The 115,343-nt window shown below is 47.4% G+C and carries 111 protein-coding genes, 1 pseudogene and 2 riboswitches (2 of these 114 only partly in view); of the genes and pseudogenes, 104 read left to right on the top strand and 8 right to left on the bottom strand.

All coding sequences use genetic code 11. The features are described 5' to 3' along the window. Positions 1-109 carry the end of a PhoH family protein gene (locus tag MJQ52_RS03665; RefSeq protein ID WP_003154497.1) on the top strand. Its footprint begins 1,220 nt before the window's first position, so the window shows 109 of its 1,329 coding nt (coding positions 1,221-1,329); the start codon falls outside the window, past its left edge; its stop codon occupies positions 107-109. Here the strand turns inward: MJQ52_RS03665 and MJQ52_RS03660 are convergent. Continuing rightward, entirely contained in the window at positions 104-580 is a 477-nt protein-coding gene (locus tag MJQ52_RS03660) for a hypothetical protein (RefSeq protein ID WP_003154496.1), read from the bottom strand. The two genes, MJQ52_RS03665 and MJQ52_RS03660, sit on opposite strands and share 6 nt — an antisense overlap. A 103-nt stretch (positions 581-683) precedes the next feature. Between MJQ52_RS03660 and glsA the strand changes: the two genes are divergently transcribed. The 4 genes from glsA (at position 684) to pyc (ending at position 6,940) form a co-directional block, all read left to right on the top strand. Further along, positions 684-1,613, top strand: coding sequence for a glutaminase A (gene glsA / locus MJQ52_RS03655; RefSeq protein WP_094246964.1), 930 nt, complete (start codon positions 684-686; stop codon positions 1,611-1,613). Between the two features lie 107 nt (positions 1,614-1,720). Then, a complete protein-coding gene (locus MJQ52_RS03650; RefSeq protein ID WP_003154494.1) occupies positions 1,721-2,002 on the top strand; it encodes a YlaN family protein in 282 nt (93 codons plus the stop codon). 204 nt (positions 2,003-2,206) lie between these two features. Next, positions 2,207-3,418 (top strand): FtsW/RodA/SpoVE family cell cycle protein, encoded by a 1,212-nt coding sequence (locus MJQ52_RS03645; RefSeq protein WP_003154492.1) that lies wholly within the window; start codon positions 2,207-2,209, stop codon positions 3,416-3,418. Positions 3,419-3,493: 75 nt separating this feature from the next. Next, a complete protein-coding gene (gene pyc / locus MJQ52_RS03640) occupies positions 3,494-6,940 on the top strand; it encodes a pyruvate carboxylase (RefSeq protein WP_094246963.1) in 3,447 nt (1,148 codons plus the stop codon). A gap of 96 nt (positions 6,941-7,036) precedes the next feature. Here the strand turns inward: pyc and ctaA are convergent, their stop codons facing one another. Next, positions 7,037-7,963: a heme A synthase CtaA gene (gene ctaA, locus MJQ52_RS03635; RefSeq protein ID WP_094246962.1), complete on the bottom strand. Its 927-nt coding sequence runs from the start codon at positions 7,961-7,963 to the stop codon at positions 7,037-7,039. A 343-nt stretch (positions 7,964-8,306) separates the two neighbouring features. On the opposite strand from ctaA, the gene cyoE reads away from it, so the two are divergent. From cyoE to ctaG, 6 genes are all read left to right on the top strand, one after another. Then, complete coding sequence (cyoE, locus tag MJQ52_RS03630; protein WP_003154486.1) at positions 8,307-9,224, top strand: heme o synthase; 918 nt, start codon at positions 8,307-8,309, stop codon at positions 9,222-9,224. A gap of 217 nt (positions 9,225-9,441) precedes the next feature. Further along, complete coding sequence (gene coxB, locus MJQ52_RS03625; protein WP_003154484.1) at positions 9,442-10,512, top strand: cytochrome c oxidase subunit II; 1,071 nt, start codon at positions 9,442-9,444, stop codon at positions 10,510-10,512. A 31-nt stretch (positions 10,513-10,543) separates the two neighbouring features. Beyond that, positions 10,544-12,412: a cytochrome c oxidase subunit I gene (gene ctaD / locus MJQ52_RS03620; protein ID WP_007611227.1), complete on the top strand. Its 1,869-nt coding sequence runs from the start codon at positions 10,544-10,546 to the stop codon at positions 12,410-12,412. Continuing rightward, positions 12,412-13,035: a cytochrome c oxidase subunit III gene (gene ctaE, locus MJQ52_RS03615; protein WP_003154482.1), complete on the top strand. Its 624-nt coding sequence runs from the start codon at positions 12,412-12,414 to the stop codon at positions 13,033-13,035. Before ctaD ends, ctaE begins: the two co-directional genes overlap by 1 nt. Positions 13,036-13,037: 2 nt before the next feature. Then, positions 13,038-13,370: a cytochrome c oxidase subunit IVB gene (gene ctaF / locus MJQ52_RS03610; protein ID WP_015388278.1), complete on the top strand. Its 333-nt coding sequence runs from the start codon at positions 13,038-13,040 to the stop codon at positions 13,368-13,370. Between the two features lie 24 nt (positions 13,371-13,394). After that, on the top strand, positions 13,395-14,279 hold the full coding sequence (gene ctaG, locus MJQ52_RS03605; protein ID WP_003154480.1) for a cytochrome c oxidase assembly factor CtaG: 885 nt from the start codon (positions 13,395-13,397) through the stop codon (positions 14,277-14,279). Between the two features lie 33 nt (positions 14,280-14,312). Here the strand turns inward: ctaG and MJQ52_RS03600 are convergent, their stop codons facing one another. After that, positions 14,313-14,672 (bottom strand): YugN family protein, encoded by a 360-nt coding sequence (locus MJQ52_RS03600; RefSeq protein ID WP_007409688.1) that lies wholly within the window; start codon positions 14,670-14,672, stop codon positions 14,313-14,315. 140 nt (positions 14,673-14,812) lie between these two features. Here MJQ52_RS03600 and MJQ52_RS03595 point away from each other — a divergent pair, with 140 nt between their 5' ends. From MJQ52_RS03595 to coaD, 9 genes are all read left to right on the top strand, one after another. Beyond that, complete coding sequence (locus tag MJQ52_RS03595; RefSeq protein ID WP_003154478.1) at positions 14,813-15,256, top strand: CBS domain-containing protein; 444 nt, start codon at positions 14,813-14,815, stop codon at positions 15,254-15,256. Positions 15,257-15,340: 84 nt separating this feature from the next. Beyond that, complete coding sequence (locus MJQ52_RS03590) at positions 15,341-16,381, top strand: CAP domain-containing protein (RefSeq protein ID WP_003154477.1); 1,041 nt, start codon at positions 15,341-15,343, stop codon at positions 16,379-16,381. 163 nt (positions 16,382-16,544) lie between these two features. Next, complete coding sequence (locus MJQ52_RS03585; RefSeq protein WP_070081781.1) at positions 16,545-16,955, top strand: YlbD family protein; 411 nt, start codon at positions 16,545-16,547, stop codon at positions 16,953-16,955. A gap of 15 nt (positions 16,956-16,970) precedes the next feature. After that, on the top strand, positions 16,971-17,210 hold the full coding sequence (locus MJQ52_RS03580; protein ID WP_003154475.1) for a YlbE-like family protein: 240 nt from the start codon (positions 16,971-16,973) through the stop codon (positions 17,208-17,210). A gap of 70 nt (positions 17,211-17,280) precedes the next feature. Further along, on the top strand, positions 17,281-17,730 hold the full coding sequence (locus MJQ52_RS03575) for a YlbF family regulator (RefSeq protein ID WP_003154472.1): 450 nt from the start codon (positions 17,281-17,283) through the stop codon (positions 17,728-17,730). Positions 17,731-17,788: 58 nt separating this feature from the next. Beyond that, positions 17,789-18,061, top strand: coding sequence for a YlbG family protein (locus tag MJQ52_RS03570; RefSeq protein ID WP_003154470.1), 273 nt, complete (start codon positions 17,789-17,791; stop codon positions 18,059-18,061). A gap of 90 nt (positions 18,062-18,151) precedes the next feature. Beyond that, positions 18,152-18,361, top strand: a complete 210-nt coding sequence (locus tag MJQ52_RS03565) for a hypothetical protein (RefSeq protein WP_094246961.1) — start codon at positions 18,152-18,154, stop codon at positions 18,359-18,361. Continuing rightward, positions 18,361-18,915, top strand: a complete 555-nt coding sequence (rsmD, locus tag MJQ52_RS03560; RefSeq protein ID WP_077722171.1) for a 16S rRNA (guanine(966)-N(2))-methyltransferase RsmD — start codon at positions 18,361-18,363, stop codon at positions 18,913-18,915. Before MJQ52_RS03565 ends, rsmD begins: the two co-directional genes overlap by 1 nt. A gap of 4 nt (positions 18,916-18,919) precedes the next feature. Beyond that, on the top strand, positions 18,920-19,402 hold the full coding sequence (gene coaD, locus MJQ52_RS03555) for a pantetheine-phosphate adenylyltransferase (protein ID WP_003154467.1): 483 nt from the start codon (positions 18,920-18,922) through the stop codon (positions 19,400-19,402). Between the two features lie 18 nt (positions 19,403-19,420). Here coaD and ylbJ read toward each other — a convergent pair whose 3' ends face one another. Then, positions 19,421-20,647: a sporulation integral membrane protein YlbJ gene (ylbJ, locus tag MJQ52_RS03550; protein WP_003154466.1), complete on the bottom strand. Its 1,227-nt coding sequence runs from the start codon at positions 20,645-20,647 to the stop codon at positions 19,421-19,423. Positions 20,648-20,826: 179 nt separating this feature from the next. Between ylbJ and MJQ52_RS03545 the strand changes: the two genes are divergently transcribed. Together MJQ52_RS03545 and MJQ52_RS03540 are read left to right on the top strand one after the other, a co-directional pair. Continuing rightward, positions 20,827-21,606, top strand: coding sequence for a patatin family protein (locus tag MJQ52_RS03545; protein ID WP_014304961.1), 780 nt, complete (start codon positions 20,827-20,829; stop codon positions 21,604-21,606). Between the two features lie 5 nt (positions 21,607-21,611). After that, positions 21,612-22,634, top strand: a complete 1,023-nt coding sequence (locus MJQ52_RS03540; protein ID WP_094246960.1) for a SepM family pheromone-processing serine protease — start codon at positions 21,612-21,614, stop codon at positions 22,632-22,634. A gap of 18 nt (positions 22,635-22,652) precedes the next feature. On the opposite strand, the gene MJQ52_RS03535 is transcribed toward MJQ52_RS03540, so the two are convergent. Continuing rightward, positions 22,653-23,900: a nucleotidyltransferase gene (locus MJQ52_RS03535; protein WP_096034933.1), complete on the bottom strand. Its 1,248-nt coding sequence runs from the start codon at positions 23,898-23,900 to the stop codon at positions 22,653-22,655. Between the two features lie 208 nt (positions 23,901-24,108). On the opposite strand from MJQ52_RS03535, the gene MJQ52_RS03530 reads away from it, so the two are divergent. The 3 genes from MJQ52_RS03530 to gerR all read left to right on the top strand — a co-directional run bounded on the left by MJQ52_RS03530 (position 24,109) and on the right by gerR (position 25,562). Then, on the top strand, positions 24,109-24,627 hold the full coding sequence (locus MJQ52_RS03530; RefSeq protein ID WP_003154459.1) for a YceD family protein: 519 nt from the start codon (positions 24,109-24,111) through the stop codon (positions 24,625-24,627). A 21-nt stretch (positions 24,628-24,648) separates the two neighbouring features. After that, positions 24,649-24,828 carry a 50S ribosomal protein L32 gene (gene rpmF / locus MJQ52_RS03525; RefSeq protein ID WP_003154457.1) on the top strand — a complete coding sequence of 60 codons (180 nt, stop codon included), beginning with the start codon at positions 24,649-24,651 and terminating at the stop codon, positions 24,826-24,828. Positions 24,829-24,986: 158 nt separating this feature from the next. Beyond that, positions 24,987-25,562, top strand: a complete 576-nt coding sequence (gerR, locus tag MJQ52_RS03520; protein WP_003154450.1) for a sporulation-specific transcriptional regulator GerR — start codon at positions 24,987-24,989, stop codon at positions 25,560-25,562. Between the two features lie 40 nt (positions 25,563-25,602). On the opposite strand, the gene MJQ52_RS03515 is transcribed toward gerR, so the two are convergent. Beyond that, a complete protein-coding gene (locus MJQ52_RS03515; protein ID WP_003154449.1) occupies positions 25,603-26,085 on the bottom strand; it encodes an N-acetyltransferase in 483 nt (160 codons plus the stop codon). 162 nt (positions 26,086-26,247) lie between these two features. Between MJQ52_RS03515 and MJQ52_RS03510 the strand changes: the two genes are divergently transcribed. The 51 genes from MJQ52_RS03510 (at position 26,248) to amyS (ending at position 85,019) form a co-directional block, all read left to right on the top strand. Next, entirely contained in the window at positions 26,248-27,129 is an 882-nt protein-coding gene (locus MJQ52_RS03510; RefSeq protein ID WP_032868805.1) for a 2-dehydropantoate 2-reductase, read from the top strand. Positions 27,130-27,215: 86 nt separating this feature from the next. Further along, positions 27,216-28,835, top strand: coding sequence for a bacillithiol biosynthesis cysteine-adding enzyme BshC (gene bshC / locus MJQ52_RS03505; protein ID WP_071391869.1), 1,620 nt, complete (start codon positions 27,216-27,218; stop codon positions 28,833-28,835). A 125-nt stretch (positions 28,836-28,960) separates the two neighbouring features. Further along, positions 28,961-29,392, top strand: a complete 432-nt coding sequence (gene mraZ / locus MJQ52_RS03500; protein ID WP_003154445.1) for a division/cell wall cluster transcriptional repressor MraZ — start codon at positions 28,961-28,963, stop codon at positions 29,390-29,392. A gap of 69 nt (positions 29,393-29,461) precedes the next feature. Further along, the gene (rsmH, locus tag MJQ52_RS03495; protein WP_007409704.1) at positions 29,462-30,397 is read left to right on the top strand and encodes a 16S rRNA (cytosine(1402)-N(4))-methyltransferase RsmH; all 936 of its coding nucleotides are present in this window, start codon (positions 29,462-29,464) and stop codon (positions 30,395-30,397) included. A gap of 39 nt (positions 30,398-30,436) precedes the next feature. Continuing rightward, on the top strand, positions 30,437-30,790 hold the full coding sequence (gene ftsL, locus MJQ52_RS03490; RefSeq protein ID WP_003154442.1) for a cell division protein FtsL: 354 nt from the start codon (positions 30,437-30,439) through the stop codon (positions 30,788-30,790). Between the two features lie 6 nt (positions 30,791-30,796). Next, on the top strand, positions 30,797-32,941 hold the full coding sequence (pbpB, locus tag MJQ52_RS03485; protein ID WP_094246958.1) for a penicillin-binding protein 2B: 2,145 nt from the start codon (positions 30,797-30,799) through the stop codon (positions 32,939-32,941). Between the two features lie 113 nt (positions 32,942-33,054). After that, a complete protein-coding gene (locus tag MJQ52_RS03480; RefSeq protein ID WP_003154438.1) occupies positions 33,055-34,974 on the top strand; it encodes a stage V sporulation protein D in 1,920 nt (639 codons plus the stop codon). Between the two features lie 195 nt (positions 34,975-35,169). After that, positions 35,170-36,642, top strand: a complete 1,473-nt coding sequence (locus MJQ52_RS03475; RefSeq protein ID WP_014417717.1) for a UDP-N-acetylmuramoyl-L-alanyl-D-glutamate--2,6-diaminopimelate ligase — start codon at positions 35,170-35,172, stop codon at positions 36,640-36,642. A gap of 107 nt (positions 36,643-36,749) precedes the next feature. Next, positions 36,750-37,724 carry a phospho-N-acetylmuramoyl-pentapeptide-transferase gene (gene mraY, locus MJQ52_RS03470; protein WP_007409707.1) on the top strand — a complete coding sequence of 325 codons (975 nt, stop codon included), beginning with the start codon at positions 36,750-36,752 and terminating at the stop codon, positions 37,722-37,724. After that, positions 37,725-39,080, top strand: a complete 1,356-nt coding sequence (murD, locus tag MJQ52_RS03465; RefSeq protein ID WP_003154432.1) for a UDP-N-acetylmuramoyl-L-alanine--D-glutamate ligase — start codon at positions 37,725-37,727, stop codon at positions 39,078-39,080. It begins immediately after the preceding gene. Between the two features lie 58 nt (positions 39,081-39,138). After that, complete coding sequence (gene spoVE / locus MJQ52_RS03460) at positions 39,139-40,239, top strand: stage V sporulation protein E (RefSeq protein ID WP_003154430.1); 1,101 nt, start codon at positions 39,139-39,141, stop codon at positions 40,237-40,239. Between the two features lie 116 nt (positions 40,240-40,355). Further along, positions 40,356-41,447 (top strand): undecaprenyldiphospho-muramoylpentapeptide beta-N-acetylglucosaminyltransferase, encoded by a 1,092-nt coding sequence (murG, locus tag MJQ52_RS03455; RefSeq protein ID WP_003154428.1) that lies wholly within the window; start codon positions 40,356-40,358, stop codon positions 41,445-41,447. Between the two features lie 25 nt (positions 41,448-41,472). Beyond that, positions 41,473-42,384, top strand: coding sequence for a UDP-N-acetylmuramate dehydrogenase (murB, locus tag MJQ52_RS03450; protein ID WP_015388267.1), 912 nt, complete (start codon positions 41,473-41,475; stop codon positions 42,382-42,384). 129 nt (positions 42,385-42,513) lie between these two features. Continuing rightward, positions 42,514-43,302, top strand: coding sequence for a cell division protein FtsQ/DivIB (locus MJQ52_RS03445; protein ID WP_024085278.1), 789 nt, complete (start codon positions 42,514-42,516; stop codon positions 43,300-43,302). A 548-nt stretch (positions 43,303-43,850) separates the two neighbouring features. After that, positions 43,851-45,164: a cell division protein FtsA gene (ftsA, locus tag MJQ52_RS03440; RefSeq protein ID WP_077722176.1), complete on the top strand. Its 1,314-nt coding sequence runs from the start codon at positions 43,851-43,853 to the stop codon at positions 45,162-45,164. A 35-nt stretch (positions 45,165-45,199) separates the two neighbouring features. After that, the gene (gene ftsZ / locus MJQ52_RS03435; protein WP_070081790.1) at positions 45,200-46,348 is read left to right on the top strand and encodes a cell division protein FtsZ; all 1,149 of its coding nucleotides are present in this window, start codon (positions 45,200-45,202) and stop codon (positions 46,346-46,348) included. A 275-nt stretch (positions 46,349-46,623) separates the two neighbouring features. Continuing rightward, positions 46,624-50,919 carry a S8 family peptidase gene (locus MJQ52_RS03430; RefSeq protein ID WP_094246957.1) on the top strand — a complete coding sequence of 1,432 codons (4,296 nt, stop codon included), beginning with the start codon at positions 46,624-46,626 and terminating at the stop codon, positions 50,917-50,919. 216 nt (positions 50,920-51,135) lie between these two features. Beyond that, positions 51,136-52,065, top strand: coding sequence for a sigma-E processing peptidase SpoIIGA (gene spoIIGA, locus MJQ52_RS03425; RefSeq protein WP_094246956.1), 930 nt, complete (start codon positions 51,136-51,138; stop codon positions 52,063-52,065). A 57-nt stretch (positions 52,066-52,122) separates the two neighbouring features. Further along, positions 52,123-52,842, top strand: coding sequence for an RNA polymerase sporulation sigma factor SigE (sigE, locus tag MJQ52_RS03420; protein ID WP_007409714.1), 720 nt, complete (start codon positions 52,123-52,125; stop codon positions 52,840-52,842). A gap of 140 nt (positions 52,843-52,982) precedes the next feature. Then, complete coding sequence (sigG, locus tag MJQ52_RS03415; RefSeq protein WP_003154420.1) at positions 52,983-53,765, top strand: RNA polymerase sporulation sigma factor SigG; 783 nt, start codon at positions 52,983-52,985, stop codon at positions 53,763-53,765. 128 nt (positions 53,766-53,893) lie between these two features. After that, positions 53,894-54,691 carry an ABC transporter ATP-binding protein gene (locus MJQ52_RS03410; protein ID WP_015417427.1) on the top strand — a complete coding sequence of 266 codons (798 nt, stop codon included), beginning with the start codon at positions 53,894-53,896 and terminating at the stop codon, positions 54,689-54,691. A gap of 4 nt (positions 54,692-54,695) precedes the next feature. Next, positions 54,696-54,800: riboswitch (TPP riboswitch) on the top strand. Positions 54,801-54,873: 73 nt separating this feature from the next. Then, positions 54,874-56,154: an acetylornithine deacetylase gene (locus tag MJQ52_RS03405; protein WP_024085282.1), complete on the top strand. Its 1,281-nt coding sequence runs from the start codon at positions 54,874-54,876 to the stop codon at positions 56,152-56,154. Between the two features lie 60 nt (positions 56,155-56,214). Next, a complete protein-coding gene (locus MJQ52_RS03400) occupies positions 56,215-56,466 on the top strand; it encodes a YlmC/YmxH family sporulation protein (RefSeq protein WP_003154415.1) in 252 nt (83 codons plus the stop codon). A gap of 154 nt (positions 56,467-56,620) precedes the next feature. Continuing rightward, positions 56,621-57,457, top strand: coding sequence for a peptidoglycan editing factor PgeF (gene pgeF / locus MJQ52_RS03395; RefSeq protein WP_032868803.1), 837 nt, complete (start codon positions 56,621-56,623; stop codon positions 57,455-57,457). Between the two features lie 4 nt (positions 57,458-57,461). Then, a complete protein-coding gene (locus MJQ52_RS03390) occupies positions 57,462-58,154 on the top strand; it encodes a YggS family pyridoxal phosphate-dependent enzyme (RefSeq protein ID WP_094246955.1) in 693 nt (230 codons plus the stop codon). After that, the gene (gene sepF / locus MJQ52_RS03385; RefSeq protein WP_007409719.1) at positions 58,151-58,609 is read left to right on the top strand and encodes a cell division protein SepF; all 459 of its coding nucleotides are present in this window, start codon (positions 58,151-58,153) and stop codon (positions 58,607-58,609) included. The genes MJQ52_RS03390 and sepF overlap by 4 nt, the downstream gene beginning before the upstream one ends. A 6-nt stretch (positions 58,610-58,615) precedes the next feature. Continuing rightward, on the top strand, positions 58,616-58,894 hold the full coding sequence (locus MJQ52_RS03380) for a YggT family protein (protein WP_003154408.1): 279 nt from the start codon (positions 58,616-58,618) through the stop codon (positions 58,892-58,894). Between the two features lie 61 nt (positions 58,895-58,955). Continuing rightward, positions 58,956-59,726 carry an RNA-binding protein gene (locus MJQ52_RS03375; protein ID WP_094246954.1) on the top strand — a complete coding sequence of 257 codons (771 nt, stop codon included), beginning with the start codon at positions 58,956-58,958 and terminating at the stop codon, positions 59,724-59,726. Positions 59,727-59,820: 94 nt separating this feature from the next. After that, positions 59,821-60,315: a septum site-determining protein DivIVA gene (divIVA, locus tag MJQ52_RS03370; RefSeq protein ID WP_003154406.1), complete on the top strand. Its 495-nt coding sequence runs from the start codon at positions 59,821-59,823 to the stop codon at positions 60,313-60,315. 341 nt (positions 60,316-60,656) lie between these two features. Next, the gene (ileS, locus tag MJQ52_RS03365) at positions 60,657-63,422 is read left to right on the top strand and encodes an isoleucine--tRNA ligase (RefSeq protein ID WP_094246953.1); all 2,766 of its coding nucleotides are present in this window, start codon (positions 60,657-60,659) and stop codon (positions 63,420-63,422) included. A 149-nt stretch (positions 63,423-63,571) separates the two neighbouring features. Further along, positions 63,572-63,943 (top strand): TraR/DksA family transcriptional regulator, encoded by a 372-nt coding sequence (locus MJQ52_RS03360; RefSeq protein WP_003154399.1) that lies wholly within the window; start codon positions 63,572-63,574, stop codon positions 63,941-63,943. A gap of 101 nt (positions 63,944-64,044) precedes the next feature. After that, positions 64,045-64,506 carry a signal peptidase II gene (gene lspA, locus MJQ52_RS03355; protein ID WP_003154398.1) on the top strand — a complete coding sequence of 154 codons (462 nt, stop codon included), beginning with the start codon at positions 64,045-64,047 and terminating at the stop codon, positions 64,504-64,506. A 1-nt stretch (position 64,507) separates the two neighbouring features. Then, positions 64,508-65,422, top strand: coding sequence for an RluA family pseudouridine synthase (locus MJQ52_RS03350; RefSeq protein ID WP_013352191.1), 915 nt, complete (start codon positions 64,508-64,510; stop codon positions 65,420-65,422). Between the two features lie 188 nt (positions 65,423-65,610). Next, positions 65,611-66,156 (top strand): bifunctional pyrimidine operon transcriptional regulator/uracil phosphoribosyltransferase, encoded by a 546-nt coding sequence (pyrR, locus tag MJQ52_RS03345; RefSeq protein ID WP_003154392.1) that lies wholly within the window; start codon positions 65,611-65,613, stop codon positions 66,154-66,156. Positions 66,157-66,311: 155 nt separating this feature from the next. Then, positions 66,312-67,622: a uracil permease PyrP gene (gene pyrP / locus MJQ52_RS03340; protein ID WP_013352192.1), complete on the top strand. Its 1,311-nt coding sequence runs from the start codon at positions 66,312-66,314 to the stop codon at positions 67,620-67,622. Positions 67,623-67,765: 143 nt separating this feature from the next. Beyond that, the gene (locus MJQ52_RS03335) at positions 67,766-68,680 is read left to right on the top strand and encodes an aspartate carbamoyltransferase catalytic subunit (protein ID WP_014471818.1); all 915 of its coding nucleotides are present in this window, start codon (positions 67,766-67,768) and stop codon (positions 68,678-68,680) included. Beyond that, complete coding sequence (locus tag MJQ52_RS03330) at positions 68,664-69,950, top strand: dihydroorotase (protein ID WP_013352194.1); 1,287 nt, start codon at positions 68,664-68,666, stop codon at positions 69,948-69,950. The genes MJQ52_RS03335 and MJQ52_RS03330 overlap by 17 nt, the downstream gene beginning before the upstream one ends. Then, on the top strand, positions 69,947-71,041 hold the full coding sequence (locus tag MJQ52_RS03325) for a carbamoyl phosphate synthase small subunit (RefSeq protein WP_013352195.1): 1,095 nt from the start codon (positions 69,947-69,949) through the stop codon (positions 71,039-71,041). The genes MJQ52_RS03330 and MJQ52_RS03325 overlap by 4 nt, the downstream gene beginning before the upstream one ends. Beyond that, positions 71,026-74,241 carry a carbamoyl-phosphate synthase (glutamine-hydrolyzing) large subunit gene (gene carB / locus MJQ52_RS03320; protein ID WP_013352196.1) on the top strand — a complete coding sequence of 1,072 codons (3,216 nt, stop codon included), beginning with the start codon at positions 71,026-71,028 and terminating at the stop codon, positions 74,239-74,241. The genes MJQ52_RS03325 and carB overlap by 16 nt, the downstream gene beginning before the upstream one ends. Continuing rightward, positions 74,238-75,008, top strand: a complete 771-nt coding sequence (locus MJQ52_RS03315) for a dihydroorotate dehydrogenase electron transfer subunit (protein WP_013352197.1) — start codon at positions 74,238-74,240, stop codon at positions 75,006-75,008. Before carB ends, MJQ52_RS03315 begins: the two co-directional genes overlap by 4 nt. Next, on the top strand, positions 75,008-75,943 hold the full coding sequence (locus MJQ52_RS03310) for a dihydroorotate dehydrogenase (protein WP_013352198.1): 936 nt from the start codon (positions 75,008-75,010) through the stop codon (positions 75,941-75,943). Before MJQ52_RS03315 ends, MJQ52_RS03310 begins: the two co-directional genes overlap by 1 nt. Beyond that, the gene (pyrF, locus tag MJQ52_RS03305; protein WP_013352199.1) at positions 75,912-76,631 is read left to right on the top strand and encodes an orotidine-5'-phosphate decarboxylase; all 720 of its coding nucleotides are present in this window, start codon (positions 75,912-75,914) and stop codon (positions 76,629-76,631) included. The genes MJQ52_RS03310 and pyrF overlap by 32 nt, the downstream gene beginning before the upstream one ends. After that, complete coding sequence (gene pyrE / locus MJQ52_RS03300) at positions 76,628-77,260, top strand: orotate phosphoribosyltransferase (RefSeq protein WP_013352200.1); 633 nt, start codon at positions 76,628-76,630, stop codon at positions 77,258-77,260. The genes pyrF and pyrE overlap by 4 nt, the downstream gene beginning before the upstream one ends. A gap of 102 nt (positions 77,261-77,362) precedes the next feature. Then, positions 77,363-77,467, top strand: a riboswitch (SAM riboswitch). 126 nt (positions 77,468-77,593) lie between these two features. Further along, positions 77,594-78,295, top strand: a complete 702-nt coding sequence (locus MJQ52_RS03295; RefSeq protein ID WP_013352201.1) for a phosphoadenylyl-sulfate reductase — start codon at positions 77,594-77,596, stop codon at positions 78,293-78,295. 12 nt (positions 78,296-78,307) lie between these two features. Continuing rightward, on the top strand, positions 78,308-79,372 hold the full coding sequence (locus MJQ52_RS03290) for an inorganic phosphate transporter (RefSeq protein ID WP_013352202.1): 1,065 nt from the start codon (positions 78,308-78,310) through the stop codon (positions 79,370-79,372). A 48-nt stretch (positions 79,373-79,420) separates the two neighbouring features. Then, complete coding sequence (gene sat / locus MJQ52_RS03285; protein WP_094246952.1) at positions 79,421-80,569, top strand: sulfate adenylyltransferase; 1,149 nt, start codon at positions 79,421-79,423, stop codon at positions 80,567-80,569. 13 nt (positions 80,570-80,582) lie between these two features. Then, positions 80,583-81,176, top strand: a complete 594-nt coding sequence (cysC, locus tag MJQ52_RS03280; RefSeq protein ID WP_013352204.1) for an adenylyl-sulfate kinase — start codon at positions 80,583-80,585, stop codon at positions 81,174-81,176. A gap of 124 nt (positions 81,177-81,300) precedes the next feature. Beyond that, positions 81,301-82,074: a uroporphyrinogen-III C-methyltransferase gene (cobA, locus tag MJQ52_RS03275; protein WP_013352205.1), complete on the top strand. Its 774-nt coding sequence runs from the start codon at positions 81,301-81,303 to the stop codon at positions 82,072-82,074. Continuing rightward, entirely contained in the window at positions 82,075-82,860 is a 786-nt protein-coding gene (locus MJQ52_RS03270; protein WP_013352206.1) for a sirohydrochlorin chelatase, read from the top strand. It begins immediately after the preceding gene. Next, positions 82,841-83,329 (top strand): precorrin-2 dehydrogenase/sirohydrochlorin ferrochelatase family protein, encoded by a 489-nt coding sequence (locus MJQ52_RS03265; protein ID WP_013352207.1) that lies wholly within the window; start codon positions 82,841-82,843, stop codon positions 83,327-83,329. The genes MJQ52_RS03270 and MJQ52_RS03265 overlap by 20 nt, the downstream gene beginning before the upstream one ends. 127 nt (positions 83,330-83,456) lie before the next feature. Continuing rightward, positions 83,457-85,019, top strand: coding sequence for an alpha-amylase (gene amyS, locus MJQ52_RS03260; protein ID WP_373419502.1), 1,563 nt, complete (start codon positions 83,457-83,459; stop codon positions 85,017-85,019). A 53-nt stretch (positions 85,020-85,072) separates the two neighbouring features. Here the strand turns inward: amyS and MJQ52_RS03255 are convergent, their stop codons facing one another. Further along, on the bottom strand, positions 85,073-86,779 hold the full coding sequence (locus MJQ52_RS03255; protein WP_014470418.1) for an Rqc2 family fibronectin-binding protein: 1,707 nt from the start codon (positions 86,777-86,779) through the stop codon (positions 85,073-85,075). Between the two features lie 119 nt (positions 86,780-86,898). On the opposite strand from MJQ52_RS03255, the gene MJQ52_RS03250 reads away from it, so the two are divergent. The 17 genes and pseudogenes from MJQ52_RS03250 to spoVM all read left to right on the top strand — a co-directional run bounded on the left by MJQ52_RS03250 (position 86,899) and on the right by spoVM (position 104,454). Continuing rightward, positions 86,899-89,571, top strand: a complete 2,673-nt coding sequence (locus MJQ52_RS03250) for a calcium-translocating P-type ATPase, SERCA-type (RefSeq protein WP_014470417.1) — start codon at positions 86,899-86,901, stop codon at positions 89,569-89,571. 81 nt (positions 89,572-89,652) lie between these two features. Next, positions 89,653-90,529: pseudogene (locus MJQ52_RS03245) on the top strand (YicC/YloC family endoribonuclease). A gap of 76 nt (positions 90,530-90,605) precedes the next feature. Continuing rightward, positions 90,606-90,875, top strand: coding sequence for an extracellular matrix/biofilm regulator RemA (gene remA / locus MJQ52_RS03240; RefSeq protein ID WP_003154355.1), 270 nt, complete (start codon positions 90,606-90,608; stop codon positions 90,873-90,875). Positions 90,876-90,882: 7 nt separating this feature from the next. After that, positions 90,883-91,497: a guanylate kinase gene (gene gmk / locus MJQ52_RS03235; RefSeq protein ID WP_013352212.1), complete on the top strand. Its 615-nt coding sequence runs from the start codon at positions 90,883-90,885 to the stop codon at positions 91,495-91,497. Positions 91,498-91,500: 3 nt separating this feature from the next. Then, positions 91,501-91,704 carry a DNA-directed RNA polymerase subunit omega gene (gene rpoZ, locus MJQ52_RS03230; protein WP_003154346.1) on the top strand — a complete coding sequence of 68 codons (204 nt, stop codon included), beginning with the start codon at positions 91,501-91,503 and terminating at the stop codon, positions 91,702-91,704. 90 nt (positions 91,705-91,794) lie between these two features. Then, positions 91,795-93,015 carry a bifunctional phosphopantothenoylcysteine decarboxylase/phosphopantothenate--cysteine ligase CoaBC gene (gene coaBC, locus MJQ52_RS03225; protein ID WP_014470413.1) on the top strand — a complete coding sequence of 407 codons (1,221 nt, stop codon included), beginning with the start codon at positions 91,795-91,797 and terminating at the stop codon, positions 93,013-93,015. Continuing rightward, entirely contained in the window at positions 93,012-95,423 is a 2,412-nt protein-coding gene (priA, locus tag MJQ52_RS03220) for a primosomal protein N' (RefSeq protein WP_094246951.1), read from the top strand. The genes coaBC and priA overlap by 4 nt, the downstream gene beginning before the upstream one ends. 24 nt (positions 95,424-95,447) lie before the next feature. Continuing rightward, positions 95,448-95,930 (top strand): peptide deformylase, encoded by a 483-nt coding sequence (gene def / locus MJQ52_RS03215; RefSeq protein ID WP_003154343.1) that lies wholly within the window; start codon positions 95,448-95,450, stop codon positions 95,928-95,930. Between the two features lie 4 nt (positions 95,931-95,934). Continuing rightward, a complete protein-coding gene (fmt, locus tag MJQ52_RS03210; protein ID WP_094246950.1) occupies positions 95,935-96,888 on the top strand; it encodes a methionyl-tRNA formyltransferase in 954 nt (317 codons plus the stop codon). Then, positions 96,875-98,218, top strand: coding sequence for a 16S rRNA (cytosine(967)-C(5))-methyltransferase RsmB (gene rsmB, locus MJQ52_RS03205; RefSeq protein WP_003154341.1), 1,344 nt, complete (start codon positions 96,875-96,877; stop codon positions 98,216-98,218). The genes fmt and rsmB overlap by 14 nt, the downstream gene beginning before the upstream one ends. A 3-nt stretch (positions 98,219-98,221) precedes the next feature. Next, positions 98,222-99,313, top strand: a complete 1,092-nt coding sequence (gene rlmN, locus MJQ52_RS03200; RefSeq protein ID WP_003154339.1) for a 23S rRNA (adenine(2503)-C(2))-methyltransferase RlmN — start codon at positions 98,222-98,224, stop codon at positions 99,311-99,313. 5 nt (positions 99,314-99,318) lie between these two features. Further along, positions 99,319-100,080, top strand: coding sequence for a Stp1/IreP family PP2C-type Ser/Thr phosphatase (locus MJQ52_RS03195; RefSeq protein ID WP_071391846.1), 762 nt, complete (start codon positions 99,319-99,321; stop codon positions 100,078-100,080). Next, positions 100,074-102,017 (top strand): Stk1 family PASTA domain-containing Ser/Thr kinase, encoded by a 1,944-nt coding sequence (pknB, locus tag MJQ52_RS03190; protein WP_077722187.1) that lies wholly within the window; start codon positions 100,074-100,076, stop codon positions 102,015-102,017. Before MJQ52_RS03195 ends, pknB begins: the two co-directional genes overlap by 7 nt. A 14-nt stretch (positions 102,018-102,031) precedes the next feature. Then, positions 102,032-102,922, top strand: coding sequence for a ribosome small subunit-dependent GTPase A (gene rsgA / locus MJQ52_RS03185; protein ID WP_094246949.1), 891 nt, complete (start codon positions 102,032-102,034; stop codon positions 102,920-102,922). 1 nt (position 102,923) lies between these two features. Then, positions 102,924-103,577, top strand: coding sequence for a ribulose-phosphate 3-epimerase (gene rpe / locus MJQ52_RS03180; protein WP_003154331.1), 654 nt, complete (start codon positions 102,924-102,926; stop codon positions 103,575-103,577). Between the two features lie 65 nt (positions 103,578-103,642). Next, positions 103,643-104,287, top strand: a complete 645-nt coding sequence (locus MJQ52_RS03175; protein ID WP_094246948.1) for a thiamine diphosphokinase — start codon at positions 103,643-103,645, stop codon at positions 104,285-104,287. 86 nt (positions 104,288-104,373) lie between these two features. Beyond that, positions 104,374-104,454: a stage V sporulation protein SpoVM gene (gene spoVM, locus MJQ52_RS03170; RefSeq protein WP_003154329.1), complete on the top strand. Its 81-nt coding sequence runs from the start codon at positions 104,374-104,376 to the stop codon at positions 104,452-104,454. Positions 104,455-104,531: 77 nt separating this feature from the next. Here spoVM and rpmB read toward each other — a convergent pair whose 3' ends face one another. Beyond that, complete coding sequence (gene rpmB / locus MJQ52_RS03165; protein ID WP_003154328.1) at positions 104,532-104,720, bottom strand: 50S ribosomal protein L28; 189 nt, start codon at positions 104,718-104,720, stop codon at positions 104,532-104,534. Between the two features lie 258 nt (positions 104,721-104,978). Here rpmB and MJQ52_RS03160 point away from each other — a divergent pair, with 258 nt between their 5' ends. The 11 genes from MJQ52_RS03160 to rncS form a co-directional block, all read left to right on the top strand. Continuing rightward, positions 104,979-105,341, top strand: coding sequence for an Asp23/Gls24 family envelope stress response protein (locus tag MJQ52_RS03160; RefSeq protein ID WP_003154327.1), 363 nt, complete (start codon positions 104,979-104,981; stop codon positions 105,339-105,341). Between the two features lie 15 nt (positions 105,342-105,356). Further along, positions 105,357-107,024, top strand: coding sequence for a DAK2 domain-containing protein (locus MJQ52_RS03155; RefSeq protein WP_070081813.1), 1,668 nt, complete (start codon positions 105,357-105,359; stop codon positions 107,022-107,024). Positions 107,025-107,166: 142 nt separating this feature from the next. Then, positions 107,167-107,829, top strand: coding sequence for an L-serine ammonia-lyase, iron-sulfur-dependent subunit beta (sdaAB, locus tag MJQ52_RS03150; protein WP_094246947.1), 663 nt, complete (start codon positions 107,167-107,169; stop codon positions 107,827-107,829). A gap of 20 nt (positions 107,830-107,849) precedes the next feature. Continuing rightward, the gene (gene sdaAA / locus MJQ52_RS03145; protein WP_094246946.1) at positions 107,850-108,752 is read left to right on the top strand and encodes an L-serine ammonia-lyase, iron-sulfur-dependent, subunit alpha; all 903 of its coding nucleotides are present in this window, start codon (positions 107,850-107,852) and stop codon (positions 108,750-108,752) included. Then, the gene (gene recG, locus MJQ52_RS03140) at positions 108,730-110,778 is read left to right on the top strand and encodes an ATP-dependent DNA helicase RecG (RefSeq protein WP_094246945.1); all 2,049 of its coding nucleotides are present in this window, start codon (positions 108,730-108,732) and stop codon (positions 110,776-110,778) included. Before sdaAA ends, recG begins: the two co-directional genes overlap by 23 nt. A gap of 106 nt (positions 110,779-110,884) precedes the next feature. Then, complete coding sequence (gene fapR / locus MJQ52_RS03135) at positions 110,885-111,451, top strand: transcription factor FapR (protein WP_003154320.1); 567 nt, start codon at positions 110,885-110,887, stop codon at positions 111,449-111,451. 13 nt (positions 111,452-111,464) lie between these two features. Further along, positions 111,465-112,463 carry a phosphate acyltransferase PlsX gene (plsX, locus tag MJQ52_RS03130; protein WP_007409758.1) on the top strand — a complete coding sequence of 333 codons (999 nt, stop codon included), beginning with the start codon at positions 111,465-111,467 and terminating at the stop codon, positions 112,461-112,463. An 18-nt stretch (positions 112,464-112,481) separates the two neighbouring features. Continuing rightward, a complete protein-coding gene (gene fabD, locus MJQ52_RS03125; protein ID WP_003154316.1) occupies positions 112,482-113,435 on the top strand; it encodes an ACP S-malonyltransferase in 954 nt (317 codons plus the stop codon). Then, on the top strand, positions 113,428-114,168 hold the full coding sequence (gene fabG, locus MJQ52_RS03120; protein WP_094246944.1) for a 3-oxoacyl-[acyl-carrier-protein] reductase: 741 nt from the start codon (positions 113,428-113,430) through the stop codon (positions 114,166-114,168). The genes fabD and fabG overlap by 8 nt, the downstream gene beginning before the upstream one ends. 84 nt (positions 114,169-114,252) lie before the next feature. Then, positions 114,253-114,486 carry an acyl carrier protein gene (acpP, locus tag MJQ52_RS03115; protein WP_003154310.1) on the top strand — a complete coding sequence of 78 codons (234 nt, stop codon included), beginning with the start codon at positions 114,253-114,255 and terminating at the stop codon, positions 114,484-114,486. Between the two features lie 138 nt (positions 114,487-114,624). Next, positions 114,625-115,343, top strand: partial view of a ribonuclease III gene (gene rncS, locus MJQ52_RS03110; protein WP_003154303.1) — the 5' portion only. The gene runs 31 nt beyond the window's last position; 719 of the gene's 750 nt are visible here — the first part of the coding sequence; it begins with the start codon at positions 114,625-114,627; its stop codon lies off the right edge, out of view.

Raw genomic sequence — 115,343 nt, 5'->3', positions numbered from 1 at the left:
ACTTGCTTATGTTGTAGAGCGGTTTAAAGGACAAACCGTCTCCGGCAGCGTGAAGCTTGTGAAAGGTGAGAGATCCGGCCTTGCACAGCTTGCCGCCGATTTGTTATAAAACTTCGATTTCTGTGACGCCCGTTATCGGTTTTTCAAAGTCTCCGTCCACGTAAAAATGGACCGGGCCGCCGTCTTGAAGCGGTTTCCCCGCATCGCTGAAATGCGCGATTGCGTCCATCGCCTTTTCGAGCGGCACTTCGGTTCTTTCTGATTTTGAAATAAATGCGCACAGGACAGCGCTTTCTTTCGGCTCGGCATTTGCTAAAACAGCGCCGAGCTTCATGGCGAAGCTGCCGTTCATCAGTCTTTCTTTTTCATAACGTTTTTCGCTTTTTAAAGTCGGCGGCGAAATGCGCCCTTCTCTGATCACCCGTTCCGGATCAAGCGTATGCTCCTGGGTTTCTGCAGAGCCGTCCGGATGAACGGGCTGATTGTTTTCAAACGGAAACTTGCGGTCATCGAAAATCCAGACACTCGGATCAATTGTAATCGGGTATGTAACATTGCCTTTTACTTGAATAACGCTCATGTTGAAGCCCCCTTTACTTAAAGTATAAAAGTTTTCGCATGAATTGTCACTTTGCGTCGCAAACTTAGATGTATACAACGGCAGCGAAGTGAGGATGATCGACATGGTATGCCGGCATTACCAAGAGCTGGACGCATTAGTTCAGGAAGCGAAAAAAAGGACCGAAGAAGGCAAAGTGGCAGACTATATTCCGGCTCTTGCTGAATCCGAACAAGACAGCCTTTCGGTCACGATTTATCATGCGGAAAATACATGTCTGACGGCAGGAGACGCCGACCGGACATTTACGCTGCAGAGCATTTCGAAAGTGCTTTCTCTGGCGCTCGTACTGATGGATTACGGAAAGGAAAAGGTGTTCAGCTGCGTGGGTCAGGAGCCGACCGGCGACCCGTTTAACTCCATGATTAAGCTTGAAACAGTGAATCCGGGCAAGCCTTTAAATCCGATGATTAATGCGGGAGCTCTCATCGTTACGGCTTTAATTAAAGGGCATTCGCCGAAAGACCGCCTGGATTACCTGCTCGGATTCATCAGAAGACTTGCGAACAATCAGGACATTACATATTGCAGACATGTCGCGGAATCGGAATTCAAATCTTCCATGATTAATCGGGCCATGTGTTATTACATGAAGCAGTATGACATTTTTAAAGGCGATGTTGAAGAGGTCATGGATTTGTATACAAAACAGTGCGCGATTAAGATGAGCAGTCTGGATTTAGCCAAAATCGGCTGTGTATTCGCCCTTGACGGGAAGCATCCGGAAACCGGGGAGCAGGTCATTAAAAAAGATGTGGCGAGAATCTGCAAGACGTTTATGGTGACATGCGGCATGTACAATGCGAGCGGGGAATTCGCAATAAAGGTCGGCATTCCCGCTAAAAGCGGCGTTTCGGGAGGAATCATGGGCATTTCGCCGTACAACTTCGGAATCGGTATATTCGGCCCGGCGCTTGATGAAAAAGGCAACAGCATCGCGGGTGTGAAGCTTTTGGAAATCATGTCTGAGAAATACAGGCTGAGTATTTTTTGAAACATTTTTTATCATAACATCTGCTTAAATCCTCTTGCAATTTCATCTGATACCCTTTATGATAAATAGAAGAATTAGGTACTCGCCTGGGGAACGGAGGGATACTTTTGGCTTCAGAGATTATAGTTGACCATCAGCAGAAAGCATTCGAGCTGTTGAAGTTAGATGCTGAGAAGATTTTGAAGCTGATCCGAGTACAAATGGATAACTTAACGATGCCTCAATGTCCTCTGTATGAAGAGGTCTTGGATACTCAGATGTTCGGACTGTCGAGGGAAATCGATTTTGCTGTCCGCCTGGGATTAGTTGACGAAAACGACGGCAAAGAGCTGCTGGACAGACTTGAAAGAGAACTGTCTGCTTTGCATGACGCGTTTACAGGAAAATAAATGATCAAACTCAAACTATTCAACGGTTTGGGTTTTTTTATAACCGTAAACTGTTTTTTTGCATCTTCTTTTCGTAAGACGGTCTCTTAATCTGCATTTCATCCGAAAAACTATAAAGAAACTGCGTAAATTGTTTATGAATTATAGTAAAATATAATACGCAATAGGTATTAAACGTAAGCTTTAAGCAGGAAAGAGGATGTTATGTTTAAAAGAATGTTAAAATCTTACGATTATTCATTGATATGCGCTATCATTCTGCTGTGCAGTTTCGGATTGGTAATGGTATACAGCTCAAGCATGATTACCGCCGTTATGCGTTACGGCGTGAGCAGCGACTATTTCTTTAAACGGCAGCTGTTCGCCGTCATCGCGGGGTTTGTGCTGTTTATTATCGCCGCCGTTTTTCCGTACAAAGTGTTCGCCCATCAAAAGATTCAGAAAATCATACTGCTTGCGTCAGTGGCTGCGCTTTGCGCGCTGTTTGTTTTCGGACATGTTGCCGGAAATGCGCAAAGCTGGTTTAAAATCGGCGGAATGGCCATTCAGCCGGGGGAATTTGTCAAGCTGACCCTGATACTGTATCTTGCCGCGGTGTACGCAAAGAAACAAAGCTACATCGATCAGCTTTTGACGGGGGTTGCGCCGCCGGTGATCGTCACCGTAGTCATTTGTGCGCTTATCGCTATTCAGCCCGACTTCGGAACGGCGATGATTATCGGTCTGATCGCGTTTTGCGTCATTATGTGTTCGGGATTCAGCGGAAGGACCCTGCTCAGGCTGGTTCTCATGGCGGGAATCGTATTACTCCTTGTCAGCCCGATCATCTATCTGAAATGGGACGATATTTTGACACCCGGGCGTATGAGCCGGTTTGAAAGCCTTGAAAATCCATTTAAATACGCCAGCACATCAGGCCTGCAGATTATAAATTCGTATTATGCAATCGGCTCAGGCGGTTTTTTCGGTCTTGGTCTTGGAGAAAGCATTCAAAAATACGGTTATCTGCCTGAATCGCATACAGACTTTATTATGGCGGTTATTTCAGAGGAGCTCGGCATTTTCGGCGTCCTGTTTGTCATTGTGCTGCTGGCTTTTGTCGTGTTAAAAGGTTTTTATATTGCGAGAAAATGTGAAGATCCGTTCGGAAGCCTTTTGGCAATCGGGATATCCAGCATGATTGCGATTCAGACCTTTATCAATCTCGGCGGTGTCAGCGGTTTAATTCCGATCACAGGTGTTCCGCTGCCGTTTATCAGCTACGGGGGATCATCAATGTTTTTGTTATTAACGAGCGCCGGTATATTGGTGAATGTCAGCATGCATGTCAAGTACTCAGAAAAGAAGAAAAAGAGGGAGCCCGTTCCGTCTAAGGGGGTAAAAAGACGGCAGACGGAAAAATCTGTGTATCTCTAAAAAACAAGTGTATACACAGGGCGGATATTCCTTTATTATAAACTACATATTTATTAGGCCAAGGGGGAGAAAAGTTTGTCACAACAATCCATCCAAAAAGTGTTAGTAGCAAACAGGGGAGAAATTGCGATCCGGATTTTCCGGGCGTGCACAGAATTGAACATCAGAACGGTAGCCGTTTATTCAAAAGAAGATTCGGGCTCCTATCATCGCTATAAAGCGGATGAAGCTTATCTTGTAGGGGAAGGCAAAAAACCGATTGACGCGTATCTTGATATTGAAGGGATTATTGAGATCGCAAAAAGAAACGGCGTTGATGCCATTCATCCGGGCTACGGATTTCTCTCTGAAAATATCCAATTTGCGAGACGCTGTGAAGAAGAGGGCATCGTATTTATCGGACCGACGTCAGCGCATTTGGATATGTTCGGAGATAAGGTAAAGGCGAGGGAGCAGGCAGAAAAAGCCGGTATCCCCGTTATTCCGGGGAGTGACGGACCGGCTGAAACATTAAAAGATGTCGAACAATTCGCAAAAGTCCACGGATTTCCGTTTATTATTAAAGCATCGCTCGGAGGCGGAGGCCGCGGAATGAGAATCGTCCGAAGCGAAAGCGAATTGAAAGAATCGTTTGAGCGGGCCAAATCAGAAGCGAAAGCTGCATTCGGAAACGATGAAGTGTATGTTGAAAAACTGATCGAAAATCCTAAGCATATTGAAGTTCAGGTGATCGGAGATAAAGAAGGCAATGTCGTCCATCTGTATGAGCGGGACTGTTCCGTTCAGAGACGCCATCAAAAGGTCATTGAGGTGGCGCCGAGTGTATCTTTGCAGCCTGAATTAAGGGACGAAATCTGTGAAGCGGCTGTGGCGCTTGCGAAAAATGTCGGCTATATCAACGCGGGGACCGTGGAATTTCTCGTAGCGGGCGGTGAATTTTACTTTATTGAAGTGAACCCGCGCGTACAAGTAGAGCATACGATTACGGAAATGATAACGGGGGTTGATATCGTTCAGACGCAGATCCTCGTCGCGCAGGGCCACGGACTGCACAGCCGTGCCGTCAATATCCCAGAGCAAAAAGACATTTTTACAAACGGGTATGCGATACAATCACGAGTGACCACTGAAGATCCGCTGAATGACTTTATGCCTGACACGGGTAAAATTATGGCTTACCGCTCAGGCGGCGGCTTCGGCGTCCGCCTTGATACGGGAAACAGCTTCCAGGGCGCCGTCATCACGCCTTATTATGATTCACTGCTCGTCAAGCTGTCGACATGGGCGCTGACGTTTGAACAGGCATCAGCGAAAATGGTCCGCAACCTGCAGGAATTCAGGATCAGGGGCATTAAGACCAATATTCCGTTTCTTGAAAACGTGGCAAAGCATGAAAAATTCTTGACGGGCCAATACGACACATCGTTTATCGACACAACGCCTGAGCTGTTTGTTTTCCCAAAACAGAAGGACCGCGGAACAAAAATGCTTTCTTATATCGGCAATGTCACGGTGAACGGTTTTCCGGGAATCGGGAAAAAAGAAAAACCTGCATTTGATAAGCCTCAGACCGTTACGTTAGATATCGGGGAAAAGCCGGCAAGCGGTACGAAACAGATCCTTGATGAAAGAGGCGCCGAGGGGCTTGCAGACTGGGTGAAAGAGCAAAAATCCGTGCTCCTGACCGATACAACGTTCAGGGATGCCCATCAGTCCCTGCTCGCAACACGGATCAGATCCAATGATTTGAAAAAAATCGCGAATCCTACGGCTGCCCTGTGGCCTGAACTGTTCAGCCTTGAAATGTGGGGAGGCGCGACATTTGATGTAGCGTACCGTTTCTTAAAAGAAGACCCTTGGAAACGCCTTGAAGATCTTCGCAAGGAAGTGCCGAACACATTGTTCCAGATGCTCCTTCGTTCATCAAATGCCGTCGGTTATACAAACTATCCCGACAATGTCATCCAAAAATTTGTCCGGCAGTCAGCGGAGTCCGGTATTGACGTATTCCGGATCTTTGACAGCCTGAACTGGGTAAAAGGGATGACGCTGGCGATCGATGCCGTCCGTGAAACCGGAAAAGTGGCGGAGGCTGCGATTTGTTACACGGGAGATATTCTTGATAAGACCCGGACGAAATATGATTTGCAATATTATCTTTCTATGGCGAAAGAGCTTGAGGCGTCTGGGGCGCACATTCTCGGCATTAAAGACATGGCCGGTCTTTTGAAACCTCAAGCCGCATACGAACTTGTCTCAGCGCTGAAGGAAACGATTAATATTCCCGTTCATCTTCACACGCATGATACGAGCGGCAATGGCGTCTTTCTCTATGCCAAAGCTGTTGAAGCGGGTGTGGACATCGTGGATGTCGCCGTCAGCTCAATGGCGGGTCTGACTTCACAGCCGAGCGCAAGCGGATTTTATCATGCGCTTGAAGGAAACAGCCGCCGTCCTGAAATGGATGTCCGGCAGGTGGAAAGACTGTCACAATATTGGGAATCCGTCCGTCAGTATTACAGTGAATTTGAAAGCGGGATGAAGTCTCCGCATACTGAGATTTATAATCATGAAATGCCGGGCGGCCAGTACAGCAATCTGCAGCAGCAGGCAAAAGGAGTCGGCCTGGGCGATCGCTGGAATGAGGTGAAAGACATGTACAGCGTCGTCAACCGCATGTTCGGCGACGTCGTGAAAGTAACACCTTCTTCCAAAGTCGTCGGAGATATGGCGCTTTACATGGTGCAAAACAATTTAACAGAACAAGATGTTTATGATAAAGGCGAAACGCTTGATTTTCCGGATTCAGTCGTTGAGCTCTTTAAAGGGCAGATCGGCCAGCCGCACGGCGGATTTCCGGAAAAACTGCAAAAGCTCGTTCTGAAAGGACAGACGCCGATCACGGTAAGACCGGGTGAGCTGCTTGAACCGGTATCTTTTGAAGGCATTAAAGAAGAATGGAAAGAAACGCATCAGATGGAATTGAGTGATCAGGACGCAATCGCGTATGCTCTTTATCCGAAGGTGTTTACTGAATATGTTAAAACGGCTGAACGCTTCGGTGATATTTCCGTATTGGACACACCGACTTTCTTCTACGGCATGACACTCGGTGAAGAAATCGAAGTGGAAATCGAGCGCGGAAAAACGCTGATCGTGAAGCTTGTATCTATCGGTGAACCGCAGCCAGATGCAACACGTGTCGTTTATTTCGAATTGAACGGCCAGCCGCGCGAGGTGGTCATTAAAGATGAAAGCATTAAATCGTCCGTGCAGGAAAAATTAAAAGCAGATCGGACAAACCCAAGCCACATTGCGGCATCTATGCCGGGAACAGTCATTAAATTGTTAACGGAAACCGGTGCAAAGGTGAATAAAGGCGATCATCTGATGATTAATGAAGCGATGAAAATGGAGACGACGGTACAGGCGCCGTTCTCCGGGACGATACAGCAGATTCATGTGAAAAACGGTGAACCGATTCAGACAGGCGATTTACTGATCGAAATTGAAAAAGCGTAAAAAATGAACATAAAAAACCTGATCCGCCCCGTGTGCGATCAGGTTTTTTATATGTGAAAAGGCCGAAGCTCTGATGCTTCGGCCTTTTCGTGTGCCTCAGATGTTCCGCTGTTTTGATTCATAGCGGAAGCGGGCGATTAATAATAAGAAATAGCATAAGACGCCGAACAGGCCGGCAATAAAGAGCGAATGGGCAAGTGCAAAGCCGGTGGCCATTTCTGAATAAACAACCATGATTCCGGACAGCGCCTGTAATACAACAAAGGCAAGAGCCGCTATCCAGCCCCCAAGAATCTGTTTTTGGTCTTTGTAGGAGCGCACCGCATGCGCAAAAGCGACAAGAATCCATACGAACAGAAGCAGCGCTGCCGTTCTGTGGCCCATCTGCACCCATTCCTGAAAATGGGACGGAAGCCCGTGATTCAGCCTGCTGCAAAGCGGAACGTCAGGGCAGGCAAGGCTTGATTTCGTATGGCGCACATAAGCCCCCGTATAAACGACGATATACGTGTAAATCGAAAGGCCGATCATATGAAACTGCATTTTCCTGCCGATTCTGAGCGGCTTGACGAGCTTTTTGTCTGATTTATCAGCTTCAAATATGAGCAGCGTCAAAATCAGAACAGAAGCGAAAGAAATTAGCGATATGCCGAAATGAAGCGCCATAACGAGCGCATTTGATCCGAAAACAACCGCTAATGCGCCGAGAAGCGCCTGTAAAAATAAAAAGATAATGGACATAATGGCGAGAAAGGTTGTTTCACGGAAAACAGGCGTGACTTTTCTCCATGCCCAAAAAGCCAGACTCAGCACGAGAACGATTGAGACACCGCTTGCGAGTCTGTGGCTCCATTCAATGATAGAAGCGGCGTTAAGCTCCGGGAAAAACCGGCCGTGGCAAAGCGGCCACTGCCTTCCGCATCCGAGACCCGATCCTGTTTTTGTGACAAGAGCGCCGCCGATCAGCACGACGAGCATAACGAATGTCGTCAGCACGCCGAGCACTTTCAAAGCTTTATTCATTTTACATTCACCTTCTTAACAAACTGGACAAAATGATATACGTACCAAGTGTAAGCGAATATGTGTTTTGTGGCAATTCTCAATTCTGTTTGTTCACAAAAATATAATAGAATCAGGACTTCTTAGATAATGGGGTTGATTATTCCAGATGGGTCTGATAGAAATAAAGTAACCGCTTTATTATGAAACCGGCGGATTTGGTAAAATTCATAAAAAGTTCACAAATAAATTCCTGTTTCTCGTTTAATATTTAAGAGGATGTTTTTTTACAGGTCATTATCTTGTATGATAGAGTTGCAGGTCTTAAAAAACCTGCTTTAGGTTTGTAAGGGAGGTTTACGTTATGGCTAATTCCAGAATTTTAAACGATACAGCTATAGACGGACAGATTGAAGAGACGACGGCATGGAAGGATTTCCTTTCGCTTATCAAAATAGGAATCGTCAATTCGAATTTAATTACGACTTTTACCGGCATGTGGCTTGCGTTACATATATCCGGTCTGAGTTTTTTAGGCAATTTAAACACCGTGCTTCTTACATTAATAGGATCTTCTTTGATCATCGCCGGTTCTTGTGCGGTTAACAACTATTACGACCGTGATATTGATCATTTAATGGAACGCACGAAAGTAAGACCGACGGTAACTGGAAAGATTCAGCCGAATCAAGCGCTGTGGTCAGGAATTTTACTCATTGCTTTAGGACTTATCATGCTTTTGATGACCACCGTGATGGCAGCAGTCATCGGTTTTATCGGCGTGTTTACGTACGTTGTTCTTTATACAATGTGGACGAAACGCCGTTATACGATTAATACGGTTGTCGGAAGTGTATCAGGCGCCGTGCCGCCGTTAATCGGCTGGACAGCGGTTGAAGGGCACATTGGTGTTGTCGCGTGGGTTTTATTCATGATTTTATTCATCTGGCAGATTCCGCACTTTTTAGCGCTTGCGATTAAAAAGACGGAAGATTACAGAGCAGCGAATATTCCGATGCTTCCGGTAGTGCACGGCTTTGAAGTGACGAAAAGACAGATTATCGTCTGGGTCGCATGCCTGCTGCCGCTTCCGTTTTTCCTCGGCAGTCTCGGTCTTCCGATCGTCATTCTCGGCACTTTGCTTAATGTCGGATGGCTTGTTCTCGGACTGATGGGATTCCGCATGAAAAACATCATGAAGTGGGCAACCCTTATGTTTGTCTATTCGCTTAACTACATGACCATTTATTTTGTAGCGATGGTGGTCTTCACGCTGTTTTAATTGAATAATGAGCTTGTTTGATCGCCAAAACAAACAATGACAACTAGTAAACGCCGCCTTGACCTTTTGTTTAATCAGGCGGCTTTGCTTTTATACATAGATGGAATTTTAAGTAAAAAATCTCATATTTTAAGAAATGAGGAAATGAAGTATTTCGGCTGGAAGCAGATTTACTGCTTGTGCATCTCGTACTGATTCAAAAAAGGGGTTGGGTGAAATGTTAAAGCGTTGGCGTCTTTTATCATTATTAGCCTTAGTGCCGCTTTTATTGAGCGGCTGTGGAAAACCGTTTCTGTCCACACTCAAGCCTGCCGGCGAAGTGGCTGATAAACAATATGATCTGACGGTGCTCAGCACACTTATCATGGTTGTCGTCGTTGCGGTCGTAGCAGTTATTTTCTTTTACGTCATTGTGAGATTCAGACGGTCGCGTATAGGGGAAGACACGATACCGAAACAGGTGGAGGGGAACCGTTTTTTAGAAATCACCTGGACCGTTATTCCGATCCTGCTTCTGATTATTCTTGTCATTCCGGTTGTCATCGATACATTGGCACTGGCGGATACGTCGCCGATGGATAAGAAAAACCGTAAAGCAGAGGATGCGCTCGTGATTAATGTAAGGGCGAATTTATACTGGTGGGAATTCGAGTATCCCGATTACGGGTTTGTGACAAGTCAGGAGCTAATCGTTCCCACAGATGAACGCGTCTATTTCAAGCTGAAGTCCTCAGATGTGAAACACTCTTTCTGGATTCCGTCAGCGGGGGGGAAAATCGATACGAATACGGATAATGACAATACTTTCTTTCTGACCTTCGATTCTAAACGCAGCAAAGAAGCGGGAGAATATTTCTTCGGGAAATGCGCAGAGCTGTGCGGACCTTCACATGCGCTGATGGATTTCAAAGTGAAACCGCTGCCGTCAAAAGAATTTAAACAATGGACGAAAGCGATGAAAAATTATAAGCATACAACAGATTCCGGTTTAGCCGCGCAAGGAGAAGAGCTGTTTAAGGAAAAAAACTGCCTGAGCTGTCATGCGGTTGAGCCCAATGATAAACGGGCTGAAGCGGCAAGAACGGCTCCGAATCTCGCTACCTTCGGTGAACGGGTCAAAGTGGCCGGTATTAAGGATGCGAATAAAGAGAATATAAAAGCCTGGCTGAAAAATCCGGACAGCATTAAACCGGGCAATAAAATGACAGGCACTTATCCGAAGCTCTCGGACGCTGAAACGGATGCGCTGTATGAATATTTAAAAGGGCTGAAAGCGGAGAACAAGTGAGGACAGGGAGATATCAGGGGGGAGGTCGCAAATGATGAATACGCTTACAGGACAGCAAAGAAAAAGCTCTTTACTTTGGGATTATTTGACGACGGTTGACCATAAGAAAATCGCGATTTTATATATGATCGCCGGGGGATTTTTCTTCGTCGTCGGCGGACTTGAGGCCATGCTTATCAGGATTCAGCTCTTGAGGCCGGGGAACGATTTTATGGGTGCTCAGCAGTTTAATGAAATTATGACGATGCACGGCACGACAATGATCTTCCTGGCAGCGATGCCGCTGTTATTCGGGCTGATGAACGCGGTTGTGCCGCTTCAGATCGGGGCGCGTGACGTATCATTCCCATTTCTGAATGCGCTCGGATTTTGGCTGTTTTTCTTCGGAGGCATCTTTTTGAATCTGAGCTGGTTTTTAGGGGGCGCTCCTGATGCAGGCTGGACGTCGTACGCGTCGCTTGCGCTGAATTCGAAAGGGCACGGCATAGACTTTTTCGTGCTCGGTCTGCAAATATCAGGCTTAGGGACGCTCATTGCGGGTATCAATTTTCTCGCCACAATTATTAATATGAGGGCGCCGGGTTTGACGTATATGAGACTGCCGCTGTTTACGTGGACGACATTTGTGGCGTCGGCACTCATTTTATTCGCATTCCCTCCGCTCACCGTCGGTTTGGCGCTGATGATGCTGGATCGTTTGTTCGGAACGAATTTCTTTAATCCTGAATTGGGCGGCAATACGATAATCTGGGAGCATCTGTTTTGGATTTTCGGGCATCCGGAAGTATACATTTTAATTCTTCCCGCCTTTGGGATTTTTTCAGAAATCATTCCCGTATTTGCGAGGAAACGTCTGTTCGGTTATTCGTCTATGGTCTTTGCGATCGTGCTGATCGGCTTTCTCGGGTTCATGGTATGGGTTCACCACATGTTTACGACGGGACTCGGACCGATCGCTAATGCGATATTTGCGGTTGCGACGATGGCGATCGCGGTGCCTACCGGCATTAAAATTTTCAACTGGCTTTTGACCATCTGGGGAGGAAACGTCAAATTCACGACGCCTATGCTGTATGCCGTCGCCTTTATTCCCTCTTTCGTACTCGGAGGAGTCACAGGTGTCATGCTGGCGGCCGCAGCGGCAGATTATCAGTTCCACGATACGTATTTTGTCGTAGCGCATTTCCACTACGTCATTATCGGCGGCGTTGTGTTCGGCATCCTGGCGGGCGTGCATTTCTGGTGGCCGAAAATGTTCGGGAAGGTGCTTCATGAAACGATGGGGAAAATTTCGTTCGTCTTATTTTTTATCGGGTTTCATCTTACCTTCTTCATTCAGCATTTTCTCGGCTTGATGGGAATGCCGCGGCGCGTTTACACATATCTGCCCGGCCAGGGGCTTGATACCGGCAACCTGATCAGTTCAATCGGCGCGTTTTTCATGGCGGGCGCGGCTGCTTTACTCGTCGTCAATATTATTTATACCTCAATAAAGGGGAAATACGTCGGGAACGACCCGTGGCTGGACGGTCGTACGCTTGAATGGGCGGTCTCTTCGCCGCCGCCGGAATATAATTTTAAACAGCTTCCGTTTGTCCGGGGACTTGACCCGCTGTGGATTGAAAAGCAGGCCGGAAATGAAGGGATGGCGCCTGCAGAGCCTGTAGAGGACATTCATATGCCGAACGGCTCCATCATGCCGTTTATCATATCTTTCGGGCTGTTTGTCGCAGCGTTCGGGTTTTTATACCACTCCGATTATTCATGGGGGCTTCCGGTTATCTTCATAGGGCTCGGCATCACATTCTTTACCATGCTGCTTCGCTCTGTGGTCGATGATTACGGCTATCATATTCACAAAGAAGATCTGCCGAATGATGATAAAGGGGTGAAGGCGTAATGCAGCTGCAGGAAAAAATGACGGCTGAAACCTTTCCGGCTTCTCCTGAAAAAGCAACGCTGGAGGGGAAAAATAAGTTTTTGGGATTTTGGCTGTTTCTCGGCGGCGAAACAGTTCTGTTCGCCTCGCTATTTGCGACATTCCTTGCTTTACGGGAATCAAAAGCCGGAGGGCCGTCAACGGCTGAGATGTTTGAGCTGCCGATCGTGTTTATCGCGACGATGCTTCTTTTAACGAGCAGCTTAACGAGTGTGTATGCGATGTATCATATGAAAAATTTCTCCTTTAAAAAAATGCAGGTGTGGCTTCTGGTTACCGTATTATTGGGAGCGGGATTTTTAGGGGTTGAAATCTATGAATTTATGCATTACACTCACGAATTCGGCTTTACCATTACAAGCTCTGCGCTCGGCTCAGCGTTTTACACGCTCGTCGGCACACACGGAGCACACGTGGCGTTCGGGCTGTTGTGGATCAGCGCGCTCATGATCCGGAATGCGAAAAGAGGGCTCAGCCTTTATAATGCGCCGAAATATTATGTGGCCAGCTTATATTGGCATTTTATCGATGTCGTGTGGGTCTTTATCTTTACCGTTGTATATTTGATGGGGATGGTGGGATAACGATGGACGATAACAAAAACAGAGGGACTGTCAGTACGGATCTCGAATATCGGAGAAGGAAAAATGCCGAGGAAATGAAATATCAGGTCATATCCTTCGGCTTGATGATCGGCCTTACGCTTGTCGCGTTTTTGACGGTGGCTGCAGACGGCATTGCCGGATGGTTTACGATGCCGTTTCTGATCCTGCTTGCGGTCATTCAGGTCATCTTTCAGCTGTTTTACTTTATGCATATGAGCCAGAAGGGGCATGAAGCGCCGTCATTATTTCTGTATTCGGGAATATTTGTCGCGTTTATCACCGTGCTTGCATTTGTCACGATTATTTGGTGGTAATCGGGGCGGCGGGGAGTGAGAGATTTGATTAATTTGGAAATGTTCGGGTTTCGCGCAATGTGGAGCCCGTATCTGTTTTGTATAACTGCCGTGATAACAGGTGTTTACTTTTACTGGTGCAGCCGGCATAAAGGACGTGTGGCCGTTAAGGAGAAGGTGCTGTTTGTGCTTTCCGCGCTATTTTTTTACGCGGCTGCGGGAAGTCCGGTTGATTTATTGGGCCATGTGATGTTCAGCGCCCATATGGCGCAGATGGCGGTTCTGTTTTTAGTCGTACCGCCGCTGTTGATCTCCGGAATTCCCGGCTGGGCATGGAAAAAACTGATCTTCCGTCCTGTCGTAAAGCCGCTGTTTTCGTTTTTTTCAATGCCGCTTATCGCTTTAGTGCTGTTTAACGGTATTTTTTCGCTGTATCACATCCCGTTTATATTTGATTTCGTCAAAACAGATTCGCTGTATCACACGCTGATGAACGGACTCATCTTTGTAACGGCGTTTTTTATGTGGTGGCCGCTTGTGCATAAGGTGGACGGTCTGCCCCGTCTCAGCGGTTTAATGAAGCTGGGGTATATTATGGCAGACGGGATTTTGTTAACGCCGGCCTGCGCGCTCATTATGTTCAGCGGGGCGCCCATGTATGCCACGTATACAGATCCGGCGGCTTGGGCCGAAGCAATGAAGCTTTGCGTTCCTTTAGATTTGCTGGAGGAGATCCCTTTATCCGGACCGGAGATGTTTAACACGCTGCCTCCTCTGGAAGATCAGCAGCTTGGGGCAGTACTGATGAAAATCATTCAAGAGGCTGTCTACGGAATATATTTGGCTGTCATCTTTTTTCAATGGGTCAGAACGGAACGGGAAAAAGATACGCTGTCAGAGCCGCCGTATATCGAGCATACCGTCTCATAAAAAAAGTACAGCAGAATATGCTGTACTTTTTTATTACATTTGCACTGTTTTTAATGACTCTTCCAATTCAAGCAGTAAAGCTTTGCTTTCAGCGACGACATGTTCCGGAAATTCTTCAGCGCTGCCGTATTCTACGCCGTGCGGATAATAATGCTTTCCTAAAAGAGGGGCCTTCAGCTGAATCACGGCCCGGCTGCCGCCGACATCGCCCTCTTTTGCCGTTCCTTGAATCCGCAGATAAAATGTCCCCTCAGGTACTGAAAACTTTTTGTCGTAAGTCACTCTTTCATAATCCCATTGTCCAGCCAGAATGAGCCCTTTACCTTCCATCAGATCATTCAAGCGGCTGAGCTCCGCTGTTACCCCTTCAAGACCGCTGTTTTCAAACTTCAAACCTTCCCCCTCCTTTTAAAAATGCCCTTTCCTGACAATCATAGTATGAAAGCGTTACACTTTCAATGATTCATACGGTGAAAGTATGCAAAAACAAAAATTTGACGACAATAGTAGCAGAAAAAAGGAGGAATTCCGCAATGACAAAGATCAATAAGCTCATGACGTCAGACTTGCAATATTGTACAGTATTAGATAATGTATATGAAGCTGCGGTGAAGATGAAAGACGCGGATGTCGGCGCCATTCCGATAGTGGATGAAGACGGCGCCACACTTGTCGGGATCGTGACAGACAGAGATCTCGTATTACGGGGAATTGCTTCAAAAAAGCCGAACTCTCAAAAAATAACCGACGCAATGACAGAGCGGGTTATCAGTGCAGAAGAAGACGCCTCTGTGGAGGAGGTGCTCCATTTGATGGCTGAACATCAGCTCAGAAGAATTCCCGTCACAAGGGATAAAAAACTGGTCGGCATTGTTACGCTCGGCGATCTTTCGTTGGCCGAGCAATCAAATGAGCAAGCAGGCCGGGCGCTGTCTGACATTTCTGAAGACGGAGGTCCGGAGGGGTTTATCCATTAAACATAAATCACGGACGATGCAAATAGGCTGTACTGTATAAGAGTACACAAAAACAGAACGGTTTGATGATATGGGGGTGAGAGGTTGAAAAATATCGCAAGGGCTCTCGTTATCCTTTTGCTTATTTACGGAGCGTATGTTCTGTTTATACAATATGGATCGGCTCCTCAGAAAAAGACCAATCAGGAGGAGCCTCAGGTTTCCAATGAAGAAGAGAGCGGAAAACGGCTGAAAATGCCGTCATCCGGACTGCTTTCTCTCATGGGGAAATCTGCCGCCGATGTGAAAAAGAAACTTGGGGAACCGTCTCGGAAAGATCCTTCTGCCTACGATTACGAGTGGTGGGTGTACAACCAGGGGAAAGACCAATACGTACAAGTCGGTATTTTGAATGATAAAGCCGTGACTTTATACGCTTCGGGAAGCGGCATCAACGCAAAACCGTTTAAGATCGGCGAATCGACGGGCGAAGTTTTTAAAACGACGCAGGTTTCTCCTTTTGTCAATGTGACTGACAAGGGAAACACGTATCGGTTTGAGTTTTCCGAAGAAGATATCAATACCCGTCCCACCGTCAAGATAGGCGGAATGTATGTTCAGCTGTACATGGACAAATTTGACGGGAATCTGTCAAGCATCAGGGCTTTTGATGCGGAAACGCTTGTGAAACAAAGGCCGTATGAGGTCATGTACAGAGGAAAGCTGACAGAACCCGAGCCAGTTTCTGATAAAAAATGGAACGACATTGAACGAGCGAGTGAACAGCAGATTCTCGACATTACAAATGTCATCCGCGTGAAACACGGACTGGCAAGGCTGAAATGGGACGAAGGCGCCGCGAAAGTGGCATTCGGCCACAGCAAGGACATGAAGGATAACAAGTATTTCTCTCACGTCTCAAAGAAATACGGGACTCTGAAGGACCGCTTGGAAAAAGGCGATGTGAAATACCGGGAGGCCGGTGAAAATATTGCCTACAACTATGTGGACGGTCCTGCAGCCGTGGAGGGCTGGCTGAACAGCGAAGGCCACAGGAAGGCGCTGTTAAGCCCGGATTATACGCACCTCGGTGTCGGCGTGGACCGGAAGTATTATACGCAAAACTTCATTAAGCCTTGGCAGTAAAAAACCGCAGTGGGACGCGTCCCCCGCGGTTTTTTATGTTTTTTCGCGAGTGGCGCTCCTGCAGAAAAAAATATACCTGCTTTTTTTCGCAATTTAGGCGAACATTAAGGCGCATGAACCGATACATTATAGCAGGCAAAACTTTTCGGAGGGGGTGAGAATTGTGGCGAATCAGCAATCACGGCAATCAATCGATGATTTTAAACAATTCGTAAAAAAGCATCCCAAACTGATCCAAAATGTTCGCAAGGAACAAAGAAGCTGGCAGGAAGTCTATGAAAACTGGGTTCTCCTGGGCGAGGATGATCCGATGTGGGACCCTTATAAAGACGAGGCCGTTCAGCCTTCTTCCGACGCGGAAACCAAACAGGAACCAGCTGAAAAGAACGATTTCGTTTCAAAAATGGTCACTGCCGTCAAAAAGATGGATATCAACCAAATGAATGAGCAGATCAATAAAATGAGCCAGTCCATTTCATCATTGCAAAGCCTTTTAAGCCAATTTTCGGGGAGCAGCACGAAGCAGCCCCGGCAAGGCTCCGGACAACATCCTTTTTCATTCAGAAAGGATTAAAGAAGGGGATCATGTATGCGAAAAGAGGTTCAGGAATTCATATCCGCAGATGAGGAACGGAAACGGTTTATACGGCAGCGTCCCGTCTGGTACCGCAGACTTGCGAGAAAACCGGACGATCTCAATTCCTTTCAGCTTGACATGATGAATTTTTATGAAAAGACGATACCGCATCGGGTAAGTCAATTCTCAAACGGGATTCAAATGGCGCAGATGATGATGCAGATGGTACACGCCATGCGTTCGCAGGATTAAAAAGCGTTTAAACGCCGCATTTTCCAATTGGGTGGTTTCATGGTAAACTAGCAACTGGAGGTGCGTATTTATGTATGCAACAATTGAGTCCGTCAAGCTTCAAAGTGAAGCGGAGCAGCTTGCCGGCATGATTCTGCAGTCTGAGACGGCTGAAAATTACCGCGATTGTTACAAGCGTCTCCGTGAAGATGAAGAGGCAGGGCGGATCATTCGTTCTTTTATGAGCGTTAAAGAGCAGTATGAGGATGTGCAGCGTTTTGGCAAATACCATCCTGATTATAGAGAGATTTCCCGCAAAATGAGAGAAATGAAGCGGGAGCTCGATTTAAACGATAAGGTGGCCGAATTTAAAAAAGCGGAGACTGAGCTTCAGTCGCTGCTTGACGAGATCAGCATTGAACTCGGAACGGCCGTCTCGGAGCATGTAAAAGTGCCGACGGGGAATCCTTATTTTGACGGCCTGTCATCCTGCGGCGGCGGCTGCGGTTCCGGCGGCGGCTGCGGATGCAAAGTTTCCTGACGAGACGGCCGTCTCGTCTTTTACATAAAATGAACAGAAAGTCAGGCGGGTGATCATGATGGAAAATAAGCGCCAAGGCATAATCGTATATCTGCATTCCTTAAAACACAGCAAAATGCTGAGAAAATTCGGCAACGTTCATTATGTTTCCAAGCGGCTGAAATACGTTGTGCTGTATTGCGATATGGACCTGATCGAAAAAACAATGGAAAAGATTTCTTCTTATTCTTATGTGAAGAAGGTAGAGCCTTCTTATAAACCTTTTTTAAAGCTGGAATTTGAATCAAAGCTTGATAAAGCGAAAGAGTACGATTATAAAGTCGGTATATAAAAAAATCCCCGCAGATACCTGCGGGGTCCTTCTATTCCTTAACAAGTTAAGGAGAAGGAAAAGGGAGAGGAGAAACCGGAGGAAGAACTTATGGGGAAACGTAAGTCTTCTCCGCGGTTGGCAACAACATCATTCTTTGATGCTGTTACACGTAGTCTTGACAGGAATGTGAATATGTATACACGTTTTTCACGTTCATTGTTTGAAAGAATGCTTTATGATAAGATAGGGATTGTTTTTATACATAACGGCTCAGCCGATGAGAAACATCAAAGTTTTCAGAAAAAGTGGTGTGAATAATGAGAGTGATTTCCGGTTCAAGAAAAGGACGAGCCTTAAAGGCGGTGCCGGGCACATCAACAAGGCCGACGACGGATAAAGTAAAAGAGTCTATTTTTAATATGATCGGCCCGTATTTTGACGGAGGAACGGGGCTGGATTTGTTTGCGGGGAGCGGCGGTCTCGGGATTGAAGCGCTGTCGCGCGGATTTGACCGCTGTATCTTTGTGGACCGTGATTTCAAAGCCATCCAAACGGTAAAAGCAAATATCAAAGCGCTCGATCTGCTGGCTTCAGCGGAAGTATACCGCAATGATGCAGAGCGGGCCCTCTATGCCGCGGCGAAACGGGAAAAAGGTTTTGACGGAATTTTCTTAGATCCTCCGTATAAGGAACAAAAGCTGAAAGCGCTTATCGAAATGATTGATGAGCAGAACATGCTGAATGAAGACGGTTTTGTCGTAGCCGAGCATGATAAAGCCGTTGCGCTTCCGGAAGCCGTCGGCGCGCTTTCTGTAACAAGAAGGGAAATCTACGGGCTTACAGGAGTGACGATATACCGAAATAGGGGGTAATGATGTGGCAAGTATAGCTGTATGTCCCGGAAGTTTTGATCCCGTCACCTACGGACATCTGGATATTATCAGACGGGGGGCAAACGTGTTTGAGCATGTGTACGTATGCGTGCTCAATAATTCTTCTAAGCAGCCGCTGTTTACAGTCGAGGAACGCTGTGAGCTGTTAAGAGAAGTGACAAAAGACATTCCGAATATTACGGTCGAGACGTCACAGGGACTGTTAATCGACTATGCGAAAAAAAAGCGGGCGAAAGCGATTATCAGAGGGCTCAGAGCCGTTTCTGACTTCGAATATGAGATGCAGGGGACTTCCGTCAACCGCGTGCTTGACGAATCAATAGAAACTTTTTTTATGATGACGAACAATCAGTACTCTTTTTTAAGTTCAAGCATCGTAAAAGAAGTCGCAAAATATAACGGGCCTGTTTCAGAGTTTGTTCCTCCGGAAGTTGAACAGGCGCTGAAGCAGAAATTTAAAGGATGAGAAGCGCTGATCGGCGTCTCATCCTTTTTTTGTCCGTGCTGACAGCCTGTAACAATAAATCAATGCGTATACGGCGAGAGCTGTCAGCGTGATGGCGGGCCCGGTTTCAACAAGTGTATTCCATCCGCTGACGGCAGCTGATCCCGCGTCCTGATCGCGGAAAGGGAGGAATACGGACTGGTAAGGTTCGTCCAATGCAAGGTAAAGCGGCTTCCACAGTAAGAGAATAAAGAGTGCGGCATAAATGCCCTGAAGGATACGCGCCGCGAAAAACGGTTTAAAGCGGATATCTGTTTCCGATAAAATGCCGGCTACCTGGGCCTGTACGGAAAGGCCGCTGAACCCGAGAATAAAACTCACAATCATGGCTTTCGGCAGCAAGGCGGCATCAGCTTCACTGACCAGCTTGCTCCCAAGTGTAATTTCAAACATTCCGCTGATAAGAGGGATGTCCAGATTTGCCGGAAGATGAAAAAGTGAAAGCAGCGCGTTTGTAAATACAGAAAGCACATCCATGACTTGTACGATTGATAATAACCGGCTGAAAACCGAAAACAATATAATAAAACCGCCCACCATCAGCAAGGTTTGTACAGAAGAGGTGACGGCGTCGCCCAAAATTTTTCCGAGCGGCCGCTTTTCCGAAAGCCGCGCCTTGTGGAGGGCCAGAAATGCTTCCTTCAGAGAAGGGAGAGCGATCGTCTTTTTACCGGTATACGCCGCTTCTTCTTTCCGTCCGTATGAACGCATCGTCAGGCCGACGGCGATGTTTCCGAGATAGTGAGCCGATGCCAGCAGAATGCCGAGAGACGCGTTATGAAAAAAGCCGACCGCCACGGCAGCGAATATAAATAACGGATTGGATGAATTGGTAAAAGAGACGAGGCGTTCAGCCTCTACTCTGGAGATTTGTTTATCCTGGCGCAGCCGTGCAGTCAGCTTCGCGCCGGCCGGATTGCCTGAAGCCATGCCCATAGCCAGTACAAATCCGCCGACCCCCGGCACTCTGAAAATGGGACGCATAAAGGGTTCGAGTAAAAGGCCGACAAATTTGACAATGCCGAATCCGATTAAAAGCTCAGATAGAATAAAAAACGGAAGCAATGAAGGAAAAACGACCTCCCACCACATGGAAAGACCGGTTTTGGAGGCTTCGAATGAGGCCTGAGGGTGTGAAATAACCGTCGCCGTCAAAAAAATGAAAAACAATGAAATCAAAAATGTATGAAACTTAGACAAATTCATTCTTACCTCCCCGATGCTAAAATTGCACACTGACATTTATATCATGATAAAATATAGAACAGACCTTAAAGGCGGCCGGGCAAGTACCTATTTGTCATCCTGTACTAATATACGAGCATAGGGGTTCAATTTAGACCATAGAATTCATGTATAGGATGTCTATTAGGGGGTTCGTCGCGTTGGCCAAACCTACAATCGGGTTAGCGTTAGGTTCGGGAGGGGCAAGAGGCATCGCTCATCTCGGAGTGTTATCCAGTTTACATAAGCATCAGATTCCAATTGATATGATTGCCGGCAGCAGCATGGGAGCATTAGTCGGAAGCTTTTATGCGGCCGGGCATGACGTGGCTACGATGAAAAAAGTCGCCAAAGCATTTAAGCGGCGGCTGTACGCGGATTATACGATGCCGAGGCTCGGATTTTTAAAAGGAGACCGCATCAGGCAGCTTGTTCATGCCTATACGTACGGCAAGCCGATAGAAGAACTGCGGATCCCGCTCGGCATCGTGGCCTGCGACCTTCAGACCGGCGAAAAACTCGTTTTTACGAAAGGTTCAGTGTCCGAAGCCGTCCGCGCGAGCATCAGCATACCGGGCGTTTTCGTCCCGCAAAAAATGAACGGACGTATGTTAGTCGACGGCGCGGTGGTTGACAGAATCCCGGTTTCCGCCGTAAAAGATATGGGTGCTGATATCGTCATCGCCTCTGACGTATCCCGGGTGAAAAAAACGGAAAAAGCGGCACATATTTTTGATGTAATCATGCAAAGTATGGATATACTGCAAAATGAATTGGTCCGTCACCAGACCATTGCTGCAGACGTCATGATCCGCCCTTCTCTTGAATCATTCAGCTCAAGTTCTTTTGCCAACATTGATCATATGATCACAGCGGGCGAAGAAGCCGCAGACCGGATGATCGGCCGGATTAAACAAGAAATAGAGAACTGGGAGGGCTAACTCATATGAAAGCAAAACATTTTCGCTGGGTGTTTATCATCCTGATCTTATTAATTGCTGTTACATTTATTAAGCTTCCGTATTACATTACACAGCCGGGAGAAGCATCAGAGCTGAGACCGCTGATTAAGGTGGACGGAGGCTATCCTGAAAAAGGAAGCCTTTCCTTGATGACTGTCAAAGTAGGCCCCGCCAATCCGTATACATATCTTTGGGCGAAAGTGCATCCTTACGATGAAATCGTCCCTGATGAAAGCATAAAAGAAGAGGGCGAATCGGACTCGGATTATATGAAGCGCCAGCTGCAAATGATGAAAAGCTCCCAAGAAAACGCGGTCATTGCCGCTTATCAAAAAGCCGGGAAACAGGTGAAATACTCATTTAACGGGATTTTCGCCAGCTCAGTCGTCTCTGACATGCCGGCAAAAGGAAAAATAGAGGTCGGTGATAAAATCATCAGCGCGGACGGGAAAACATATGAATCCGCTGAAAAGCTGATTGATTATATCAGCAGCAAAAAAGCGGGGGAAAAAGTAACGTTTCACGTTGAACGGGACACGAAAGAAAAGACCGTTGACATTGTGCTGAAATCATTCCCGGAAGACCCGAAAAGAGCGGGAATCGGCGTCGCGTTATATACGGACCGGAACGTGAAAGTAAAGCCGGATCTTCATTTCAGCATTGAAAACATCGGCGGGCCTTCTGCGGGTCTCATGATGTCTTTAGAAATTTACAACCAGCTGACAAAACCTGACGAAACAAAAGGCTATAATATAGCCGGAACGGGGACAATCGACGTGGACGGCAAGGTCGGACCGATCGGCGGAATCGATCAGAAAGTCGTCGCCGCAGACAAAGCGGGAAAAGATATTTTCTTTGCGCCGAATCAAAACGGAGCTGAAAATTCTGATTACAAAAATGCGGTAAAAACGGCGAAAGCAATCAAGTCCGATATGAAGATCGTCCCTATCGACACCATGCAGGACGCACTTGACTATTTGGATCAGCTGAAAGTAAAAAGCACCTGATACAGGCAGGTGCTTTTTTTACGCATTCAAAAAACGCTTTTCGTCTTCATCATAGCGGATCGGCGCTTGTGAAAATTCCTGTTTCTCAAACAATGTGCGTTCAGGTTCTTTTATCGGCAGGCTGTAAACCCGTCCCGCCAGTATGTCCAGATCCAGAGCGGGATGAGAGAAAGAAGAGAGCTTGCTGACGAGAGGTGCGGTAAGCTCTTTTTTCTTTGCCGACAGATACGCCTGTCCTTTTTTCGTCATTCCGAGAAGACGGATATAAGGAGCGCTTGAAGGCTGTAAAAGCCGATGCATGTCTTCCTTTTTCGTCCGTGTCAGAATGTGCGTGTTCATCCGCTGCAGCCTCGTCCACGTGTATCGTTTTGTTTTCAATCGTTCCATCATTTCGCGATAGGACCGGGCTTGTCTGACGGTGCGCAAAATTCTGTGCTCAAGGCCTTCTTCCACTTCGTAGATTCGGCTCAATTCTTCAGCGGACAGAGTGCTGACGCTGTATTTTACATATGAAAAATAGTCTTCCGTGCTGTGCCATATCCCGTATGAATTTCTGTATGCCTCCAGCTCACGCGCAGACGCTTCCGGGAGAAAGCTCCTTGCGGCCGCCGTTCCTTTTTCTATCAGCGCTTTTCGGATGCTTGTTGCGCTGGCTATCCGGCTGTTATCTCCGGGAAGCTCGTCGTCATGATACTGGGAAGCGATTCTGGCTGTCGTATAAGGCTTCATAGCGGAACCGAAGGCGTGTATCGCTCTAACGTAGTGAAAACCGAGAATATTGTTCGGCTTGGACAAATCGAGCATGTCCCGCCCTTTGAATATGTGTGAAAAAGCTTTTGAGGCGGCGGCCGGATAGCTGAGACCCTTTTTCAGCTCCTCTTTCAGAATCAGGCTGCAGTCGTCTTCTTTTCGGCTGAACGCTTCAGACGCTTCAATAAAGGGTTCGATCCGTCCGTTTTCGCTGCCGAAAAACAAGCTGCTGCATCCTAAATGATGAAGAAGCGAAACGCTGCCGCGCGCGAATAATTCCGCTTTTTGTACGGCATATATATAAGGGAGCTCAATGACGATATCCACGCCGTTTTCCAGCGCCATTTTTGTCCGGGCCCACTTTGAGACGGCGGCCGGTTCCCCGCGCTGCAAAAAAGGGCCGCTCATCACCGCCGCCGCGACGCTGCTGTCCGTTTTGATTTTTGCTTGTTCCGCATGATAGCGGTGTCCGTTATGAAAGGGATTATATTCAACAACCAGGCCGACTGCTTTCATATTTGTCCCGCCTTTCTTGCTATGTTTTGCTTCGTGTGGTACATTTGCAAATGAAGTGCATATTTTAGTCCGTTTCGTTTAGTGTATGCATAGCCTATCCGGCTGTCAACGATTGCATGACGGCGGCATTATGCTGTAAAGAAAAAATATTGACAAAAACATTCTGAAAAGCTATAATCATGTTTGTTGCTTTCCTGAGGTGATACAAATGAAATGGACGATTTATCAGCTTCATCAAATGGCGAAAAAGAGCTTTGAATTTGATGAAACAGTTGAGTTAAATGAGCTGACAAAATTGAATTCTGACATCCGCCGCATTTCTCCCGTCCGGGTGAAGGGCCGCGCGGAGATTGAATCCAAGCAAGTTTCGTTTGACTTTACGATTTCAGGCGAAATGGTTTTGCCGTGCTCAAGAACTTTAGTTGATGTGCCGTATCCATTTACAATCGCGACAAAAGAACTGTTTAGATTTCATAAGTCGGATGATATAGAAGATGAGGACGTTCATATTGCTGAAGACGATATCGTCGACTTAACTCCGATCGTAAAAGAAGAGATTCTTTTAGAAATTCCTATGCAAGTCTTTTGTGAAACTGAACAAAAAGAAGGAGCCGCTCCCCAAGTGGGGAAGGATTGGCAAGTGATTTCTGAGGAAGACAAGAAAAATCAAATCGACCCCAGACTTGCGGATCTGAAAAAGCTCTTAACACAAGATGATGAATCTTAACTCTTTAAGGAGGTGGGAATAATGGCTGTACCTTTTAGAAGAACTTCTAAAATGAAAAAAAGATTGCGCCGTACACATTTCAAACTAAATGTACCTGGTATGACAGAATGCCCGTCATGCGGAGAGATGAAATTGTCTCACCGTGTATGTAAAGCATGCGGATCATACAACGGCAAAGACATAAATGTTAAAAGCAATTAATGTATGAAGAAAAGCGCGGGAATCTCGGTTCCTGCGCTTTTCTTTTTTTTTGCCCCTCCGGCCTGCTTCCGCCGAAAAAATTGTGAGCGCCAGTAGTCTATCTAATCTATCAGCGGCATATGTATGAGGTAAATGAGCAAATATGGAGGGAGATACGATTGACGATAACGAGACAAGACGCGTGGACGCAAGATGAAGATTTGCTGCTGGCCGAAGTGGTGCTCAGGCATATTCGGGAAGGCGGGACCCAGCTTTCCGCTTTTGAAGAAGTCGGCAGAGCGCTGACGAGAACGGCTGCCGCCTGCGGGTTCAGATGGAATTCTTATGTCAGAAAACAATATCAGTCAGGGATAGAACTGGCGAAAAAACAGCGGAAGGAATTAAGAAAGCAGATCGGGGTGCATTCCGCCAATCTGCCGGGAACCGTCAAACAGCCTCCGATCCGCAGGGCGGAAGGAGAAAAAGAGCTGTCCATTGATGATGTCATTTTGTTTCTTCAGCAATTTAAAGAGTCGCCGGCCGCAGCGGATGTGCGTCATGAAAAAGAAAAACTCACAGAACAGCTGACCGCGCTGCAAAAAGAAGTCGAGGATCTGCGTGAGGAAAATGAAAGCTTGAGAAACAAGCTGGAGATGACGGAAGAAGATTATAAAGCGTTAATTGACATTATGGACAGAGCGAGAAGGATGGTCAATTCAAAAGAAGACGACAGGAAATCGGCGCAGAGCCTGTAAAATGAACCGGCCTGAGGGCGGCGGCCCGGCCGGTTTTTTATTATGCCGTTTCTCCGGATGTCATTTCACCGTCCATATCGGGATGCCAGATGTAAGGATTTTCTCCTTTATCACGCGCCATATCATATTTAACAGGCTCAAAATTCATCTTATCCCAGAATTCTGCTGATTTCATGCGTGAATTTGTCCTGATCGGCATTCTGAAAGATTTTGCAAAATCAACAAGCGCTTTTCCGTATCCGTTGTTTTGATAGCCCGGAAGAACCTCAAGCTTCCAAAGTTCCAAAAAGTCCTGACGCTGATCAAAATACGGATTCGCGCCTCCGTTTACCTGATATAAACTCATTCTCGCCACTAGTTTATCCCCGAAGTAAATCCCGTAAAAAGGCGAGGTGCTGTCATTTTCAATGATATTATCCTGAAGATCTTCAAGCATCGACAGCTCCTGCATCCCGTATTCCTTAAACCTTTTAAATTCTTCGAGTGTCTTATAGTTGATGAGCAGGCGCTCTATTTTCAACACAAACTCCCCCTTTGTTGTGTTCTACCATTATTGTAAACGCTTTAATTGAAAATTCCAACTATAATATGCTTGCCTGTCTTTTTGCTCAAAACGAAATTGAAGTAATTTGCGGCGGCTTCTGCTATGATAATATGGAAAAATGCAGATATAGGGTGTGACAGTGTGAAAATCGGAATTATCGGCGGCGGAGCGGTAGGCCTTTTATGTGCTTACTACTTATCGTCCCGCCATCAGGTAACGGTCATTACGCGGCGGACGGAGCAGGCTGATGCGATTAACTCAGGCGGTATACGGCTTTTGAAAGACGGAATAGAATGTACGGCGGCATGCAGAGCGCAAACAGGCATCACTTCCGGATTCGACCTCTTAATCGCAGCCGTTAAACAGCACCAGCTCAGTGCTGTGCTGCGGGATCTTGAGACGGTAAAAGGGACGAATGTGCTGTTTTTGCAAAACGGCATGGGACACATACACGACATTAGAGATTGGCATACGGATCATTCGCTTTATGCCGGCACAGTTGAGCACGGAGCAAAAAAGATATCGGATCATGCCGTTGAACATACGGGAGCGGGAGCCGTAAGATGGAGTGTATTCAGCGCATCCCGGCCGGAAACGCTCAAAAGCATCTTTTCCGGCATGCACCGGGATTTTCCCGTATATGATGAAAACGACTGGTATCGGCTGTTAACGGGAAAACTGATCATCAATGTATGCATCAACCCGTTAACTGCATTGCTGCGCGTGAAAAACGGAGAGCTGTTAAGAAATGACGCTTACAAAAAATATATGAGAAACGTGTTTGAAGAAGCGGAGACAATACTTGGCCTCGCCGATAGAGAAAAAGCGTGGAACAAGGTTTGCGAAGTTTGCAGACTGACGGAAAAAAATCATTCTTCCATGCTCGTCGATATCATGGCAGGCAGGCGGACAGAGGCCGATGCGATTATCGGCTATCTTGTAAAAGAAGCGGAAAGCCGCGGATTGCCGGCCGTTCATCTCACGTTTTTACACCGCAGTATAAAAGCGTTAGAAAGAAATTGAAACAAAGTCTTTTGAGGTTTTCCGGTAACATGCTATACTCATTTCGGAAACCTAACTATTTATTGGAGAAAGGAAGTTCCAGACAGATGCAGCTAACTGAACTTTCCATCAAAAGTCAAAATAAGTTTGTGCAGCACTATATAGATGGAGAAAACATGTCTTCATTTTTTGATTATGATATTCATTCAGAGGACGTATGGCAAAAGCGGCTTCATGACCTCTCTTCGCGGCCGTTTGCCAGAGAGGAATTAGCGGATTATTTATCCTCCTATCACGAAAAATTTCATTCCGACGCCATGCAGGCCTCCATCGAAAAACTGAGAGATCCAAAAAGCGCAGCGGTTGTAGGCGGCCAGCAGGCCGGTCTTTTAACGGGGCCTCTTTACACCATACATAAAATTATCTCCATTATCGTACTTGCCAGACAGCAGGAAGAGGCGTTGCAGATTCCTGTCGCTCCGATCTTCTGGGTGGCCGGTGAAGATCACGATCTGGAAGAAATTAATTATGTGCATACGTCAACAGAGAATAAAGGTCCGGTGAAGCGGAAACTGCCGCAGTCGTACTGGAAAAAAACATCGGCGGCTAAAACCGAGCTTGATCAGGAAAAATGCGCGGCTTGGATTGATGAAGTGTTCGCTGCTTTTGAGGAAACGGATCACACAAACACACTCCTTCAAAACGTGAAGCGATGTTTACGCTCATCAGAGACGTTCACGGACTTTTTTGAGCTGTTGATCGCCGACTTGTTTCAAGAAGAAGGCCTTATTCTGATGAATTCGGGAGATCCGGGGATTAAAAAGCTGGAAACGGGTATGTTTCAGCAGATTTTAAAACACAATCACGAGCTTGCCAAAGCCGTGTCAGACCAGCAGGTTCTTATGCGTGAAGCCGGTTATCACCCGATTATTGAATCGGACAAAGATCAGGCCAATCTGTTTTACGAACACGAGGGAGAGCGTTTCTTAATTGAAAAAGAAAACGGCGTTTTTGTCATTAAGGAGCTTGACCTGAAGTGGACGAACGACGAGCTTCATACCCATATGGAAGAAAAACCGGAATGTTTCAGCAATAACGTTGTGACAAGGCCGCTTATGCAGGAGTTTCTCATCCCGACTCTGGCGTTTATCGCGGGACCGGGGGAGATCAATTATTGGGGTGAGCTGAAGCAGGCTTTCTCATTAATGGGCTTTCGCATGACTCCGGTAGTGCCGAGACTGAACATTACGATTCTTGAGCGCCATATTGAAAAGAAGCTTTCAGAACGGAATATCCCGCTTCAGGAAGCGATCGAACACGGCACCGGACACCTGAAAGACACTTATTTTGAAGAGCAGATTCCGGAAGAGTTTTCTTCTGTAATGGAACAGGCGAAGTCACAGATTGAAGCCGTCCATAAACGTGCAAGGAACGAAGCGCTGAAGGTCGATTCAAGCCTTGAGCCGCTCTTACAGAAGAATGCCGCCTTCATTCAGGATCAGCTCTTGTTTTTAGAACGGACGGTAACGAAAAGAATTGAAGAAAAAGAAGGTTTTGTGCTGCGTGACTATGAAAGAATCCAAAACAGCATCAGACCGCTCGGCGCTCCGCAGGAACGGATTTGGAATGTAATGTATTATTTGAACCGTTACGGTCCAAAATTCTTCACAACCTTCAAACATCTGCCATTTTCTTTTCAAAACCAACATCAGATTGTCAAACTTTGAAATAAAGTTTTAAAGAACCCTGAATAGTTCAGGGTTTTTTTTTATGTGTAAACAGTGTAAAATGAGGTTGTGGAGAGAAGTGGCGGATAGTGGTGAGTTTAGGGGAGAAAGTGGGGGTCCTTATCATGTTTATGGGTGAATACCGGCATACAATTGATGCAAAGGGCCGCATGATCGTACCCGCAAAATTCAGAGAAGGCCTCGGTGAGCAGTTTGTGCTGACAAGAGGACTTGACCAATGCCTTTTCGGCTATCCGATGAATGAATGGAAGCTGATTGAAGAAAAGCTGAAGGCTCTGCCGCTCACCAAAAAAGACGCCCGCGCATTTACCCGATTCTTTTTTTCCGGTGCGACCGAATGCGAACTGGACAAGCAGGGAAGGGTTAATATTGCGTCATCTCTTCTGAATTACGCAAAACTGGAAAAAGAATGTGTTGTCATCGGGGTTTCCAATCGAATTGAATTGTGGAGTAAGGTAATATGGGAACAATACACAGAAGAGCAAGAAGATTCATTCGCTGAAATTGCTGAAAACATGATTGGATTTGATATATAATGGATCTTCGTGCATCACAACAACAACTGACAATTCAATTCATTCCTGATAAAGGTGGGACCGACACAAATGTTTCAGCATAAGACAGTACTTCTTCGTGAAACCGTCGACGGTTTAAATATCAAACCGGACGGAACCTATGTGGACTGCACCCTTGGCGGCGCCGGGCACAGTACATATTTATTGCAGCAATTATCGGAAAAAGGACGCTTGATCGCCTTTGACCAAGATGACACGGCACTTGAAAACGCAAAGAAAACATTGTCCGAATACAAAGGACAGCTCATTCTGGTAAAAAGCAACTTTCGTTATTTAAAAGAGTGCTTACATGAACACGGCATTACGAGTGTCGACGGAATTTTATTTGATTTAGGAGTATCCTCTCCGCAGCTTGATACACCGGAACGGGGATTCAGTTATCATCATGACGCACCGCTGGACATGAGGATGGACCAGTCGGCCGCCCTTACGGCGAAAGAAGTCGTAAATGAATGGCGGTATGAGGACCTTGTGAGGATTTTCTTTAAATACGGAGAAGAAAAATTCAGCAAGCAGATCGCCCGGAAAATTGAAGAGGCAAGAGAAAAATCGCCTATTCAAACAACCGGCCAACTGGTCGATCTAATAAAGGACGCGATACCGGCTCCGGCAAGAAGAAGCGGAGGTCATCCGGCCAAACGTGTATTCCAAGCCATTCGAATCGCCGTAAACGACGAGCTTCAAGTATTTGAAGAGGCCCTCTTGCAAGCGATAGAGGTGCTGAAGCCGGGCGGAAGGGTGTCTGTGATCACTTTTCACTCGCTGGAAGACAGAATGTGCAAGACGACATTCAAGGAAAAATCATCACTTCCCGAACTGCCTCCGGGTCTTCCCGTGATACCGGAAGAATTTGAACCGGAATTAAAACTGATTACGAGAAAGCCCATTACGGCATCAAAAGAGGAGCTTGAAGAAAATAACCGCGCCCGGTCAGCGAAGCTCCGCATTGCGGAGAAACGAAAATAACGGGCAGCAAATGACAACATTAAAGGAGGTCATCAGCCTATGAGCAACTTAGCTTACCAGCAGGAAAAACAACAACGGCCAGTGATAAGTCCCGAAAAAAAGGTGATTGTCAAAAAGAGGGCTTCCATTACACTCGGGGAAAAGGTGCTGCTCGTCCTGTTTGCCATTGCCGTTCTCTCCACATCAATGTTTATCGTATCAAAGGCATACGCGGCGTACCAATCCAATATTGAGGTGCAAAAACTGGAGGAGAAAGTATCTGAGAAGAATAAGCAGATCGGTGATCTCGAAAAGACGGCGGCTGACTTAAGCCAGCCGCAGCGCCTGATGGATATCGCTAAAAAGCACGGTTTGAATCTGAAAGATAAAAAAGTGAAAAACATACAGGAATGATAACCCATGCCGAAAAAAAATAAGTTTATGAACAGAGGAGCAGCGATACTCAGTATTTGTTTCGCTCTCTTTTTCTTTGTCATTCTCGGGAGAATGGCGTACATTCAATTAACCGGTAAAGCAAACGGTGTAGAACTTGCAACAAAAGCGACCGAGCAGCACGAAAAAAAGCGGACGATAGAAGCGAGCCGCGGCTCTATTCTTGACCGGAACGGCAAAGTGCTTGCAGAGGACACGGCGACATATAAGCTCATTGCCGTGCTTGATAAAAAAATGACGAGTGATCCGAAGCATCCTCAGCATGTCAAAGACAAAGAGAAAACGGCGGAAAAACTGGCGACCGTTATCAATCTTGATAAAAGTAAGATTCTGGACATCTTAAACAGGAATGGCGCGAAGCAGGTGGAATTCGGTTCAGCCGGCCGCGATATCTCTTATGCGAAAAAACAAAAGATCGAAAAAATGGATCTTCCGGGTATTTCTTTCTTAAGAGATACGAAGCGCTACTATCCGAACGGTATATTTTTGTCAAATGTTCTCGGCTATGCCGATGTGAATGAAAAAACAAACGAGATACAAGGCTCTTTAGGGCTTGAAAAAATACTGAATAACTATCTGACGGAACGTGACGGGTCCGTCACTTACGAAAGTGATAAATCCGGCTGGAAACTTCCGAACAGCAAGGAAAAAATCACGGCACCTAAAAACGGTGACAATGTATATTTAACCATTGATCAGAAAATTCAAACCTTTCTAGAAGACAGCATGACGAAAGTAGCGGAAAAATATAAACCGAAAAAAATTATGGCGGCTGTCGTAGAACCGAAAACAGGCAAAGTGCTTGCGATGGGGCAGCGTCCGAGTTTTGACCCGAATATCAGAAACGTCACCAATTATTACAACGACTTAGTGTCGTACGCGTATGAACCGGGTTCAACGATGAAGATCTTTACGCTTGCCGCGGCGATTCAGGAAAATGTGTTTTCCGCAAACGAGAAATATAAATCAGGAACATATAAAGTGGGAGGCAAACCTGTTAAAGATTGGAACGATGGCGCCGGATGGGGTATGACAAGCTTCCATGACGGCCTCATGAGGTCATCGAATGTTGCTTTCGCCAAACTGGCCAACGAAAAACTGGGGTTTGACCGGTTTAATGAGTACCTGCACAAATTCGGGCTCTATCAAAAAACAGGGATTGATCTGCCCGGTGAAGTATCAAGTAAAATTAACTACAAATATGATTTTGACAAAGCGTCTACGGCTTACGGCCAAGCATCGGCGATAACACCGATCCAGCAGCTTCAGGCCGTCACGGCGATTGCCAATAACGGCAAAATGATGAAACCTTACGTCATTGATCATATTGTCGACCCCGATACGAAAAAAGTCGTCAAGCAGACAAAACCGGAGCAAGTAGGCACGCCGATTTCAGCCGATACGGCGAAAAAAGTCCGGAACCTGCTCGGAGAAGTCGTGACATCAGACATCGGAACGGGGAAACCTTATAAAATTGAAGGTTTTGACGTCGCGGGTAAAACGGGAACCGCACAAATCGCCGGGACGGGCGGATATTTAAGGGGAACGAGCAACTATGTGTTTTCATTCATGGGCATGGCGCCGAAAAATGATCCTAAGCTCGTCATCTATGTAGCCGTGCAGCAGCCGCAGTTAAAAGCGGGTCAAAGCAGCTCTGATCCTGTCGCGGAAATCTTTAACCCGACGATGAAAAACAGCCTCCACTACATGAATATCGAACCGACGGAAAAAACAGATTCCGGTCAGGAAGAAACGAAAAGCCAAAAGATGCCTGACCTGACAGATAAAACGGTCACGGGCGCTGAGAAGGAAGCGAAAAATGAACACCTCACACCGATTGTCATCGGCAGCGATGTTGCCGTAAAAGAGCAGTATCCGACAGCCGGAGAAGATGTGATCACCAATCAGAAAATCTTCTTGAAAACAGACGGAAAGATGACGATGCCGGATATGTCCGGATGGTCGAGACGGGAAGTGCTTCAATTCAGCAAAGTATCAGGCATTCACATCGATGTGAGCGGTGAAGGTTACGCTTCAAGCCAAAGTGTGAAAAAAGGCAAAGAACTGAAAGAAAATACCGTGATTAAGGTGAAATTTAAAAATCCTGATTAACGGGACAGAGAAGTCCGCGGATGCCCGCGGGCTTCTTTTTTATGCGCGGCCGTTCTATGTGTCCAAGCTGAGGCATAAATTGAAACAAGCCTAAATAAGGAGTGGACGGTCCCTTGCGCGTTTCAAATGTAACGGTTCGAAAACGTTTATTACTGGTTTTGCTTTTTGGCGTAATCATTTTTTTGATCATTGACAGCAGATTAGGCTATGTCCAATTTGTGATGGGGGAAAAGCTGACTTCTTTGGCTAAGGATTCCTGGAGCCGGAATTTGCCGTTTGAGCCTGAGCGGGGAGAGATCCTTGACCGAAACGGCGTGAAGCTGGCTACGAATAAAAGCGCGCCGACCGTCTTTGTCGTACCGCGCCAGATTCAAAATCCCATAAAAACGGGCAAGCTTCTCGCGTCAGTTTTAAATATGTCGGAAGAGAAGGTCTACAAACACATTACTAAGAAAACCTCCATCGAAAAAATCTCACCCGAGGGGCGGAAAATTTCCAATAAAAAAGCGAAAGAAATCAAAGCGCTCGACTTAAAAGGGGTTTATGTGGCTGAAGACAGCATCCGCCATTATCCGTACGGAAGCTTTTTGTCCCATGTTCTCGGTTTTGCCGGTATTGATAACCAGGGCCTTCTCGGATTGGAGGCTTATTATGATGATGACTTAAAAGGTGTAAAGGGATCAGTGAAATTTTATACGGATGCCAAGGGGAAGAAAATGCCTGATGAAGCGGATGATTACACCCCTCCGAAAGACGGACTTGATATGAAATTGACGATTGACGCCAAGGTTCAGACGATTATAGAAAGAGAGCTCGATAATGCTGCGGCGAAATATAATCCCGACGGAATGATTGCGGTCGCAATGAATCCGAAAAACGGGGAAGTGCTCGGTATGTCAAGCCGTCCTGATTTTGATCCGGCTGACTATCAATCCGTAGATCCGTCCGTTTACAACCGGAACCTGCCGGTATGGAGCACATATGAACCGGGTTCGACCTTTAAGATTATTACGCTTGCGGCGGCTCTCCAAGAGCAAAAAGTAAACTTGCAAAGAGACCACTTTTATGACAAAGGATTTGCCGAGGTTGACGGCGCCCGCCTCCGATGCTGGAAAAAGGGCGGCCACGGTTCGCAATCTTATCTTGAAGTCGTTCAAAATTCCTGCAACCCTGGGTTTGTACAGCTGGGGGAACGGCTCGGAAAACAAAAGCTGTTTCAATATATTAAGGACTTCGGCTTTGGAAAGAAAACAGGCATTGATCTGCAAGGGGAAGGAACGGGGATCTTATTCCCGCTTGACAGAGTCGGCCCGGTCGAACAGGCGACAACCGCTTTCGGACAAGGGGTTTCCGTCACGCCGATTCAGCAGGTGGCAGCCGTTTCCGCAGCAATAAACGGCGGAACGCTTTATACTCCGTTTATCGCCAAAGAGTGGGTTGATCCCGTTACGAAAAAAACCGTTAAGAAACAATCGCCGATTGCGAAAAGGCAAGTTATTTCCCAGGAAACGTCAAAGCAGATCAGATATGCTTTAGAAAGCGTCGTCGCTCAGGGAACGGGGCGGAATGCCTTTGTGGAAGGATATCGCGTCGGCGGAAAAACAGGTACCGCACAAAAGGTCAAAGACGGCAAATATCTCGAAAACAACCATATCGTCTCCTTTATCGGTTTTGCGCCGGCTGATGACCCGAGCCTTGTCGTGTATGTCGCGGTTGATAATCCGAAAGGCACGATTCAATTCGGGGGAACCGTCGCCGCGCCGATTGTCGGAAATATGATGAGAGACAGTCTGCCGGAGCTCGGCGTGAAACCGCGAAAAAATCAAATCGAGAAAAAATATCAATGGAACGACACAAAAACAATAGAGGTTCCGAATGTTGTAGGGATGTCTGTCTCTGATCTTGAGTCGCTGCTTGTCAATTTGAATATTGACTCCTCAGGAAAAGGAAGCAAAATTGTGAAACAATCACCTGCAGCCGGAACGAAAGTAAAAGAAGGCTCAAAGATCCGTGTTTACTTGAGTGAAGAATGAGTCTTTTTGAGGCAGCCGATTGTTTTCGGCTGCCTTTTATCATAAAGAGAAAAAAAGAAGATAACTTTTAAGATTAACTGGATGTATCCTTTTATTTACGCTAAAATATGAACTGTATGTTTAAAAGCCATTCTGACTTTTATAAACGGTTATCATGATAAAAGAATGAATAGAATTTCTGAGAGGTTTGATACAATGAAACTTACAAAGCTGCTTACATATTTAATGGCCGAACCTGTTCAAAATGACTTTCATGACCCTGACATAACTTCAATTGAGATGGACTCCAGGGAAGTGAGAAAAGGGAGTCTTTTTGTGTGTATAAAAGGGTATACGGTAGACGGACATGATTTCGCCCAAAAAGCCGCAGAAAACGGCGCAGCGGCCATCGTTGCCGAGAAAGAGCTTGACGTCGATGTCCCTGTCATTATCGTCCGCCGGTCACAGCGGGCGCTCAGCGTTCTTTCTGACGCGTTTTACGGGCAGCCGACAAAGCAGCTTCAGCTTATCGGCATCACCGGCACAAACGGCAAGACATCAACGACGCACATGGTTGATGAGATTTTCAAAAAAGCGGGAAGACAGACCGGTTTAATCGGAACGATGTACATTAAAATCGGGGATGAGACATTCCCGGTCAAAAATACAACGCCCGAAAGCGTCACACTGCAAAAAACGTTCAAGAAAATGAATGATGAGCATGTTGACACAGCTATTATGGAAGTGTCTTCTCACGCTCTGTCACTCGGCAGGGTTCACGGCTGCGATTATGATATTGCCGTATTCACGAACCTGACACAGGACCATTTAGACTATCACAAGACGATGGAAGACTACAGACAGGCTAAAAGCCTCCTGTTTTCCCAGCTGGGCGGCTCCTTTAACCATGAAAAGCCGAAGCGGGCCGTTTTAAACGCAGATGACAAAGCCAGTGCTTACTTTGAAAAAGTGACGGCGGCGCACATCCTTACATACGGAATCGAGAACGATGCCGATGTCATGGCGAAACAAATCGAGATCTCTGCGCAAGGCACAAGTTTTGAACTCGTTACGCCAAAAGGAACAAAGCAGATCACGGTTTCACTCGTCGGCCGCTTCAACGTGTATAACGTACTGGCTGCAGCGGCGACAGCGATCGCAGCGGGTCTGCCGTTTGATACGATCACAAGCGCTCTTGAAGAGCTGCAAGGTGTCAGAGGCCGGTTTGAACTGGTGAATCATAATCAGCCGTTTCCTGTGATCGTCGATTACGCGCACACGCCTGACAGTCTGGAAAACGTTCTGAATACATGCAAAGACATGACAGAGGGCAAGCTTTTCGTCGTCGTCGGCTGCGGCGGAGACCGGGATAAAACGAAACGCCCGAAAATGGCGGAAATTGCGGTGCGGATTGCCGACGAACCGATTTTCACTTCAGATAACCCGAGAAGCGAAGACCCTCTGGCCATATTAAGAGATATGGAAAGAGGGGTAGAAGGCACCTACTATCACAGTATCGCAAACCGCGAGCAGGCTATCTTTTTTGCCATTGCCAACGCGAAAAAGGGAGATGTGGTTCTGATTGCCGGGAAAGGGCATGAAACCTATCAGCAGATCGGCAATGAAACATTCGACTTTGATGACGCCGAAGTAGCGGGAAGAGCTATTGTTGAGCTGAATAAAAAGTAAAACAGGAAAGAGTGTTAGAATGAGGGAAATGAAAAGAATTACGGGGACACAATGTGAATATGATAAATACGTATGTCGTTTGAACGAAACGGGAGGAGAAAAGAGCAATGCTTGAGCAAGTGATTTTATTTACAATAATAATGGGATTTTTAATCAGTGTTCTGATATCTCCGATTCTTATCCCGTTTTTAAGACGTTTAAAATTCGGCCAAAGTATCAGGGAAGAGGGGCCGAAATCACATATGAAAAAATCAGGGACGCCGACGATGGGCGGGGTCATGATTATCGTATCCATCGCCATTACGGCGATTGTCATGACGCAGAAATTTTCGCATCTGAGCGCGGAAATGTTTCTTCTGCTGTTTGTTACGATCGGATACGGCCTGCTCGGCTTTCTGGATGACTATATTAAAGTAGTAATGAAACGGAATCTCGGATTGACGTCGAAGCAGAAATTGATCGGCCAGATCATTATTGCCATTGTATTTTACGGAGTATATCATTATTGCCATTTTTCAACCGGCATCAGGGTGCCCGGCACACATCTGTCAATCGATCTCGGCTGGGGATACTTTATCCTCGTTCTCTTTATGCTTGTCGGAGGTTCAAATGCCGTCAACCTGACAGACGGTCTGGACGGTCTCTTGTCCGGTACCGCGGCTATCGCATTCGGCGCTTTCGCCATCCTTGCGTGGAACCAGTCACAATATGACGTTGCGATTTTCTCGGTTGCCGTTGTCGGCGCCGTTCTCGGTTTTCTTGTATTCAACGCCCATCCCGCCAAAGTATTTATGGGGGATACCGGTTCGCTTGCGCTCGGAGGAGCGATCGTGACCGTTGCCATTCTGACGAAGCTTGAAATTCTGCTCGTCATTATCGGCGGAGTTTTTGTTATTGAGACCTTATCTGTTATCTTACAAGTCATCAGCTTTAAAACGACAGGAAAACGAATCTTTAAGATGAGTCCGCTTCACCACCATTACGAATTGGTCGGATGGTCTGAATGGAGAGTTGTCGTCACATTCTGGACTGCGGGACTGCTGCTTGCCGTTTTAGGAATTTACATCGAGGTGTGGTTATAAGTGGAAAACGAACTTTTTTTGCGAAAACAAAACTTTCTGGTCCTCGGACTGGCGAAAAGCGGATATGCGGCTGCGTCGATTCTTCATGAAAAAGGCATTAACGTCGTCGTAAATGATCAAAAAGCCTTTGAAGAGAACGAACCTGCCCAAAGGCTTTCAGAAAGAGGGATCGAGGTCATCTGCGGTGAGCATCCGACGTCACTTTTTGATCAGCATCACATTACCATTCTGATCAAAAATCCCGGAATCCCGTATGAAAATATCATGGTGGAGGAAGCGCAAAGAAGAGGCATCCCGGTCTGGACGGAAATCGAGCTTGCGTATTATATCACCAATGCAAAATTCATCGGCATTACAGGTTCAAACGGGAAAACAACAACGACGACCCTGATTTATGAAATGCTGAAAGCTGACTCGATAAAGGCGCTGATCGCAGGGAATATCGGCACTGTCGCCAGTGAAGTGGCTTATCATGCTGACGGTGATGAATGGATCGTTACAGAGCTTTCTTCGTTCCAGCTTATGGGGACTCATGCGTTCAGACCTGAAATCGGCCTGATTTTAAATGTGTTCGACGCTCATTTGGATTACCATCACAGCCGTGAAAACTATGAAAAAGCCAAGCAGAACGTGTATCTTCATCAGCTTGAGAGTGATACGGCCATCGTGAATCAAAGCGATGAAACAGTCGTGCGGCTTGCCGAAAGCGGAAAAGCCGGCACCGTTCCGTTTTCAGTTCATCAGGAACTGTCAAGCGGCGCATTTATTAAAGACGGAATGCTGATGTTCGGCGATGAAGCGATTCTGCCTGTTGATGACATCGTGCTGCCGGGCGCGCACAATTTAGAAAATATATTGGCCGCTGTAGCCGCGGCAAAAACGGCGGGCGCGTCTAATAAAGCGATTCAGAAGGTGCTGACAAGCTTTACCGGTGTCAAACACCGTCTGCAGTATGTAACAGCAATCCGGAATCGTAAATTTTATAATGACAGCAAAGCGACGAATATTTTGGCTACAAGCAAAGCGCTCTCCGCGTTCAAAGCACCGGTTATTCTTCTTGCAGGCGGACTGGACCGCGGCAACGGTTTTGACGATCTGAAACCGTATATGGACAATGTCAAAGCGGTCCTGACGTTCGGACAGACAGCGCCGAAGATAGAAAAACTGGGCAATGAGCTGGGAATACAACATGTCAAACGTGTCGATAATGTTGAACAAGCAGTATCTGCGGCGTTTGCGCTCTCAAATGAAGGAGACGTCATCCTCTTGTCACCCGCGTGTGCAAGCTGGGATCAGTTCAAAACATTTGAAGAACGCGGTGACATGTTTATAGATGCCGTGCATATGCTTAAGTAAGGGCTTGTCTCTGTTCATCGGCAGCCCTAAATGACTTATGCTTGGGGTGTCGATTGCTTTGACTACTAAAAAAACAGCGCCTGATTTGTTATTAGTTATTATTACGTTATTGCTTTTAACAATAGGATTAATTATGGTCTACAGTGCAAGTGCGGTATGGGCGGATTATAAATTTGACGACTCGTTTTTCTTCGCAAAACGGCAGCTGCTGTTTGCGGGGATCGGCGTCATTGCCATGTTTTTCATTATGAATGTGGATTATTGGACATGGCGCACATGGTCGAAGCTGCTTCTGATCATTTGTTTTTTTCTGCTTGTGCTTGTGCTGATTCCGGGAGTCGGAATGGTGCGGAACGGTTCAAGAAGCTGGATCGGAGTGGGAGCGTTCAGCATTCAGCCTTCGGAGTTTATGAAACTCGCGATGATTGCGTTTCTGGCTAAATTTCTTTCTGAAAAACAGAAGAATATTACGTCATTCAGACGCGGATTCGTTCCCGCGCTCGGAATCGTGTTTTCTGCATTTATTATTATTATGTGCCAGCCGGACCTGGGAACGGGGACGGTAATGGTGGGTACGTGCATCGTGATGATTTTTGTATCCGGTGCGCGAATCGCTCATTTCGCGTTTCTCGGACTCATCGGTTTAAGCGGATTTGCGGCGCTTGTTCTGTCCGCTCCTTATCGGATTAAACGGATTACCTCTTACTTAAACCCGTGGGAGGACCCGCTTGGAAGCGGATTTCAGATCATTCAGTCGCTCTATGCCGTAGGTCCGGGCGGACTGTTCGGGATGGGGCTCGGCCAAAGCCGGCAAAAGTTTTTTTACCTGCCGGAGCCGCAAACCGATTTCATTTTTGCTATTTTATCTGAGGAACTCGGCTTTATCGGCGGTTCGCTCATATTGCTGCTGTTCAGTATTTTATTATGGCGGGGCGTCAGGATTGCCCTCGGCGCGCCGGATTTATACGGAAGCTTTGTCGCCATCGGTATTATTTCTATGATAGCTATTCAAGTCATGATTAATATCGGCGTTGTGACGGGGCTGATCCCGGTAACAGGAATTACGCTGCCGTTTTTAAGCTACGGAGGCTCATCACTGACGCTGATGCTCGCAGCGGTCGGCGTGCTTTTAAATGTCAGCCGGTACTCGAGGTATTGATCTGTATCTTGCCTCATCACTCATGATCTATTCGTTATCTATAAAAAAACAGACAACATCAATAACCCTGTCCTAAAAAACAGGGTTATCGCTATGTGATTAAGGGGGACATACGAATGCGTATTGCAGTAAGCGGAGGCGGAACCGGAGGACATATTTATCCGGCTTTGGCCTTTATTAAAGAAGTTCAGCGCCGGCATCCGGATGTGGAATTTTTGTATATCGGAACAGAGAACGGTCTTGAGAAAAAAATTGTTGAACGGGAAAATATCCCGTTCCGCGCCATTGAAATTACAGGTTTCAAACGAAAACTTTCTTTTGAAAATGTAAAAACCGTCATGCGTTTCTTAAAAGGCGTGAAGAAAAGCAAATCATATTTAAAAGAGTTTAAACCGGATGCCGTTATCGGTACAGGCGGCTATGTATGCGGTCCGGTTGTATACGCGGCCGCAAAAATGGGAATTCCGACGATCATTCATGAGCAAAACAGCCTTCCAGGCATCACAAATAAGTTTCTCTCGAAATATGTTAATAAGGTGGCAATTTGCTTTGAAGAGGCAAAATCACATTTTCCTGCTGAAAAAGTTGTGTTTACGGGAAACCCGAGAGCCTCTGAAGTCGTCTCAATTAAGACAGGCCGCTCATTAACTGAGTTCGGGCTGAAAGACAATCAAAAAACGGTGCTCATTTTCGGCGGAAGCAGAGGCGCGGCTCCCATTAACCGTGCCGTTATAGATATGCAGGAAGAATTGAAAACGAGACCTTACCAAGTGCTTTATATTACCGGGGAAGTGCATTACGAGAAGGTAACGGCTGAGCTGAAAGGCGGAAAAGCCGCTGATAATATGGTGACAAAACCGTTTTTGCACCAAATGCCGGAGTACTTACAATCAATTGATGTCATTGTGGCAAGAGCCGGAGCGACGACGATTGCGGAGATCACCGCTCTCGGCATTCCGAGCGTGCTTATTCCGAGCCCGTATGTGACAGCCAATCACCAGGAAGTCAATGCGAAGGCGCTCAGCCAGCATGACGCTGCAATCGTACTGAAGGAAACCGAGCTCAGCGGAGAAAAACTGATCGCTGCGCTGGACAAAATCGTCATGAATGAAGAAACCTTAAAAGACATGAGTGAGCGGACAAAATCACTCGGTGTTCCGGATGCGGCAGCCAGACTGTACAGTATCATGGAAGACATAAAAAAATAGAGCAAATGGAATGCGGAGGTTTATGATGGAGAACGTAATTCAGGAATTAAGAGACCGCGAAGTCGGCAAAGTGCTGGAACAAGAACCGCTCGCGAACCATACAACGATGAAAATCGGCGGTCCGGCGGACATTTTAATCATCCCCAACCGTGTGGAAGCGGTCAAAGATATTATGGATATTGTGAAGAAACATGATCTGCCATGGACGGTTATCGGCCGCGGTTCAAATCTGCTCGTGCTTGATGAAGGCATAAGAGGAGTTGTCATCAAACTGGGCGCAGGTCTGGATCATTTGGAGATTGACGGTGATCAGGTGACGGTCGGAGGCGGCTATTCGGTCGTCCGGCTTGCGACTTCCATGAGTAAAAAAGGAATGTCCGGTCTCGAATTTGCAGCGGGCATCCCCGGATCAATCGGCGGGGCCGTCTATATGAATGCCGGGGCGCACGGATCTGATATGAGTGAGATTCTTGTGAAAGCCCGTATCTTATTTGAAGACGGCACAATCGAATGGCTGACAAACGAAGAGATGGATTTCAGCTACAGAACGTCTGTTTTGCAGAAAAAACGCCCCGGCGTCTGTCTCGAGGCAGTTCTTCAGCTTGAGCAAAAGGAACGGGAAGCCATTACGGCGCAAATGCAGCAGAACAAAGATTACAGAAAAAATACGCAGCCGTATTCAAGCCCATGCGCCGGAAGCATATTCAGAAATCCGCTGCCGAATCATGCCGGAAACCTCGTTGAAAAAGCGGGATTAAAAGGACATCAGATCGGCGGAGCGAAAGTATCCGAAATGCACGGAAATTTTATCGTCAATGCCGGCGGAGCGACTGCCAAGGACGTTCTCGACCTGATTGAGTATGTGAAAAAGACAATCCGTGAGCAGTATGATGTTGACATGCATACAGAAGTTGAAATCATCGGAGGGAATCGTTAAAAGGTTCTCTGATTTACATGAGCTCATGTGATATACTTTTAACAAATGTCAAACGGCATCACAGCATGCCGTTTGTTTTTCAATCAGACGAATGTCAAGCTGTTTCATTCTTAGTGAGGTGGACAGGCAGTGAACCCAAATCATGAAAGAGAAAAAATCGTAAATATTGAAGAGCGGATTCCGAAAATCAAAGAGCAGCGGAAACAAAAAGCAAACCGCCGGCTGATTTCATTCATTGTGCTCTTTTTTATGATGGTGCTGATCATCGTGTACTTGCAGATGCCGATCAGCAAAGTGTCTTCTGTCACCGTTTCCGGAAACGAAAACGTGTCTGTAAAAGAGATCAACGCGCTTTCTGATATACATAACGGACAAACCGAGTTCTGGAGTCTGAACAAGAAAAAAACAGAAGAAAAGATTGAGCAGAATAAACTGGTGAAAAAGGCGGATCTTTCAAAAGTATTTCCTAATAAAGTCAGCATTCACATTGAAGAATACAAGACGATCGCGTATCTGCAGCGGAATGATGTGTATTATGAAGTGCTGGAGAACGGCACCGTGCTGCCGAACGAAGTCACGCCGGATGACGCGGGCCCGATTTTGGTTGACTGGACAAACGCGAAAAAGCGGGTCAAAATGGCGGAACAGCTTGATAAGCTTTCCGGTTCGCTAAAGCAGTCGATTTCTGAAATCTATTACACACCGGTAAAAATGGATCAGGACCGGATCAAGCTGTATATGAACGACGGGTATGTAGTTACCGCTTCTATTAAAACATTTGCCGACCGGATGAAGACCTATCCTTCTATCGTTTCCCAGCTGGACGGCGGGAAAAAGGGGATTATCCACTTAGAAGTCGCTACGTATTTTGAAGAATTTAACAAAGGTAAATCCGGCAAGAAAAAAGAAAATGATTAATAGTTCTAAAGAACTAATTTAGAGGTGATTCAAAAGAATCTATTATAATCAGCGGGGCAGCCGATATAACCGATAGCGGAATAATTATGACTATGTTTGTTTTTGCCTGGGATAGGCTGCCGGACAAGCGGAAAATTCTCAATGCAATGGGCGTGTCTTCTTTAATGAGCATTGCATTTGGAATTTTCCTCCTGTTTCTTCTTTTTTCGGATGTTTCTGGCAATATCTATAGCTTTTCTGGAGGTTCATCTTAGTGTAGACTAATGGAAAGCGGGTATATTTGCATCTGGTTTACACATTATGGCACCGTGACAGGAAATCTTACGGTAAGGTGGTCCGTCTCTAAAAAAAATAAAAAAAATGCGATATAAAAGAGGATATACATAGAATATAACGAATAGTTTCATTAAACATAAATTGTGAGAAATCAGATAGAAATTTGTTGATGCTGTTGTTTTTGTTACACACTTGTAAAGCCACATCCATTGTATTGTTGTTCCGCAAATAATAGAATAGAATTTGATCGAAATGTGAGGAGGTGCCATAGAATGAACAACAATGAACTTTACGTCAGTCTTGACATCGGTACGTCCAATACAAAAGTGATCGTCGGAGAAATGACAGATGATTCCCTTAACATTATCGGAGTGGGAAATGTACCGTCTGAAGGGTTGAAAAAAGGCTCAATCGTTGATATAGATGAAACCGTTCATTCTATAAGAAAAGCGTTTGACCAAGCTGAAAGAATGGTAGGTTTTCCGCTGAAAAAAGCCATTGTCGGCGTTAATGGAAATTATATTCATATTCAAGATACGAACGGCGTTGTCGCTGTTTCCAGTGAAAACAAAGAAATTCACGTTGAAGACGTCCGCAGGGTAATGGAAGCGGCACAGGTCGTGTCGGTTCCGCACGAGCAGCTGATCGTTGACGTCATTCCGAAACAGTTTATCGTTGACGGAAGAGACGAAATTACCGATCCGAAAAAAATGCTCGGTGTGCGCCTGGAAGTAGAAGGCACGCTGATTACCGGCTCCAAAACGATCTTACATAATTTACTTCGCTGTGTGGAGAGAGCGGGCGTTGAAATTACTGATATCTGCCTGCAGCCGCTTGCGGCCGGTTCGGCGGCTTTGTCAAAAGACGAAAAAAACCTCGGAGTCGCCATGATTGATATCGGCGGCGGCTCGACGACGGTGGCGGTATTTGAACAGGGGCACCTGAAGGAGACAGCCGTCATTCCGCTCGGAGGCGAAAACATCACGAAAGATGTATCGATCGGATTGCGCACTTCCACCGAAGAGGCTGAAAGAGTAAAAAAACAATTCGGACATGCATTCTACGATGAGGCTTCAGAAGATGAAGTATTTGAAGTCACCGTCATAGGAACGAATCAAAAGCAATCTTTTACACAGCAGGAAATTGCCAATATTATTGAAGCAAGAGTGGAAGAGATTCTTGAGATTGCCGCAGCCGAAATTGAGCATATGGGAATTACAGATCTGCCCGGCGGCTTTGTGCTGACCGGCGGACAGGCCGCAATGCCCGGAGTGCTTTCATTGGCACAGGAAGTGCTGAGGCACAATGTAAGGGTCGCAAGCCCGAATTATATCGGTGTAAGAGACCCTCAGTATATGACGGGTGTCGGCTTGATACAATTTGCCTGCCGAAATGCCAGAATTCAGGGAAGAAAAATAGGCTTTCATATGCCGGAAGAAGCCGTGCAGGAAATCGCGGTCTCTCACGAAGAAGAACATCATCAGCGGCCTGAGGCGCAGCAGCGTCCAAAAGCAAAACAAAAAACACAAGCCGAACACAACAAACCGAGCAAAATGAAAAAACTATTAAGCATGTTTTGGGAATAGATTGATAGTCATTCGGCAGATTAGGAGGATTTAGCATGTTGGATTTCGAAACAAACATAGACGGCTTAGCATCAATTAAAGTAATCGGAGTAGGAGGCGGCGGTAATAACGCGGTCAACCGAATGATTGAAAATGAAGTGCAGGGTGTAGAGTACATTGCGGTAAACACGGACGCGCAAGCTCTTAACCTATCAAAAGCGGAAGTGAAAATGCAGATCGGGGAAAAGCTGACCCGCGGTCTCGGAGCGGGAGCGAATCCGGAAGTCGGCAAAAAAGCCGCAGAAGAAAGTAAGGAACAAATCGAAGAAGCGCTAAAAGGCGCTGACATGGTGTTCGTTACAGCCGGAATGGGAGGCGGTACCGGAACGGGAGCCGCACCGGTTATCGCGCAAATCGCAAAGGACTTAGGCGCTTTGACTGTCGGTGTCGTAACAAGACCGTTTACATTTGAAGGAAGAAAACGTCAGCTGCAGGCTGCAGGCGGTATCACGGCAATGAAAGAAGCCGTTGACACACTGATCGTTATTCCGAATGACCGCATTCTTGAAATTGTCGATAAAAACACACCGATGCTTGAAGCATTCCGTGAAGCTGATAACGTGCTTCGCCAAGGGGTGCAAGGTATCTCTGACCTCATCGCGACGCCTGGTTTAATCAACTTGGACTTTGCCGATGTCAAAACCATCATGTCCAACAAAGGTTCAGCATTGATGGGTATCGGGATCGCTACGGGCGAAAGCCGTGCTGCTGAAGCCGCCAAAAAGGCGATCTCCAGTCCGTTACTGGAAGCGGCAATCGACGGAGCGCAAGGTGTTTTGATGAACATTACGGGAGGTACAAACCTGAGCCTCTACGAAGTGCAGGAAGCAGCCGACATCGTCGCTTCTGCATCTGACCCTGATGTCAATATGATTTTCGGTTCAGTTATCAATGAAAATCTGAAAGATGAAATCGTCGTCACCGTTATTGCGACCGGTTTTATCGAACAGGAAAAAGATGACTCAAAACCGCAGCGTCCGAATTTAAACCAAGGATTGAAGTCTCAAAGCCAAAACGCTGCGAAACGTGAGCCGAAACGAGAAGAAACACAGCATCAAAACACGGTGAACCGCCATACATCACAGCCGGCGGATGATGCTCTCGACATTCCTACATTTTTAAGAAACCGCAACAAACGCGGCTGATGTAAAAAAGGACAAGACCACATGGTTTTGTCCTTTTTCTTTTTTGTGCACAGTCTTCCTTCCTATCCCCCATGATCTATACAGTGAAAAAAGAAACTTTAGACCTATGACGAATTGATTGTTTTTTAGTTTCATACGGCTTTCTACAGAATGTGACAATATCTGAATGGAAGATTGTCTACATTTAACGTACAGCATCGAAATGACAAACGATTCCAATTAAGAAGGAGGGATACACATTTTATAGGTCGTTACCAAATAAGGGGGGGATACGATTGAAGAAAAAAACGAGAAACAGATGGACAGGCTCCGTTTTAAGCGCGATTGTCGTCAGTTCACTGTTGTTTCCGGGTGGAGCCGGAGCGAACAGCACACCGGGGGCAGTTTCTTTCACCAAAGATCTTTCTTCCTCTAAGAGCATTCAGCATAAGATTTCCGATTCAGTCAAGAAGCGTTTTGAAAAAAATGATAAAGTCACGTTTCTTATCAAATTTAAAGAGAAAGCCAATACGAAAAAAGCGGTCAAACAAGCAGAAAAAAATGCCGAGTCTCAATCGCTTTCCGCAGCAAAAACCGAATATCAAAAGCGGTCAGCCGTCGTTTCTTCTTTAAAACTGGCGGCTCATGATGCGCAGCAGAATCTGAAAACATACTTGGAAAAACAAAAAAAGAAAGGAAAGGCTGATCACATCCATTCCTATTATATTGTCAACGGAATGGCAGTTACTGCTTCGAAAGAGGTAATGGAAAAAGTTGCCTCATTTCCTGAAGTAGAAAAAGTTCTTCCGAATGAAAAACGTCAGCTTACTCAACGGCAATCAAAAGCTCCTTTTCAAATGAAGAAAAAACAAAAAGAGGTCAAAGCAAAGGAAGGCATCGAATGGAATATCAGCCAAATTGATGCGCCGCAGGCCTGGGCCTCAGGATACGACGGAACCGGCACGGTTGTCGCCTCCATTGATACGGGAGTTCAGTGGGATCATCCCGCGCTTAAGGAAAAATACCGGGGTTACGATCCTGAAAATCCCGCAGCGCCGAATCATGAAATGAACTGGTATGATGCCGTGTCCCATAAAGACGCTCCCTACGATGACCTTGAACACGGCACTCATGTAACAGGGACCATGACGGGTTCAGAACCTGACGGCTCAAATCAAATCGGTGTGGCTCCGGGGGCGAAATGGATCGCAGTAAAAGCATTTTCAGATGACGGAGGAACCGATGCCGATATTTTGGATGCCGGTGAATGGGTGCTCGCGCCTAAAGATAAAAACGGCACGCCGCATCCCGAGATGGCGCCGGATGTTGTCAATAATTCCTGGGCGGGCGGTTCGGGAATGGACGAGTGGTACCGCGATATGGTGAATGCGTGGAGAGCGGCAGGGATTTTTCCGGAATTCTCTGCGGGAAATGAAGACTTATTTACACCGGGAGGACCAGGTTCAATCGCAAATCCGGCCAATTATCCTGAAGCATTTGCGACAGGTGCGACTGACATCGACAAGAAACTCGCTGATTTCTCACTTCAAGGCCCCTCACCGTATCATGAAACAAAACCGGACATTTCGGCTCCGGGCGTGAATATCCGTTCTTCTATTCCTGGAGGAACATACGAAGGCGGCTGGGACGGAACTTCAATGGCCGGGCCGCATGTGGCGGCGACGGCGGCTTTGTTAAGGCAGGCGAACGCCTCTATTACGGTCGATGAAATGGAAGACGTTTTGACGCGCACCGCCGAAAAGCTGACAGATTCTGTTTTTCCGGAATCACCGAATAACGGTTACGGCCACGGCCTCGTTAACGCTTTTGATGCCGTTTCTGCCGTAACGGACGGAATCGGAAGCGTAGAAGGCAAGGTATCTTCTGCGGGCGAAGATCACAATCCGCCCAGCTTTCATCATGAACCGGTCTCAGAGGCTTACAAAGGGGCAAACCTTCCGTTAACGGTTACAGCAGAAGATGATGTAAGCATAACTGAGGTGATCCTCTCCTATCAGTTTGATGAAGGAGAGTGGAAAACGACAGCCGCCGTTCAAAAAAGCGGTGATGAAAAAAAGGGAACATACCAGGCGGCGATTCCGGACATAACGGGAAGCAAGATAAGTTATAAATGGACCATAAAAGATTTCGGAGGTCATTCTGTAGAATCTGATACGTACCGGGCTGACGTGAAACCGAGCATTACGGCGGGATACAAAGAGGATTTTGAATCACAGCCGGCGGGCTGGTCCAGTTACGGGACACATGATCAATGGGAATGGGGTATCCCGGGTTCAGGGCCCGGCGCCGCATTTTCCGGAGAAAAAGTGTATGCGACGAATCTGTCCGGCCCTTATGCCGATTCGGCCAACATGAATCTCGTGATGCCTCCGATTCAAGTTCCGGAAACAGGGCGGCTGTTTTTACAATTTAAAAGCTGGCACAAGCTCGAAGAATTTTTTGATTACGGGTATGTGTTCGTTCTGCCGGAAGGGAAATCAAATTGGGAGCAGGCGGCCGTTTACAATGGTGATTCCGCAGGATGGAATGATGAAGAGGCAGATTTATCTGCGTATAAAGGCCAAAACATAAAGCTCATGTTTAATATGCAGTCTGACGAAGTACTCAATGAAGACGGATGGTATATCGATGATGTCCGGCTTTCAAGCAGCCCTCTCGGCAAGGCGGCTAAAAAAAGTAAACACAACAGACAAACACCTCCCGGCCACCTGAAGAAAAAAGCCATCAGTCCGAAACAGGCCAAACCGGCAGTGAAATCGCCCGGAAAAAGAGTGAAACGTGAAACAAACCTCCTGCCGCTCAGAGCGCAAATCAGTGTCGCCGAGACGGGGAAATCCGTATATTCCGACCCTGCAAGCGGAAGCTATAGCCTGTCACATAAGGCGGGAAGCTATACGCTGAAAGCCGAGGCTTACGGATTTAAGTCCGCTTCGAAACAAGTTTCTATTCAATCAGACAAAACCGCACAGGCAGACTTTACACTAGAGCAAATGCCGTCCGGCACGCTAAAAGGAACCATCACCAATCAGTCCACAGGCGAACCGGTAAAAGGGGCTGCGCTTTATGTGGCCGAGGATGCCGCAATTGAACCGGCGGTGACAAACGATAAAGGGGAATATTCGCTTAAGGCGTACGAAGGCTCCTACACAATCAAAGTAGCGGCAAAAGGCTTTTACAATAGCGAATTTTCTGTCGACATCAAAGGAGATGCTGAAAAAAACGTCAAGCTTAAGCCGTATGTCGGTTATGAAGGGGAAATCGCCTATGATAACGGGACGGAAGAAGCCGCGCTGTCATATTTTAAAGCCGGCAGCAAATCTGCCGTTAAGATGACCCTCAAAGATGGAAAAGAACACGGTATGCTGACGGGAGGCCTTTTTAAATTTTGGGGCGCCGACTGGCCTGATCCGGGCGGTACCGAATTTCAAGCAGAAGTATATGATGCATCCGGCCCTGCTGGAGCTCCTGGCAGCAAAATTGCCGGCCCGTTCCAAGCTGAAGCGCTTCGAAACGGCGAGTGGACCAATGTGGATCTCAGCTCAAAAGGAATCGCGGTCGGAAAGGATTTTTATCTGGTGTTCCGTCAGACGAAACCCGATCCTTATACACCTGCCCTGTCATCTGATGACGGCAGTCCGTACTCGAACAGAAACTGGCAATACCTCGACGGCCGCTGGTCAAAAGCCGATAAATCAGACGGAAACTTTATGATCAGGGCTTTGGTCGACTACGAAGCTTCTGTGCCTGAGATAACGTCGCCTGAAGACCGGTCATTTACAAACAAGAAGTCAATCACGGTGAAAGGAACGGCTTCACCAAAAACCGCTGTCCGTCTTACCAATAACGGTAAAACCGCCGCAGAAACGAAAGCAGATGCAGACGGCAATTTCCAGGCCGGTGTCACACTCACTAAAGATGCCAATCGGCTGACGGCGGCATCTGTGACAGACAGCGGGTCAACCGATGAGTCACGCCCTGTCACGGTCATACTGGATGAGGATAAGCCTGATGTGACGATTGACAGTCCGTCAAACGGTGATAAAACAAATAAAGAAGCAGTTACTGTAAAAGGAAAAGCTTATGACGCCCATTTAAAATGGGTAAAGGTGAACGGAAAAAAAGCTGAAGTAAATAACGGTTCTTATCAAGCGAGAACCCTTCTGGAAAACGGCAGCAATGAGATCAAGGTCACGGCCTCAGATGAAGCGGGTAACAAAACAACGAAAAAGACGGTAATCGATGTCAATTACAATGCTCCCGTCATTTCCGGATTGGTTCCCGGAGCGGATAAGGAATTAAAAGCCGGAGAATCAGTGAAAATCGCTTTTTCAAGCGGAAAGAAATTAGACGCTTCCTTCGTGATCCGTCTGCCTCTGACAAACGCCCGGGCAGGGAGCCAAAACGCAACAGAGCTTCCGCTGAGAGAAATTTCTCCGGGACGATATGAGGGTTACTGGACGGCGGCTTCTTCCATCAAAGCAAGCGGAGCAAAAATTGACGTTATCGCAAGAGATGACTACGGAAATGAAACGAGACAGACGGCTAAAGGAAAACTTTATATCAATGAGTAAAAACAGAGCGCTGCCAAATCACGGCAGCGCTTTTTTAGTTGAAGGGGACAATAGAAAATCAACCTTTTCGGCCCTCGACAAATAAAACGGTTATCCCTTAAAAATTGTACTTTACCCTCAACATTAATTGACAGACTTTCCCACAGAGCTTGCTTTATACTTATGAAACAAGAGAGAGAAACAGATATGTAAGACAAAAGAGGAAAGGGGTCAGATGTGAAAATCTATTTGGATGTCATTTGGCTGTTGAACTTTTGTTTTGATTCTCTTTTGCTTTTATTGACCGCCTTTATTTTAAAACGCCAGGTGAAAAAAAGAAGAGTGGCCGCCGGCGGTTTCATCGGGTCAGCCATTGTGCTTCTGATGTTTACGCCTGTTTCTCCCTTTGTGGAGCATCCGGCGGGAAAAATGGCGTTTTCGGTAGTCATCGTGCTTACGGCTTTTGGCTTTAAACGGTTCCGATACTTTTTTCAAAATTTGTTCGCCTTTTATTTCGCGACTTTTCTCGTCGGCGGGGGAATGATCGGCGTACATTCCCTGCTGCAGACAGAATCAATTGTGCAGCAAGGCGTAATGGTCACAAGCCAGACCGGATTCGGCGACCCGATCAGCTGGATGTTTGTAGTTATCGGATTTCCGGCCATATGGTTTTTTTCGAAAAAGAGAATTGAAGACATTGAGACGAAGTCCATTCAGTACGATGAACTTGTCATGGTGCAGGCGGAATTCAGCGGACAGACAATCCGCGCGAAAGGATTGGTGGATTCCGGGAATCAGCTGTATGATCCGCTGACGAAAACGCCGGTCATGATTCTCCGCATTGACAAATTCGCTCCGATTCTCAGCGAAAAGGAAACGGACCTCATCAAATCCGCCAGTCCGCTTGAAGTGATAGAGCAGCTTGATGATTCGTTCCGTCATGCGGATAAGCTGAGGCTGATTCCATACAGGGGCGTCGGCCAGGACAATCAATTTTTACTCTGTTTAAAGCCGGATTACGTCACGATTTTAACAAAAGACGAGATGATCGCATGTGAAAAATGCCTGATCGGCATCAGCACGAAGCCATTATCCGCTGACGGTGAATTTGACGGAATCGTTCATCCGAAGATGCTGACAGGGAAGGCTGTAAAACATGTTTCCTGACGAAAAGTCTGTTATTCATCATACTCAAAACGCGTGGTATTTAGAAGGGGGAGGAAGATGAAAAAACTTAAGCTGCGTCTGACATATTTGTGGTATAAATGGCTGATGAAACTCGGACTGAAAAGCGATGAAGTGTATTACATAGGAGGAAGCGAGGCGCTGCCGCCGCCTTTGTCTAAAGAAGAGGAGCAGGTGCTCTTATTAAAGCTGCCGAGCGGGGATCAGGCGGCGCGGGCCATCCTGATTGAGAGAAACTTACGTCTTGTCGTTTACATTGCCCGCAAATTCGAAAACACCGGCATCAATATCGAGGACTTAATCAGCATCGGCACCATCGGTTTGATCAAAGCGGTAAACACGTTTAATCCGGAAAAGAAAATCAAACTCGCCACCTACGCATCGCGATGTATTGAAAACGAAATTTTAATGTACTTGCGCCGAAACAATAAAATCCGTTCAGAGGTGTCCTTTGATGAACCGCTGAACATTGATTGGGACGGAAACGAACTGCTGCTTTCGGATGTGCTCGGCACAGATGATGATATTATTACAAAAGACATTGAAGCCAATGTGGATAAAAAACTTTTGAAAAAAGCGCTTGAGCAATTAAACGAAAGAGAAAAGCAGATTATGGAACTGCGTTTCGGGCTTGTCGGAGAAGAAGAAAAAACACAAAAAGATGTAGCCGACATGATGGGGATTTCACAATCTTATATCTCCCGGCTCGAAAAGCGGATTATCAAAAGACTGAGAAAAGAGTTTAACAAAATGGTGTAAAATTTTTTCCATCTGACAGCCCTTACTGCTGCAAGGATTGCCGGCGCCGGATGTTTATTTCTGTAAAATGGCGGTGCATATTTTTCCCACCCGAGGAGATACTTAACGTTGTACAGCAGCTCCTAGTGGGAGGGAAAAACGTGTCAAGAAATAAAGTCGAAATTTGCGGGGTGGATACCTCCAAATTACCGGTGCTCAAGAATGAAGAGATGAGAAAGCTGTTTAGGCAATTGCAGGATGAGGGCGATGATTCAGCGAGGGAAAAGCTTGTAAACGGCAATCTGCGCCTTGTCTTAAGCGTCATTCAGAGGTTTAACAACAGAGGAGAGTATGTTGATGACTTATTTCAGGTCGGCTGCATCGGACTAATGAAATCCATTGATAATTTTGACCTAAGCCATAATGTTAAGTTTTCAACATACGCTGTACCGATGATCATCGGAGAAATCCGCAGATATTTGCGGGATAACAATCCGATCCGCGTCTCGAGGTCGCTTCGCGATATCGCATATAAAGCGCTTCAAGTAAGAGAGCGGTTAATCAGTGAGACAAGCAGGGAGCCGACAGCAGAGGAAATCGCCAAAGTTCTTGAAGTGCCCCATGAAGAAATTGTGTTTGCCCTTGACGCCATCCAGGATCCGGTTTCACTGTTTGAGCCGATTTATAATGACGGCGGCGATCCGATCTACGTGATGGACCAGATCAGCGATGAGCGCAACAAGGATACACAATGGATTGAGGAGCTCGCTCTGAAAGAAGGCATGAGAAGACTGAACGAACGGGAAAAAATGATTTTGCGAAAGCGCTTTTTCCAAGGGAAAACCCAAATGGAAGTCGCTGAAGAAATCGGGATATCCCAAGCTCAGGTCTCAAGGCTTGAAAAGGCAGCCATTAAACAAATGAATAAGAATATCCATCAATAACGGAAAAAGCCTTTAAACTTTGTTTAAAGGCTTTTTTCATGCGATGGTTTACGTTTGCAAAAAAGTGATGTATTCTAATGTGTAAAAGTTTTTAGAAAATTTAAATAAAGTAAACGGGGGAAACTGCAATGATTTTACAGCTGGACAGTGTGTCATTAAAAAGAAACGGGAAATGGATTTTGAAAGATATCAACTGGCGCGTTGAGAAAAACGAAAATTGGGTGCTGTACGGATTAAACGGAGCCGGAAAAACGGCTTTGCTGAATATGTTATGCTCTTATTACTTCCCCACTTCAGGAGAGATGCAGGTGCTCGGCCATCAATTCGGCAAAACAGAGCTCGGTGACAGGCTCAGAAGGAAAATCGGCCTTGTTTCGGCAGGTCTTCAGCACAAATTATATGCCGCGGACTCCGCTTTTGAAATCGCCCTCAGCGGCGCGTACGCCTCAATCGGGCTGTACGAAACTCCGAGTGAGCAGGTAAGGGAAAAAGCGATCGGTCTTCTGAAGGATTTGGGCGCCATCAGTTACGCCGACAGACGGTATGAAACATTATCACAAGGGGAAAGACAAAGAGCGCTGATTGCGCGGGCGCTTATGGCTGATCCGGAACTGCTGATTTTGGACGAACCCGTGACGGGTCTTGATTTTATGGCAAGGGAGCAGCTGCTGGACACGATTACGTCGATCGCCGAAAAAGAAAATGCGCCGTCCATCCTTTATGTCACCCATCACGCTGAAGAAATTCTGCCGGTATTTGATCAGGCGCTGCTTTTAAAACAAGGCGAGGTGTTCGCCTCCGGGAAAATCAGGGACATGCTTTCTGACGAGCGGCTTACAGCGTTTTTCGATACGCCTGTCAATGTCTTATGGAACAATGGCCGCCCGTTTTTAACACGTGCAAAAGAGGCATCATCCGTCAAATAACATCAATTCACCCTGGGGGTGCTGCCATGCGGCTGAGAGAGACGTTGTCTCAACCCTTAACGGACCTGATCCGGATCATGCCGGCGGAGGGAAGCGGTGAAAAAAGCGGAGGAAGATCCGTTTTTTACCCGTTTCATTTTAATGAAACGGGTTTTTTGATACAGCCAAAGGGGAGATTTCCAATGCATCAGATTGATATGCTGTTACACCAGGCGGAGAAACGGAGGCACGACTTCATACATATTGCTGAAAGGTTGATCGCCTTTCCCACTCCGGCCCCGCCAGCAAGAAATACGGCAGAAGCCCAAAAGTGGGTGGCCGGCTTTTTAAAAGAAACGGGCTGCTCGGTCGATATGTGGGATGTGTATCCGGAAGATCCGAATGTAGTCGGTGTTTTAAAAGGGACAGATTCAAGCAGGCATCAAAGCCTGATTTTAAACGGACACATTGATGTGGCAGAAGCCGGGGGCGAAGACTGGAACTCTGACCCGTTTCAGCCGCTCGTAAAAGACGGCATGCTGATCGGAAGGGGCGCCGCTGATATGAAAGGGGGTTTGGCGTGTGTTCTTTTCTCTCTGAAGCTGATCCATGATGCCGGCATTAAGCTTCCGGGCGACCTCATTGTACAGTCTGTAATCGGAGAAGAAGTCGGCGAGGCGGGGACGCTGGAATGCTGCAAACGCGGCTATCACGCCGATTTTGCGGTTGTCGCGGATACGAGCAGCCTGCATATTCAAGGGCAGGGCGGTGTCATCACCGGCTGGATAGAATTGAAAAGCAAACAAACATTTCATGACGGCATGAGGCGCAATATGATTCATGCGGGCGGAGGCACATTCGGAGCGAGCGCCATCGAAAAAATGGCGAAAATCATCACTGCCTTGGGAGAGCTGGAGCGCCACTGGGCGGTAACGAAAAGCTATCCCGGCATTGCGCCCGGCACCAATACGATCAACCCCGCCGTCATTGAAGGCGGAAGACACGCAGCGTTTGTCGCCGATGAATGCCGGTTATGGATCACCGTCCACTTTTATCCGAACGAAACGCACGAACAAGCAGCCGCAGAAATCGAAGACTATATTAATCGTGTCGCTGACAGTGATCTGTGGCTCAAAGAAAACAGGCCGGTGTTCAAATGGGGCGGATCTTCGATGATTGAAGACAGAGGAGAGGTGTTCCCGGCGCTGGAAATCGATCCGGATCATCCGGCAGTTTCTGTCTTGGCTGCATCACACTCTGCCGTCAAAAAACAGGAGCCCGTCATTGATGTTTCCCAAACCGTAACAGACGGAGGATGGCTTTATCAGGCCGGGATTCCGAGCGTCATATACGGCCCCGGCGATTTAAAAAACGCCCACTCCGTAAACGAGGAAGTGTCCGTTGATGAGCTTATGGACTATACGAAAATCATGCTGAGATTTATTCTCGGCTGGTGCAGCCGCAAAAAAGATTGCCCGATGTGACAAGGTTCAGCCCGGCCGTTCATATAATAGGAAAAAGAACGGGCAAAGGGCGTGATACGGATGATCAGCATATCTGAATTTCAAATAAAAGATGTGGTAAACGTATCGAACGGAAAAAAACTCGGAAGCATCGGGGATATTGATATTAACGTGACAACGGGAAAAATTCAGGCGATTATTTTAGGCGGCAGCGGAAAAGTTCTCGGTTTTTTCGGAAAAGAAGAGGAAATGATCATTCCTTGGCGAAATATAGTTAAAATTGGGGAAGATGTCATCTTAGTGCGTGTAAATGAACCAAAGGGGGGAGCGTAATCCTCCCTTTACTTGTAAAAAGCCGGAAATCTCAATGTTTCCGGCACATTTATTTATCTCATTTTTCAATCAGCCGCTAAACGTATGCTTAAAATTGTGTTAAAATGAGTGGGAAATTACGCTTTTTTAATGTTTGTCGAAAGGTTGGATCTCCATGAATACATATCACCCGTTTAGTCTTACCACCCCCTCGGCACTCATGATAGAAGACTGGAACTGTGTGAATCAGCTTAACACAAAGGTCATCGCCGGATTCACAACGAAAAACGGCGGTGTCAGCAATCCTCCGTATGAGTCATTAAATACCGGATTGCACGTCCGGGACGAAGCTCATGATGTTGTGACAAACCGTGAAGTCATAGCGTCCTTATGCGGTACTGATCTGGATTCCTGGGTGTTCGCCGACCAGACACATGAAAACCGCGTCCGGCGCGTGACAGCCGGGGATAAAGGAAAAGGAGCGAGAGACTATTCTTCCGCATTCCGCGGGACGGACGGGCTCTACACGAAAGATGCGAATCTTTTTTTGGCCCTTTGTTTTGCGGACTGTGTGCCCTTGTATTTTTATGACCCGGTGAAATCCATTATCGGCGCTGCCCATGCCGGATGGAAGGGGACGGTCAAACAAATCGGACGCATCATGACGGAACGCTGGGTAAACGAAGAAGGCTCCCGTTTAACAGATATTCAGGCTGTCATCGGTCCGTCCATCAGCGCGGGAAGCTATACAGTCGACGACCGCGTCATCAATGAAGTGCGGGCGCTGCCCTTTACGGCTGAATCCGCCATATGCGAAACGGAAAAAGGCCAGTATCAGCTTGATTTAAAAGAGGTCAACCGTCTTCTTCTGATACATTGCGGCATTCCGGAAGAAAACATTTCAGTCAGCGGTCTATGCACCGAACGAGAGCATGAACTATTCTTTTCACACCGCCGCGACAAAGGGAAAACGGGACGCATGATGTCCTTTATCGGAATGAAGGAGGCATAAGATCTTGCGTGTTGCTGATCAATTACGACATATAAACGAAAGAATAAACGAAGCATGTAACAGATCGGGCCGAAGCCCCGAAGATGTTACCGTCATCGCGGTTACAAAATACGTATCAGCTGAAAGGGCTCAAGAGGCCGTTGATGCCGGTATTACAAGTCTGGGAGAAAACCGGGATGCCGAGCTTATCCATAAGCAGGAAGTCATCAAAGGAAGCCCGGAGTGGCACTTTATCGGCAGTCTTCAGTCCAGAAAGGTGAAGGCCGTCATTGACCGTGTATCTTATATTCATTCCTTAGACAGACTGTCATTGGCAAAAGAGATTGAAAAACGGGCGCAGCATGCGGTTCGCTGTTTTGTGCAGGTGAATACTTCGCTTGAGCCGTCTAAGCACGGTTTGAAAGCAGAGGAGGTCATCCCCTTTATCAGAGAGCTTTCTGAGTTTAGAAACATTTCTGTAGAGGGCCTGATGACGATGGCTCCCCTGACAGACGATACAGAAACGATCAGAGCCTGCTTCCGGCAATTGCGTGATCTGAGGGATCAGGTGCAAAAACTGAATCAGACAAACGCACCGTGCCGGGAACTGTCAATGGGCATGTCAAATGATTATGAAATCGCTGTTGAAGAGGGCGCCACTTTTATCAGAATCGGCTCTTCATTAGTCGGAAATGAACCGGGGGGTGTAAACAAATGAGCATGAAAAATAAACTGAAAAACTTTTTCTCAATGGATGAGGAGGAGTATGAGTACGAATACATTGAAACAGAGCAGGATCATCCGGAAGAGCATGAACAGCAGAAAGATAAACAGCCTGCTTACGCTCAGAAGCCACAGGGCAAGCAGAACGTAGTAAGCTTGCAAAGTGTTCAGAAATCCTCTAAAGTGGTGTTGAGTGAACCGCGTGTATATGCGGAAGCGCAGGAAATCGCCGATCATTTAAAGAACAGGCGGGCGGTTGTCGTCAATCTGCAGCGCATCCAGCATGATCAGGCGAAAAGAATCGTCGACTTTTTAAGCGGTACCGTCTACGCCATCGGCGGCGACATTCAGAGAATCGGTTCAGATATTTTTCTGTGCACGCCTGATAATGTCGACGTTTCCGGCACGATTTCGGAGCTTATAAATGAAGACGAACATCAGAGGTGGTAAAGCAGGATGATTCTTTATCAAATTTTTTCCGTTCTGAGTTATTTAATTTACATCTACTCGTTTGCCCTGATCATCTATATCTTTATGTCATGGGTGCCGAGTACGAGAGAAACGGCGGTCGGACGGTTTCTCGCAGCGATTTGCGAACCGTATTTAGAGCCGTTCAGAAGGATCATTCCGCCCATTGCCATGCTGGATATATCCCCGATTGTAGCGATTATCGTGCTTCGGTTTGCCACGACGGGGCTTTGGGGCCTATACCGCATGATCGCAATGTATACTTGAATGCGACAGTTTGATACGGGCTTGGCACCAGCCAAGCCTCTTTACATAGAAAGGAAAGAACATGAGCGATATTTACCAGCACTTCAGACAAGACGAGCGGCCTTTTATTGATCAGGTGCTTGAATGGAAACAGATTGTCCTGGACCAGTATCGGATGAAGCTGACTGATTTCTTAGATCCCAGGGAACAGGTGATTGTAAAAGCCGTTATCGGCGACGCCTGCGGTCTTGCGTTTTTCGGAGGATATGACAGAGCTGAGCGCAAACGCGCGATTTTATACCCTGAATATATGGAACCTGAACAGGATGATTTTGAGCTTCGGGCTTTTGACGTTCAATACGCTGAAAAATTCGTCAGCATTGACCACCGCTCTCTTCTCGGATCATTAATGGGGATCGGCTTAAAGCGGCAGAAATACGGCGATCTGATTTTCTCAGAGGCAGCCGTGCAGCTCATCGTCTCCGCTGAAATCGCCGATTTTGTCAGCACTCAGCTGACCAAGGCGGGCAAAGCGCCGGTAAAGCTTGAGAGAATCGAGCTTTCCGCTCTTCACATTCCCGCTTCAGATGTCGAAATAAGGGATGACACGGTTTCTTCATTGCGTCTCGACGCCGTCTGCGCCTCAATGAGCAGGCAATCCCGGCAGAAAGCGCAGGCGCTTGTGAAAAACGGGCTCGTTAAGGTGAATTGGAAAGCTATTGAAGATCCGTCTTATCAGGTTGCTGAAGGGGACATGCTCTCGATTCGCGGCTTCGGACGATGCAGTTTGGCAAAAGTTGACGGAAAAACGAAAAAAGACAAATGGAAAGTTACATTTGAACGGCAAAAATGAGTCGTTTTTTCAGTTTTTTTCTCCATCTGTGCCGTATTTGTTTTATAATGTGAACTAGATAACCGTACTGAAATGTAAAAATGGAGGTGGCAATATGCCATTAACGCCGAATGATATCCATAACAAAACGTTTACAAAAGGTTTTCGCGGATATGATGAAGATGAAGTAAATGAATTTTTAATGCAGGTCAGAAAAGATTACGAAATCGCACTCCGTAAAAAAACGGAGCTTGAGGCGAAAGTGAACGAGCTGGACGAAAAAATCGGCCACTTTGCCAATATCGAAGAAACGCTGAATAAATCAATTCTCGTAGCCCAGGAAGCCGCAGAAGACGTAAAGCGCAACTCGCAGAAAGAAGCGAAGCTGATCGTCCGTGAAGCAGAAAAAAATGCCGATCGCATCATCAATGAGTCGCTTTCCAAATCAAGAAAAATCGCAATGGAAATCGAAGAGCTGAAAAAACAGTCTAAAGTCTTCAGAACACGTTTCCAAATGCTGATTGAAGCGCAGCTCGACCTGCTGAAGAACGATGATTGGGATCATCTGCTGGAATACGAAGTCGACGCGGTATTTGAGGAAAAAGAATAATTTTCTGATTTTCTTGACATTCTTCGGCCCGTTCGAATATAATACGTTCATAAATTCAGATGAAAAGACGATTGAAAGGGACCGGCATGACTCAAAACAGGCTATAAAGCGAACCGGGGAAGGTGAAAGCCCGGGATGGCCGGAATCATGCAGATCAGCCCTTTAGTTTCCTTTCTGAACCGAGAGTAGGAAAGGACGTTCCATCACGTTACGATGTTCGAGAGGAAAAGACGGATGATCCGTTTTTTCTAAAAGGGTGGTACCGCGAGATAAGCTTTCTCGTCCCTTATGGGATGAGAGGGCTTTTTTTATTTTCTGAAAAATGTTGTGGAGGAATGAAAATGGATTACAAAGATACGCTGTTAATGCCGAAAACAGATTTTCCGATGCGGGGAAATCTGCCGAATCGTGAGCCGGACATGCAAAAAGACTGGGAGGAGCAGGATATTTACCGTCTTGTTCAAGAACGGACGAAAGACCGCCCGAAATTCGTGCTGCATGACGGACCTCCTTATGCAAACGGAGACATCCACATGGGCCATGCCCTGAACAAAATCCTGAAAGACTTCATCGTCCGCTATAAATCAATGAGCGGCTACAACGCACCGTACGTGCCGGGCTGGGATACGCACGGACTGCCGATTGAAACGGCGCTGACGAAAAACAAAAAAGTAAACCGGAAAGAAATGTCAGTCGCTGATTTCCGCAAGCTTTGCGAAGATTATGCATGGCAGCAGATCGAAAGACAGCGCGAACAATTCAAGCGTCTCGGCGTCAGAGGCGATTGGGAAAACCCGTATGTTACGCTTCAGCCTGAATTTGAAGCGCAGCAGATCCGCGTTTTCGGCGAGATGGCGAAAAGAGGCTATATTTATAAAGGTCTGAAGCCGGTCAACTGGTCGCCTTCAAGTGAATCTGCCTTAGCAGAAGCGGAAATTGAATATCAGGACAAACGTTCCGCGTCTATTTATGTTGCGTTTAAGGTGAAAGACGGTAAAGGCGTTCTGGAAAACGGAGAAAGCTTCATCATCTGGACGACGACGCCGTGGACGATGCCTGCCAACCTTGGAATTTCCGTTCATCCTGATCTTGAATACAATGTCATCAAGGTTGGAGACAAGCGTTATGTAGTGGCGGCTGAACTGATCGAAAACGTAGCGGAGGCATGCGGCTTTGAAAATCCTGAAGTTGTCGCATCATATAAAGGCAGAGAATTAGAATACATCACTGCAGAACATCCGCTGTACGGCAGAGATTCACTCGTCATGCTCGGTGACCACGTCACAACCGATGCCGGAACAGGCTGTGTTCATACTGCCCCGGGCCACGGGGAAGATGACTTTATCGTCGGCCAAAAGTACGGCTTAGAAGTACTGTGCCCCGTTGATGAAAAAGGAAACATGACCGACGAAGCGCCGGGCTTTGAAGGAATGTTTTACGATAAAGCCAATAAACCGATCACGGAGAAGCTTGAAGAAAACGGCGCGCTCTTGAAACTCGAGTTTATTACACACTCCTATCCGCATGACTGGAGAACGAAAAAACCGACCATCTTCAGAGCGACAGCGCAATGGTTTGCGTCAATTAAAGATTTCAGATCCGATCTGCTTGATGCCATCAAACAAACGAAGTGGGTGCCGGAGTGGGGCGAACAGCGCCTTTACAACATGGTGCGCGACCGAGGTGACTGGTGTATCTCAAGGCAGCGCGTGTGGGGGGTTCCGATCCCGGTATTTTATGCAGAAAACGGTGAGCCGATCATCACTGACGAAACGATTGAATACGTGTCTGAGCTGTTCAAACAGCACGGCTCAAACGTCTGGTTTGAAAGAGAGGCAAAAGACCTCCTGCCGGAAGGATTTACACATCCGGGAAGCCCGAACGGAATCTTCACGAAAGAGCAAGACATTATGGATGTATGGTTTGATTCGGGTTCTTCCCATCAGGCCGTTCTTGAAGAACGAGATGATCTTGTCCGTCCGGCTGATTTATACCTTGAAGGCTCTGACCAATACCGCGGCTGGTTTAACTCATCTCTTTCCACTGCTGTTGCAGTCACCGGCAAAGCGCCGTATAAAGGCGTATTAAGCCACGGATTTACACTTGATGCAAACGGCCGTAAAATGAGTAAATCACTCGGCAATACGATTGACCCGACAAAAATCGCAAAACAGCTTGGAGCTGAAATTCTGCGTTTATGGGTATCTTCCGTAAACTATCAGGCCGATCACCCGGTTTCTGAAGATATTCTGAAGCAGGTCGCGGAAGTATACCGGAAAGTCCGCAACACGTTCCGCTTCCTTCACGGCAACCTGTTCGATTTCGATCCAAGCGTCAATGCCGTGGATGTAAAAGATCTCCGCGAAGTGGATCAATATATGCTGATCAAGCTGAATAAGCTGATCGATAAGGTGAAAAAAGCGTACGATGAATACGAATTTGCGGTTGTTTATCACAGCATTCACAATTTCTGTACGATCGAGCTCAGCTCATTCTATCTTGATTTTGCAAAAGATGTTGTGTACATCGAGCATGCGGATCATCCGGACCGCCGCAGCATGCAGACCGTCTTTTATGAAACGCTGCTGGCGTTAGTGAAACTGACGGCGCCGATTCTCCCGCACACGGCGGATGAAATGTGGTCTCACTTATCATTTGTTGAAGAAGCGAGCGTGCAGCTGACAGATATGCCGGAAACCATTGCTGTTCCGGACAGTCAAGCGACAGAAGAAAAATTCGACCGCTTCATGGAGCTTCGAAACGACGTGCTGAAAGCTTTGGAAACAGCCCGTAACGAAAAAATTATCGGAAGATCATTGGAAGCGAGCCTGACTTTGTATCCGAACAAAGAAAACCGCGACCTCTTGTCATCCATTAAAGAAAACATCGCGCAGCTGTTTATCGTCTCAGAACTGACAGTAAAAGACGAAAGTGAAGCGCCGGAAAACGCGCAAAGCTTCACAACAGGAAAAATGACCGTAGAAAAAGCGGAAGGCCAGATGTGTGAGCGTTCCCGCGTAATTTCTAAAGATGTCGGAGCCAATCCGAAATATCCGACATTATCACTGCGCAATGCGGAAATCGTTGAAAAATATTATCAAAAATAATAAATGAGAAAGCGCCCGGTGTCAGCCGGGCGCTTTTTTACATGCCAGCAATGTCATCGATTAGAACGGCAGGAAAATTCTTATGGGCTTCAAATGGCGCTCTGAGGGCAACAATAAAGCTATAACATCAAGAGCAGGAGTTGTGATGAATGAATGATCAACTGACCGCAATCCACACGGAGCTTCTCATGATGAAAGAAGAACTTCAATCAAGATTATTCGAATATTCTTGCTTTCAAATGTCAGCATCTGTTGAACCTTCAATGAACGACCAAGAAGCAACTCTGATCTATCATATAAAAGAAGAACTTCAGGATGTTCTTCTTGCCCTGTCTAAGTTTGAAAACAATACGTACGGTTATTGTGAAAAAACAGGCGCCCCCATTCCGATTGAAAAACTTGCGGTGCTGCCGACGGCCAGAACCGCTGATGATTTTTATTATCCCGCTCAATTTGAAAAGAAAACCCTTCCATATTGGGAACCCGGAGATTATGCATATGATCAGGCGCTGTATGAGTGACAGCGTCTGTTTGTATACGCTTATGATCTGCCTTTACTCTGGCATCTTTTACTGATAAAATTCATAAAGGATAAAAGTAACTGTATACTGGAGGAACGTGTGTGCTTTATTATCTTATCGCTCTTTTTATTATTATTGCCGACCAATTGACCAAATGGCTTGTCGTCAGCCATATGGAATTGGGACAAAGCATACCTGTCATCGACCAGGTGCTTTATATCACATCTCATCGCAACACGGGAGCGGCGTGGGGGATTTTAGCCGGCCAAATGTGGTTTTTCTACGTCATTACCATCGCCGTGATTATCGGAATCGTTTATTACATACAGCGTTATGCAAAAGGGCAGATGTTACTCGGAATTTCTCTCGGCTTAATGCTGGGAGGTGCGGCCGGAAACTTTATTGACCGGGCGGCGCGCCAGGAAGTGGTGGATTTTATTCATGTCATCATCGTGGATTATCACTATCCGATTTTTAATATCGCGGACTCCTCACTGTGCGTCGGTGTAATACTTTTATTTATTCATATGCTGTTTGACAGCGGGAAAAAGAAGGAGCAATAACATGAATCAATTTGAGATAACCGTTCAGCCTGAACAAAAGAGCGAACGGATTGATAAATTTTTGGCTTCAACGGGAGAAAACTGGTCACGCACTCAAGTGCAGCAATGGGTAAAAGAGGGACTGGTATCCGTTAACGGCAAATCCGTAAAAGCGAATTATAAAATGCAGCCCGGCGATCAGGTAAACGTCACCATTCCTGAACCGGAAGAATTGGACGTGCTTGCAGAGCCGATGGATTTGGACATTTACTATGAAGACCAGGATGTCTTGGTTGTGAACAAACCGCGGGGCATGGTCGTACACCCGGCGCCCGGCCATGTGACAGGGACGCTCGTAAACGGACTGATGGCTCACTGCAATGATCTTTCAGGCATTAACGGCGTCATGCGCCCGGGAATCGTCCACCGGATTGATAAGGATACTTCCGGCCTGTTAATGGTCGCCAAAAACGATATGGCGCATGAGTCACTCGTTAACCAGCTCGTCAATAAAACCGTGACCAGAAAGTACACAGCGGTTGTTCACGGAGTGATTTCACACGATGACGGAACGATTGACGCTCCGATCGGAAGGGATAAAAAAGACCGTCAAAGCATGACCGTAACAAGAGAAGGCAGCAAAAACGCCGTCACGCATTTCCACGTGCTTGAGCGTTTTCAAGATTTCACGCTCGTAGAGTGCCGTCTTGAGACTGGGAGAACGCATCAGATCCGCGTCCATATGAAATATATCGGATTTCCTTTGGCGGGCGATCCGAAGTACGGGCCGAGAAAAACGGTTGATTTCAACGGCCAGGCGCTGCATGCCGGAATATTAGGCTTTGATCATCCGCGGACGGGCGAATACATGGAGTTTGAAGCGCCCCTTCCTGAAGATATGAAAAAACTCATTGAACTTTTGAGAAATAGTCATTGACAGCGAGTTTCTTTTCTGAAATAATAAAAACAAGCTGAATAGATTCTTTAACACAGTCCAGAGAGGCTGAGAAGGATAACGGATAGGACAGAAGAGATACGTGTGTGTCTTCGTCCTGGAAAGGAACCCCTCTATGCTCTGGCAGGAGGGGTTTTTTCTTCTTATATACGAATGGAGAGGTGTCACGAGTGAATCAAAAAGCTGTTATTCTCGACGAACAGGCCATCAGACGGGCGCTGACAAGGATAGCCCATGAAATGATTGAACGGAATAAAGGAATGAATGACTGCATTCTTGTAGGGATTAAAACAAGAGGCATTTATTTAGCAAAGCGGCTGGCCGAACGGATTGAGCAGATTGAAGGGAATCCGGTCACCGTGGGAGAAATCGATATTACCCTTTACCGTGACGATCTGACGAAAAAAACGAGCAATGAAGAACCGCTTGTAAAAGGTGCGGACATTCCGGCCGATATTACAGATCAAAAGGTCATTGTGGTTGATGATGTGCTTTATACCGGCCGGACGGTGAGAGCGGCGATGGATGCACTCGTTGATGTCGGGCGGCCGTCATCGATACAGCTTGCCGTGCTTGTCGACAGAGGGCACCGGGAGCTGCCGATCAGAGCGGACTATATCGGGAAAAACATTCCGACCTCAAAAGCTGAAAAAGTGATGGTTCAGCTGAGCGAAGTTGATCAGACTGATATGGTCGCCATTTACGAAAATGAATAATCACCCTTTTTAAATGCATTCCAGAGAGTTTGCGAAGAGGATTTTAAAACACAAAGCCGGGCGGATCGACGCGGCCGGGTTTTGTATGCCTCTTTGCAATAAAAGCAAAGAGGTTTTTTTATACCATTTGAAAGTCAACCGGGAGGAAACACGCCATGAGTAAGAAAAAAGTAAACCTGGGAGTCAGGGACGTCCCCAATCCATTGTCTTGGCTGTCATTCAGCCTGCAGCATTTATTCGCCATGTTCGGCTCAACCATTCTCGTGCCGAAACTGGTCGGGATGAGCCCGGCAGTCGCGCTTGTCACAAGCGGAATCGGAACACTCGCTTACCTCTTGGTGACAAAAGGCCGGATTCCCGCTTATCTCGGCTCATCATTCGCTTTTATCTCACCGATTATCTTGGTGAAAGCGACGGGGGGACCGGGGGCTGCCATGGTCGGCGCTTTCCTGGCGGGAATTGTGTACGGGCTGATCGCGCTCCTTATCAGGCAGCTTGGAACGGGGTGGCTGATGAAGCTGCTGCCGCCGGTGGTCGTAGGGCCGGTCATCATCGTCATCGGACTCGGACTGGCAAGCACAGCCGTCAATATGGCAATGTATGCCGATCCGAATGCGAAAGAACTCGTCTACAGTCTGAGGCATTTCAGTGTAGCCGGTGTCACCTTGGCAATCACCATTATCTGCGCCATCTTTTTACGGGGATTTTTAAGCCTGATCCCGGTATTGATCGGCATTATAGGCGGCTATCTGTTTGCGCTGACACAGGGAATCGTCAATTTCCAGCCGGTCATTGATGCAAAATGGTTCGCCGTTCCTGAATTTATCATACCTTTCAAAGACTATACGCCGTCAGTGACATTGGGCATTGCGGCTGCGATGGTGCCGGTCGCTTTCGTGACGATGTCAGAGCATATCGGCCATCAAATGGTGCTGAGTAAAGTTGTCGGACAGGATTTCATTAAAAAGCCGGGGCTGCACCGCTCCATAATGGGGGACAGTGTTGCGACGATCATCGCTTCGTTAATCGGCGGCCCGCCGACGACAACGTACGGCGAAAACATCGGTGTACTGGCAATTACAAGGGTTTTCAGCGTCTTTGTCATCGGCGGCGCGGGTGTGATTGCGCTGTGCTTCGGATTTATCGGCAAAGTTTCAGCGCTGATCAGCTCTGTTCCGTCCGCAGTTATGGGCGGCGTTTCCTTCCTGCTCTTCGGAATCATCGCCTCCAGCGGCTTGAGAATGCTGATTGACAACAACATTGATTATGAAAACAAGAGAAATTTAATTATCACATCCGTCATCCTCGTGATCGGCGTCGGCGGTGCTTTCATTCAAGTATCAAAAGGCGGGTTTCAAATATCCGGCATGGCGCTTGCGGCAATCGTGGGAGTCATCCTGAACCTTATCCTGCCGCACACAAATGATGAAGACGCGGACGCAGCAGAACAACAAAATCATATGTAAACCTTTTAAAGAAAGTCCAGAGAGGCTTGGAAGGGTTATAACGGGAAGAAGCTGTACGCTGCTTCTCTCTTTAACCGCACCCCGAGTCTGTAGGCCGGGGTGTTTTTTTACGGCCTTCAATCGGAAACGGAGGAGAAAAAAACATGAATCATTTAACGGCGATGTCTGAACTGAGCACGGCTGAAATTACAGAATTGCTGCGTGAGGCAAAAGCGATAAAAGAGGGAACAGAGTGCCCCGATCTCTCGGGAAAATTCGTTGCGAATCTGTTTTTTGAACCAAGCACGAGAACGCGGTTCAGCTTTGAAGTGGCGGAAAAAAAGCTCGGTATGAACGTGCTCAATTTAGACGGCACGAGTACAAGCGTTCAAAAAGGCGAGTCTTTATACGACACGATCAAAACACTGGAAGCAATCGGAGCGGACGCCTGCGTCATCAGGCACAGCACGGATGAATATTACAAGGATCTGACTGGCAAAGTAAATATTCCGATCTTAAATGCGGGCGACGGCTGCGGCCAGCATCCGACCCAATCATTGCTCGATCTAATGACGATTCAAGAGGAATTTGAGAATTTTCAGGGTCTGACCGTTTCCATTCATGGCGATATCAAACACAGCAGGGTGGCAAGGTCAAATGCCGAGGTGCTGACAAGGCTCGGCGCACGCGTGCTGTTTTCTGGTCCGCCGCAATGGCAGGATGAGAACAACTCCTTCGGCACCTGTGTTCAGACGGATGAAGCCATACAAGCTTCAGATGTCGTCATGCTGCTCCGCATTCAAAATGAAAGACATCAGACAGAAGCGGACCAAAAAGGCTACCTGGAAGCATACGGGCTGACCGCAAAGCGTGCGGAAAGCATGAAGCGGCATGCCATCATCATGCATCCCGCACCGGTAAACAGAGGGGTCGAAATTGACACAATATTAGTGGAATCTGGAAAATCACGAATATTTAAACAAATGGAAAATGGTGTGTATATCAGAATGGCAGTCTTAAAAAGAGCACTGCAAACCAATGCGAAAAGGGGAGAAGCGGCTTATGTCTTATCTCATTAAAAACGGCTGGATGTTAAATGAACAGGGAGAAAAAGTGGCGCAGGATATCCGGGTAACAGGAGAAATCATTGCGGAAACCGGCATACTGACGGCAAAAGACGGGGAAACCGTGATCGACGCTTCCGGTCTGTTCGTCTCACCGGGGCTCGTAGACCTTCATGTACACTTCAGAGAACCGGGCGGTGAGAAAAAAGAAACGATTGAAACGGGCTCTAAAGCTGCGGCGCGGGGCGGTTTTACCACTGTCGCCGCCATGCCGAATACAAGGCCCGTGCCGGATACGAAGGAGCAGATGGAATGGCTGCAAAACCGGATCAAAGAAACCTCATCTGTCCGGGTTCTTCCTTACGCTTCGATCACGATCAGACAAACCGGCGAACAAATGACAGATTTTGAGGTGCTTCATGAAGCCGGCGCATTTGCTTTCACCGATGACGGCGTCGGCGTTCAGACTGCCGGAATGATGTATGAAGCAATGAAACGGGCGGCTTCAATGAATAAAGCGATTGTCGCTCATTGTGAGGATAACTCACTGATTTACGGCGGAAGCGTACATGAAGGTGCTTTTTCAAAAGCGAACGGCCTGAATGGCATACCTTCCATTTGTGAAGCGGTACATATCGCTCGTGACGTGCTGCTGGCGGAAGCGGCGGGCTGCCATTACCATGTGTGTCATATCAGCACGAAAGAATCCGTCAGAGCCGTAAGAGACGCAAAAAAAGCGGGAATTCGCGTGACAGCCGAAGTGTCGCCGCACCATCTGCTGCTTTGTGACGAAGATATCCCAGGGCTTGATACCAATTTTAAAATGAATCCGCCGCTTCGCAGCAAAGAGGACAGAGCGGCACTGATTGAAGGGCTATTGGAAGGCACGATTGATTTCATCGCCACTGACCATGCGCCGCATACCGAAGAAGAGAAAAACACGGACATGAAGCTTGCGCCTTTCGGTATCGTCGGTTTAGAAACAGCCTTCCCGCTTCTGTACACACACTTTGTGAAAAGCGGATCGTGGACGCTGAAGCAGCTGGTTGACTTCATGACGAAAAAACCTTGCGAGGCGTTCGGTCTTCCGTACGGAACGCTTGCACCGGGCGCGCCGGCTGACATTACCCTGATCGACCTGGAAAAAGAAGCGGCAATTGACAAAGATACATTTTTATCTAAAGGAAAAAATACGCCATTCAACAAGATGAAGTGCTTCGGCTGGCCTGTCGCAACGATGGCTGGCGGGAAGCTTGCATACGAAGAAGGGAGACTCGTCAAATGAAAAGAAGACTAGTGCTGGAAAATGGAGCGGTATTTGAGGGGGAAGCATTCGGGAGCCTTGAGCATACCGCCGGTGAAGTCGTATTCAATACGGGAATGACCGGTTATCAGGAAATTTTATCAGACCCTTCCTACTGCGGGCAGATCGTGACGCTGACGTATCCTCTGATCGGCAACTACGGGATTAACAGAGATGACTTTGAATCCATTACTCCTTTTGTAAAAGGGCTGATCGTAAAAGAATTGTGCGAGCTGCCATCCAACTGGAGATCGGCTTACACGCTTGATGAGTATTTGAAGATGAAAAATATCCCCGGCTTACAAGGGATTGACACGAGAAAGCTTACAAGAATGATCCGCACGGCAGGTGCATTAAAAGGAACGTTTGCATCATGTGAGGAGAATGTCGAAGCGGTTCTTGCACTTCTGAAAGAAACGGAACTTCCGAGAAATCAAGTCGCTCAAGTATCAGCGAAAACGGCATATCCGAGTCCGGGCCGCGGAAAACGCATCGTACTCGTTGATTTCGGCATGAAGCATGGCATCTTAAGAGAATTAAACAAACGAAAATGTGATGTCATCGTTGTGCCGTACAATGTAACGGCGGAAGAAGTGCTCCAGCTGAAGCCTGACGGCATTATGCTTTCTAACGGACCCGGAGATCCGAAAGATGTGCCGGAAGCCATTGAGATGATAAAAGGCATACTCGGGAAGGTGCCGTTATTCGGAATCTGCCTCGGCCACCAATTATTTGCACTGGCATCAGGAGCGGATACGGAAAAAATGAAATTCGGACACAGGGGCTCCAACCATCCGGTTAAAGAGCTTGCGACCGGGAAAGTCGCTTTAACCGCCCAAAACCACGGATATACAGTCTCTTCTATAGACGAAACAGAGCTTGAAGTGACACATATTGCGATCAATGATCAAACGATCGAAGGACTCAAACATAAAACATTGCCGGCATTTACCGTTCAGTACCACCCTGAAGCTTCACCGGGGCCGGAAGATGCCAATCATTTATTTGACAGATTCATCGACTTGATCGAAACAACTGAGAAAGAAGGGGAAGCGGCATGCCAAAACGCGTAGACATTAAAAAGATATTAGTGATCGGATCAGGCCCGATTATTATCGGACAGGCGGCGGAATTTGATTATGCGGGCACACAAGCGTGTCTGGCTTTAAAAGAAGAAGGTTATGAAGTCATTCTCGTCAATTCAAATCCGGCAACGATTATGACGGATACGGAAATGGCCGACCGGGTATATATCGAACCGCTGACGCCGGAATTTCTCACGCGTATTATCAGAAAAGAACGGCCGGACGCCATCCTGCCGACTTTGGGAGGACAGACAGGGCTGAATCTTGCGGTCGAGCTGTCTGATCTCGGAGTTCTTGCAGAATGCGGAGTGGAAGTGCTCGGCACAAAGCTGTCAGCCATCCAGCAGGCGGAAGATCGCGACTTGTTCCGTACGCTGATGAATGAGCTGAATGAACCGGTGCCCGAAAGTGAGATTATCCGCACTTTGCAGGAAGCCGAGGAATTTGTCAGCCGGATCGGGTTTCCGGTTATCGTCCGCCCCGCTTACACATTAGGCGGAACGGGCGGCGGCATCTGCTCAAATGAAGCGGAATTGAAGGAGATCGTCGAAAACGGATTAAAACTAAGCCCCGTTCATCAATGCCTTTTGGAAAAAAGCATCGCCGGTTACAAAGAGATCGAATATGAAGTCATGAGAGACAGCAGAGATCATGCGATCGTCGTCTGTAACATGGAAAATATCGATCCGGTCGGCATCCATACGGGCGACAGCATCGTCGTTGCTCCGAGTCAGACGTTGAGCGACAGGGAATATCAGCTTTTGCGCAATGTTTCATTAAAGCTGATCCGCGCACTCGGCATAGAAGGCGGCTGTAATGTTCAGCTCGCGCTGGATCCCGACAGCTTCCAATACTACATTATCGAAGTGAATCCGCGGGTGAGCCGCTCATCTGCCCTCGCTTCAAAAGCAACGGGTTACCCGATCGCAAAACTTGCGGCGAAAATCGCAGTCGGGCTTTCTCTTGATGAAATGATGAACCCCGTAACGGGAAAAACATATGCGGCTTTTGAGCCCGCGCTTGACTATGTCGTTTCTAAGATCCCGCGCTGGCCGTTTGATAAATTTGAATCGGCAAACCGCAGACTCGGAACACAAATGAAAGCGACCGGAGAGGTCATGGCCATCGGACGCACCCTTGAAGAATCACTGTTAAAGGCAGTCCGCTCACTGGAAGCCGATGTCTATCATCTCGAACTGAAGGATGCGGAAGAGATTTCTGACGGGCTTTTGGAAAAACGGATCAGAAAGGCCGGAGACGAACGGCTGTTTTACCTCGCTGAAGCTTTCAGAAGAGGCTACACGGTAGAGCAGCTTCATGAGTTTTCCGCAATTGACGTTTTCTTTTTGCACAAGCTCTATAAGCTGGTCGCCTTTGAAACAAAGCTGAAAGCGGAAAAAGGCAGCCTCGCCGTCCTTCAGACAGCGAAGGAACTCGGCTTTTCCGACAAATATATCAGCCGGGAATGGAACATGCCGGAACAAGAGCTGTATCAAATGCGAAAAGAAGCAGCCATCAAGCCTGTATATAAAATGGTGGACACATGCGCGGCGGAATTCGAATCAGAAACTCCGTACTTCTACAGCACATATGAGGAAGAAAATGAGTCTGAGGTTACACCAAGAAAAAGTGTCGTCGTCCTAGGCTCAGGTCCGATCCGCATCGGACAGGGCGTCGAATTTGACTATGCGACCGTTCATTCTGTCTGGGCGATCAAGCAGGCAGGCTATGAAGCGATTATTATCAACAACAACCCTGAGACGGTGTCCACTGATTTCAGCATATCAGACAAGCTGTATTTTGAACCGCTGACGGTTGAAGATGTCATGCACATCATCGATTTGGAACAGCCGGAAGGAGTTGTCGTCCAATTCGGCGGCCAGACGGCGATCAACCTTGCGGAAGAATTAAGCGCCCGCGGCGTCAAAATCCTCGGCACATCACTTGAGGATTTAGACCGTGCGGAAGACAGGGATAAGTTTGAGCAGGCGCTTGAGGCGCTGAATGTGCCGCAGCCGCTCGGAAAAACCGCTGTATCGGTGAGCGAAGCGGTCAAAATTGCCGCATCCATCGGCTATCCGGTTCTTGTCCGCCCTTCATACGTGCTCGGCGGCCGGGCGATGGAAATCGTCTATCATGAAGAAGAGCTGCTTCACTATATGAAAAACGCGGTCAAAATCAACCCGCAGCATCCGGTGTTAATCGACCGTTATCTGACGGGAAAAGAAATCGAAGTCGATGCCGTATCTGACGGCGAAACAGTCGTCATCCCGGGAATTATGGAGCATATCGAGCGGGCCGGCGTCCATTCAGGAGATTCAATTGCCGTCTATCCGCCTCAGTCTTTAAGCGAAGACATTAAGAAAAAAATCGAACAATACACTGTAGCTTTGGCAAAAGGACTCAACATCATCGGCTTGCTGAACATCCAGTTCGTACTGTCGCAAGGTGAAGTGTACGTGCTCGAAGTAAATCCGCGGTCAAGCAGAACCGTGCCGTTCTTAAGCAAAATCACAAAGATTCCGATGGCGAATCTGGCGACAAAGGTCATTCTCGGCCAAAAGCTTGCTGATTTCGGCTACAAAGAAGGGCTGCAGCCTGAACAGCAGGGGGTATTCGTGAAAGCGCCTGTCTTCTCATTCGCGAAGCTGAGAAGAGTGGATATTACATTAGGGCCTGAAATGAAATCGACGGGAGAGGTCATGGGCAAAGATTCAACCCTGGAAAAAGCGCTCTACAAAGCGCTGATTGCCTCTGGCATTCAAATCCCGAATTACGGCTCAGTGCTATTGACCGTTGCCGATAAAGATAAAGAAGAAGGACTTATGATCGCGAAGCGGTTCCACGCAATCGGCTATAACATCTTGGCGACGGAAGGAACGGCGGCTTATTTGAAAGACGCCCGGATTCCGGCTCAGGTCGTCGGGAAAATCGGCGAAGAAGGAAAAAATCTCATCGACGTCATCAGAAACGGTGAAGCGCAATTTGTCATCAATACGCTGACAAAAGGCAAACAGCCGGCCAGAGACGGCTTCAGAATCCGCCGCGAATCCGTTGAGAACGGAGTCGCCTGCCTGACATCTTTAGATACGGCCGAAGCCATTTTGCGGGTATTGGAAAGCATGACTTTCTGTGCGGATCATATGCCTGCATCTGAAACCAATCAAAAGGCGGCTGTCACGATATGAAAAAAGCGCATTTGACTGTTCAATCCAATTCGGAAATTGCCGACCAGATCTATAAGATGGTGCTGAAAGGAGAACTTGTCCGGCACTTTACCGAGCCGGGACAATTTCTTCATTTAAAGGTGAGTGACGCGGTCACGCCGCTTTTAAGAAGGCCGCTCAGCATTGCGGACGTCGATTTCGCCGTGAATGAAGTATCCGTTATCTACAGAACTGACGGTGAGGGAACGCGTCTTTTGTCCGAGAAAAAAGAGGGCAGCATGATTGACGTTCTCGGCCCTCTCGGCAACGGATTCCCCGTCCGGCGGATTGAACCCGGCAAAACCGCGCTGTTAGTCGGAGGCGGAGTCGGGGTTCCGCCTTTGCAGGAACTGTCAAAGCGCCTGACGGAAAAAGGCGTAAACGTCATTCACGTGCTTGGGTTTCAATCAGCAAAGGATGTTTTTTATGAACAGGAATGTCTCGCGTACGGAGACACCTATGTGGCAACGGCTGACGGGACATATGGAGAAAAAGGATTTGTCACTGACATCATCCGCGAAAAGCAGCTCGAATTCGATGTCCTGCTCAGCTGCGGTCCGACACCGATGCTGAAAGCACTGAAGCAGCAGTACGGCCATAAAGAGGTTTATCTCTCGATGGAGGAGCGGATGGGCTGCGGCATAGGGGCCTGCTTCGCCTGCGTGTGCCGTACGGGCGAAAGCGATACATCATATGTGAAAGTCTGCCTTGACGGGCCGGTATTTAAAGCTGAGGAGGTGGCGCTGTAATGTTAGAGGTGAATTTGCCGGGTCTCCGATTGAAAAACCCGATCATCCCCGCTTCCGGATGTTTCGGTTTCGGAAAGGAATATGCCGGATTTTATGATTTATCATGCCTCGGAGGCATCATGATTAAAGCCACTACGAACGAAGCGCGTTTCGGAAATCCGACACCGAGAGTGGCGGAGACAAGCGCGGGAATGCTGAATGCCATCGGCCTGCAAAATCCCGGACTTGAGCATGTACTCAAACATGAGCTGCCTTGGCTTGAACAGTTTGACACGCCGATTATCGCAAACGTCGCCGGTTCTCAGGTGGAAGACTATAAAGAAGTGGCCGAGCACATCAGCAAAGCGCCGAATGTGCATGCGCTTGAACTTAACATTTCGTGTCCGAATGTCAAAACGGGCGGGATTGCTTTTGGCACTGATCCCGCCATGGCGGCCGATCTGACAAAAGCGGTGAAAGAAGTTTCCGCAGTGCCTGTATATGTGAAGCTTTCGCCTAATGTCGCCAACATAACCGAAATTGCCAAGGCGATTGAAGCAGCCGGTGCTGACGGCCTGACGATGATTAATACACTCGTCGGGATGAGGCTCGATCTTAAGACAGGACGGCCGATTTTAGCAAATAAAACGGGCGGACTGTCAGGCCCGGCAATCAAACCGGTCGCCATCCGGATGGTATACGAAGTCAGCCAGGCCGTTCAAATTCCGATTATCGGGATGGGCGGCGTCCAGACCGCGGAGGATGCACTGGAATTTCTTCTTGCCGGGGCGAGTGCTGTTGCAGTCGGCACGGCAAACTTCGTCAATCCGTTTGTCTGCCCGGAAATCATAGAACAGCTCCCTCGTGTGCTGCGCCAATACGGCTTTCAATCTGTAAGTGAATGCATCGGAAGGAGCTGGAAGCATGAAAAACAACCTGCCCATCATCGCGCTTGATTTTGCATCAGGGGAAGAGACTTTAGCGTTTTTAGATTTGTTTGAAAAGGAAAGGCTGTTTGTCAAAACGGGGATGGAACTTTTTTATCAGGAAGGCCCGGCCATCATTCACCAATTAAAAGAACGGAATTGTGACATATTTTTAGATTTGAAGCTTCACGATATTCCGACTACAGTCAATAAAGCGATGAAACGGCTTGCCGGCCTCGGCGTTGATCTCGTCAATGTCCATGCAGCGGGAGGCGCACGGATGATGCGCGCGGCTCTAGAAGGGCTTGAAGAGGGCACGCCGAGAGGCAAAAAACGCCCGTCTTTAATTGCAGTCACCCAGCTGACCAGCACTTCAGAGCAGATGGCGAAGGAAGAGCTTCTGCTGCAAAAGCCGCTTTTAGAAACGGTTGTTCATTACGGAAAAATGGCGGAAGAGTGCGGGCTGGACGGAGTGGTATGTTCGGTTCATGAAACAAAAGCCATTTATGAAGCGGTCCGGCCGTCATTTCTGACAGTCACGCCCGGCATCCGCACCGCTAGTGACGCATCTGACGATCAAGTCCGGACGGCGACTCCGTCATTTGCGAAAGAAAACGGCTCGTCAGCCATTGTCGTGGGCCGCTCAATTACAAAAGCGGAAAATCCCGTTAAAGCATATGAAGCAATTAAACTGGAATGGGAGGGTGTTCGCCGATGAAACAAGCTATCGCAAAACATCTATTACACATTGAAGCTGTCTTTTTACGTCCGAATGAGCCATTTACTTGGGCGAGCGGCATTTTATCACCGATCTATTGTGACAACCGTCTGACATTGTCGTATCCGGAAGTGAGAAATGACGTGGCGGACGGGCTCAGCAAACTGCTGAAAGAGCATTTCCCCGAAGCGGAGATGATCGCCGGAACTGCAACGGCAGGCATTCCGCACGCTGCGCTTCTCGCAGACCGTACTGGCGCGCCGATGTGCTACGTCAGAAGCAAGCCGAAAGCGCACGGCAAAGGAAATCAAATAGAAGGCGCCGTTAAAAAAGGGCAAAAAACAGTCGTGATTGAAGACTTGATTTCTACCGGAGGCAGCGTGCTCGAAGCTGCGGCGGCCCTTCAAAAAGAGGGTGCGGAAGTCCTCGGCGTCATCTCCATTTTTACATACGGACTGCCGAAAGCAAGAGAAGCCTTTAAAAAAGCGGGTCTGCCGTATTACTCATTAACGGATTATGACACGCTGATTGAAGTGGCGCTAGAAAACGGAACGATTCATTCAGATGACGTTGAGAAACTGAAATCATGGAAACAGAATCCCGAGTCAAAAGATTGGTTTAAAAAATAATAATAATAAAAACAGGCCTCAGGGCCTGTTTTTATTATTCCTATCAAAAAACTCGGGTTGACTTCTGTTAGAATTGTGCTAAAATTTAGTACAAATCTAAAAAGCTTATCAAGAGCGGCTGAGGGACTGGACCGATGACGCCCGGCAACCTGCATGTATTGCAAGGTGCCGCATCCAGAAAAATGCACAGCATTTTGAAGATAAGGGCTATATCGGGTCACTGTCTTTCATTCCGCTGGATTGAAAGTTTTTTTATGAAAAAAAGATTGAGGGATAAGACAACCGGCAGAAAACAACAGCTGTTTGATTGTCTCCGGGAGGAGGAAAGAAAAAATGCTAACGTATGACACATGGGAAGAACCGGCGATTACATTTCCGGAAGACGATTCCTATAAAGGCGCGCTATCCGTTTTAAAATGGGCGTACGGCCACTACGGAGACCAGCTTGTTTACGCGTGCAGCTTCGGGATTGAGGGCATCGTCCTGATCGATTTGATTTCTAAAGTGAAAAAAGACGCGGAAATCGTGTTTCTCGATACGGGCCTTCACTTTAAAGAAACCTATGAAACGATCGAAAAAGTGAAAGAACGTTATCCGGGACTTAACATCATCCTGAAACAGCCCGGCCTTACGCTTGAGGAACAGGCCGAGGCTCACGGGGATAAACTATGGGAAAGAGAACCGAACCAGTGCTGCTTCATCAGAAAAATTCTGCCGTTAAGAGAAGCGCTCGCCGGGCGTCCGGCATGGCTGTCAGGCCTTCGCCGCGATCAAGGGCCGAGCCGGGCGAATACGAATTTCCTGAATAAAGACGACAAGTTTCAATCAATTAAAGTCTGCCCGCTGATCCATTGGACATGGAAAGACATCTGGAGATATACATCCAAGCATGAGCTGGATTACAATATCCTTCATGATCAGGGCTATCCGAGCATCGGCTGTGAACCGTGCACTTCACCTGCGTTTACCGCAGAAGATTTGCGCAGCGGCAGATGGAACGGCATGGCGAAAACAGAATGCGGACTGCATGAATAAAGGAGCTGCAAGATGGAATTAGCCGCTATTTTATTCAGCCTGTTTTTTGCCATGAATATCGGAGCCAGCGGAGCCGCAGCTTCAATGGGAGTCGCTTACGGGTCAGGCGCCGTTAAAAAGAAAACGTATGCGCTGATCATCTGCGCAGCCGGCGTCCTGTCAGGGGCGGTTATCGGCGGCGGAGAAGTCGTTAAGACGATCAGCGGCGGAATCATTCCCGAACAGACAATTACGCTCACCATCGTCTGCATTATTATCGGGGCGGCGGCGCTATCGTTATTCACGGCGAATGTGCTCGGCATTCCGCTGTCGACGAGTGAGGTCACTGTCGGAGCGATTGTCGGTGTCGGCGTCGCATACAAAGTGTTGTTTTTACAGCATCTTCTGGTGATCGTGATCTTTTGGGTGCTTGTTCCGTTTGTCGCATTCTGTTTCACGTTTCTCGTATCGAAGGTATTCAGTTATCTGAATATTCGGGTCGTTTCGAATCGGAAACAGAAGATTTTGGGGATTGTGCTGCTTGTTGCGGGGTTTTGGGAAGCTTTTTCAGCCGGAATGAACAACGTCGCAAATGCGGTAGGCCCGTTGGTTGCGGCCGGCGTGCTCAGCGTGTCCAAAGGGACGCTGTACGGAGGCGTATTTGTCGCTCTCGGCGCTCTGCTATTAGGACGCAAAGTGCTTGAAACCAACGGAAAAAAGATTACGAGATTTTCAGCCGGCGAAGGCATCCTGCTTTCCGGAACCGGCGCGGGGCTTGTCATTATCAGTTCCGTCTTCGGTCTGCCTGTCCCTTTGGCGCAGGTGACATCATCATCAATTATCGGTATCGGAATGGCCAAAAACGGGCCGAACGTTTTTCATAAAGAAGTCGTAAAAACGATGCTCAAAGTATGGGTCGTTTCCCCGTTCTTGTCACTGTCGATTTCGTATCTGCTTGTCTCACTGCTGTTAAAAGGAGATTACTATTCCATCTTTATGATGGCCAGCGTGCTTTTGGCATTTGGCGGAGCCGCCAGTCTGATGAAAGCCATCCGAAAAGAGAAACGCTCTGTCCATGAACAAGGCGGGGGCATCTAACTATTAATCTGAGTTTATTTATCTGTTAACTGGGAGGAATAATGAATTATGAGTTTAGCACCGCACGGAGGCACATTAATTAATCGGGTGAATGAGCAGTATGATCTTACATCCGTTCAAAAAGAAATTGAGCTTGATTTGATTTCGTTCGCTGATTTAGAACTGATCGGAATCGGGGGCTACAGCCCGATTGAAGGATTTTTCACAGAAAAAGATTACGTGTCAGTCGTAGAAAATATGCGATTGGCATCCGGTGCCGTCTGGTCTTTGCCGATCACGCTTCCGGTCGATTCGGAAAAAGCGGCTGAGCTTGCCGTCGGAGACACCGTGAAACTGACTTACGGCGGAGAAACATACGGCGTCGTGGACATCGAAGATATTTATACGCCGGATAAACAAAAAGAAGCCGTTCACATATATAAAACCGATGATGCCGCGCATCCGGGCGTGAAAAAATTATTTTCACGCGGCGATACGTATGTCGGCGGGCCGATCACATTAATTAAAAAAGCGTCAAAGCAGTTTCCGGAGTTTACGTTTGAACCTGCTGAAACGAGACGAAGCTTCGAAGAAAAAGGCTGGAAAACCATCGTCGGTTTCCAAACGAGAAATCCGGTTCACCGCGCTCACGAATATATCCAGAAAACCGCTCTTGAGACGGTTGACGGCTTGTTTTTGAACCCGCTCGTCGGTGAAACAAAATCAGATGACATTCCGGCGGATGTCAGAATGGAAAGCTACCAGGTGCTGCTCGATCATTATTATCCGAAAGACCGCGTTTTCCTCGGCGTATTTTTGGCGGCCATGCGGTATGCGGGACCGAGAGAAGCCATTTTCCACGCGCTTGTCCGCAAAAACTACGGCTGTACGCATTTTATCGTCGGCCGCGATCACGCCGGCGTCGGTGATTACTACGGCACATATGAAGCGCAAGAGCTGTTTGATCAATTTACAGCGGAGGAGCTCGGGATTACACCGATGAAATTCGAGCACAGCTTCTTCTGCCAAAAATGCGGCAACATGGGAACGGCCAAAACATGTCCGCATGACAGAGAAGACCACGTCATTCTGTCAGGAACAAAGGTCAGAGAAATGCTGAGAAGCGGCGTCATGCCGCCGGCGGAATTCAGCCGTCCCGAAGTTGTCGAGGTGTTAATTAAAGGGATGAAAACGAAAGAAGAAGCAGGCGTTTCTTAAGGAGGAAAAAAGAGTGACAAATCGTGATATCGTATGGCATGAAGCTTCAATAACGAAAGAAGAATACCAGCAGAAAAATAAGCATAAAAGCTCTATCCTCTGGCTGACGGGTTTGAGCGGCTCAGGGAAATCCACGATTGCAAACGCAGCAGCGCGCGAACTGTTTGAACAAGGCTATCAGGTCATTGTGCTTGATGGCGATAACATCCGCCACGGTTTAAACAAGGACTTAGGCTTTTCTGATGATGACCGCAAGGAAAATATACGCCGAATCGGGGAAGTGGCAAAGCTTTTCGTTCAGCAGGGCACCATTGTCATTACAGCCTTTATTTCTCCGTTCCGTGAGGACAGAGATCAGGTGAGAGAGCTCGTGGCAGAAGGCGAATTTAATGAAATTTACGTGAAATGCGACCTCGATATATGTGAAAAGCGCGATCCGAAAGGTTTATATAAAAAAGCAAGAAACGGTGAAATCCCGTTCTTTACGGGGATCGACTCACCGTATGAAGAGCCGAAAGCGCCTGAGCTGGTACTTGATTCAGGCAAATATGAACGTGAGGAATGCACCGGCAGACTGATTGATTTTGTGAAAAACAGCTTAGCATAATAAGTCCAAAAAGGCCGCGCAATCAGCCGGATATCCCCGCGAATGGCGGGATATGGTAAAATAGCTGAAGTGCGGCCTCGCGGCTGTTCTGAGAAGATGTCAAAACGGATCGGGGAGACATGCTATGGGGAAAGTATTTATCGTTGGAGCCGGTCCGGGAGATCCGGACTTATTAACGGTGAAGGCAATGAAAGCCATACAGAAAGCGGACGTTATTTTATATGACAGATTGGTAAACAAAGAGATTTTACAGTATGCAAGAGAAGGAGCGGACCTGATTTACTGCGGCAAGCTCCCGGATTTTCACATAATGAAGCAGGATACGATCAACCGTTTCCTCGTGAAGTATGCGAAAAAGGGAAAAACCGTTGTAAGGCTCAAGGGGGGCGACCCGTTTGTTTTCGGCCGCGGGGGCGAAGAAGCGGAGGCTCTCGCGCAAAACGCCATTCCGTTTGAGATCGTTCCCGGCATTACATCAGGAATTGCGGCAGCTGCTTACGCCGGCATACCAGTGACGCACAGGGAGGCGAGCTCCAATGTCGCTTTCGTTACAGGACATTATAAACAAGAAGACGACTTTGAAGAAAAATGGAAAGCGCTGGCGACGGGCATTGATACGCTGGTGATTTATATGGGAATTAAAAATATCCGGCAGATTGAAAGAATGCTGCTGGAAAACGGCAGAGACGGCGGCACCCCGGCAGCCTTTATTCACTGGGGGACGACGGACAGGCAAAAAACAGTCGTCTGCACCGTCAGCACACTTTCAGACACAGTGATAAAAGAAGAGATCAAAAACCCGAGCTTAATTGTCATCGGTGATGTCGTCAATTATCACTGTAAGCTGGACTGGTTTGAATCTGAACTGAAAAATCTGGATCTGAGCGAGGCGTTGTAAATGAAGCAGGCGATTTTATACATCGGGCACGGAAGCCGGCTGAAAGAAGCGCAGACAGAGTCGGCGGCATTTTTAAAAGGGTGCAGGCCGCACGCAGACGCTCCCATTCAGGAAATCTGTTTTTTAGAACTGCAGGAACCGTCTATTGAAGCGGGATTTGAAGCATGTGTCAAACAAGGCGCCACTCATATTGCCGCAGTGCCTTTGCTCTTGTTGACCGCTGCCCACGCAAAACATGATATCCCGGCTGAAATCGCCCGCGCAGCGGCCCGGAATCCCGATATAAAAGTGACATACGGCGTTCCGATCGGAGTGGATGATGAAGTCGTAAAAGCGGTCCATCATCGCATTGAGGATACCGGAGTGCCGATTGAGCAGGCGAAAGTGGTGCTGATCGGAAGAGGAAGCAGAGATCCGGCGGTTAAACATGCCGTCAGTGAGATTGCCGGAAAACTTGAGGCGATCACATCTGTTAAAGAAGTCATTCCTTGTTTTTTAACAGCCTGTGATCCGCACTATAAAGAAGTGTTTACCAGCCTTAGAGTCGATGACGGAGCACCCGTTTTTATCGTCCCGTATCTTTTGTTTACCGGGCTTTTGATGACTGAGATTGAACGGGAAGTCCAAAAGCTTCAAGCGGTCAATCGGAATGTGCATCTCGCTTCATACTTAGGTTTTCACCCGCATATTAAGCAGGCGTTTTTGAACCGTGTGACAGAAGCTGTTCGAAACCCCGGCGGGCGGTTTGATTTTAAGGGGGGACAGTATGCTGCCTCTTCACATTAATCTCAGCGGAAAAAGAATCATCATTGCTGGCGGGGGCAATGTTGCATTAAGAAGGCTGAAAACGGTGCTTCCGGAAGGCGCTGATATTACCGTGATCAGTCCTGAGGCCCTGCCTGAAATTAAAAAGCTGGCGGATGAAGGACGCATCCGCTGGATTCCCCGGAGAATTGAAATGAAAGATCTCAAGCCCGCTTTTTTCATTATTGCCGCGACAAATGACCGAGGCGTGAATCAGGAGATAGCCGCAAACGCTTCTGAAACGCAGCTGGTCAACTGTGTAAGCAAGGCTGAACAAGGCAGCGTATATATGCCGAAGATCATCCGCAAAGGGCGCATTCAAGTATCAGTATCAACAAGCGGGGCAAGCCCCGCACATACGAAAAGACTGGCTGAAAACATTGAGCCTTTGATGACTGATGATTTGGCTGAAGAAGTGGATCGATTGTTTGAGAAAAGAAGAAGACCATAAAAATACCTTGTCTGTCATCAGACAGGGTATTTTTTATGCTGTCCAGACTGTCCGCTGTGTAAAAAATAGGAATAAAGGGGGGTTGTTATTATTTTACTGATATGTAAAATATAATTTGTATAAGAAAATGAGAGGGAGAGGAAACATGATTCAAAAACGAAAGCGGACAGTTTCGTTCAGACTTGTGCTTATGTGCACGCTGTTATTTGTCAGTTTGCCGATTACAAAAACATCAGCCGTAAATGGCACGCTGATGCAGTATTTTGAATGGTATACGCCGAACGACGGCCAGCATTGGAAACGATTGCAGAATGATGCGGAACATTTATCGGATATCGGAATCACTGCCGTCTGGATTCCTCCCGCATACAAAGGAACGAGCCAATCCGATAACGGATACGGACCTTATGATTTGTATGATTTAGGAGAATTCCAGCAAAAAGGGACGGTCAGAACGAAATACGGCACAAAATCAGAGCTTCAAGATGCGATCGGCTCACTGCATTCCCGGAACGTCCAAGTATACGGAGATGTGGTTTTGAATCATAAGGCTGGTGCTGATGCAACAGAAGATGTAACTGCCGTCGAAGTCAATCCGGCCAATAGAAATCAGGAAACTTCGGGGGAATATCAAATCAAAGCGTGGACGGATTTTCGTTTTCCGGGCCGTGGAAACACGTACAGTGATTTTAAATGGCATTGGTATCATTTCGACGGAGCGGACTGGGATGAATCCCGGAAGATCAGCCGCATCTTTAAGTTTCGTGGGGAAGGAAAAGCGTGGGATTGGGAAGTATCAAGTGAAAACGGCAACTATGACTATTTAATGTATGCTGATGTTGACTACGACCACCCTGATGTCGTGGCAGAGACAAAAAAATGGGGTATCTGGTATGCGAATGAACTGTCATTAGACGGCTTCCGTATTGATGCCGCCAAACATATTAAATTTTCATTTCTGCGTGATTGGGTTCAGGCGGTCAGACAGGCGACGGGAAAAGAAATGTTTACGGTTGCGGAGTATTGGCAGAATAATGCCGGGAAACTCGAAAACTACTTGAATAAAACAAGCTTTAATCAATCCGTGTTTGATGTTCCGCTTCATTTCAATTTACAGGCGGCTTCCTCACAAGGAGGCGGATATGATATGAGGCGTTTGCTGGACGGTACCGTTGTGTCCGAGCATCCGGAAAAGGCGGTTACATTTGTTGAAAATCATGACACACAGCCGGGACAGTCATTGGAATCGACAGTCCAAACTTGGTTTAAACCGCTTGCATACGCCTTTATTTTGACAAGAGAATCCGGTTATCCTCAGGTGTTCTATGGGGATATGTACGGGACAAAAGGGACATCGCCAAAGGAAATTCCCTCACTGAAAGATAAGATAGAGCCGATTTTAAAAGCGCGTAAGGAGTACGCATACGGGCCCCAGCACGATTATATTGACCACCCGGATGTGATCGGATGGACGAGGGAAGGTGACAGCTCCGCCGCCAAATCAGGTTTGGCCGCTTTAATCACGGACGGACCCGGCGGATCAAAGCGGATGTATGCCGGCCTGAAAAATGCCGGCGAGACATGGTATGACATAACGGGCAACCGTTCAGATACTGTAAAAATCGGATCTGACGGCTGGGGAGAGTTTCATGTAAACGGAGGGTCCGTCTCCATTTATGTTCAGAAATAAGGTAATAAAAAAACACCTCCAAGCTGAGTGCGGGTATCAGCTTGGAGGTGCGTTTATTTTTTCAGCCGTATGACAAGGTCGGCATCAGGTGTGACAAATACGGTATGCTGGCTGTCATAGGTGACAAATCCGGGTTTTGCGCCGTTTGGCTTTTTCACATGTCTGATTTTTGTATAATCAACAGGCACGGAGCCGGAATCTTTCGCCTTGGAAAAATAAGCGGCGATCGCAGCTGCTTCCAATATGGATTGTTCATCGGGATCGCTGCTTTTAATCACAACGTGGGATCCCGGTATGTCTTTCGTGTGGAACCATACATCATCCCTTGCGGCGGCTTTTGTCGTTAAATACTCATTTTGTTTATTGTTTTTGCCGACCAGGATCGTCAATCCCTGTGAAGATTCATACTGCTCCAAAACAGGAACGTGCTGTTTCTGTTTTTTCTGTCCTCTCTGCTGTTTCGGACGCAGATATTTGCCTTCAACAAGCTCCTCCCTTATTTCGTGAATATCCTTTGTGGAAGCGGAGGAAAGCTGCTGAATCAGCTGGTCGAAATAAGCGATTTCCTCCTCGGCCAGACGGATCTGTTCTTTTACAACCTCAACGGAATTTTTCGCTTTTTGATACTTTGTAAAATACATCTGCGCGTTTTCTGACGGTGTTTTGTTCGGATTTAAAGGGATGGCCACCGTCGGACTCTCTTCATCATAATAATTGATGACATTCGCTTCTTTGTCACCTTTTTTCAGCATATACAAATTCGCCGTCAGCAGCTCGCCGTATAACTGAAATTCTTTCGCGTTCTCTGAGTAGTCCAGCGTCTTTTCCAGCTTTTTAATCTTATTGGCGTTCTTTTTCCGTTCATTTGCGACAAACCGCTCGAGATCTTGAGCCTGCTGTTTGACGCGGTCGCGCTCCGCTTTGCCGAAATAAAACCGGTCTAACAGCTCACTCAGTGAGTGAAAGGTGCGCTCCTCTCCATTTACATGCGTGAGAGACAGAAGATAAAAGTATTCCTTTCCGGCTGCTGTCGTAATGTTCGGTGTAAACCTGCAATCCTTCACGGCATGGAACATGTCTGTCAGCGTCTTTGGCAGCGTTATTTTGTTCGCGAGGCCCGCTCTGTGAACGGCTTCTTTTGCAAACAGCGGAGAAACCCCGGAGAAATGTCTGACAATCTGCTGGTCAAGCCGTCCTTCCTGAAAACTGAGATAACGCAAAATGTCCTCTTCGTCCGCGGCCAGCGGTGAAATTTTTTCCTGAGCGGGAGGGAGCTTGTAATCATAGCCCGGCAGAACGGTCCGGTAGCTGTTCATCGATGGAGATAAATGCTTCAGCCCGTCGATGATGGCTCCTTCTCCGTCAGTCAGAATAATATTGCTGTGCCGTCCCATAATTTCAACATACAGCGTTCTTACGGTCTCGTCGCCGATTTCATTTCTGCTTTTTATGCGGAATATCATAATCCGGTCTAATCCGGCCTGTTCTATTTTCTCAATAAATCCGCCTTCTATATGCTTTCTGAGCAGCATACAAAACATCGGGGGCTCGCTCGGATTCTCATAGGCCTGATTCGTCATGTGCACCCGTGAATAGCTCGGATGCGCCGATAATAATAATTTATGGTTTTTTCCGTTAGCGCGGATATGGAATATCACATCGTGCTTAAAAGGCTGATGGACTCTCGTAATCCGGCCTCCGGCGATCCGGCTGTTTAATTCATGTGTCATTCCGTATGTAAACATGCCATCAAAAGACATATAAAACACCCTTTCCTTCTTCCTGCATTCGATAATTATAGCATGAAAAGGGACGAGTCAGAATAAGCTTGTTTGTAGAGTGACATCTCTAAAGCGAGCAGGGGGAGTGGACGAGAAGAATGAAGTTTCATGAAATGGGACAAACCGATTTACTGAAAGCAACAAATACGTCCATTAAACAGGGATTGACCGAAAAAGAGGTGAAAAAACGCCTTGAAAAGCACGGACCGAACGAGCTTCAGGAGGGCAAGAGGACACCGGCGATCGTCGTGTTTTTCGCCCAATTTAAGGATTTTATGGTGCTCGTGCTGTTGGTGGCAACCTTAATTTCCGGGTTTTTAGGCGAATATGTAGATGCCATAGCTATTATGGCGATTGTATTTGTCAATGGGGTGCTCGGTTTTTTCCAAGAGAGGCGGGCGGAAAAATCTTTACATGCATTAAAAGAATTGTCAACGCCGTATGTGTCAGCATTACGGGACGGGAGCTGGAAGAAAATTCAGTCCAAGGAGCTCGTTCCCGGCGATATCGTGAAATTTACAAGCGGCGACCGGATTGGCGCGGATGTGAGGATCGTTGAAGCGAAGAGCCTTGAAATTGAAGAATCGGCGCTGACCGGGGAATCAATTCCGGTTGTCAAACAAGCTGATAAGCTGAGAAAACCGGATGTTTCTTTAGGCGATATTAATAATATGGCGTTTATGGGTACGATCGTGACGCGCGGCAGCGGTGTCGGCGTCGTCGTCGGTACAGGAATGAATACGGCAATGGGGAAAATCGCCGATATGCTGGAATCCGCAGGCAACCTTTCAACACCGCTGCAGCGAAGACTTGAAGAGCTCGGCAAAATTTTAATCATCATCGCGCTGCTTTTGACGGTATTGGTCGTTGCGGTCGGCGTCTTACAGGGACATGAGCTTTACAGTATGTTTTTGGCCGGGGTGTCATTGGCGGTCGCTGCGATTCCGGAAGGGCTTCCCGCTATTGTCACGGTGGCTTTATCAATCGGCGTCCAGCGCATGATTAAACAAAAATCAATTGTCAGAAAGCTCCCGGCAGTTGAAACATTGGGCTGCGCCTCTGTCATTTGTTCTGACAAAACCGGCACGCTGACACAAAACAAAATGACCGTCACCCATATGTGGTCAGGCGGAAAAACATTTAAAGTGTCAGGCATCGGCTATGAGCCAGCGGGTGAGTTCACGTGTGATGAGCGGGAAATCAAGCCGAAAGATGAGAAGATTCTTGAACAGATGCTGGTTTTTGGCGCATTATGCAATACGTCAGAAATTGAACTGAAAGACGGTCATTATGTGCTTGACGGCGATCCGACAGAAGGTGCGCTGCTGACGGCTGCGAGAAAAGGCGGCTATTCAAACGACTGGCTCAGTGAACAATACCGGGTGGTTGCCGAGTTTCCGTTTGACTCCGTCCGCAAAATGATGACCGTCATCGTAGAAGATAAAGAAAAAAAGCAGTTCGTCATTACCAAAGGAGCGCCCGATGTGCTGATTGACCGTTCGTCACATATGATGCACGGCGGCAGAAGCGCGCCTTTTTCAGGAGAAATGAAAACAGAAACAGAAACGATCCTGAAAGAGCTGGCATCGCAAGCCCTCCGGACGATCGCGATTGCTTATAAACCGCTTAAGTCCGGCGAAAAGCCGACAATGGAGCAGGCGGAAAAAAATCTGACGATGCTCGGTTTGTCAGGCATGATTGATCCGCCGCGTCCGGAGGTCAGACAGGCCATTAAAGAATGCCGTGAAGCAGGCATTAAAACGGTAATGATTACAGGTGATCACGTCGAAACGGCAAAGGCCATCGCAAAAGATTTGCGTCTTCTTCCGAAAAAGGGACGTGTGATGGACGGCAAGACGCTGAATAAGCTTTCGGAGAAAGAGCTTATCGAGACGGTCGATGATATCTACGTATTCGCCCGTGTGTCACCTGAACATAAATTAAAAATCGTCAAAGCGTTCCAGGAAAACGGACACGTCGTCGCCATGACGGGTGACGGGGTAAATGACGCACCAGCCATAAAGCAGGCTGATATCGGCGTTGCCATGGGCGTGACGGGAACGGATGTGGCGAAGGAAGCCTCCTCTCTCATTCTTGTAGATGATAACTTCGCCACAATTAAATCAGCCATAAAAGAGGGGAGAAATATCTATGAAAATATAAGAAAATTCGTCCGGTATTTGCTCGCCTCCAACGTCGGTGAAATTTTAGTCATGCTGTTTGCGATGCTTCTCGCTCTGCCGCTGCCGCTCGTTCCGATTCAGATCTTGTGGGTGAACTTAGTGACTGACGGGCTGCCGGCGATGGCGCTCGGTATGGATCAGCCGGAAGATGACCTGATGAGGCGGAAGCCGCGGCATCCGAAAGAAGGGGTATTTGCGAGAAAACTGGGCTGGAAAGTCGTCTCAAGAGGGTTTTTGATCGGGGCCGCAACCATTTTAGCGTTTATCATCGTCTATCACCGCAACCCTGAAAATCTGCCGTATGCACAGACCGTCGCATTCGCGACTCTTGTCCTCGCTCAGCTTATACACGTGTTTGACTGCCGGAGCGAAACATCTGTTTTTTCCCGGAATCCGTTTGAAAATATCTATCTGCTCGGCGCCATCGTTTCTTCTATTTTCCTGATGGTCATCGTCATCTATTATCCGCCGCTGCAGCCTATTTTCAAAACAGTGCCGATTACGCCGGGCGATTGGATGCTTATTGTCGGTATGTCGGGCATACCTACTTTTTTGCTGGCGGGTTCACTTTTGACAAGAAAAAAATAATTCCATATGATATAATCTTAGGGGTAATAGCATGTCTATTGCCCTTTTATTTTGATAACGGGAAAGAATTGGGTGTTTCATATGATACGGAGTATGACAGGCTTCGGCAGCGCAAGCAGCACAAAAGGCGATCTCTCGGCAACCGTTGAATTGAAATCCGTCAATTACCGGTTCAAAGAAGTGAACGCCCGTCTGCCACGGCCTTTGCTATATGTAGAGGATAAGCTGAAACAAATGATATTGCAGCATATACAGCGCGGAAGAGTAGAGCTGTTTCTCACTGTAAACAGTGACGCGCTCATAAAAAAGAAGCCTGAAAATTGATTGGGAGCTCCTTGATGAATATGTGAGCGCCGCACGTGTCATGAAAGAGCGCTACAGTCTGGCCGCGGAACCCGATGCAATGGATTTCTTTACTTTTGAACATATTGCGCAGATTCACGAAGAGCAGATGCGTGATGACAAGCTTGAAGAAGTCATCAGGGAAGCCGCTGAACTTGCGGTAAAGGAACTTTGTGACATGAGGGAAAAAGAAGGCCGGCTTTTGGCGGAAGACTGTTTTCTGCACATTGGGCGGCTTGAGACGCTGTCCGAACAGGTGAAAGACCGCGCTTCGGCCGTTGTTATGCATTACCGCGAGCGCCTTTACGCCCGCATGAAGGAATGGACGGAGGACGCACTCGACGAAAGCAGGCTGGTCACGGAATGCGCCATTTTCGCCGACCGTTCTGATATTACGGAAGAAATTACCAGATTGAAGAGCCATTTTGTTCAATTCCGTGATATATTAAAAGAAGGCGGGGCAGTCGGACGCAAACTTGATTTCCTCGTGCAGGAGCTTAACCGCGAAGCGAACACGATCGGCTCAAAAGCCAATGATCATCAAATCACAAAGCTTGTCGTGGAAATGAAAAGTTCTATTGAAAAATTGAAGGAACAAGTGCAAAATATAGAATAGCGACTGTGCGTATTGTTTACAGACGGTCTCTTCGGGTTACACTAGAGACGTCTATTTTACAGGGGGAACGTAGAAGATGACGATTAAACTGATTAATATCGGATTTGGCAATATCATCTCCGCCAATCGGATGATTTCGATTGTCAGCCCGGAGTCTGCGCCAATAAAGCGAATGATTCAGGATGCAAGAGACCGCGGAATGCTAATAGACGCTACATACGGACGAAGAACCCGTGCAGTTGTCGTCATGGATAGTGATCACATTATCTTATCTGCCGTCCAGCCTGAGACAGTTGCACACAGACTTTCTGTGAAAGAAGAAATTATGGATGAAGGGCAGGGGTAATTGCCGCATGAAAGAAAGAGGGTTATTAATCGTTCTCTCAGGTCCCTCAGGAGTTGGAAAAGGAACGGTTCGGCAAGCAATATTTTCACAAGAAGACACGAAATTTGAATACTCAATTTCAGTCACGACGAGAAACCCGAGAGAGGGCGAGGTCGACGGCGTCGATTATTTCTTTAAATCAAGAGATGAATTCGAACGCATGATTGAAAACAACAAACTGCTTGAGTGGGCGGAATATGTCGGCAACTATTACGGAACGCCCGTCGATTATGTCGAACAGACGCTTCAAGAAGGAAAAGACGTCTTCTTAGAGATTGAAGTGCAGGGCGCGCTCCAAGTGCGGAATGCATTTCCGGAAGGCCTGTTTATCTTCTTAGCGCCGCCGAGTCTTTCTGAGCTGAAAAACAGAATCGTGACAAGAGGAACTGAAACCGACGATTTAATTGAAAACAGAATGAAGGCCGCAAAAGCTGAAATCGAAATGATGGACGCGTATGATTATGTCGTGGAAAACGATGATATCCAAACGGCTTGTGATAAGATTAACGCAATTGTTCTCGCCGAGCACTTAAAGCGTGAACGCGTTGCTCCGAGATATAAGAAAATGCTGGAGGTAGAATAACTTATGTTAGATCCGTCAATTGACTCTTTAATGAATAAATTAGATTCTAAATATACGCTGGTCACTGTGTCTGCAAGACGCGCGCGCGAAATGCAGATCAAAAAAGACCAGCAGATTGAACATACTATTTCTCACAAATATGTAGGCAAAGCTTTGGAAGAAATTGACGCGGGCCTGCTTTCGTTTGAAAGAGAAGACAGCGAATAACAAGCACACGTAGCAACCTATCTCTACATAGGTTGTTATTTTTTTCCGTTTAGGATTTGTCCAATGTTTTCATAAAGGGGAGAAGACTTCATGAAAAACCGAAACATTCTGCTATGCGTCAGCGGAGGGATTGCCGTTTATAAAGCTTCTGCGCTTACCAGCAAACTGGTTCAGGCCGGTGCGAACGTAAAAGTGATTATGACTGAGTCCGCGCGTGAGTTTGTTTCTCCGCTGACATTTCAGGCGCTGAGCCGGAATGAAGTGTATACAGATACATTTAAAGAACAAAATCCGAAGGTTATTTCGCATATAGATGCCGCTGACTGGGCGGATTTAATCATTGTCGCACCCGCTACGGCAAACGTCATCGGCAAGCTTGCCAACGGAATTGCCGACGATATGCTCACAACGACGGTGCTGGCAGCGGAGGCCCCGGTCTGGGTGGCGCCTGCGATGAATGTCCATATGTATGATCATCCGGCGGTGAAGCGGAACATCTCCGTGCTTTATCAGGACGGCGTCCGCTTTATCGAGCCGAGTGAAGGCTATTTGGCATGCGGATATGTCGGCAAAGGAAGATTAGAGGAGCCGGAGCTTATTGTTGAGCGTGTCAGAGAGCATTTTAAGAAACCTGAAGACGATGCGCCGCTGAAAGGAAAACATATTGTCATTACAGCCGGCCCGACGCGCGAAGCAGTGGACCCCGTCCGTTTTTTCACAAATAAATCCACCGGCAAAATGGGCTATGCCGCTGCCGAAGCTGCCGTCCGTCTCGGTGCGCGGGTGACGCTGATTTCAGGCCCGGTGTCGTTAGAGCCGCCTCGGGGGCTGTATCAGTTCCTTCCGGTGCAATCAGCAGCAGATATGAGAGAAGCCGTGCTTTCTGTGTTTGATTCATGCGACATCGTGATTAAGACGGCGGCCGTGGCCGATTTTACGCCGGCGGCTGTTTCTGATCACAAAATGAAGAAGAAAGACGGTTCACTCGTGATCGAATTCAACCGTACGGCAGACATACTGAAAGAACTGGGCGAACGGAAAACACACCAGCTTCTGGTCGGATTCGCGGCTGAAACGCAAGACGTCGAACGCTATGCGCGCAGAAAACTCGAACAGAAAAACCTTGATATGATCGTTGCGAATGATGTGAAAGCCGAAGGAGCGGGGTTTGGCACAGATACGAATGTCGTCACCTTCTATTTCCGGGACGGAAGAAAACGGGAGCTTGCGCTTATGTCTAAACTTGACGTTTCCTTTGAAATGCTGAAGGAAATGACCGCTTTGAAAGCAGAGGACCAAAAACCCGTATGAATGTGGCAGAAGTCATTGTCGATGTCAGCTCCAAAAACATTGACAGGCCCTTTGATTACAAAATTCCCGATCATTTAAGAGGGATGATCGAAGTCGGCATGCGGGTGATTGTCCCGTTCGGCCCGCGCAAGCTTCAAGGGTTCGTGACCGGTTTGAAAGATTCGTCTGAATTAAACGGCGGGCAAATGAAGGAAGTCGAGAAGCTTCTTGATTTGACACCCGTTCTGACGGAAGAGCTGATGCAGCTGTCTTCATGGCTTTCTGACAAAACGCTATCGTTTAAAATCACGGCACTACAGGCAATGCTGCCGGCCGCACTGAAGGCGAAGTACGAGAAAGAGCTGAAAGTCGTTGACGAAGAAGCGCTGACACCGGACATCAGGCAGCTTTTCAGAAATCAGAAGAGCCTTCTGTACTCAGATATTACCGATGAACGTATTCTTTCGGCACTGCAAAAATTCGTGCGCAAAGGAAGCATTGATGTCACCTATAAAGTCGCCCAGAAAACGAATAAAAAAATGATCCGCATGATCGAAGCGGGGGCAGACAAAGAAGAACTCGCCCGGCACGCAGATTCATTGACAAAGCAGGCTTCTAAACAGCTCGCCGTGCTTACTTATTTTATCGGCGGGGGAGAAAAGATTTCCGCGGCCGAGCTTTGCAAAAAGACCGATTCCAGTTCTGCGACGCTGAAAACGCTTCTTAAAAAGGGGCTCCTTACGGAAAGCTTCGAGGAGGTTTACCGCGATCCTTATCAGGACAGAATGTTCAAAAAAACAGAGCCGCTCTCTCTTACAGAAGAGCAGCAGGCCGCTTTTGAGCCGATTAAACAAGCCGTAGCCGACCATGTCCACCACGTCTTTCTGCTTCACGGCGTCACGGGAAGCGGCAAAACGGAAATTTACCTGCAATCCATTGAAAAAGTGCTGGCAAAAGGACAAGAAGCCATCGTGCTCGTTCCGGAAATCTCGTTGACACCGCAAATGGTCAACCGTTTTAAAGGCCGCTTCGGCTCACAGGTTGCGGTCATGCACAGCGGATTATCCACAGGTGAAAAATACGATGAATGGCGGAAGATTCAGCGCAAGGAAGTCCGGCTTGTCGTCGGAGCCAGATCGGCCATCTTTGCCCCGTTTGAAAATCTCGGCATGATCATTATTGATGAAGAGCACGAATCTTCCTATAAGCAGGAGGAAATGCCGCGGTATCATGCAAAGGACGTAGCCATCCGCCGGGCCGAGCATCACAGCTGTCCGGTCGTCCTCGGGAGCGCCACGCCGACATTGGAGTCATTTGCGCGGGCGAAAAAAGGCGTTTATGAGCTGCTTCCATTAAAACATCGCGTAAACCGCCAGCTCATGCCTGACGTTTCTCTCGTTGATATGAGAGAAGAACTGAGAAACGGCAACAGATCAATGTTTTCAAGAGAGCTGATGGAACAGCTGGAAGAGAAGCTTGCAAAAAAAGAGCAGGCCGTCCTTTTTCTGAATAAACGGGGGTATTCCTCGTTTGTGATGTGCCGGGATTGCGGTTATGTGCCGCAATGTCCGCATTGCGACATTTCCATGACTTATCACCGCTACGGGCAAAGGCTGAAATGCCATTACTGCGGCCATGAGGAACCTGTCCCGGGAACATGCCCGGAATGCGGCAGCGAACATATCCGCTTTTTCGGCACGGGCACGCAGCGTGTGGAGGAGGAGCTTACCAAAGTGCTGCCTCAGGCGCGTGTGATCAGGATGGATGTGGATACCACTTCAAGAAAAGGCGCCCATGAAAAATTGTTGTCAGCGTTCGGTGAAGGGAAGGCGGATATCCTGCTCGGTACGCAGATGATCGCAAAAGGGCTTGATTTTCCGAACGTGACGCTTGTCGGAGTATTAAGCGCAGATACGACGCTTCACATCCCAGATTTCAGGGCCGCGGAGAAGACATTCCAGCTGCTGACGCAGGTAAGCGGACGGGCCGGGCGGCATGAAAAGCCGGGAACGGTGGTCATTCAAACGTATACACCGTCTCATTACAGCATTCAGCTGACGAAAACGCACGACTATGAAACTTTTTTTCAGCAGGAAATGGCGCACAGACGGGCCCAGTCATACCCGCCGTATTATTACGTGGCGCTGGTGACCGTTTCTCATGAAGAAGCGGCAAAAGCCGCGGTCACCGCAGAAAAGATTACAAACTATTTAAGAGCGGGATGCGGGCCTGATACGAAAATTCTCGGGCCGGCGGCTTCCCCGATTGCCAGGATCAAAGATAGATATCGCTATCAATGCGTGATAAAATACAGACAGGAAAACGAGTTGCAGATTCAGTTGAAAAAGATACTGGAGCACTATAAACGCGACATTGCGCAAAAGCATGTAATGATTTCAATCGATATGAATCCGTACATGCTGATGTAACATTAGTTTTTGGAGGGCAAAATTTTGGCTGTGAAAAAAATCGTCACACACCCGGCGGAGGTTCTGGAAACACCCGCCGATGAAGTGACAGTGTTTGATAAAAAATTAAAAAAACTGCTTGACGATATGTACGATACGATGCTCGAAATGGATGGCGTCGGTCTCGCCGCGCCGCAAATCGGCATTTTAAAAAGAGCGGCCGTCGTGGACATCGGTGAAGAAAGCGGCCGTATCGACCTTGTAAATCCGGTTATTCTTGAAAAGAGCGGTGAACAGACCGGAGTCGAGGGCTGCTTAAGTTTTCCCGGGGTTTTCGGTGATGTCACCCGCCCGGATTACGTAAAGGTAAAAGCCCACGACCGTAAAGGAAAACCGTTTATTTTAGAAGCGGAGGGTTTTTTGGCCAGAGCCGTTCAGCATGAAATGGATCATTTAGACGGCATTTTATTCACATCAAAAATTACGGCTTACTACACTGAAGAAGAACTGGCAGAAATGGAAGGATGATTGGATGACAAGGATCGTTTTTATGGGAACGCCCGACTTTTCAGTTCCCGTCCTGCGCACGCTTATTGAAGACGGATATGAAGTGGTTGGTGTCGTTACGCAGCCTGACCGCCCGAAAGGCAGAAAAAAAATCATGACGCCCCCTCCTGTAAAGGCTGAAGCTGAACGTCACGGCATTCCCGTGCTTCAGCCCGAAAAAGTAAGGCTCGAAGAAGAAATAGAAAAAGTGCTCAGCCTGAAGCCGGACCTGATTGTTACGGCGGCATTCGGACAGATCCTGCCCAAGCAGCTGCTGGACGGCCCGACATACGGCTGTATCAACGTACACGCGTCACTATTGCCTGAATTAAGAGGCGGAGCGCCGATACATTATTCGATTCTCCAAGGCAAGAAGAAAACGGGCGTGACGATCATGTATATGGTTGAAAAGCTTGATGCGGGCGATATGATTTCTAAAATCGAAGTGGAAATTGATGAAACGGATAACGTCGGCACGTTGCACGACAAATTAAGCATAGCGGGGGCAAAGCTTTTGTCAGAGACCGTCCCGAACGTCATTTCCGGAAATATTAAACCGATCAAACAGGACGAATCAAAAGCGACTTACGCGCCTAACATTAAGCGTGAGCAGGAGCGGATTGATTGGGCAAAGCCCGGAGAAGAGATCTACAACCAGATCAGAGGTTTAAACCCTTGGCCTGTCGCCTATACAACTTTGAACGGTCAAACTATTAAAGTATGGGCTTCTGAAAAAGTTGCAGCAAAAACTGAAGCTGCGCCCGGAACAGTCATCCGTACGGAGCAAAACGGCATTGTCGTCGCATCAGGAAACAGCACCGCCCTTTTAATCACTGAGCTGCAGCCGGCGGGAAAAAAACGGATGAAGGGCGAAGATTTTGTAAGAGGCAAAAATGTGCAGCCCGGTGACGTGTTAGGAGCAGCAAATGAAGAAAATTAATGTCCGGGAGCTCGCCCTTGAAGCGCTTGAGAAGCTTGAGCAAAATCAGGCATACAGCAACCTGCTTCTTACATCGGTTATCAAAACGAACACGCTCAGCGATCAGGACAGAGGACTGCTGACAGAGCTTGTCTACGGAACGCTGCAAAATAAAATCGCCTTAGACTATATGCTGAAGCCTTTTATCCGCAAGCCGAATAAGGTGAAGCCGTGGGTGATTCAGCTGCTTCGTCTGTCCGCGTATCAAATGGAGTATTTAGAAAAAATTCCGGATCGCGCCGCCATCCATGAAGCGGTTGAAATCGCCAAAAAACGCGGGCATAAGGGCATTGCGTCCTTTGTCAACGGCATCCTCCGCTCCCTGCAGCGTGAGGGGGCGCCGTCATTCGCTGAAATTGAAGACCCGGTTCTCCGTCTTTCTACAGAGACAAGCCATCCCGAATGGCTCGTAAAAGAGTGGGTCGAGGCGTACGGCTTTGAGGCGGCTGAAAAGATCTGCCGGATTCATCTCATTCCGCCGAAGCAGACGCTCCGTGTCAATCACATAAAGAGCGACAGGGAAACGGTGCTGAATGAGATGGAGAATGCCGGTCTGGAAGCGGAAGCCGGAGACCTTTCTCCTGATGCGATTAAGCTTTTGAAAGGAAGCATCGCGAACACGGCATTTTTCCAAAACGGCCGGGTATCCATACAGGATGAAAGCTCAATGCTTGTCGCGCGGGCGCTGGACCCGAAGCCGGGCGAAACCGTTTTAGATGCATGCGCCGCACCGGGCGGAAAGTCGGCTCACATTGCGGAACTGATGGAGAACGAGGGGAGCCTCACATCGCTTGATCTTCACCGCCATAAAGTGAAGCTGATTAAAGAGGGCGCAGAACGGCTCGGACTTACGATCATCGACGCGCAAACGATGGATGCGCGAAAAGCGGGAGAGGCCTTTGGCGCAGAACGGTTTGACCGTATTCTCGTTGATGCGCCTTGCTCAGGTTTCGGTGTCATCAGAAGAAAACCCGATATGAAATATACGAAGACGCCGGAGGACAGCAGACGGCTGTCAGAAATCCAGCTCGGCATTTTAAGGGAAATCGCCCCATTAGTAAAAAAAGGTGGCACACTCGTATACAGTACGTGTACAATGGATCGGACAGAAAATGAAGAAGTTATGCATGCGTTTATACAAGAACACCCTGAGTTTGAACCCGATTTGTCTCTTGAAAAGCGGCTGCCTGAAAAGGCGAGACCCTTTGTTCAGGATGGAAGCCTTCAAATTCTTCCGCATTATTTCGGAACAGACGGTTTCTTTATTAGCAGCATGAGAAAGAAGGGATAAAAAATGACACAATTAAAAAAGACAAGCGTACGGAAAGAGCTGCGGACTGAGCAGCCGTCCATTTACTCTTTTGAATTAGATGAAATCAAACAATGGCTGACCGAGAATGGCGAAAAGCCGTTCCGCGCAGCACAGATTTTTGAATGGCTCTATGAAAAGCGGGTTTCTTCATTTGATGAAATGACAAACCTCTCAAAAAGCCTGCGTGAAAAACTCGAGAGCAATTTTGTGCTGACAACGCTGAAAACGGCTGTAAAACAGACATCTCAAGATGGCACGATGAAATTTTTATTTGAGCTTCATGACGGTTATACGATCGAAACGGTTTTAATGAGACACGAGTATGGTAATTCTGTATGTGTAACGACACAGGTCGGCTGCCGGATCGGCTGCACATTTTGCGCGTCAACACTCGGCGGACTGAAACGGAATCTTGAAGCGGGAGAAATCGTCGCTCAAGTCGTGAAAGTGCAAAAGGCGCTTGATGAAACGGATGAACGCGTCAGCTCAGTCGTCATCATGGGAATCGGAGAGCCGTTTGATAATTTCAATGAAATGCTCGCTTTCTTAAAAATCATTAACCACGATAAAGGGCTGAACATCGGAGCGCGTCATATCACAGTTTCCACCAGCGGAATCATTCCGAAGATTTACGATTTCGCCGATCAAAAAATGCAGATCAATTTCGCAATTTCTCTGCATGCTCCGAATACGGAAATCAGAAGCCGTCTGATGCCGATTAACAAAGCCTATAAGCTTCCTGACCTTATGGAGGCCGTTAAATATTACATCGAGAAAACAGGCAGACGGATCAGCTTTGAATACGGGCTGTTCGGCGGCGTAAATGATCAGGTCGAACATGCAGAAGAGCTTGCAGAACTGTTAAAAGACGTGAAATGCCATGTCAATTTAATTCCGGTAAACTATGTGCCTGAACGGGATTACGTCCGCACACCGAGAGATCAGATTTTCGCATTCGAAAAAACGTTAAAATCCCGCGGTGTAAATGTCACGATCAGAAGAGAGCAAGGCCATGACATTGACGCGGCCTGCGGTCAGCTTCGCGCGAAGGAGCGTCAAGACGAGACGAGGTGAAGAGGTTGATTACAGCCTTGAAAACAGATACAGGTAAAGTCCGCCGGCATAATGAAGATGCGGCGGGCATTTTCACAAAAGAAGACGCGGTGCTTGCGGTTGTCGCCGACGGCATGGGCGGTCATCTTGCCGGAGATGTAGCGAGCAGGATGGCGGTTGCGGCGATGGAAGAGCAGTGGAACCGGACCGAAACGGTTCCTTCTCTGCCGTCCGCTTGCGAGGATTGGCTGAAAGACCGGATTCATGAGGCGAATGTCAAAGTACATGACCACGCTAAAGCGAATGAAGAATGCCGGGGAATGGGCACCACCATTGTCTGCGCCTTATTCACGGGGAAGTTTGTCACTGTGGCTCATATCGGAGACAGCCGGTGCTACCTGCTTCAAGAGGGGGAATTCACTCAGCTGACTGAGGACCATTCGCTTGTGAATGAGCTGGTCAAGACGGGGGAAATTTCGAAAGAGGACGCCGAGCACCATCCGCGGAAAAATGTATTGACGAGAGCGCTGGGGACAGATGAAACCATCAGCCCCGACGCCCGTTCTTTTGAACTGTCTGACGGCGATCAGCTGCTTTTATGCTCTGACGGACTGTCAAATAAAATAGAAGATCACGAGATCAAACAAATGCTTCAAGCCGAATCTGATCCTCAGGAAAAAGTAGACCTTCTCATCAGCAAAGCGAATCAAAACGGCGGCGAAGATAACATCACGGCTGTGTTGATTGAGTTTTCCGCAGATGAAAAAGAGGGTGAAGACAAGTGCTAACCGGCAAGCGGATCAGCGGGCGTTATCATATCCTCCGGCCCATTGGCGGCGGCGGAATGGCAAACGTTTTTTTAGCTGAGGACATCATTCTCGAACGTGAAGTCGCAATTAAAATTCTGCGGTTTGACTTTGTGAATGACATTGATTTTATCAGGCGTTTCAGAAGAGAAGCACAGTCGGCATCAAGCCTCGATCATCCGAATATCGTCAGTATTTACGATATCGGGGAGGAAGGCGATATTTATTACATTGTCATGGAATATGTGGAAGGCATGACATTAAAGGAATACATAACCGCACACGGACCGCTCCATCCGAAAGAAGCGCTGTCCGTTATGGAGCAGATCGTCTCGGCCATCGCCCATGCCCATCAAAACCATATCGTGCACCGGGATATTAAACCGCACAATATATTGATAGATCATTTAGGGCATATCAAGGTGACGGATTTCGGCATCGCCACAGCGCTTACATCTACGACAATCACACATACGAATTCTGTGCTGGGCTCGGTTCATTATTTGTCTCCGGAGCAGGCGAGAGGCGGCCTGGCAACGAAAAAATCAGATATTTACGCGCTCGGCATCGTGCTGTTTGAGCTTTTAACAGGCAAAATCCCTTTTGACGGAGAATCAGCCGTCAGCATAGCGCTAAAGCACCTGCAAACAGAAACGCCTTCCGCCAGAAAGTGGAACCCTTCCATTCCGCAGAGCGTTGAAAACATTATTTTAAAGGCAACCGCTAAAGATCCGTTTCACCGCTATGAAAGCGCCGAAGACATGGAGGCGGACATCAGAACGGCTTTTGACGCCGGCAGGCTGAATGAACAAAAATTTTCCGTGCAGGATGATGAGGAAATGACAAAAGCCATTCCCGTTATTACTGACGGCGCAAAAGCCGCTCCTCAGGCGGAAACGCCGGGGGAGACGGATGATAAGGAACAGCAGCCAGCCAAAAAGAAAAAACGGAAATGGCCGTGGGTTTTGCTGGCCGTCTGTTTCATTTTCATTATGGCGGCTGTTCTTGCGGTCACCGTGTTCCCGTCTTTATTTATGCCTAAAGATGTAAGCGTCCCCGACGTACGGGGCATGAAGTACGAAAAAGCGGAAGCCCTGCTTGAAAAGAACGGGCTCCGGGCTGATCCTGATATAACGGACATTGAAGATGAAAAAATAGAAGAGGAATTAATGGTCAAAACGGACCCAAAAGCGGGGTCTACCGTTAAAGAAGGTTCTTCTGTAAAACTGTACAAAAGCATCGGAAAACCGAAAACCCAGCTGATCGACGTGAAAGGACGGCAGATCGGCGACGCAAAAAAAGCGCTGAAGGAAAAAGGCTTCAAACATGTTAATGTCAAAGAAGAAAACGATGACAGCGAGGCCGGCACCGTAATTGATCAGGACCCGTCAGCCGGCACCGATATGGTCGCAAGCGACGATGAAGTCAATCTAACGGTCAGCCTCGGCCCGGCGGACGTTACGCTGAGGGACTTAAAGACTTACAGCAAAGAAGCGGCTTCAGGGTATCTTGAAGATAACGGCCTGCAGCTTGTTGAAAAACAAGCCCATTCAGATGACGTGCCGGAAGGACAAGTCATGAAACAAGAGCCGTCAGCCGGCACTGCGGTTAAGCCGGGAAGTAATGTTGAAGTGACGTTCTCGCTCGGACCTGAAGAAAAACCGGCGAAAACGGTAAAAGAAAAAATCAGCATTCCTTACGAACCTGAACATGAAGGGGACGAGCTTGAAGTGCAAATCGCCATCGATGATAAGGACCACAGCATCTCTGATACGTATGACTCATTTAAAATAAAAGAGCCGACTGAAAAAACAATTGAACTGAAGATTGATCAGGGACAGAAGGGGTATTATCAAGTGATGGTCGATCATAAAGTGGTCAGCTACAAAACGATTGAATACCCGAAAGATAATGACTGACAAGGAGGGACCCTATGCCTGAGGGCAAAATTATAAAAGCGTTAAGCGGATTCTATTATGTCTTGGATGAATCACAGGACAAGATCATTCAATGCAGGGGCCGGGGCATTTTCAGAAAAAATAAAGTAACGCCCCTGGTCGGCGATTATGCCGTTTATCAGGCTGAAAATGATAAAGAAGGCTACCTGCTGGAAATCAAAGAACGAACAAATGAGCTGATCAGGCCGCCGATTTCAAATGTCGATCAGGCCGTTCTCGTCTTTTCTGCCGTTCAGCCGGCGTTCAGCACGTCTTTATTGGACCGTTTTCTCGTCCTTGTGGAAGCCAACGGCATTCACCCGATCATCTGCATAACCAAAATGGACTTAGCTGCAGACGGGGAATCGAAAGAGGCGATACTTTCTTACGTGAAAGACTATCAGGCGATCGGTTATGACGTATATGTGACGTCATCAAAAGAAAACAGCGGCTTAACAGGCATTGTGAAACACTTCGAGAACAAAACGACGGTGTTTGCCGGTCAGTCGGGAGTCGGAAAATCTTCGCTTTTAAATGCGATCAGCCCGGAGCTTGAGCTGAAAACAAACGAGATTTCCGCGCATTTGGGACGCGGAAAACATACGACGCGCCATGTGGAGCTCATTCATACATCAGGCGGTCTGGTTGCGGATACTCCGGGGTTCAGTTCGCTTGAATTTACCGGCATTGAGGAAGAAGAGCTGGGCAGCACGTTCCCTGAGATCAGAGAAATAAGCGCCTCTTGCAAATTCAGAGGCTGTCTGCATCTTAAAGAACCGAAATGCGCGGTAAAGCAAGCGGTGGAAGAAGGAGAGATTCAGCCGTACCGCTATGAGCATTACAAAGAATTTATGCAGGAAATAAAAGAGAGAAAGCCGAGGTATTAATATGATTAAGGTTGCGCCATCAATTCTTTCCGCCGATTTTGCTTCACTGGGCGAGGAAATTAAAGACGTGGAAAAAGGAGGGGCAGACTATATCCATATTGATGTCATGGATGGCCATTTCGTCCCTAACATTACAATCGGGCCGCTTATCGTTGAAGCCGTCCGTCCGGTGACTGATCTGCCGCTGGATGTCCATCTTATGATTGAAAACCCGGACCGCTACATCCCGGCATTCGCAAAAGCCGGTGCGGACATCCTTTCCGTTCATGCTGAAGCGTGTCCGCATCTTCACCGGACCATTCAATTGATAAAAGAGCAGGGGGTAAAAGCGGGAGTTGTGCTTAATCCGCATACGCCCGTCCAAATGATTGAACATGTGATCGAGGAGCTTGACCTTGTGCTGTTAATGACGGTTAACCCCGGTTTTGGCGGACAGCGCTTCATTCATTCGGTTCTGCCGAAAATCCGTCAGGTCAAACAGCTGGCTGAGGAGAAAGGCCTGTCTGAGCTTTTAATCGAGGTGGACGGAGGCGTTAATAAAGAAACAGCCCCTTTATGCGCTGAAGCGGGCGCCAATCTGCTTGTTGCCGGGTCTGCCGTATATAATCAGCCGGATCGGAAAAAAGCCATCGCTGACATCCGAAACGCATCATAAACATGCTGAAAAAGAGCCCGGTGAAAGCCGCCGGCTCTTTTCGCGTCTAAGAGAGAGGATAGCATATGAAGACAATCAATATCGTTGCGGGCGGCCCGCGGGAGCTTATTCCCGATCTATCCGAATACACAGACGGAGATACGACGTGGGTCGGAGTTGATAAAGGGACGGTTGCTCTTTTGGAGGCCGGAATCATTCCGCAGGAAGCTTTCGGTGATTTTGACAGCATTACGGAAGAGGAGCTCATGCAGATTCAAAAAGCGGCGCCGGCCCTCCATGTGTATCAGGCGGAAAAAGATTATACCGATCTTGAACTCGCCCTTGACTGGGCTTTACAAAAAGAACCGGAAAACATTCGGGTATTCGGTGTGACGGGCGGAAGAGCCGATCACTTTTTAGGGAACATCCAGCTGCTGTATAAAGCCTTACATAAGAATACCGATGTCAAGCTGATCGACCGGCAGAATGACATTCAGATGTTCGGGCCCGGCCGTTATACAATTGAAGAAAAAGCGCGCAGACGCTATATTTCTTTCATTCCGTTTACGGAAGCGGCAGACGGCCTGACACTCGACGGTTTTAAATATCCCCTTGATAATTGTCATATTCCTCTGGGTTCCACACTATGTATTAGTAACGAACTCATTCATTCACGAGGTACTTTTTCGTTTGCAAAAGGCATATTAATAATGGTAAGGAGCGCGGATTAGAAAAGCGGCTTCTGCCATATGCGGAAAAAACCATGAATCCTAAAGTGATGAACGCAGCGGATACGGGACTTATAGGAGGGGACAAAATGAAATTTTATACCATTAAATTGCCGAAGTTTTTAGGAGGAATTGTCCGGGCGATGCTGGGCTCATTTAGAAAAGAGTAAGCCCAAGAAGCTGAAATTGCCCTCTTTGAACGCATAAAAAACGCCTGCCGCATAAAAGGGCAGGCGTTCATTTTTGCTTATACACGCTCAACTTTACCGGATTTTAAAGCCCGGGCAGATACATACACTTTTTTAGGTTTGCCGTCAACGAGGATGCGGACCTTTTGAAGGTTGGCGCCCCAAGTACGCTTAGAAGCGTTCATTGCATGAGAACGGTTGTTTCCGGCTTTTGTTTTTTTACCTGTAATAAAACATTTACGTGCCATTTGTTTCCCTCCTAACTGCGCGAAACATCTTTTTAAACATAGTGTCTCAGATGCTTTCGTTATACAATACTTTAAATAATTTACCACAGCTAAAAACCGTTTGCAACTATTGTTTCCCTTACTTTCAAGAAAAATCACTTGACATGTAAAACCAATCACATTTCCGCGCTGAAGGCCGCTGTCTGTATCTTTTCTTTTCATAATGGGATACATATAGTAGAATAATGATAACTCTATGCATCTGAAGGAGGAACCTGTGTGTCCATTGAAATGAAGACAAAATACGGACAGATTGATATATCCAACGAAGTCATCGCAATGGTTGCCGGAGGCGCTGCCATTGACTGTTACGGAATAGTGGGGATGGCCTCAAAAAACCAGATTAAAGACGGTTTGTCTGAAATCCTCCGGAGAGAGAACTTCGCAAAAGGCGTACATGTCCGTCAGGAAGCCGAACAAATACATATCGACATGTACATTATTGTCAGCTACGGCACTAAAATATCCGAAGTAGCCCACAATGTTCAGACGAAGGTAAAATACACAGTAAATCAAACAATCGGACTTGCAGTTGATTCTGTAAATATTTATGTCCAAGGCGTACGAGTAACGAACCCGTAGTGAGGAGGATGAGTATTGTCTAGACGAAACTTAGATGGGAGAGCTTTTGCGGCAATGATTCTGGCGGGGGCTGAGACATTGTCTCAAAATGCATCCGCGGTGGATGCGCTGAACGTGTTTCCCGTGCCTGACGGCGATACCGGAACAAATATGAATTTATCGATGTCATCCGGTGCAAGAGAGGTAGAGCACATTGACTCACCCGACATCGGCAAAGTCGGCATCGCCCTGTCAAAAGGCCTGCTTATGGGAGCGAGAGGAAACTCAGGGGTGATCTTGTCCCAATTGTTCAGAGGTTTCACAAAGAGCATTGAAAACAAAAACCAAATAGATGCCCGAGAGTTTGCCGCAGCACTCCAAGCGGGAGTGGATATGGCATATAAGGCGGTTATGAAACCGGTTGAAGGAACGATTTTAACCGTGGCCAAGGATGCGGCTAAAAAAGCGGTCGCCTCGGCCAAAGAAGAAACCGATATTATTTCGGTCATGGAGGCCGTTATTGAAGAAGCGGAAGCGTCGCTCAACCGCACGCCGGATCTGCTTCCTGTTTTAAAGGACGTCGGTGTCGTTGACAGCGGCGGAAAAGGTCTGCTTTGTGTATATGAAGGCTTTTTGGCTGCTTTAAAAGGAGAGGCCGTACCGAAAAAAGCGGTTCTTCCGGCACTCGATGATATGGTGAATGCCGAGCATCATAAAAGCGCGCAGAGCATGCTGAGTACAGAAGACATTGAATTCGGATTTTGTACGGAAGTGATGGTGAGGCTGGATCAAGATAAACGGACGTTCAAGGAAGAGGCGTTCAGAAACGAACTGAGCCGTTTCGGCGATTCATTGCTGGTCGTGGCTGATGATACGCTGGCGAAAGTTCATATTCATGCCGAAGAACCAGGGAACGTACTCAATCTCGCACAGCGTTACGGCGATTTGATTAAAATTAAAATTGAAAACATGAGGGAACAGCATACTTCAATCATCAGCCAAGAACATGATGAAAAAAAGCCGGCCGGCGTTATGAAAGAAGCCCGTAAGCCTTTTGGCATCGTGACTGTGGCAATGGGAGAGGGCATTTCTGAATTGTTTACGAGCATCGGCGCTTCACACGTAATCGAAGGCGGCCAGACAATGAATCCGAGCACGGAAGATATTGTTGAAGCCGTTCAGTCTGTCAATGCGGAGACGGTTTTCATTCTTCCGAACAATTCCAATATTGTGATGGCTGCCAATCAGGCGGCGAGCGTGGCTGAAGAAAATGTCATTGTCATTCCGGCAAAAACGGTCCCTCAAGGCATGACCGCCCTGCTTGCGTTTAACCCTGACCAGCCGGCTGATGTAAATGAAGCCAATATGCTTGAGGCCATCCGGAATGTGAAAAGCGGCCAGGTGACATATTCAGTCAGAGACACCCATATTGACGGCAAAGATATTAAAAAAGGTGATTTTATCGGCATTTTAAACAGTTCAATTATCGGCAGCGCCGAAGATCGGATAAGTGCGGCGAAATTGCTGCTGGATGAAATGATCGGGGAAGAAGATGAAATCGTCACCATCCTGTACGGAGAGGACGCGCCGGAAGAAGAAGCTGAGAAACTCGCTGAGTATATTGCTAGCGTCTGTGAAGATATCGAGGTTGAAATCCATAACGGCAGACAGCCTCTGTATCCATATATATTTGCGGCAGAATAGAAGGGCTTATCAGGCCCTTCTATTCTTATGCCTTTATTTACCTGCGGCAGTGCGGCAGTGTGCCTGCTTGCCAATTGAGAAATGTTCAATTAGTCTAAAGAAAAGCGCTGAATGAAGTGATGTTAAGGAGGAGCAAACCAGCATGAAGTATAGAAGCGTTTTTGATATTATCGGCCCGGTCATGATCGGTCCGTCCAGTTCACATACCGCAGGCGCCGCCCGGATCGGCAGAGTGGCCAGAAGCTTATTCAGGCGGGAGCCCCGCCGGATCGTTGTGTCTTTTTACGGATCATTTGCAGAAACGTATAAGGGTCACGGCACTGATGTCGCGATTATCGGCGGCCTGCTTGATTTTGATACATTTGATGAACGGATTAAAACAGCGATTCAAATTGCGGAAGAGAAGGGCATATATGTAGAGTTCCGTACAGAGGATGCCGTGCCCGTTCATCCGAATACGGCGCGTATCGTCATTTCTGATGATGAGGGAGAGCTAGCCCTTACCGGTATTTCCATCGGCGGCGGAAAAATAGAAATCACGGAGCTCAATGGCTTTGAGCTGCGACTTTCCGGAAACCACCCGGCTATTTTAGTCGTTCATAATGATAAATTCGGCACGATTGCAGGCGTTGCCAATGTGCTTGCGAAATTCTCCATCAATGTCGGACATATGGAAGTGGCGCGTAAGGACGTCGGCCAGCTTGCGCTGATGACGATTGAGGTCGATCAGAATATTGAAGAAGAAGTGCTTGACGAACTTTTAACACTTCCTAATATTATACAGGTTACTAAGATAGCTGACTAAAAAGTCAGGAGGAAAATGACATGTTTCGTAATGTAAAAGAATTAATAGAAATCACTCAAGAAAAACAAATTCCGATTTCGGAAGTGATGATCACCCAAGAGATGGAAGTGACGCAAAAAACACGGGAAGAAATCTTTCAAGGAATGGAGCGCAATCTCTCCGTCATGGAAGCAGCTGTTGAAAAAGGGCTGAAGGGCGTCACGAGTCAGACCGGTTTAACAGGCGGAGATGCCGTGAAACTTCAGGCATACATCCAATCGGGAAGAAGCCTGTCGGGCAATCTGATTTTAGACGCCGTTTCTAAAGCTGTGGCGACAAATGAAGTCAATGCGGCGATGGGAACGATCTGCGCTACACCGACCGCCGGCTCTGCCGGAGTTGTGCCGGGAACGTTATTCGCCGTAAAGGATAAGCTGAACCCTACGACAGAACAAATGATCCGTTTTCTGTTTACAGCCGGCGCGTTCGGTTTTGTCGTAGCAAATAATGCGAGTATTTCAGGAGCGGCAGGAGGCTGTCAGGCGGAAGTCGGGTCAGCATCAGGCATGGCAGCGGCTGCGATTGTGGAAATGGCGGGCGGAACGCCTCAGCAATCAGCGGAAGCAATGGCGATTACACTGAAAAATATGCTCGGTCTCGTATGTGACCCGGTCGCCGGATTGGTAGAAGTGCCGTGTGTCAAACGAAACGCAATGGGAGCATCCAACGCGATGATCGCGGCGGATATGGCGCTGGCCGGGATTACAAGCCGCATTCCTTGCGATGAGGTGATTGACGCGATGTACAAAATCGGCCAGACGATGCCGACAGCACTGCGTGAAACGGGACAAGGCGGTTTAGCTGCGACACCGACGGGAAGAGAATTAGAGAAAAAAATTTTCGGAGGAGCGCTGAAATCAAGTGACACACCATCAGCAAACTAGTATAGCGGAAATTAAGGGCATTGGGCCGGAAACAGAAAAAACATTGCACGAACTTGGTATCTATGACATTTCTGATCTTCTGAATTATTTCCCTTACCGTTATGACGACTATGAGCTGAGGGATTTAGAAGAAGTAAAACATGAAGAAAGAGTGACGGTAGAAGGGAAGGTTCATTCAGAACCTTCTCTTACCTATTACGGCAAAAAACGAAACAGGCTGACATTCAGGGTGCTTGTCGGCAATTATTTAATTACCGCGGTCTGCTTTAACCGTCCCTACTTAAAAAAGAAACTGACATTAGGTTCTGTCGTCACGATATCCGGGAAATGGGATAAACACAGACAGACCGTTTCCGTGCAGGAATTAAAAACTGGTCCTCATCAAGAAGATAAAAGCATTGAGCCTGTTTATTCCGTTAAAGAAAACGTCACCGTAAAAATGATGAGACGGTTTATTAAGGAAGCGCTGCAGCATCATTTGGACAGTGCGGCCGATCCGCTTCCTGAAAAATTGAGAATCCGCTATAAGCTGCCTGATTACAAACATGCCCTGCAGACGATGCATCAGCCTGAAACGAGGGAATCGTTACAGCAGGCAAGACGCCGGTTTGTTTATGAGGAATTCTTATTATTTCAGCTGAAAATGCAGGCGTTCCGTAAAGCGGAAAGGGAACAGTCAAAAGGCATCAGCCATGTGTTTCCTGCTGAAAAGCTCACCGCTTTCACAGACAGCCTGCCGTTTTCGCTCACGACCGCACAGACGCGCGTGCTTCGGGAAATTACCGCTGATATGACATCCCCTTACCGAATGAACCGTCTGCTGCAAGGTGATGTCGGTTCAGGGAAAACAGCCGTCGCCGCCATCGCTTTGTACGCTGCGATTCTGTCGGGGTATCAGGGGGCATTAATGGTGCCGACTGAAATTCTGGCCGAACAGCATGCCGATTCTCTCGTATCGTTGTTTGCAAATGAAGATGTAAATATCGCGCTTTTGACGAGTTCTGTAAAAGGAAAGCGGCGCAGGGAGCTTTTGGAGCGGCTTGCTCTCGGAGAGATTGATATTTTAGTAGGGACCCATGCTTTAATCCAGGATGAAGTGGAATTCAAAGCGCTGAGTCTTGTTATTACGGACGAGCAGCACCGGTTCGGGGTCGAACAGCGCAAAAAACTCAAGAATAAAGGTCAGGATCCGGATGTGCTGTTTATGACAGCCACCCCGATACCGAGAACGTTGGCCATTACCGTCTTCGGAGAAATGGATGTTTCCGTGATAGATGAAATGCCCGCGGGGCGAAAACAAATCGAAACGTATTGGGTGAAACACGACATGCTGGAGCGGATTTTGGCTTTTATAGAAAAAGAGCTGAAGCAGGGAAGGCAAGCCTATATTATCTGCCCGCTCATTGAAGAGTCGGATAAACTGGATGTACAGAATGCGATTGACGTATATAACATGCTGTCTGACGTATACCGGGGTAAATGGAATGTCGGCCTGATGCACGGGAAGCTCCATTCTGATGAAAAAGATCAGGTGATGAGAGAATTCAGCGCCAATCAATGTCAGGTACTTGTGTCAACAACCGTCGTAGAAGTCGGGGTGAACGTGCCGAATGCGACGATTATGGTCATCTATGACGCCGACCGTTTCGGATTATCTCAGCTCCATCAGCTCCGCGGCCGGGTCGGGCGGGGAGACCACCAATCTTTCTGCATCTTGATGGCCGATCCGAAATCCGAAACCGGGAAGGAACGGATGAGAATCATGTCAGAGACAAACGACGGCTTCGAGCTGTCTGAAAAGGACCTTGAACTGCGCGGCCCCGGTGATTTCTTCGGAAAAAAACAGAGCGGTATGCCCGAGTTCAAGGTAGCGGATATGGTTCATGACTACAGAGCTTTGGAAACGGCCCGCCAGGATGCGGCCAACCTGGTGTCTTCAGAGGCTTTTTGGAAAGATGACGAATACCGCATGCTGCGCGGTCAATTACTTTCAAGCGGCGTCCTAGAAGGGGAGAAATTAAGCTGATTCTGTAAAATTCGGCGGCTTTCAAAAAACAATCATTGCATTCCAATCTATGAGATTATATACTACTATTAGTACCTAGTCTTAATTGTCCGGATGGTGTTTACAGATGAGAAGAAGCAAGAAAGAACGCCAAAAATTATTGCAGCAGACGATCAAATCGACACCCTTCATCACAGATGAAGAATTAGCGGGGAAATTCGGCGTCAGCATTCAGACGATCCGTTTAGACCGCTTAGAGCTCTCAATACCGGAGCTGAGGGAAAGAATTAAAAACGTGGCAGAACAAACGCTTGATGATGAAGTGAAATCATTGTCTTTAGACGAAGTGATCGGTGAAATCATTGATCTGGAGCTTGACGGCCAGGCCATTTCCATATTAGAAGTAAGACGCGAACATGTCTTCAGCCGCAATCAAATTGCGCGGGGGCATCATTTGTTTGCGCAGGCGAACTCACTCGCCGTAGCCGTCATTGATGATGAGCTGGCGCTGACCGCAAGCGCAAATATCCGCTTTACAAGACAGGTGAAAGAAGGCGAGCGCGTCGTTGCGAAAGCCAAAGTGACGGCAGTCGAAAAAGAAAAAGGCAGAACGGTAGTTGAAGTCAACAGCTATGTGGGAGAAGAAGTCGTGTTCTCCGGCAGCTTTGACATGTACCGTTCAAAACAATCATAAAGGTGGAGCATGCATGAGAATAGCTGTAGATGCAATGGGAGGCGACAACGCACCCAAAGCTGTTATTGACGGAGTAATGAAGAGTATTGAGGCATTTGACGATCTTCATATTACGCTGGTCGGTGACAAGACAACAATAGAATCACACTTGCCAACAACATCAGACCGCATCACTGTGTTGCACGCCGATGAAGTGATTGAACCGACGGATGAACCGGTCCGCGCCGTACGCAGAAAGAAAAACTCTTCTATGGTGCTGATGGCGCAGGAAGTGGCTGAAAACAGAGCGGACGCCTGCATCTCAGCGGGGAATACAGGCGCACTCATGACAGCGGGACTGTTTATTGTCGGCAGAATTAAAGGAATCGACCGGCCTGCGCTTGCGCCGACGCTTCCGACCGTTTCAGGCGACGGTTTCCTTCTTTTGGACGTGGGAGCCAATGTCGATGCCAAACCGGAGCATCTCGTCCAGTACGGAATTATGGGATCTGTATATGCCCGGCAGGTTCTCGGAATCAGCTCGCCCCGCGTCGGCTTGTTAAATGTCGGCACGGAAGAAAAGAAAGGAAACGACCTGACAAAAAAGACGTTTGAATTATTAAAAGAAACAAACGTGAATTTTGTCGGAAACGTTGAGGCGAGAGACTTGCTCGAAGGCGCTGCTGACGTCATCGTCACAGACGGCTTTACGGGCAACGTCACGTTGAAAACATTGGAAGGTTCAGCGTTATCGATTTTCAAAATGCTGAAAGATACACTGACTTCAAGTTTTGTTTCTAAGCTCGCAGCGGGAGTGCTGAAGCCGAAGCTGATGGAAATGAAACTGAAAATGGACTATTCTGAGTACGGCGGGGCGAGTCTTTTCGGTTTGAAAGCGCCCGTCGTTAAAGCACACGGCTCTTCTGACGCACGCGCTGTTTACCATGCGCTGCGCCAGGCGAGAGAAATGGTCAGCCAAAACGTGGCCGCATTTATAGAAGAAGAAGTAAAAGAAGAAAAAACAGATGAGTAGTCTGGAGGTTACCGCATCATGAGTAAGATTGCATTTTTATTTCCCGGACAGGGATCACAATATATCGGTATGGGAAAAGACCTGTACGAACGCGAAGAAGCGTCAAAACGTATTTTTGATGAAGCGGATGAAACGCTTGAAACAAAGCTGAGCTCGCTCATTTTTGAAGGTGACGCTGAAGAATTGACCCTTACATACAATGCGCAGCCCGCGCTGTTGACAACGAGCATCGCCGTATTGGAAAAGTTTAAAGAATCAGGCATCACCCCTGATTTCACCGCCGGCCACAGCCTCGGAGAATATTCGGCGCTTGTTGCGGCGGGAGCGATGACATTTAAAGATGCCGTTTACACGGTAAGAAAACGGGGAGAATTCATGAATGAAGCCGTGCCGGCCGGAGAAGGCGCCATGGCAGCTATTCTCGGAATGGATGCGGAGTCCTTGAAAAAGGTGACGGATCAAGTGACGGAAAACGGTCATCTCGTACAGCTTGCAAACCTGAACTGCCCCGGCCAGATCGTCATTTCCGGAACGGCAAAAGGCGTGGAGCTGGCTTCAGAGGAAGCGAAAAACAACGGAGCAAAACGGGCGATCCCATTAGAAGTAAGCGGACCGTTCCATTCTGAATTAATGAAGCCGGCAGCGCAAAAACTCGAGGAGGTGCTCAGCGCCTGTGAGTTGAAAAATGCGGCTGTTCCCGTGATTTCAAACGTTTCGGCTGACGTTATGACAGAAAAAGACGATATCAAGAAAAAACTGATCGAACAGCTGTATTCGCCTGTTCGCTTTGAAGAAACCATTAACAAACTGATTGACGAAGGCGTCACGACGTTTGTTGAAATCGGGCCCGGAAAAGTGCTTTCAGGCCTTGTGAAAAAAGTGAACCGCCGCCTTAAAACAATCTCGGTTTCTGACCATGAAACCATCGAACTGGCGATTCAAACGCTGAAGGAGGAGAATCAGGATGCTTAATGAAAAAACAGCAGTGGTAACGGGAGCGTCCCGCGGAATCGGTCGGGCGATCGCGCTTGATCTTGCGAAAAACGGCTGTAATGTAGTAGTCAACTACTCCGGGAATGAAGCGAAAGCGAACGAAGTCGTAGATGAGATCAAATCTTTGGGCCGAAACGCGATCGCCGTAAAAGCCGATGTATCAAATTCCGAAGAAGTACAAAACATGATGAAAGAGGCTGTCACTGCATTTTCTTCAATCGACATTCTCGTGAACAATGCGGGGATCACAAAAGACAATCTTCTGATGAGAATGAAAGAAAATGAATGGGATGATGTCATTAACATTAACTTAAAAGGTGTATTCAACTGCACGAAAGCCGTTACAAGACAGATGATGAAACAGCGCTCCGGCCGGATTATCAACGTATCATCAATCGTCGGCGTCAGCGGAAACCCCGGCCAGGCAAACTATGTGGCGGCAAAAGCCGGTGTGATCGGCTTAACGAAGTCATCAGCCAAAGAGCTTGCGAGCCGAAATATTACGGTCAATGCCATTGCTCCGGGCTTTATTTCCACGGATATGACGGACAAGCTTTCTAAAGAAGTCCAAGATGAAATGCTGAAGCAGATTCCGCTCGCGCGTTTCGGTGATCCTTCCGATATCAGCAGCGTTGTTACGTTCCTTGCTTCTGAAGGATCGCGTTATATGACGGGCCAAACCCTTCATATTGACGGCGGAATGGTGATGTAAAGATTTGTTTTTAAAATTTCATCCTAGTTTCTCTAGTTTTTTAAAAACGAATCCTCTATAATACTTGAGGGGAGGTGAATTGCTATGGCAGATACATTAGAGCGTGTAACGAAAATCATCGTAGACCGCCTTGGCGTTGATGAAGCTGACGTCAAACTTGAAGCTTCTTTCAAGGAAGACTTAGGTGCTGATTCCCTAGATGTAGTTGAGCTTGTTATGGAACTTGAAGACGAGTTTGATATGGAGATTTCTGACGAAGATGCTGAAAAGATCGCAACAGTCGGCGACGCTGTGAACTACATACAAAACCAGCAATAAGCTGATGCTAAAAGTCCCGCCTGACAGCGGGGCTTTAGCCCTTTAATCGTTCGGTTACCGGCGTCTGACGCTGTACGCGCTGCCGATTCCGTTTACGGCGGGGAGCGCGGTGAACCTGATGTGCCTATGGAGGTTACTATGTCAAAACACTCACATTTTAAAGATAAAAAAAAGTTCTATAAAAAAATAGAGCAATTTAAAGAGTTCCAAGAACGGATTTCGGTTCATTTTCAAAACGAGAAACTTTTGTATCAAGCATTTACACATTCATCTTATGTGAATGAGCATCGGAAAAAGCCGTATGAAGACAACGAAAGGCTTGAATTTTTAGGTGACGCTGTTTTGGAACTGACGATCTCCCAATTCTTATTTGCCAAATATCCGGCCATGAGTGAAGGAGATTTGACGAAGCTGAGAGCCGCTATCGTATGCGAGCCGTCACTCGTCTCACTTGCCCACGAATTGTCATTCGGCGATCTTGTTCTCTTGGGAAAAGGAGAAGAAATGACGGGCGGCAGAAAGCGTCCTGCGCTTTTAGCGGATGTGTTTGAAGCGTTTATCGGCGCACTGTATCTGGATCAGGGCCTTGAGCCGGTTCAGCAATTCCTGAAAGAGTACGTGTTCCCTAAAATAAACGATGGTGCTTTTTCTCATGTGATGGATTTCAAAAGCCAGCTTCAAGAATTTGTACAGCGGGACGGAAAAGGATCGCTTGAGTACAAAATTCTCAATGAAAAAGGGCCTGCCCACAACCGGGAATTCGAGGCGCTGGTCTCTCTTAAAGGTGAGGCGCTCGGTATCGGGAACGGACGTTCCAAAAAAGAAGCCGAGCAGCATGCGGCACAGGAAGCTCTTGC

This window comes from Bacillus sp. jun7 (assembly GCF_051034795.1).
In the GTDB taxonomy this organism is placed as follows: Bacteria; Bacillota; Bacilli; order Bacillales; family Bacillaceae; genus Bacillus; species Bacillus velezensis.
This window is presented reverse-complemented; position numbering and strand designations above follow the sequence as displayed.

Bases quoted from the DNA above. Each gene is read 5' to 3' on its own strand.
- MJQ52_RS03660 (WP_003154496.1), bottom strand. From the start codon at position 580: ATGAGCGTTATTCAAGTAAAAGGCAATGTTACATACCCGATTACAATT.
- glsA (WP_094246964.1), top strand. From the start codon at position 684: ATGGTATGCCGGCATTACCAAGAGCTGGACGCATTAGTTCAGGAAGCG.
- MJQ52_RS03645 (WP_003154492.1), top strand. From the start codon at position 2,207: ATGTTTAAAAGAATGTTAAAATCTTACGATTATTCATTGATATGCGCT.
- ctaA (WP_094246962.1), bottom strand. From the start codon at position 7,963: ATGAATAAAGCTTTGAAAGTGCTCGGCGTGCTGACGACATTCGTTATG.
- cyoE (WP_003154486.1), top strand. From the start codon at position 8,307: ATGGCTAATTCCAGAATTTTAAACGATACAGCTATAGACGGACAGATT.
- coxB (WP_003154484.1), top strand. From the start codon at position 9,442: ATGTTAAAGCGTTGGCGTCTTTTATCATTATTAGCCTTAGTGCCGCTT.
- ctaD (WP_007611227.1), top strand. From the start codon at position 10,544: ATGATGAATACGCTTACAGGACAGCAAAGAAAAAGCTCTTTACTTTGG.
- ctaE (WP_003154482.1), top strand. From the start codon at position 12,412: ATGCAGCTGCAGGAAAAAATGACGGCTGAAACCTTTCCGGCTTCTCCT.
- ctaF (WP_015388278.1), top strand. From the start codon at position 13,038: ATGGACGATAACAAAAACAGAGGGACTGTCAGTACGGATCTCGAATAT.
- MJQ52_RS03595 (WP_003154478.1), top strand. From the start codon at position 14,813: ATGACAAAGATCAATAAGCTCATGACGTCAGACTTGCAATATTGTACA.
- MJQ52_RS03580 (WP_003154475.1), top strand. From the start codon at position 16,971: ATGCGAAAAGAGGTTCAGGAATTCATATCCGCAGATGAGGAACGGAAA.
- MJQ52_RS03575 (WP_003154472.1), top strand. From the start codon at position 17,281: ATGTATGCAACAATTGAGTCCGTCAAGCTTCAAAGTGAAGCGGAGCAG.
- MJQ52_RS03570 (WP_003154470.1), top strand. From the start codon at position 17,789: ATGGAAAATAAGCGCCAAGGCATAATCGTATATCTGCATTCCTTAAAA.
- MJQ52_RS03565 (WP_094246961.1), top strand. From the start codon at position 18,152: ATGGGGAAACGTAAGTCTTCTCCGCGGTTGGCAACAACATCATTCTTT.
- rsmD (WP_077722171.1), top strand. From the start codon at position 18,361: ATGAGAGTGATTTCCGGTTCAAGAAAAGGACGAGCCTTAAAGGCGGTG.
- ylbJ (WP_003154466.1), bottom strand. From the start codon at position 20,647: ATGAATTTGTCTAAGTTTCATACATTTTTGATTTCATTGTTTTTCATT.
- MJQ52_RS03540 (WP_094246960.1), top strand. From the start codon at position 21,612: ATGAAAGCAAAACATTTTCGCTGGGTGTTTATCATCCTGATCTTATTA.
- MJQ52_RS03535 (WP_096034933.1), bottom strand. From the start codon at position 23,900: ATGAAAGCAGTCGGCCTGGTTGTTGAATATAATCCCTTTCATAACGGA.
- MJQ52_RS03530 (WP_003154459.1), top strand. From the start codon at position 24,109: ATGAAATGGACGATTTATCAGCTTCATCAAATGGCGAAAAAGAGCTTT.
- rpmF (WP_003154457.1), top strand. From the start codon at position 24,649: ATGGCTGTACCTTTTAGAAGAACTTCTAAAATGAAAAAAAGATTGCGC.
- bshC (WP_071391869.1), top strand. From the start codon at position 27,216: ATGCAGCTAACTGAACTTTCCATCAAAAGTCAAAATAAGTTTGTGCAG.
- mraZ (WP_003154445.1), top strand. From the start codon at position 28,961: ATGTTTATGGGTGAATACCGGCATACAATTGATGCAAAGGGCCGCATG.
- rsmH (WP_007409704.1), top strand. From the start codon at position 29,462: ATGTTTCAGCATAAGACAGTACTTCTTCGTGAAACCGTCGACGGTTTA.
- ftsL (WP_003154442.1), top strand. From the start codon at position 30,437: ATGAGCAACTTAGCTTACCAGCAGGAAAAACAACAACGGCCAGTGATA.
- pbpB (WP_094246958.1), top strand. From the start codon at position 30,797: ATGCCGAAAAAAAATAAGTTTATGAACAGAGGAGCAGCGATACTCAGT.
- MJQ52_RS03475 (WP_014417717.1), top strand. From the start codon at position 35,170: ATGAAACTTACAAAGCTGCTTACATATTTAATGGCCGAACCTGTTCAA.
- mraY (WP_007409707.1), top strand. From the start codon at position 36,750: ATGCTTGAGCAAGTGATTTTATTTACAATAATAATGGGATTTTTAATC.
- murG (WP_003154428.1), top strand. From the start codon at position 40,356: ATGCGTATTGCAGTAAGCGGAGGCGGAACCGGAGGACATATTTATCCG.
- murB (WP_015388267.1), top strand. From the start codon at position 41,473: ATGGAGAACGTAATTCAGGAATTAAGAGACCGCGAAGTCGGCAAAGTG.
- ftsA (WP_077722176.1), top strand. From the start codon at position 43,851: ATGAACAACAATGAACTTTACGTCAGTCTTGACATCGGTACGTCCAAT.
- ftsZ (WP_070081790.1), top strand. From the start codon at position 45,200: ATGTTGGATTTCGAAACAAACATAGACGGCTTAGCATCAATTAAAGTA.
- sigE (WP_007409714.1), top strand. From the start codon at position 52,123: ATGAAAAAACTTAAGCTGCGTCTGACATATTTGTGGTATAAATGGCTG.
- MJQ52_RS03410 (WP_015417427.1), top strand. From the start codon at position 53,894: ATGATTTTACAGCTGGACAGTGTGTCATTAAAAAGAAACGGGAAATGG.
- MJQ52_RS03405 (WP_024085282.1), top strand. From the start codon at position 54,874: ATGCATCAGATTGATATGCTGTTACACCAGGCGGAGAAACGGAGGCAC.
- MJQ52_RS03400 (WP_003154415.1), top strand. From the start codon at position 56,215: ATGATCAGCATATCTGAATTTCAAATAAAAGATGTGGTAAACGTATCG.
- pgeF (WP_032868803.1), top strand. From the start codon at position 56,621: ATGAATACATATCACCCGTTTAGTCTTACCACCCCCTCGGCACTCATG.
- sepF (WP_007409719.1), top strand. From the start codon at position 58,151: ATGAGCATGAAAAATAAACTGAAAAACTTTTTCTCAATGGATGAGGAG.
- MJQ52_RS03380 (WP_003154408.1), top strand. From the start codon at position 58,616: ATGATTCTTTATCAAATTTTTTCCGTTCTGAGTTATTTAATTTACATC.
- MJQ52_RS03375 (WP_094246954.1), top strand. From the start codon at position 58,956: ATGAGCGATATTTACCAGCACTTCAGACAAGACGAGCGGCCTTTTATT.
- divIVA (WP_003154406.1), top strand. From the start codon at position 59,821: ATGCCATTAACGCCGAATGATATCCATAACAAAACGTTTACAAAAGGT.
- ileS (WP_094246953.1), top strand. From the start codon at position 60,657: ATGGATTACAAAGATACGCTGTTAATGCCGAAAACAGATTTTCCGATG.
- MJQ52_RS03360 (WP_003154399.1), top strand. From the start codon at position 63,572: ATGAATGATCAACTGACCGCAATCCACACGGAGCTTCTCATGATGAAA.
- MJQ52_RS03350 (WP_013352191.1), top strand. From the start codon at position 64,508: ATGAATCAATTTGAGATAACCGTTCAGCCTGAACAAAAGAGCGAACGG.
- pyrP (WP_013352192.1), top strand. From the start codon at position 66,312: ATGAGTAAGAAAAAAGTAAACCTGGGAGTCAGGGACGTCCCCAATCCA.
- MJQ52_RS03335 (WP_014471818.1), top strand. From the start codon at position 67,766: ATGAATCATTTAACGGCGATGTCTGAACTGAGCACGGCTGAAATTACA.
- MJQ52_RS03330 (WP_013352194.1), top strand. From the start codon at position 68,664: ATGTCTTATCTCATTAAAAACGGCTGGATGTTAAATGAACAGGGAGAA.
- MJQ52_RS03325 (WP_013352195.1), top strand. From the start codon at position 69,947: ATGAAAAGAAGACTAGTGCTGGAAAATGGAGCGGTATTTGAGGGGGAA.
- carB (WP_013352196.1), top strand. From the start codon at position 71,026: ATGCCAAAACGCGTAGACATTAAAAAGATATTAGTGATCGGATCAGGC.
- MJQ52_RS03315 (WP_013352197.1), top strand. From the start codon at position 74,238: ATGAAAAAAGCGCATTTGACTGTTCAATCCAATTCGGAAATTGCCGAC.
- MJQ52_RS03310 (WP_013352198.1), top strand. From the start codon at position 75,008: ATGTTAGAGGTGAATTTGCCGGGTCTCCGATTGAAAAACCCGATCATC.
- pyrF (WP_013352199.1), top strand. From the start codon at position 75,912: ATGAAAAACAACCTGCCCATCATCGCGCTTGATTTTGCATCAGGGGAA.
- pyrE (WP_013352200.1), top strand. From the start codon at position 76,628: ATGAAACAAGCTATCGCAAAACATCTATTACACATTGAAGCTGTCTTT.
- MJQ52_RS03295 (WP_013352201.1), top strand. From the start codon at position 77,594: ATGCTAACGTATGACACATGGGAAGAACCGGCGATTACATTTCCGGAA.
- MJQ52_RS03290 (WP_013352202.1), top strand. From the start codon at position 78,308: ATGGAATTAGCCGCTATTTTATTCAGCCTGTTTTTTGCCATGAATATC.
- sat (WP_094246952.1), top strand. From the start codon at position 79,421: ATGAGTTTAGCACCGCACGGAGGCACATTAATTAATCGGGTGAATGAG.
- cobA (WP_013352205.1), top strand. From the start codon at position 81,301: ATGGGGAAAGTATTTATCGTTGGAGCCGGTCCGGGAGATCCGGACTTA.
- MJQ52_RS03270 (WP_013352206.1), top strand. From the start codon at position 82,075: ATGAAGCAGGCGATTTTATACATCGGGCACGGAAGCCGGCTGAAAGAA.
- MJQ52_RS03265 (WP_013352207.1), top strand. From the start codon at position 82,841: ATGCTGCCTCTTCACATTAATCTCAGCGGAAAAAGAATCATCATTGCT.
- amyS (WP_373419502.1), top strand. From the start codon at position 83,457: ATGAGAGGGAGAGGAAACATGATTCAAAAACGAAAGCGGACAGTTTCG.
- MJQ52_RS03255 (WP_014470418.1), bottom strand. From the start codon at position 86,779: ATGTCTTTTGATGGCATGTTTACATACGGAATGACACATGAATTAAAC.
- MJQ52_RS03250 (WP_014470417.1), top strand. From the start codon at position 86,899: ATGAAGTTTCATGAAATGGGACAAACCGATTTACTGAAAGCAACAAAT.
- remA (WP_003154355.1), top strand. From the start codon at position 90,606: ATGACGATTAAACTGATTAATATCGGATTTGGCAATATCATCTCCGCC.
- gmk (WP_013352212.1), top strand. From the start codon at position 90,883: ATGAAAGAAAGAGGGTTATTAATCGTTCTCTCAGGTCCCTCAGGAGTT.
- rpoZ (WP_003154346.1), top strand. From the start codon at position 91,501: ATGTTAGATCCGTCAATTGACTCTTTAATGAATAAATTAGATTCTAAA.
- coaBC (WP_014470413.1), top strand. From the start codon at position 91,795: ATGAAAAACCGAAACATTCTGCTATGCGTCAGCGGAGGGATTGCCGTT.
- priA (WP_094246951.1), top strand. From the start codon at position 93,012: ATGAATGTGGCAGAAGTCATTGTCGATGTCAGCTCCAAAAACATTGAC.
- fmt (WP_094246950.1), top strand. From the start codon at position 95,935: ATGACAAGGATCGTTTTTATGGGAACGCCCGACTTTTCAGTTCCCGTC.
- rsmB (WP_003154341.1), top strand. From the start codon at position 96,875: ATGAAGAAAATTAATGTCCGGGAGCTCGCCCTTGAAGCGCTTGAGAAG.
- rlmN (WP_003154339.1), top strand. From the start codon at position 98,222: ATGACACAATTAAAAAAGACAAGCGTACGGAAAGAGCTGCGGACTGAG.
- rsgA (WP_094246949.1), top strand. From the start codon at position 102,032: ATGCCTGAGGGCAAAATTATAAAAGCGTTAAGCGGATTCTATTATGTC.
- rpe (WP_003154331.1), top strand. From the start codon at position 102,924: ATGATTAAGGTTGCGCCATCAATTCTTTCCGCCGATTTTGCTTCACTG.
- MJQ52_RS03175 (WP_094246948.1), top strand. From the start codon at position 103,643: ATGAAGACAATCAATATCGTTGCGGGCGGCCCGCGGGAGCTTATTCCC.
- spoVM (WP_003154329.1), top strand. From the start codon at position 104,374: ATGAAATTTTATACCATTAAATTGCCGAAGTTTTTAGGAGGAATTGTC.
- rpmB (WP_003154328.1), bottom strand. From the start codon at position 104,720: ATGGCACGTAAATGTTTTATTACAGGTAAAAAAACAAAAGCCGGAAAC.
- sdaAB (WP_094246947.1), top strand. From the start codon at position 107,167: ATGAAGTATAGAAGCGTTTTTGATATTATCGGCCCGGTCATGATCGGT.
- sdaAA (WP_094246946.1), top strand. From the start codon at position 107,850: ATGTTTCGTAATGTAAAAGAATTAATAGAAATCACTCAAGAAAAACAA.
- fapR (WP_003154320.1), top strand. From the start codon at position 110,885: ATGAGAAGAAGCAAGAAAGAACGCCAAAAATTATTGCAGCAGACGATC.
- plsX (WP_007409758.1), top strand. From the start codon at position 111,465: ATGAGAATAGCTGTAGATGCAATGGGAGGCGACAACGCACCCAAAGCT.
- fabD (WP_003154316.1), top strand. From the start codon at position 112,482: ATGAGTAAGATTGCATTTTTATTTCCCGGACAGGGATCACAATATATC.
- fabG (WP_094246944.1), top strand. From the start codon at position 113,428: ATGCTTAATGAAAAAACAGCAGTGGTAACGGGAGCGTCCCGCGGAATC.
- acpP (WP_003154310.1), top strand. From the start codon at position 114,253: ATGGCAGATACATTAGAGCGTGTAACGAAAATCATCGTAGACCGCCTT.